General features: G+C 51.7%; 112 protein-coding genes (1 of these 112 cut by a window edge). 58 read left to right on the forward strand and 54 right to left on the reverse strand.

Going from position 1 to position 114,664, the window contains the following annotated elements; all coding sequences use genetic code 11:
- Positions 1-19: 19 nt before the first annotated feature.
- Entirely contained in the window at positions 20-877 is an 858-nt protein-coding gene (locus AC27N8_RS34650; RefSeq protein WP_487074182.1) for a class I SAM-dependent methyltransferase, read from the reverse strand.
- Between the two features lie 284 nt (positions 878-1,161).
- Here AC27N8_RS34650 and AC27N8_RS34655 point away from each other — a divergent pair, with 284 nt between their 5' ends.
- From AC27N8_RS34655 to AC27N8_RS34670, 4 genes are all read left to right on the forward strand, one after another.
- Positions 1,162-2,088, forward strand: coding sequence for a 2-oxoadipate dioxygenase/decarboxylase family protein (locus AC27N8_RS34655; protein ID WP_487074184.1), 927 nt, complete (start codon positions 1,162-1,164; stop codon positions 2,086-2,088).
- A gap of 61 nt (positions 2,089-2,149) precedes the next feature.
- On the forward strand, positions 2,150-3,745 hold the full coding sequence (locus AC27N8_RS34660) for an FAD-binding oxidoreductase (RefSeq protein WP_487074186.1): 1,596 nt from the start codon (positions 2,150-2,152) through the stop codon (positions 3,743-3,745).
- Positions 3,746-4,001: 256 nt separating this feature from the next.
- Positions 4,002-4,745 carry a metallophosphoesterase family protein gene (locus AC27N8_RS34665; RefSeq protein WP_487074188.1) on the forward strand — a complete coding sequence of 248 codons (744 nt, stop codon included), beginning with the start codon at positions 4,002-4,004 and terminating at the stop codon, positions 4,743-4,745.
- A gap of 162 nt (positions 4,746-4,907) precedes the next feature.
- Positions 4,908-6,197: an L-lactate MFS transporter gene (locus tag AC27N8_RS34670; protein WP_487074190.1), complete on the forward strand. Its 1,290-nt coding sequence runs from the start codon at positions 4,908-4,910 to the stop codon at positions 6,195-6,197.
- Positions 6,198-6,205: 8 nt separating this feature from the next.
- Here the strand turns inward: AC27N8_RS34670 and AC27N8_RS34675 are convergent, their stop codons facing one another.
- Positions 6,206-6,739 (reverse strand): DinB family protein, encoded by a 534-nt coding sequence (locus AC27N8_RS34675; protein ID WP_487074192.1) that lies wholly within the window; start codon positions 6,737-6,739, stop codon positions 6,206-6,208.
- Between the two features lie 262 nt (positions 6,740-7,001).
- Between AC27N8_RS34675 and AC27N8_RS34680 the strand changes: the two genes are divergently transcribed.
- From AC27N8_RS34680 to AC27N8_RS34690, 3 genes are all read left to right on the forward strand, one after another.
- The gene (locus tag AC27N8_RS34680; protein ID WP_487074194.1) at positions 7,002-8,009 is read left to right on the forward strand and encodes a phosphotransferase enzyme family protein; all 1,008 of its coding nucleotides are present in this window, start codon (positions 7,002-7,004) and stop codon (positions 8,007-8,009) included.
- 162 nt (positions 8,010-8,171) lie between these two features.
- Positions 8,172-9,188: an amidohydrolase family protein gene (locus AC27N8_RS34685; RefSeq protein ID WP_487074196.1), complete on the forward strand. Its 1,017-nt coding sequence runs from the start codon at positions 8,172-8,174 to the stop codon at positions 9,186-9,188.
- 62 nt (positions 9,189-9,250) lie between these two features.
- Positions 9,251-11,785, forward strand: a complete 2,535-nt coding sequence (locus AC27N8_RS34690) for a tetratricopeptide repeat protein (RefSeq protein WP_487074198.1) — start codon at positions 9,251-9,253, stop codon at positions 11,783-11,785.
- Between the two features lies 1 nt (position 11,786).
- On the opposite strand, the gene AC27N8_RS34695 is transcribed toward AC27N8_RS34690, so the two are convergent.
- Genes AC27N8_RS34695 through AC27N8_RS34710 form a run of 4 tightly spaced genes read right to left on the reverse strand, consistent with a single transcriptional unit; the run spans position 11,787 to position 15,460 of the window.
- Entirely contained in the window at positions 11,787-12,197 is a 411-nt protein-coding gene (locus AC27N8_RS34695; RefSeq protein WP_487074200.1) for a hypothetical protein, read from the reverse strand.
- A gap of 41 nt (positions 12,198-12,238) precedes the next feature.
- Entirely contained in the window at positions 12,239-12,949 is a 711-nt protein-coding gene (locus AC27N8_RS34700; RefSeq protein ID WP_487074202.1) for a hypothetical protein, read from the reverse strand.
- 2 nt (positions 12,950-12,951) lie between these two features.
- Positions 12,952-14,742 carry a hypothetical protein gene (locus AC27N8_RS34705; protein WP_487074204.1) on the reverse strand — a complete coding sequence of 597 codons (1,791 nt, stop codon included), beginning with the start codon at positions 14,740-14,742 and terminating at the stop codon, positions 12,952-12,954.
- A gap of 58 nt (positions 14,743-14,800) precedes the next feature.
- On the reverse strand, positions 14,801-15,460 hold the full coding sequence (locus tag AC27N8_RS34710) for a hypothetical protein (RefSeq protein WP_487074206.1): 660 nt from the start codon (positions 15,458-15,460) through the stop codon (positions 14,801-14,803).
- A 330-nt stretch (positions 15,461-15,790) separates the two neighbouring features.
- Between AC27N8_RS34710 and AC27N8_RS34715 the strand changes: the two genes are divergently transcribed.
- On the forward strand, positions 15,791-16,354 hold the full coding sequence (locus AC27N8_RS34715; RefSeq protein WP_487074208.1) for an energy-coupling factor transporter transmembrane component T family protein: 564 nt from the start codon (positions 15,791-15,793) through the stop codon (positions 16,352-16,354).
- 90 nt (positions 16,355-16,444) lie between these two features.
- Here AC27N8_RS34715 and thiO read toward each other — a convergent pair whose 3' ends face one another.
- The 5 genes from thiO to AC27N8_RS34740 form a co-directional block, all read right to left on the reverse strand.
- Positions 16,445-17,566, reverse strand: a complete 1,122-nt coding sequence (thiO, locus tag AC27N8_RS34720) for a glycine oxidase ThiO (protein ID WP_487074210.1) — start codon at positions 17,564-17,566, stop codon at positions 16,445-16,447.
- A 103-nt stretch (positions 17,567-17,669) separates the two neighbouring features.
- Positions 17,670-18,017 carry a hypothetical protein gene (locus AC27N8_RS34725; protein WP_487074212.1) on the reverse strand — a complete coding sequence of 116 codons (348 nt, stop codon included), beginning with the start codon at positions 18,015-18,017 and terminating at the stop codon, positions 17,670-17,672.
- 212 nt (positions 18,018-18,229) lie between these two features.
- Complete coding sequence (locus AC27N8_RS34730) at positions 18,230-19,390, reverse strand: S53 family peptidase (protein ID WP_487074214.1); 1,161 nt, start codon at positions 19,388-19,390, stop codon at positions 18,230-18,232.
- Between the two features lie 470 nt (positions 19,391-19,860).
- Positions 19,861-21,279 (reverse strand): spinster family MFS transporter, encoded by a 1,419-nt coding sequence (locus AC27N8_RS34735; protein WP_487074216.1) that lies wholly within the window; start codon positions 21,277-21,279, stop codon positions 19,861-19,863.
- A gap of 218 nt (positions 21,280-21,497) precedes the next feature.
- Positions 21,498-22,061 (reverse strand): hypothetical protein, encoded by a 564-nt coding sequence (locus AC27N8_RS34740; RefSeq protein ID WP_487074218.1) that lies wholly within the window; start codon positions 22,059-22,061, stop codon positions 21,498-21,500.
- 583 nt (positions 22,062-22,644) lie between these two features.
- Between AC27N8_RS34740 and AC27N8_RS34745 the strand changes: the two genes are divergently transcribed.
- Complete coding sequence (locus AC27N8_RS34745) at positions 22,645-22,977, forward strand: thioredoxin family protein (protein WP_487074220.1); 333 nt, start codon at positions 22,645-22,647, stop codon at positions 22,975-22,977.
- A gap of 41 nt (positions 22,978-23,018) precedes the next feature.
- Here the strand turns inward: AC27N8_RS34745 and AC27N8_RS34750 are convergent, their stop codons facing one another.
- The 3 genes from AC27N8_RS34750 to AC27N8_RS34760 all read right to left on the reverse strand — a co-directional run bounded on the left by AC27N8_RS34750 (position 23,019) and on the right by AC27N8_RS34760 (position 24,883).
- Positions 23,019-23,327, reverse strand: a complete 309-nt coding sequence (locus tag AC27N8_RS34750) for a hypothetical protein (protein WP_487074222.1) — start codon at positions 23,325-23,327, stop codon at positions 23,019-23,021.
- A 203-nt stretch (positions 23,328-23,530) separates the two neighbouring features.
- A complete protein-coding gene (locus AC27N8_RS34755; RefSeq protein WP_487074224.1) occupies positions 23,531-24,262 on the reverse strand; it encodes a GNAT family N-acetyltransferase in 732 nt (243 codons plus the stop codon).
- Between the two features lie 99 nt (positions 24,263-24,361).
- Positions 24,362-24,883, reverse strand: coding sequence for a YceI family protein (locus AC27N8_RS34760; RefSeq protein WP_487074226.1), 522 nt, complete (start codon positions 24,881-24,883; stop codon positions 24,362-24,364).
- Positions 24,884-25,292: 409 nt separating this feature from the next.
- Between AC27N8_RS34760 and AC27N8_RS34765 the strand changes: the two genes are divergently transcribed.
- Entirely contained in the window at positions 25,293-25,478 is a 186-nt protein-coding gene (locus AC27N8_RS34765) for a hypothetical protein (protein WP_487074228.1), read from the forward strand.
- Between the two features lie 95 nt (positions 25,479-25,573).
- Here AC27N8_RS34765 and AC27N8_RS34770 read toward each other — a convergent pair whose 3' ends face one another.
- Positions 25,574-27,175, reverse strand: a complete 1,602-nt coding sequence (locus AC27N8_RS34770) for a GxGYxYP domain-containing protein (protein WP_487074230.1) — start codon at positions 27,173-27,175, stop codon at positions 25,574-25,576.
- 542 nt (positions 27,176-27,717) lie between these two features.
- On the opposite strand from AC27N8_RS34770, the gene AC27N8_RS34775 reads away from it, so the two are divergent.
- Positions 27,718-28,695, forward strand: a complete 978-nt coding sequence (locus AC27N8_RS34775; RefSeq protein ID WP_487074232.1) for a CHAP domain-containing protein — start codon at positions 27,718-27,720, stop codon at positions 28,693-28,695.
- A gap of 69 nt (positions 28,696-28,764) precedes the next feature.
- Here the strand turns inward: AC27N8_RS34775 and AC27N8_RS34780 are convergent, their stop codons facing one another.
- Together AC27N8_RS34780 and AC27N8_RS34785 are read right to left on the reverse strand one after the other, a co-directional pair.
- A complete protein-coding gene (locus tag AC27N8_RS34780; protein WP_487074234.1) occupies positions 28,765-29,661 on the reverse strand; it encodes an NAD(P)/FAD-dependent oxidoreductase in 897 nt (298 codons plus the stop codon).
- 94 nt (positions 29,662-29,755) lie between these two features.
- Entirely contained in the window at positions 29,756-30,184 is a 429-nt protein-coding gene (locus AC27N8_RS34785) for an Rrf2 family transcriptional regulator (protein WP_487074816.1), read from the reverse strand.
- A gap of 135 nt (positions 30,185-30,319) precedes the next feature.
- On the opposite strand from AC27N8_RS34785, the gene AC27N8_RS34790 reads away from it, so the two are divergent.
- Positions 30,320-31,237, forward strand: coding sequence for a hydroxymethylglutaryl-CoA lyase (locus tag AC27N8_RS34790; protein ID WP_487074236.1), 918 nt, complete (start codon positions 30,320-30,322; stop codon positions 31,235-31,237).
- Between the two features lie 101 nt (positions 31,238-31,338).
- On the opposite strand, the gene AC27N8_RS34795 is transcribed toward AC27N8_RS34790, so the two are convergent.
- On the reverse strand, positions 31,339-31,770 hold the full coding sequence (locus AC27N8_RS34795) for a hypothetical protein (RefSeq protein ID WP_487074238.1): 432 nt from the start codon (positions 31,768-31,770) through the stop codon (positions 31,339-31,341).
- A gap of 627 nt (positions 31,771-32,397) precedes the next feature.
- Between AC27N8_RS34795 and AC27N8_RS34800 the strand changes: the two genes are divergently transcribed.
- Positions 32,398-33,027 (forward strand): TetR/AcrR family transcriptional regulator, encoded by a 630-nt coding sequence (locus AC27N8_RS34800; RefSeq protein WP_487074240.1) that lies wholly within the window; start codon positions 32,398-32,400, stop codon positions 33,025-33,027.
- A 136-nt stretch (positions 33,028-33,163) separates the two neighbouring features.
- Complete coding sequence (locus AC27N8_RS34805; protein ID WP_487074242.1) at positions 33,164-34,912, forward strand: MFS transporter; 1,749 nt, start codon at positions 33,164-33,166, stop codon at positions 34,910-34,912.
- A gap of 198 nt (positions 34,913-35,110) precedes the next feature.
- Here AC27N8_RS34805 and AC27N8_RS34810 read toward each other — a convergent pair whose 3' ends face one another.
- Complete coding sequence (locus AC27N8_RS34810; RefSeq protein ID WP_487074244.1) at positions 35,111-35,701, reverse strand: TetR/AcrR family transcriptional regulator; 591 nt, start codon at positions 35,699-35,701, stop codon at positions 35,111-35,113.
- Positions 35,702-35,924: 223 nt separating this feature from the next.
- On the opposite strand from AC27N8_RS34810, the gene AC27N8_RS34815 reads away from it, so the two are divergent.
- The 6 genes from AC27N8_RS34815 to AC27N8_RS34840 all read left to right on the forward strand — a co-directional run bounded on the left by AC27N8_RS34815 (position 35,925) and on the right by AC27N8_RS34840 (position 44,751).
- The gene (locus tag AC27N8_RS34815; RefSeq protein WP_487074246.1) at positions 35,925-36,821 is read left to right on the forward strand and encodes an SDR family oxidoreductase; all 897 of its coding nucleotides are present in this window, start codon (positions 35,925-35,927) and stop codon (positions 36,819-36,821) included.
- 105 nt (positions 36,822-36,926) lie between these two features.
- The gene (locus AC27N8_RS34820; RefSeq protein WP_487074248.1) at positions 36,927-37,388 is read left to right on the forward strand and encodes a GNAT family N-acetyltransferase; all 462 of its coding nucleotides are present in this window, start codon (positions 36,927-36,929) and stop codon (positions 37,386-37,388) included.
- A gap of 186 nt (positions 37,389-37,574) precedes the next feature.
- Complete coding sequence (locus tag AC27N8_RS34825; protein WP_487074250.1) at positions 37,575-38,675, forward strand: helix-turn-helix domain-containing protein; 1,101 nt, start codon at positions 37,575-37,577, stop codon at positions 38,673-38,675.
- Positions 38,676-38,718: 43 nt separating this feature from the next.
- A complete protein-coding gene (locus tag AC27N8_RS34830; RefSeq protein WP_487074252.1) occupies positions 38,719-41,013 on the forward strand; it encodes an ATP-binding protein in 2,295 nt (764 codons plus the stop codon).
- On the forward strand, positions 41,010-41,465 hold the full coding sequence (locus AC27N8_RS34835; protein ID WP_487074254.1) for a response regulator: 456 nt from the start codon (positions 41,010-41,012) through the stop codon (positions 41,463-41,465). Before AC27N8_RS34830 ends, AC27N8_RS34835 begins: the two co-directional genes overlap by 4 nt.
- A 10-nt stretch (positions 41,466-41,475) precedes the next feature.
- Entirely contained in the window at positions 41,476-44,751 is a 3,276-nt protein-coding gene (locus tag AC27N8_RS34840; RefSeq protein WP_487074256.1) for a PAS domain S-box protein, read from the forward strand.
- Here AC27N8_RS34840 and AC27N8_RS34845 read toward each other — a convergent pair.
- The 4 genes from AC27N8_RS34845 to AC27N8_RS34860 form a co-directional block, all read right to left on the reverse strand.
- Positions 44,732-45,181 carry an LssY C-terminal domain-containing protein gene (locus AC27N8_RS34845; protein ID WP_487074258.1) on the reverse strand — a complete coding sequence of 150 codons (450 nt, stop codon included), beginning with the start codon at positions 45,179-45,181 and terminating at the stop codon, positions 44,732-44,734. The genes AC27N8_RS34840 and AC27N8_RS34845 overlap by 20 nt on opposite strands.
- Positions 45,182-45,326: 145 nt before the next feature.
- Entirely contained in the window at positions 45,327-46,289 is a 963-nt protein-coding gene (locus AC27N8_RS34850) for a D-alanyl-D-alanine carboxypeptidase family protein (protein ID WP_487074260.1), read from the reverse strand.
- 447 nt (positions 46,290-46,736) lie between these two features.
- Positions 46,737-47,660, reverse strand: coding sequence for a transglutaminase-like domain-containing protein (locus AC27N8_RS34855; RefSeq protein WP_487074262.1), 924 nt, complete (start codon positions 47,658-47,660; stop codon positions 46,737-46,739).
- On the reverse strand, positions 47,657-48,562 hold the full coding sequence (locus tag AC27N8_RS34860; protein WP_487074264.1) for a transglutaminase-like domain-containing protein: 906 nt from the start codon (positions 48,560-48,562) through the stop codon (positions 47,657-47,659). The genes AC27N8_RS34855 and AC27N8_RS34860 overlap by 4 nt, the downstream gene beginning before the upstream one ends.
- A gap of 500 nt (positions 48,563-49,062) precedes the next feature.
- On the opposite strand from AC27N8_RS34860, the gene AC27N8_RS34865 reads away from it, so the two are divergent.
- Positions 49,063-50,160 carry a hypothetical protein gene (locus AC27N8_RS34865; RefSeq protein ID WP_487074266.1) on the forward strand — a complete coding sequence of 366 codons (1,098 nt, stop codon included), beginning with the start codon at positions 49,063-49,065 and terminating at the stop codon, positions 50,158-50,160.
- Here the strand turns inward: AC27N8_RS34865 and AC27N8_RS34870 are convergent.
- Positions 50,144-50,416 (reverse strand): hypothetical protein, encoded by a 273-nt coding sequence (locus tag AC27N8_RS34870; protein ID WP_487074268.1) that lies wholly within the window; start codon positions 50,414-50,416, stop codon positions 50,144-50,146. The two genes, AC27N8_RS34865 and AC27N8_RS34870, sit on opposite strands and share 17 nt — an antisense overlap.
- A gap of 209 nt (positions 50,417-50,625) precedes the next feature.
- Here AC27N8_RS34870 and AC27N8_RS34875 point away from each other — a divergent pair, with 209 nt between their 5' ends.
- From AC27N8_RS34875 to AC27N8_RS34895, 5 genes are all read left to right on the forward strand, one after another.
- On the forward strand, positions 50,626-52,065 hold the full coding sequence (locus AC27N8_RS34875; protein WP_487074270.1) for a circularly permuted type 2 ATP-grasp protein: 1,440 nt from the start codon (positions 50,626-50,628) through the stop codon (positions 52,063-52,065).
- Positions 52,066-53,046, forward strand: a complete 981-nt coding sequence (locus AC27N8_RS34880; protein ID WP_487074272.1) for an alpha-E domain-containing protein — start codon at positions 52,066-52,068, stop codon at positions 53,044-53,046.
- A gap of 45 nt (positions 53,047-53,091) precedes the next feature.
- Positions 53,092-54,060, forward strand: a complete 969-nt coding sequence (locus tag AC27N8_RS34885; protein ID WP_487074274.1) for a transglutaminase family protein — start codon at positions 53,092-53,094, stop codon at positions 54,058-54,060.
- Positions 54,061-54,149: 89 nt separating this feature from the next.
- Positions 54,150-55,127 carry a prenyltransferase/squalene oxidase repeat-containing protein gene (locus AC27N8_RS34890; RefSeq protein ID WP_487074276.1) on the forward strand — a complete coding sequence of 326 codons (978 nt, stop codon included), beginning with the start codon at positions 54,150-54,152 and terminating at the stop codon, positions 55,125-55,127.
- Between the two features lie 164 nt (positions 55,128-55,291).
- Positions 55,292-56,059, forward strand: coding sequence for an SDR family oxidoreductase (locus AC27N8_RS34895; protein ID WP_487074278.1), 768 nt, complete (start codon positions 55,292-55,294; stop codon positions 56,057-56,059).
- 56 nt (positions 56,060-56,115) lie between these two features.
- Here the strand turns inward: AC27N8_RS34895 and AC27N8_RS34900 are convergent, their stop codons facing one another.
- Positions 56,116-57,042, reverse strand: coding sequence for a CE1 family esterase (locus AC27N8_RS34900; protein WP_487074280.1), 927 nt, complete (start codon positions 57,040-57,042; stop codon positions 56,116-56,118).
- 398 nt (positions 57,043-57,440) lie between these two features.
- Here AC27N8_RS34900 and AC27N8_RS34905 point away from each other — a divergent pair, with 398 nt between their 5' ends.
- Positions 57,441-58,214, forward strand: coding sequence for a DUF2182 domain-containing protein (locus AC27N8_RS34905; protein WP_487074282.1), 774 nt, complete (start codon positions 57,441-57,443; stop codon positions 58,212-58,214).
- A gap of 5 nt (positions 58,215-58,219) precedes the next feature.
- On the opposite strand, the gene AC27N8_RS34910 is transcribed toward AC27N8_RS34905, so the two are convergent.
- Entirely contained in the window at positions 58,220-58,645 is a 426-nt protein-coding gene (locus AC27N8_RS34910; RefSeq protein ID WP_487074284.1) for a nitroreductase family deazaflavin-dependent oxidoreductase, read from the reverse strand.
- Positions 58,646-58,796: 151 nt separating this feature from the next.
- Between AC27N8_RS34910 and AC27N8_RS34915 the strand changes: the two genes are divergently transcribed.
- The gene (locus AC27N8_RS34915; protein WP_487074286.1) at positions 58,797-59,234 is read left to right on the forward strand and encodes an NUDIX hydrolase; all 438 of its coding nucleotides are present in this window, start codon (positions 58,797-58,799) and stop codon (positions 59,232-59,234) included.
- A 35-nt stretch (positions 59,235-59,269) separates the two neighbouring features.
- On the opposite strand, the gene AC27N8_RS34920 is transcribed toward AC27N8_RS34915, so the two are convergent.
- A complete protein-coding gene (locus AC27N8_RS34920; protein ID WP_487074288.1) occupies positions 59,270-59,797 on the reverse strand; it encodes a hypothetical protein in 528 nt (175 codons plus the stop codon).
- A 157-nt stretch (positions 59,798-59,954) separates the two neighbouring features.
- On the opposite strand from AC27N8_RS34920, the gene AC27N8_RS34925 reads away from it, so the two are divergent.
- Together AC27N8_RS34925 and AC27N8_RS34930 are read left to right on the forward strand one after the other, a co-directional pair.
- Complete coding sequence (locus AC27N8_RS34925) at positions 59,955-60,728, forward strand: DUF6585 family protein (protein ID WP_487074290.1); 774 nt, start codon at positions 59,955-59,957, stop codon at positions 60,726-60,728.
- A gap of 117 nt (positions 60,729-60,845) precedes the next feature.
- Positions 60,846-61,268 (forward strand): nitroreductase family deazaflavin-dependent oxidoreductase, encoded by a 423-nt coding sequence (locus AC27N8_RS34930; protein ID WP_487074292.1) that lies wholly within the window; start codon positions 60,846-60,848, stop codon positions 61,266-61,268.
- A 42-nt stretch (positions 61,269-61,310) separates the two neighbouring features.
- Here AC27N8_RS34930 and AC27N8_RS34935 read toward each other — a convergent pair whose 3' ends face one another.
- Genes AC27N8_RS34935 through AC27N8_RS34945 form a run of 3 tightly spaced genes read right to left on the reverse strand, consistent with a single transcriptional unit; the run spans position 61,311 to position 63,544 of the window.
- Positions 61,311-62,219 carry a complex I NDUFA9 subunit family protein gene (locus tag AC27N8_RS34935; protein ID WP_487074294.1) on the reverse strand — a complete coding sequence of 303 codons (909 nt, stop codon included), beginning with the start codon at positions 62,217-62,219 and terminating at the stop codon, positions 61,311-61,313.
- 3 nt (positions 62,220-62,222) lie between these two features.
- Entirely contained in the window at positions 62,223-62,948 is a 726-nt protein-coding gene (locus tag AC27N8_RS34940; RefSeq protein ID WP_487074296.1) for a DUF2071 domain-containing protein, read from the reverse strand.
- On the reverse strand, positions 62,945-63,544 hold the full coding sequence (locus AC27N8_RS34945; RefSeq protein ID WP_487074298.1) for a hypothetical protein: 600 nt from the start codon (positions 63,542-63,544) through the stop codon (positions 62,945-62,947). Before AC27N8_RS34945 ends, AC27N8_RS34940 begins: the two co-directional genes overlap by 4 nt.
- A gap of 195 nt (positions 63,545-63,739) precedes the next feature.
- On the opposite strand from AC27N8_RS34945, the gene AC27N8_RS34950 reads away from it, so the two are divergent.
- Positions 63,740-64,441, forward strand: coding sequence for a TetR/AcrR family transcriptional regulator (locus AC27N8_RS34950; protein ID WP_487074300.1), 702 nt, complete (start codon positions 63,740-63,742; stop codon positions 64,439-64,441).
- Between the two features lie 287 nt (positions 64,442-64,728).
- A complete protein-coding gene (locus AC27N8_RS34955) occupies positions 64,729-65,523 on the forward strand; it encodes an LLM class flavin-dependent oxidoreductase (RefSeq protein WP_487074302.1) in 795 nt (264 codons plus the stop codon).
- An 82-nt stretch (positions 65,524-65,605) separates the two neighbouring features.
- Here the strand turns inward: AC27N8_RS34955 and AC27N8_RS34960 are convergent, their stop codons facing one another.
- On the reverse strand, positions 65,606-65,899 hold the full coding sequence (locus tag AC27N8_RS34960; RefSeq protein ID WP_487074304.1) for an RNA recognition motif domain-containing protein: 294 nt from the start codon (positions 65,897-65,899) through the stop codon (positions 65,606-65,608).
- Between the two features lie 415 nt (positions 65,900-66,314).
- Between AC27N8_RS34960 and AC27N8_RS34965 the strand changes: the two genes are divergently transcribed.
- The 4 genes from AC27N8_RS34965 to AC27N8_RS34980 all read left to right on the forward strand — a co-directional run bounded on the left by AC27N8_RS34965 (position 66,315) and on the right by AC27N8_RS34980 (position 68,848).
- A complete protein-coding gene (locus AC27N8_RS34965; RefSeq protein WP_487074306.1) occupies positions 66,315-66,515 on the forward strand; it encodes a hypothetical protein in 201 nt (66 codons plus the stop codon).
- Positions 66,516-66,706: 191 nt separating this feature from the next.
- Positions 66,707-67,228, forward strand: a complete 522-nt coding sequence (locus AC27N8_RS34970) for a PadR family transcriptional regulator (protein WP_487074308.1) — start codon at positions 66,707-66,709, stop codon at positions 67,226-67,228.
- A 49-nt stretch (positions 67,229-67,277) separates the two neighbouring features.
- Positions 67,278-67,511, forward strand: a complete 234-nt coding sequence (locus AC27N8_RS34975) for a ferredoxin (RefSeq protein ID WP_487074310.1) — start codon at positions 67,278-67,280, stop codon at positions 67,509-67,511.
- 80 nt (positions 67,512-67,591) lie between these two features.
- Entirely contained in the window at positions 67,592-68,848 is a 1,257-nt protein-coding gene (locus AC27N8_RS34980) for a cytochrome P450 (RefSeq protein WP_487074312.1), read from the forward strand.
- A gap of 57 nt (positions 68,849-68,905) precedes the next feature.
- Here the strand turns inward: AC27N8_RS34980 and AC27N8_RS34985 are convergent, their stop codons facing one another.
- Positions 68,906-69,421, reverse strand: coding sequence for a GNAT family N-acetyltransferase (locus tag AC27N8_RS34985; RefSeq protein WP_487074314.1), 516 nt, complete (start codon positions 69,419-69,421; stop codon positions 68,906-68,908).
- Between the two features lie 336 nt (positions 69,422-69,757).
- Between AC27N8_RS34985 and AC27N8_RS34990 the strand changes: the two genes are divergently transcribed.
- The gene (locus AC27N8_RS34990; protein ID WP_487074316.1) at positions 69,758-70,354 is read left to right on the forward strand and encodes a DUF4388 domain-containing protein; all 597 of its coding nucleotides are present in this window, start codon (positions 69,758-69,760) and stop codon (positions 70,352-70,354) included.
- A 33-nt stretch (positions 70,355-70,387) separates the two neighbouring features.
- On the opposite strand, the gene AC27N8_RS34995 is transcribed toward AC27N8_RS34990, so the two are convergent.
- A complete protein-coding gene (locus tag AC27N8_RS34995; protein ID WP_487074318.1) occupies positions 70,388-71,917 on the reverse strand; it encodes a carboxylesterase/lipase family protein in 1,530 nt (509 codons plus the stop codon).
- A gap of 235 nt (positions 71,918-72,152) precedes the next feature.
- Here AC27N8_RS34995 and AC27N8_RS35000 point away from each other — a divergent pair, with 235 nt between their 5' ends.
- A complete protein-coding gene (locus AC27N8_RS35000; RefSeq protein WP_487074320.1) occupies positions 72,153-73,433 on the forward strand; it encodes an MFS transporter in 1,281 nt (426 codons plus the stop codon).
- 26 nt (positions 73,434-73,459) lie between these two features.
- Here AC27N8_RS35000 and AC27N8_RS35005 read toward each other — a convergent pair whose 3' ends face one another.
- Positions 73,460-73,750 carry a hypothetical protein gene (locus AC27N8_RS35005; RefSeq protein ID WP_487074322.1) on the reverse strand — a complete coding sequence of 97 codons (291 nt, stop codon included), beginning with the start codon at positions 73,748-73,750 and terminating at the stop codon, positions 73,460-73,462.
- A gap of 37 nt (positions 73,751-73,787) precedes the next feature.
- The gene (locus tag AC27N8_RS35010) at positions 73,788-75,254 is read right to left on the reverse strand and encodes an AI-2E family transporter (RefSeq protein WP_487074324.1); all 1,467 of its coding nucleotides are present in this window, start codon (positions 75,252-75,254) and stop codon (positions 73,788-73,790) included.
- A 333-nt stretch (positions 75,255-75,587) separates the two neighbouring features.
- Here AC27N8_RS35010 and AC27N8_RS35015 point away from each other — a divergent pair, with 333 nt between their 5' ends.
- Positions 75,588-75,785, forward strand: coding sequence for a hypothetical protein (locus tag AC27N8_RS35015; RefSeq protein ID WP_487074326.1), 198 nt, complete (start codon positions 75,588-75,590; stop codon positions 75,783-75,785).
- A gap of 465 nt (positions 75,786-76,250) precedes the next feature.
- Here the strand turns inward: AC27N8_RS35015 and AC27N8_RS35020 are convergent, their stop codons facing one another.
- Positions 76,251-76,562, reverse strand: a complete 312-nt coding sequence (locus AC27N8_RS35020; RefSeq protein ID WP_487074328.1) for a hypothetical protein — start codon at positions 76,560-76,562, stop codon at positions 76,251-76,253.
- A 105-nt stretch (positions 76,563-76,667) separates the two neighbouring features.
- The gene (locus tag AC27N8_RS35025; RefSeq protein WP_487074330.1) at positions 76,668-77,258 is read right to left on the reverse strand and encodes a GNAT family N-acetyltransferase; all 591 of its coding nucleotides are present in this window, start codon (positions 77,256-77,258) and stop codon (positions 76,668-76,670) included.
- A 174-nt stretch (positions 77,259-77,432) separates the two neighbouring features.
- On the opposite strand from AC27N8_RS35025, the gene AC27N8_RS35030 reads away from it, so the two are divergent.
- The 5 genes from AC27N8_RS35030 (at position 77,433) to AC27N8_RS35050 (ending at position 82,608) form a co-directional block, all read left to right on the forward strand.
- A complete protein-coding gene (locus tag AC27N8_RS35030) occupies positions 77,433-78,254 on the forward strand; it encodes a hypothetical protein (RefSeq protein ID WP_487074332.1) in 822 nt (273 codons plus the stop codon).
- A gap of 323 nt (positions 78,255-78,577) precedes the next feature.
- A complete protein-coding gene (locus AC27N8_RS35035; RefSeq protein WP_487074818.1) occupies positions 78,578-79,711 on the forward strand; it encodes a cellulose binding domain-containing protein in 1,134 nt (377 codons plus the stop codon).
- Positions 79,712-79,957: 246 nt separating this feature from the next.
- Entirely contained in the window at positions 79,958-81,199 is a 1,242-nt protein-coding gene (locus tag AC27N8_RS35040; RefSeq protein WP_487074334.1) for a cytochrome P450 family protein, read from the forward strand.
- Positions 81,200-81,427: 228 nt separating this feature from the next.
- Positions 81,428-82,054: a TetR/AcrR family transcriptional regulator gene (locus AC27N8_RS35045; RefSeq protein WP_487074336.1), complete on the forward strand. Its 627-nt coding sequence runs from the start codon at positions 81,428-81,430 to the stop codon at positions 82,052-82,054.
- A 77-nt stretch (positions 82,055-82,131) separates the two neighbouring features.
- Positions 82,132-82,608, forward strand: coding sequence for a nitroreductase/quinone reductase family protein (locus AC27N8_RS35050; protein WP_487074338.1), 477 nt, complete (start codon positions 82,132-82,134; stop codon positions 82,606-82,608).
- Here AC27N8_RS35050 and AC27N8_RS35055 read toward each other — a convergent pair.
- Positions 82,605-83,438, reverse strand: a complete 834-nt coding sequence (locus AC27N8_RS35055; RefSeq protein WP_487074340.1) for an LLM class flavin-dependent oxidoreductase — start codon at positions 83,436-83,438, stop codon at positions 82,605-82,607. The genes AC27N8_RS35050 and AC27N8_RS35055 overlap by 4 nt on opposite strands.
- Before the next feature lie 245 nt (positions 83,439-83,683).
- Between AC27N8_RS35055 and AC27N8_RS35060 the strand changes: the two genes are divergently transcribed.
- A complete protein-coding gene (locus tag AC27N8_RS35060) occupies positions 83,684-84,589 on the forward strand; it encodes a hypothetical protein (protein ID WP_487074342.1) in 906 nt (301 codons plus the stop codon).
- A gap of 48 nt (positions 84,590-84,637) precedes the next feature.
- Positions 84,638-85,549: a hypothetical protein gene (locus AC27N8_RS35065; RefSeq protein ID WP_487074344.1), complete on the forward strand. Its 912-nt coding sequence runs from the start codon at positions 84,638-84,640 to the stop codon at positions 85,547-85,549.
- Positions 85,550-86,286: 737 nt separating this feature from the next.
- Here the strand turns inward: AC27N8_RS35065 and AC27N8_RS35070 are convergent.
- The 5 genes from AC27N8_RS35070 to AC27N8_RS35090 form a co-directional block, all read right to left on the reverse strand.
- Positions 86,287-86,631, reverse strand: a complete 345-nt coding sequence (locus tag AC27N8_RS35070; protein WP_487074346.1) for a hypothetical protein — start codon at positions 86,629-86,631, stop codon at positions 86,287-86,289.
- 34 nt (positions 86,632-86,665) lie between these two features.
- The gene (locus tag AC27N8_RS35075; RefSeq protein WP_487074348.1) at positions 86,666-87,556 is read right to left on the reverse strand and encodes a cyclase family protein; all 891 of its coding nucleotides are present in this window, start codon (positions 87,554-87,556) and stop codon (positions 86,666-86,668) included.
- A 94-nt stretch (positions 87,557-87,650) separates the two neighbouring features.
- Positions 87,651-88,481 (reverse strand): ABC transporter permease, encoded by an 831-nt coding sequence (locus tag AC27N8_RS35080; protein WP_487074350.1) that lies wholly within the window; start codon positions 88,479-88,481, stop codon positions 87,651-87,653.
- 26 nt (positions 88,482-88,507) lie between these two features.
- On the reverse strand, positions 88,508-89,497 hold the full coding sequence (locus tag AC27N8_RS35085; RefSeq protein ID WP_487074352.1) for an ABC transporter ATP-binding protein: 990 nt from the start codon (positions 89,495-89,497) through the stop codon (positions 88,508-88,510).
- Positions 89,498-89,606: 109 nt separating this feature from the next.
- The gene (locus AC27N8_RS35090; protein WP_487074354.1) at positions 89,607-89,729 is read right to left on the reverse strand and encodes a hypothetical protein; all 123 of its coding nucleotides are present in this window, start codon (positions 89,727-89,729) and stop codon (positions 89,607-89,609) included.
- Positions 89,730-89,795: 66 nt separating this feature from the next.
- Here AC27N8_RS35090 and AC27N8_RS35095 point away from each other — a divergent pair, with 66 nt between their 5' ends.
- Positions 89,796-91,283: a WD40 repeat domain-containing protein gene (locus tag AC27N8_RS35095; protein ID WP_487074356.1), complete on the forward strand. Its 1,488-nt coding sequence runs from the start codon at positions 89,796-89,798 to the stop codon at positions 91,281-91,283.
- 30 nt (positions 91,284-91,313) lie between these two features.
- Here AC27N8_RS35095 and AC27N8_RS35100 read toward each other — a convergent pair whose 3' ends face one another.
- Positions 91,314-94,523, reverse strand: coding sequence for a winged helix-turn-helix domain-containing protein (locus tag AC27N8_RS35100; RefSeq protein WP_487074358.1), 3,210 nt, complete (start codon positions 94,521-94,523; stop codon positions 91,314-91,316).
- Positions 94,524-94,749: 226 nt separating this feature from the next.
- Here AC27N8_RS35100 and AC27N8_RS35105 point away from each other — a divergent pair, with 226 nt between their 5' ends.
- The gene (locus tag AC27N8_RS35105) at positions 94,750-95,733 is read left to right on the forward strand and encodes a nucleoside phosphorylase-I family protein (protein WP_487074360.1); all 984 of its coding nucleotides are present in this window, start codon (positions 94,750-94,752) and stop codon (positions 95,731-95,733) included.
- A gap of 203 nt (positions 95,734-95,936) precedes the next feature.
- The gene (locus AC27N8_RS35110; RefSeq protein WP_487074362.1) at positions 95,937-96,638 is read left to right on the forward strand and encodes a class I SAM-dependent methyltransferase; all 702 of its coding nucleotides are present in this window, start codon (positions 95,937-95,939) and stop codon (positions 96,636-96,638) included.
- An 83-nt stretch (positions 96,639-96,721) separates the two neighbouring features.
- Here the strand turns inward: AC27N8_RS35110 and AC27N8_RS35115 are convergent, their stop codons facing one another.
- Positions 96,722-98,551 carry a S9 family peptidase gene (locus AC27N8_RS35115; protein WP_487074364.1) on the reverse strand — a complete coding sequence of 610 codons (1,830 nt, stop codon included), beginning with the start codon at positions 98,549-98,551 and terminating at the stop codon, positions 96,722-96,724.
- A 5-nt stretch (positions 98,552-98,556) separates the two neighbouring features.
- Entirely contained in the window at positions 98,557-99,516 is a 960-nt protein-coding gene (locus AC27N8_RS35120; RefSeq protein ID WP_487074366.1) for a LysR family transcriptional regulator, read from the reverse strand.
- A 236-nt stretch (positions 99,517-99,752) separates the two neighbouring features.
- Between AC27N8_RS35120 and AC27N8_RS35125 the strand changes: the two genes are divergently transcribed.
- Positions 99,753-100,304: a YceI family protein gene (locus AC27N8_RS35125; protein WP_487074368.1), complete on the forward strand. Its 552-nt coding sequence runs from the start codon at positions 99,753-99,755 to the stop codon at positions 100,302-100,304.
- Between the two features lie 368 nt (positions 100,305-100,672).
- Positions 100,673-101,413 carry a hypothetical protein gene (locus AC27N8_RS35130; RefSeq protein ID WP_487074370.1) on the forward strand — a complete coding sequence of 247 codons (741 nt, stop codon included), beginning with the start codon at positions 100,673-100,675 and terminating at the stop codon, positions 101,411-101,413.
- 105 nt (positions 101,414-101,518) lie between these two features.
- Here the strand turns inward: AC27N8_RS35130 and AC27N8_RS35135 are convergent, their stop codons facing one another.
- A complete protein-coding gene (locus tag AC27N8_RS35135; protein ID WP_487074372.1) occupies positions 101,519-102,013 on the reverse strand; it encodes a hypothetical protein in 495 nt (164 codons plus the stop codon).
- A 218-nt stretch (positions 102,014-102,231) separates the two neighbouring features.
- On the opposite strand from AC27N8_RS35135, the gene AC27N8_RS35140 reads away from it, so the two are divergent.
- From AC27N8_RS35140 to AC27N8_RS35160, 5 genes are all read left to right on the forward strand, one after another.
- Complete coding sequence (locus tag AC27N8_RS35140; RefSeq protein ID WP_487074374.1) at positions 102,232-102,825, forward strand: transposase; 594 nt, start codon at positions 102,232-102,234, stop codon at positions 102,823-102,825.
- Positions 102,822-103,202, forward strand: a complete 381-nt coding sequence (locus tag AC27N8_RS35145; RefSeq protein WP_487074376.1) for a hypothetical protein — start codon at positions 102,822-102,824, stop codon at positions 103,200-103,202. The genes AC27N8_RS35140 and AC27N8_RS35145 overlap by 4 nt, the downstream gene beginning before the upstream one ends.
- The gene (locus AC27N8_RS35150; RefSeq protein ID WP_487074378.1) at positions 103,168-103,452 is read left to right on the forward strand and encodes a hypothetical protein; all 285 of its coding nucleotides are present in this window, start codon (positions 103,168-103,170) and stop codon (positions 103,450-103,452) included. The genes AC27N8_RS35145 and AC27N8_RS35150 overlap by 35 nt, the downstream gene beginning before the upstream one ends.
- 82 nt (positions 103,453-103,534) lie before the next feature.
- Positions 103,535-104,605, forward strand: a complete 1,071-nt coding sequence (locus AC27N8_RS35155) for a hypothetical protein (protein WP_487074380.1) — start codon at positions 103,535-103,537, stop codon at positions 104,603-104,605.
- Between the two features lie 362 nt (positions 104,606-104,967).
- Entirely contained in the window at positions 104,968-105,975 is a 1,008-nt protein-coding gene (locus AC27N8_RS35160; RefSeq protein WP_487074382.1) for an NAD-dependent epimerase/dehydratase family protein, read from the forward strand.
- 11 nt (positions 105,976-105,986) lie between these two features.
- Here AC27N8_RS35160 and AC27N8_RS35165 read toward each other — a convergent pair whose 3' ends face one another.
- On the reverse strand, positions 105,987-106,886 hold the full coding sequence (locus tag AC27N8_RS35165; protein WP_487074384.1) for a 2-hydroxy-3-oxopropionate reductase: 900 nt from the start codon (positions 106,884-106,886) through the stop codon (positions 105,987-105,989).
- A gap of 149 nt (positions 106,887-107,035) precedes the next feature.
- A complete protein-coding gene (locus AC27N8_RS35170; RefSeq protein WP_487074386.1) occupies positions 107,036-107,728 on the reverse strand; it encodes a VC0807 family protein in 693 nt (230 codons plus the stop codon).
- A gap of 329 nt (positions 107,729-108,057) precedes the next feature.
- Here AC27N8_RS35170 and AC27N8_RS35175 point away from each other — a divergent pair, with 329 nt between their 5' ends.
- Positions 108,058-108,216: a hypothetical protein gene (locus tag AC27N8_RS35175; RefSeq protein WP_487074388.1), complete on the forward strand. Its 159-nt coding sequence runs from the start codon at positions 108,058-108,060 to the stop codon at positions 108,214-108,216.
- A 47-nt stretch (positions 108,217-108,263) separates the two neighbouring features.
- Here the strand turns inward: AC27N8_RS35175 and AC27N8_RS35180 are convergent, their stop codons facing one another.
- From AC27N8_RS35180 to AC27N8_RS35195, 4 genes are all read right to left on the reverse strand, one after another.
- Positions 108,264-108,920, reverse strand: coding sequence for a response regulator (locus AC27N8_RS35180; RefSeq protein WP_487074390.1), 657 nt, complete (start codon positions 108,918-108,920; stop codon positions 108,264-108,266).
- Complete coding sequence (locus AC27N8_RS35185) at positions 108,917-110,071, reverse strand: sensor histidine kinase (RefSeq protein ID WP_487074392.1); 1,155 nt, start codon at positions 110,069-110,071, stop codon at positions 108,917-108,919. The genes AC27N8_RS35180 and AC27N8_RS35185 overlap by 4 nt, the downstream gene beginning before the upstream one ends.
- 237 nt (positions 110,072-110,308) lie before the next feature.
- Positions 110,309-111,343 carry an aldo/keto reductase gene (locus tag AC27N8_RS35190; RefSeq protein WP_487074394.1) on the reverse strand — a complete coding sequence of 345 codons (1,035 nt, stop codon included), beginning with the start codon at positions 111,341-111,343 and terminating at the stop codon, positions 110,309-110,311.
- A 205-nt stretch (positions 111,344-111,548) separates the two neighbouring features.
- Complete coding sequence (locus AC27N8_RS35195; RefSeq protein ID WP_487074396.1) at positions 111,549-112,910, reverse strand: FAD-dependent oxidoreductase; 1,362 nt, start codon at positions 112,908-112,910, stop codon at positions 111,549-111,551.
- 110 nt (positions 112,911-113,020) lie between these two features.
- On the opposite strand from AC27N8_RS35195, the gene AC27N8_RS35200 reads away from it, so the two are divergent.
- Positions 113,021-113,575, forward strand: a complete 555-nt coding sequence (locus AC27N8_RS35200) for a MarR family winged helix-turn-helix transcriptional regulator (RefSeq protein WP_487074398.1) — start codon at positions 113,021-113,023, stop codon at positions 113,573-113,575.
- 71 nt (positions 113,576-113,646) lie between these two features.
- Here the strand turns inward: AC27N8_RS35200 and AC27N8_RS35205 are convergent, their stop codons facing one another.
- A protein-coding gene (locus AC27N8_RS35205) for an MFS transporter (RefSeq protein ID WP_487074400.1) crosses the window boundary here: on the reverse strand, positions 113,647-114,664 show its 3' portion. Its footprint extends 770 nt past the window's final position; only the last 1,018 of its 1,788 coding nucleotides appear in the window; its start codon lies off the right edge, out of view — the gene reads right to left on this strand; its stop codon occupies positions 113,647-113,649.

The raw sequence follows: 114,664 nt of genomic DNA on the forward strand, positions 1-114,664 counted from the left end.
TCCGATTGATATGAAGCGCTCAACGTTTTTGACCCGAGACGGCCAGATAAAATAATTGCCCGCAGAAATCAGGAGATTGCATATCATAGAGCGCTCGCTCGTAGAGGATATCAACTTCCTTCTGTGTGGTGACTTCACATTGAATCAGAAAGGGCTGGACAAGCTTTAATCCTGTTTTGTGATTGTTGTACATAGCCTCGTTGCCTTTGTGACCAGCCGAAAAATTGAGCGCAAAGGCTCTCTGGGTGATTTGCTTGAAGCCTCGATTCTCAAGCAGGCGTGGTAGGACCGCCGTGATACCAAACATATTGCCCTCAGGCGAAAAGCAGTGTCCCGTTCGTCGCATGGCACGAGCGATTAACGCGTTCAACTGCTCAAGCGCAGCACTGTTGCTGATCCCGCAGGTTTCACCTTCGATCAGACAGAGCATCCCGCCTGGCCGCAGGACTCTGTAGCACTCGTTGATCAGAGCTGGCCATTCTCTGGTGAGCATGAAGGCTGTGATAAGTCGCGCCTGGATAAAGTCGAAGCTGTGGTCGGGGAAGTCGAGAGGATGTCGGACGTTCATGAGCTGGAAGTGTGCATTGGGGAGATCGCTGATCAGAGTCGAGGCGTAGGCAATCATCAGATGGCTGATGTCTCCTCCCGTGACCCGCATCTGCGGATGCGATCTGGCCACGTCTCGGACCCATTGACCGGGGCCGCAGGCCAGGTCGAGTATGTCATGGGACGCCGATAGGTCGAGCTGAGGCGGAAATAAGCTTCCCATGTCTTCCGATATTTGAGCAGCTAAAGTCATTAGACGGGCCATCTCGGCGGCATTTTCAGCATCAATCACGTACGTACTCCCATCCGAGAGCGTCTCATTTTCGGACAAAGTTGAACTCCTTTATTGAAAAATTCATCAGATACCCGCCAGTCATTACGATTGCTATAGCGGGTGTTTCCCTGCATTTTCTTTTTGTGATGCTAATCCGAATAATTGTTATATGTGAGTATTTCGCTATATCATCTCGTATTGTAGTACATTGCAAACCAGTAACACAAGAGGAAATGAGCTTATAGTCTGGATGCAAACGTCCACTACAACTTTGTGGTAGGATTATTGAAGGGGCAAGCAGAGGCTCTATTTTTGTCTGGTTGGTGAAAGGAGAAGATGTAATGCGTGAATCGCAGATAGCTGTGACCCACTTTGAGGTCTTGCAGCAGGTGCTGGCTGGCCTGATGAGGCGTTATCAGCAGCGGGTACCGAATGTAGCAATGATCCTGGAGGCGATGACGCAGGAGGGGATTATCGCTAATGCGGATGAAGCTGAGAATGATCATATCGCCTTTCGTACGTTGGGGGTGGAACATCTTGGGATTCAGTCGTTGGAGAAGATCTTTCTACACTATGGGTACGAGAGGCGCGATGCCTATGATTTTCCTGAGAAGAAATTGGACGCTTTCTGGTATCATCCGCCCCGGCCTGATCTCCCACGTCTCTTTCTGAGCGAGCTGCGGGTCTCTGATCTGACTCCCGAGGCTCAGCACATCATCCATTCCTATACCGATGAGGTGAAGGCTGATCCTGTCGATGCGCTTGATCTCGATGATGCTGGGCAGGTAGATTCCTTTCTCCATCATGCGCTGTGGCGCTTGCCGACATGGAGCGATTATCAATTTTTGCAGGCCGAGAGCGAGTATGCAGCCTGGGTTATCTACAATCGCTACTATCTCAATCACTTCACGATCGCGGTGCATAATCTGCCAGATGGCTATGATACGATTGCCAGTTTCAATGCTTTCCTTGAGCGACATCATTTTACGCTCAACGATGCTGGTGGAAAAGTGAAAACGAGTCCGGATGGCAAGTTGCTGCAAAGTGCGACGGTTGCCGAGATGGTTTCGGCACGCTTTGCTGGCGATGAAGAGCATGCTATCGCAGGATCGTATGTCGAGTTTGCTGAGCGTCGTCCTCTGGATGCTTTTGCACAGATGCCACGTTATCTGCTGCGGCGCGAGCATCGCCGCGAAGGCTTCGAGGCTAATAATGCGGATCGCATTTTTGAGAGCACGTATAGCAGTCAGACACACGAAGCGAAATAATCCAGGCATAGTCATTACCAGCAGTAGAAATAGTAGAAGTAGAGCAAGTAGAAAAACTGTCATGTATCGAATACAAACGCGAGCACCGCATGGAAGCGTCGCTGAACCCATGGAAATCCTCACCGACATCGCAGAGCTTGAAGCCGTCGAGCGCGACGCCGCCAACTATCCGGGCGGTAAGGCCGCTGGTCTGGTGCGTCCTCGCAATGAGGCGGAGATTGCGACCATCTTGCAGCGTTACGACAAGATTTTACCGATCGGAGCCCAGTCCTCGCTCACGGGAGGCGCTACTCCGCGTGGCGAGGTGGTGCTCAGTCTGGAGCGACTGAACCGTATCCTGGATTTGCGAGCAGAGAGCGTACGCGTCCAGACAGGTATCTCGCTGAAAGCTCTCCAGGAAGCTCTGGCGCTGGAGAACAAATATTACCCGCCGGTGCCATCCTACAATGGAGCCAGCGTGGGAGGCGTTATCGCTACCAACGCAGCAGGCCCTGCTACCTTTAAATATGGTACTACGCGTTCCTGGGTCCAGGCTCTGACCGTCGTGCTGGCCTCTGGAGAGGTTCTCGATCTTGAGCGGGGACAGTGTCTGGCACATCCCGATGGCTATTTTGAGCTGGTCGGCTTGACTGGTAGTATGCGTTTGTCCATCCCGAGCTATCAGATGCCTGGGGTGGCAAAATGTTCGGCGGGCTACTATGCGGCTCCACAGATGGATCTCATCGATCTCTTTATCGGCTCGGAAGGGACGCTGGGCGTGATCACTGAAGCGACCCTCCAGGTGGTGGCTCCTAAGCCTGAGATCTGTCTCGCGCTGGTTCCCTGCGCTTCAGAGGAGCAGGCACTTGCACTCACCGGGCAGCTGCGCGACCTCTCGCTCACTACGCGGCTGGCTGGCAATGTGCACGGATTAGATATCAGCGCTATCGAGTATATTGATGCCCGCTCGTTGGAGCTCCTGCGCACAGATCTCCGTGAAAAGCGCAATAATGTCTTCTTGAAGCCTGATATCCAGACGCTGCTACTGATCCAGCTTGAGCTGCGTTCGGAGCAGGTCGAGCGCGCCTACGATGATATCGCACTGGCTTTTGAGTCCGATGCTCCCGATGTGCCTCTCGTCCAGCTGGTACGCCTCCTCGACGCGCACGATCTCCTCGATGAGACGGAATTGATCCTGCCTCAAGAGCAGCAGCGCATTGAGCAGGTCTATGCGCTACGCGAAGCTGTCCCGATTGGAGTCAATGCGCACGTCCTGCGGGGTCAGCGCGAGATCAATCCCGGCATCACCAAGATGGCCGCCGACATGATCGTCCCCTTTGAGCATCTAGACGCTATGATGCGGATCTTTCGCACTGGCTTCGCGTCCCGTGGACTCGACTACGCGATCTGGGGACATATCTCCGATGGCAATATGCATCCCAACCTCCTGCCCCACACTTTTGAGGATGTCCAGGCCGCTCGCGACCTGATCTTCGACTGCGGACGAGCCGTGATCGCCCTCGGAGGCTCGCCTCTGGCCGAACATGGCGTCGGACGGAATCCTATCAAGCAAGCTCTCCTCAAAGAACTCTATGGAGAACAAGGCATCCGGCAGATGCAGGCTGTCAAGCAAGTGCTAGATCCACAGGGGAAGCTGGCATCGGGCAATATCTTTTAAAAAGTAGCGCCGTGGTCTTGTGCCCGGCGGCCTCGTGACGTACGAAACGTTCAATTTTTTCAATCTGTTATTCTTGATCGAAATGAAATGCAATTGTGCATACGGGGGCTGATATTGATCTTTTACGTGTGTGAACTGGTCGCCGGGCACAAGACCACGGCGCTACGTTGGTGCACGTTTGTTTCGTGGGGGAGCGTATTTTCCATCTCTGATTGTATTGTATGCTAAATATATAAAAACAATTTTAGGAGTAAAGATGAAGATCGCTGCACTTTATGACATCCATGGGAATTTGCCGGCGCTGGATGCGGTATTAACCACGTTGGATGAGATACAACCTGATCTGATTGTGGTTGGAGGCGATATTATTTCTGGTCCGTTGCCGGCGCAGACGTTGGAGCGTCTCATGCAGATCGGTGAGCGGGTACGCTTTATCCGTGGCAATGGAGATCGAGAGGTTGTGATGGCTTTTGATGGGCTGGCGTTCGGTGCAGATACGTCGGAGGAGGTGATTAAGGAGGCGCGTTGGGTGGCTGGACAGTTGACACGCTCTCAACGCGATTTCCTGGGGGCTTTGCCGGAGCAGTTTGCGGTGGAGTTGGCTGGATTGGGACGTCTCCTGTTTTGCCATGCGACTGTGCGTAACGATGAGGAGATTTTTACTCCTTCTACCGCCGATGAGCGTCTGGCTGAGATCTTTTCTGGTGTTACGCAGGATATTGTGGTCTGTGGACATACGCATATCCAGTTTGAGCGTCGGATTGGCGATCTGCGGATTGTGAACGCGGGAAGCGTCGGGATGCCTTTTGCCGATCAGCCGGGCGCGTATTGGCTCTTGCTGAGTCCCGATGGCTATGAGTTCCGACGCACAGACTATGATCTGGCGGCGGCGGCGGCGATCATTCGAGCGAGTGGCAATCCGCAGGCACAGGAGTTTGCGGCGGAGAATGTGCTGACGGTCCCGACCGCCGCTGAAGCTGTGGAGATCTTCGAGCGCTAAACTTCTCTTTTTCACGTATATTCGGTATACTTGCTGTGAGAGGAAGCTTACTATCACGGCGTTATGTGGTAGGTCACAGCCTGGCTGATAAAGTCTGTTGTCGAGGTGTACAAACGGCTGTTGTCTGGCTGAAGTGTATCCGAATGTATGGGAGAATTGTTTATGAGCAGTTCATCTGTTGGTACCACAACACTTCCGAATCGTTGGCTGATTGCGTTGGCTGCCTTTGTTTTGCAGCTCGCTCTTGGCTCTGTTTACGCCTGGAGTGTGTTCTCCAAGCCAATCGCGGCGCTATTTGATGGCGTGGCGGCGGCAAATGTCACCGCAGCGCAACTGGCGCCGATTAGTCTGACATTTTCGATTACGTTGTTGGCTCTTGGCATCACCGCTGCCTTTGGAGGATATCTCCAGAATCGCTACGGTCCCAGAATCATCGCTACCGCTGGAGGAGTCCTCTATGGACTGGGTATTATCCTGGCGGGGATCACCTTGCCTGCGCATAATGTCTATGTCCTGTATCTCACCTATGGAGTGATCGGCGGTATTGGTATTGGATTGGCGTACATTGTCCCGCTGGCGATGCTGCTGCGCTGGTTCCCTGATCGTCGCGGCTTTATCACCGGCCTGGCCGTCGCTGGATTTGGTCTGGGCGCATTGTTGATCGCACAGACGGTCCCGTCACTGCTCAGTCCGAAATCGCTGGGCGTTGCATCGACATTTACCTACTTAGGCATCATCTATCTGGTCGTGGTCGCTGGCGCGGCACAGTTCTTCCGGAAAGCCCCCGATGGCTACGCTCCAACTGGTTGGACACCGTCTGCAACTGATCAGGCGATACGTTCCGATCGCGATTATACTCTGTCAGAAGCGCTGCGCGAGCCGCGCTGGTATGTGCTCTGGCTGATCCTGGCCCTCAATGTCACCGCCGGGGCCGCTTTGATCGCCGTGGCCTCGCCGCTGGCACAGAAGTTTACTGCTGTCGAGCCGGGTACCGCAGCCCTCTTTGTTAGCATCATTTCGATCTTTAATGGCCTGGGACGCTTGCTGTGGGCGTGGCTCTCTGACATAATTGGTCGTCCGTTTACCTTTCTCTTGATCTTCGTCGTGCAAATTCTGGCCTTTTTCTTCCTGGCGCAGATTGGTGCTGGCGGCTTTGCCCTCTTGCTCATTCCAGGGGCTCTGATTGGTCTCTGCTATGGGGGAGGATTTGGGACGATGCCCGCCTTTGCGGCCGATTTCTTTGGCTCGAAGAATTCAGGCATGATTTATGGCGCAATGTTGACGGCCTGGAGCGCCGGCGGCATCGTGGGTCCGATTCTGATCTCCAACATGGATTATCATACGGCTCTGTATGTAATCGTTGTGATCCTGATTGTCAGCTGTGCCTTGCCGCTGCTGGCGCGGTTTTTGGCGCGACGCCAGCATAACGATATGATCGAAGTCACAGCCTGACGACGGCGTTAAGACTGCTGTGTGGCCTGGAGTCCTTTTTCAATCCAATTGAGATGCTGGCTCTCGTGATGAGCGTTGGTGATGAGGACTCCTCCAATCGTGCCGTCGTTCCAGGGGGCGCCGGCAACTGGCTCGCCGAGTTGTTCGTCGCTGAGCTGCGCCAGCAGGGATAAGGTTTCCTGGCGGGCTTGCTCAAGATTAGCCAGTCGTGTCGCCATATCGTCGTCGCGATGAGCATCGACATACTTCTGGTTCTGATGATGTATCCAGGCCATCACCTCCCCTTTGTTTTTCGCTCCCAGACGACTAAAACCGACAGGATCTTCAGCTCCGTTGAGTGCTCGCTTGATCATCTTCTGAAAGGATTGCTCGATCAGGGTGAGGTGGGCCAGATGGTCCTTGGGACGCCACGGAGCTCCATCAGGATCTTCGCTCTCGGTACAGATCGTGTCAAGCTCTTCTGGCGTAAAAGCTCGATAACGAGCTAACAGTGTTTCATGCTCTTCGGCGAGCGCGTGCAAGATCTCTTCTCGTGTGTGCATCGATGAACTCCTTTGTGAGGTGCTGTAACTTCTCTTGGTTGTGTCAGTGCCAGATTGTATTATAAGCGTAGTTTCGTGGCAAATCAAATTACTCACTAAAATGTATTTTGTGGTATATTTAGAGTCCGACGGCTTTTTTACACCGTTAAACCTATTAATATGCATATAGGTGTTGCGACAGGACACCAGAGGGAGGCGCTTATGATTTATACACATACTTCTACTATTACAATAAACAATCAAATTGTAAGGAGAAATCATCTTGTCGCATATCACTTATGGCATCTCAGAAGGTACGAGCCAGACACGTCCTTTTCCTGTCACATCCTCAATCCTCTCAGTGCCTGCATTACTCGCTGAGATTCTTCCACGCTACGATCTGGGAAACCAGGTGCGCTGTATCTTTCTGGCACGTGGCGTCAATGACAGTTATCTGGTTCAGACGTCCGGGGCAAAATATATCTTGAGAGCATATCAGGCGGGCTGGCGTACGCTCTCTGATGTCCTCTACGAACTAGAGGTCTTGATCCAGTTGGAGCAAACAGGTCTCCCTGTATCCGTACCCGTGGCGCAGCGCGATGGAGAATATGTGTGTACTCTTCAGGCTCCTGAAGGGATAAGGCACGTTGTCCTGTTTACATACGCGCCCGGAGAAGCGCTGGATCGTCATGATGCTACCGATAGCTACTATCATGGCAGAGCCATCGCTGACCTCCACAATGCCGCAGATCATGTTATCAGCATACATGTACGCGCTCCGCTTGATCTTGCCTATCTCATCGATTGGTCGCTTCAGACAATCGAGCCGCTCCAGACCTGTTCAGCAGACGATTGGCGCTATGTGCTGGATCTGTCTGAGCGTCTACGCTCTCGTGTGCGGCAATTTGCGCAGCAAGGACTGGACTGGGGTGTGTGTCATGGAGATTGTCATATGCTCAACGATCATATTGACAATGACCGGCGCATTACCTTCTTTGACTTCGATTGCTGTGCCACAGGCTGGCGTGCGTATGATCTTGCCATTATGCGCTGGTGCGAAGGCTTTTACAAGTTGGACCCGGGCGATCTTCTCTGGCAGGCGTTTCTCAAGGGATACACCGAGAAACGACCCATCAGCGAGATTGATCTGGCAAGTATTCCTACATTTGTTGCTCTCAGAGAGATCTGGCACACCGCTCTGATTGCCTGGTTGCAACCGAGCTCAGGCGTCCAGGGATTTGATGACACTCTGCAAAGAACGATCCGACTCTTGAGAGAATGGGAAGATTGATACTCTACCGGCATGAATCACGTCTGAGGATCATACAAGAACGATACAGGCAATTTGGGAGAGCATTTCATATCCATTTGAAACTCCCTCCGATTGAGTTGGATTCAATGGTCTTGCGCCCGATGTCTACGCTAATCGCGTCAAAAGAAAGGATCATTTCCTATGGGAATCCGGATGAAAATCATTGCACTTGAAGAACACTTCCAAACGATAGCAATCAAGGAGGCTGTAGAGAAACTGGTATCCGGCCCGCAAGTTCAACAGGCTCTGACGTTCCCTGCTTCTCTCTCCAGTCAACTGGCCGATCTTGGAGAAGGACGTTTGCAAGATATGGACAAGACTGGCATTGATGTCCAGGTCCTTTCACACACCACCCCAGGCGTGCAGATCCTTCCAGCGGCGGATGCCGTGCCGCTTGCCAGAGATACTAATGACCAGCTTGCGGCAGCTGTCAAAGCACATCCAGATCGCTTTGCTGGTTTTGCAACCTTGCCAACACCCGATCCCGAAGCTGCGGCGCAAGAGCTAGAGCGAACGGTTCGCGTCCTTGGCTTCAAGGGGGCATTGATCAATGGACGCACGGGCGAACGCTTTCTCGACGATCCCGCTTTTCGTCCGCTGCTGGAAATGGCGGAAGCACTGGACGTCCCACTCTACATTCATCCCACCGTGCCATCGAAAGCCGTACAAGATGCGTACTATGCGGGGCTTGATCCTGCCATCAGCATTGCTCTGGCGACTGGTGGCTGGGGCTGGCATATGGAAACAGGTATCCATGCGTTACGTATGATCGTGGCAGGCGTGTTTGATAGGTATCCGAAGCTCCAGATCATTCTCGGCCACTGGGGAGAAATGATCCCGTTCTATCTTGCGCGCACGACTCTTGTGATGGAGGCTCTCCCTCCTGCGCAACGCTTACAGCGATCCGTTGCGGACTACTTCGCACAAAATTTTTATGTGACGCCTGGCGGCCTGTTCACCGTGCCGCCATTCTTGCTCACACTTCAGATTATGGGGGCGGACCGCATCATGTATGCCGTCGATTATCCGTACGGTGCAGGGGAGGAAGCCAGGAAATTTCTTGAGGATGCGCCGATCAGTCCTGCTGACAAGGAGAAGATTGCTCATCTGAACGCTGAAAAGGTACTCAAACTCTCGGTTGACGCCTCGGGGAAATAAACATATACTGCTCATGCAGAGCTTTATTTGTTATCTTGACTTTCCCGCGCCAGGAGCAATCTATGCCGTTTATTAAGAGAAACAGTTCCCAGGTTTCTCATGATGTTCAGAAGCTCTTTATCGGACGAGAAGATGAGCTGCTTTTTTTTCTTCAACATATTGTTGAACCGGAAGAGCCTCAGTATAATATTATCTCTATTTCGGGTCAAGGCGGTGTGGGCAAGTCGACGTTGCTCACACGCTTGATCACGGAGATACATACCGATGCTTTCAAGGATTATTGCTTGACGGCGATTGTCGATGAGCGACAGTTTACTCCCGCAGATCTGATGGGGAAGTTGGCTGATCAATTGCATATGATGGGGAGCTTTGAGAAAACATTCAAGCGTTATAAGGAGGCGTTGCGCAAGGTCCAGGCGGAGCCGGAGACGTTACAGGATGTCGTTTTGCGCAAGGCTCCTGATCTGACGGGGGCCACGATTGAAGGTGTGCCGCTGGTTGGTCCGCTGCTGCGCGAGGGAGTCGCGTCAACGACCGAATATCTTATCGCAAAGTATCAATCGAACCAGGTGAGCAAGGATAAAGAGCGGCTGGAAAATCCTATCGATGACCTGACTACGGCGTTTGTGGAAGAGCTGAATCGCCTGACCGATGCTCAGGTGATCTCCAGTGTGACCGGGGCAAAGCGTCAGCGCCGCATCTTTCTGTTTTTTGATACCTTTGAACAACTCGCCTCTGTGGCTGCTCCCTGGCTGCTTGACTATTTTCTTGAGGCGAACATCAGTAATAATGTGGTGCTGGTCACGGCGGGACGCGATGGTATTGAGCATTCGACTCCCGATGGCTTAAAGCCCTGGTTGCCCTATCTGGCGAGCCAGAGTATCTACTCGATCCCTCTGGATAGCTTTACGGCCGACGAGACGCGTGCCTATCTGGCCAGGCAAGGCATCACCGATGCTGATCAAGTGGCCACGATCCAGCAACTCTCAGGAGGACTTCCACTCTACCTCGCCTTGCTGACCTCGAATCCGCTGGGAAAGATCGATCCCACCAAAGACGTCGTGATCAATTTCTTGCGCTGGATACCAGAGCATGAAGGAGTCAAGCGTCAGTTGGCGCTGGATGCCGCTCTGCTCTCGCGTCCCTTTACGATGGATGATATTGAGGTGTTTCCTTATGTCAATGTGGCGGAACGTGCTAACCTCTATCAGTGGCTGATTGACCTGCCATTTATCCGCACGAGTCCGCTCGATGGGCGGCATAGCTATCACGATCTCGTGCAGGCGCTTTTCTGTCGCCATCTTCATCAGCGCTCCCGCAAAGACTATTATGCGACCAGGAAAATTCTCGCCGCCTACTATAAAGAGCAGTTGGCGACTTTGCAGGAGGATCGCTATACGCCTAATGTATCGCATATCGAGCAAATGAGATCTGTCTATCGCCTGGATGAGTGGCTCGAACTGGCTTTAGCTGTCGTCTATCAGCTCTTTTTGCTACCCGATACCGCCAGCCATTGGGAGGCGGTCGATCTGATTCTACGCGCCTATGAATATACACATCAGATAGAAGAGATGATCCGCTTTTTATACAAATTAATTCAGGATCAGCCACATAATCTTCTAGGACCAGGAGCGCGGCACTCGATCGAGCTCTTGCTGGCCTATATTGAAGCTGATACGCCGACCGTTCCCTGGGAGGCGCTACTGACGGCCGCAGATAATGTTTTGAATGCTGTCGCCAATGAACCATCATTTTCGGCCGAACTTTTCGCCTATATTTATCGCAAGCGTGGCTTTGCCTACAAACGGTTGGGAGAGTATCAGAAAGCGATCGAAGATTATAATCATACGATTGAACTGTATCCGACCTACGCCCGTGGCTACTCGAATCGTGGTAGCGCCTACCGAAGCCTGGGGATGTATCAGGAGGCGCTGGCGGATTATGGTGAGGCGTTGAAATATCGACCAAATTATACCTGGGCTTATACTGGTCGCGGGCAAATCCATATTTTGTGTAAAAATTATCCTCTGGCTCTTCAGGATTTTAGTCGCGTGATCGAGATCGAGCCAAAATATCGCTGGGTGTATTTCTGGCGTGGCCTGACATATCTCTGGCTACAAGATCATGCGCATGCGTATGCTGATTTTGAGCAATGTTTTGTCCTGAATGCAGGCGATCCCCGTCCCGGCTGGATGCTGCTCTGGTTAGACATAGAGAAGCGACCGCCAGTTGAGGATATCATCGAGCGTCTGGCCGTTGTTGTAGCCCAGAAGCCTCAATCTTTCTGGGCATCGCTCTGCCGAGCCGTGGAATTGTGGCTCCGTGGATACTTTGAGGCGGCGCAGGCTCTTTTGGAGCATACGAATATGTTAAAACTGGAGGACACGTATAATTATGTCTGGCATGTCTATTTCTGGCAGGCCATGATCGCTATCTCTCAGGAGCAGTATCCTGCTGCCCGGGCTGCGATAGAAAAAGCTCTCTCCGAGGGATTACCTCCGCTGCTGCTCCGAGCACTTTCCTGGTTTGAACAGGAGAAGCCCGATTTTTATCAGACGGAGATTATCCCGCTACTGACTCGCTATCGTGTTCTCTGATTCATTGAATGATCCCTTCGGAGTGCAGGTCGGAGCGTAGCTCGTCGCTGAGATTTCTGGGAATGCGGAACCACCAGGGATGCTGAGCGGTGCCCAGGGATTTCTGTAGCTCGGTTGTCTGCTCGATGAAGCGGCGATCAATCGCGTAGACAACACTGTGCAAGCGCTCACTTAGAGGCTGCGGCGCTTGTTGGATGATCTGTTCCAGGGTATCTCGGGTGCTCAGATCATTTGTATATTCATAGATAGAATCGTCGTAGCCCTGGGTTACCTGATCCACGAACTTGTTCCATTTTTTGAGCAATGCGTCCAGTGTGAGTTGACGTTTGGCACGAGCAGAGAGTGGCGCGAGGATCGATTCTACAAAACGGCTCTCGTCGGGTGCCAGCGGGAATGTGTTATTGTTGTTCATGAAAGATTGATCTCCTCAAGAATAGTATTTGCTTCATTTGTTTAAGGCGTCCCGCCAAATTTTGTGACCTGACTGATCCAATAATCCAGGCCATCTGTTGGTTTAAAATAGGTGCGAATGATGCCGTCAGCGGTCTTGACGCCAAATTCATTGGTGGTTGGATTATAATACATCGTGTCGCCGTTCGGGCGGGTAAATTGGCTGATATCATCGCCACCATTGGTCAGCTTGCGAGCGTCCTGGAGATATTGATCCTGAGAGATATCGCCGAACTCGTCTCCATGCTTTTCATAGTGATCGGTTAGCTTTTGTTCATCGGCAAAGTTGCTCTCAGCTTCCGCGCTTTGCGAACCCTCTGCGGCTTCTGATGCTTCTGCCGTCTCTGATGCCTCAGCAGCGGCAGCTTCAGCCTCAGCGGCTTCGGCGGCGGCAGCTTCAGCGGCGGCAGTCTCGGCGGCAGCGGCTTCAGCAGCGGCGGCGGCCTCGGCTTCGGCGGCAGCCAGTGCAGCAGCTTCAGCAGCTTCGATGGCAGCGGCTTCAGCAGCGGCGGCCAGTAGAGCTGGCAGTGCTACCGCCAGAATTCCTGCCAGGATGGCGACGGCAACCAGAGCTGCGATCGCGGCTCCTGTAGTCCCAAAGCAGTCAGAGAGGCTGCCGCAGTTATCGGCTCGCGCAGGGAGAGAGGTGGCTATCGTCAAGAGGATCAGTAGCACAGCCCCGGCGAGTCCCTGTCGTACACGTCTTCCGAGCATACTTATATTCCTTCCGACTGTCTACCAGGCGCAGGAGTCCTGTCCTGAGACGCTGTTACCTGCGGCACTAACACACTAAAAACGAGTAGCGATAAGCAGACACCTATCAGTAACCAGAGAAATGTACCGCTATTCGTATCCGATAGCGTGGGCAGGTTTGGCGCCGCTGTGAGCAGAAATTGTCCTAACAGATAGGATATGAAAACACCTATGATCAGGCGTACAAGCAGCGGAATTTTGGTGACGAGACGTGTCCAGGCGGACCAGAATGTCAGGCGCGGAAGCCAGACCATCCGTGCCAGCAAGATCAGCGCCAGGAAGGTGAAGATGATAACTACCTCGATGAGTGAACCGATAAAGGCCGAGAAGAGTAGCGTCATAGCAGCGGCCAGCAAAAGCGCTCTGGCGATGAGTGGCAGGCGGCGTGTAAAAGCCGGTCGGAGGTCGGCTTGATACAGTCCTGTCATAAGACGTCCGATCCGCTGCTTCAGCGGCGGCTCTTGTTCTACCCGATAAGCGCTGATGCCTCTGATGACGCAGGCGATGACCGCAACTCCGATGATCAGGCTTTTCAGCGATTGAGGATAGTAGGTCGCCGATAACGGTGGAGATGAGTTGGTCCAGCTCCAGAGGATTCTGATGTAGAGGGGGACCGATAATGTCCAGGCATAGACGAGCGCTCCCTGTAATATAGCTGTGAGTCCTACACGTATCCATACGAGAGCAATCTGTCGGCTCTTGAGGAAAGGGCGCAGGCTCAGTAGAAGGAATTTGGCTGTCAGCGTCGGCATGACGGTTAACAAGAAAAATAAGACGTAAGTGACGAGCAGTGGTATCCGTAGGAAAAGAAAGGCGCTCAGTGGATTGTCGGTATACAGATACGTTGATACCTGGGGGCCTGTGACAAAGAAATCTCCCAGTGCAAATCCTAGCGTGAGGAGCAATCCAAATTGAGCACTGAAGGCTCCTACACAGGCGGCAATGAGCAGGAGTGGTAATGAGCCGGTAAAGGTCTCGCTTCCCATATAGGAGTCCTGAATCCCAAAACTCCAGTGAAAGCTTCCTTGCAAGAGGCCAAAGAGAAAGATAAGCGTGGGCGTGATCAATGATAACCAGGGCCAGGCGGTTAAATAGATACCATCATGCCATGCCTCCGACAGCACCATTGAGTAACGTCGTAGCAAGATAGGCACGCGTACCCACATCACTTCGATCATGTTCTCCGGGAAGGTCTGAGGAGCAGCGGGAAGTGTCGGCTGGCGTGTTGTGCGCATGCTCGCAGGCGGAAGCGAATTTCTTCGTTCGACAAACGGAATTTGAGTTGATTGGGATGGTAATAGAGGAGTAGCTCGAACAGTAGGTTGGATCATGGCATTTGCAGGTAGAGGCGTGGCGTGCATGGCCTGTTGCATTAGCATGTTCTCAGGCATGGTCGGCTCAAGACTGCTTTGTCGGCTCATTGGAGAGGATGCAGGTTGCGTTGGTTGTAATGGTTGTTGCGTTGGCGGTTCCGGCTGTGTTGGTGGTTCCGATTGTTGCGTTGGTGGTGGTAGAGATGCTGTAGGTGCGTCCTGCACCGCTTCGTTATGCGCGGTGATGGAGGGTAGCGGCGATTGCGACGATACCGGTGGCGGATTGTATTCGGTTGGCAAGTCGCTGAGAGGTTGAACGGGGACCGCGTTTATGGCGCTACCACAGCGTACGCAAAATCTCGCCTGTGGCGGATTGTCCATGCCGCAGGTATGACAGATAATGAACTCCTGTCCCTGGGGCTGTCCTTGTGATGATGGCATCCCAGATCCCTTTCCGTTTGTCTGGCTAAACAGAAGATGATGCATGTTGCATCAGGCGTTATACGTTGCTGCTTTCAGTATGCTGCCGCTGCGCGCGTGTTCGTTGTAGGATGAGTGCGCGACGACTCACTATGCCTAGTATAGCCCCATAGGTGACATGCCCAAGCATTGAGACGCTGAGAAATTCATTAAATGCCTGGATATGGAGCCAGCCTGGATAGATTAAGAGCATCATCGCTTCCAGCCCTAGCGCCCACAGGATGCCAGTCCACCAGCCACGCGGAGCAAGCAGGATGGCGTATGCAATGGCGAAGAGTATGCCGTTGGCGTAATGGTAGATGATGCCGATGGTATTGGCGAGGCCCGTTGCGGTTTGTGCTCCAGCGATAGCGCGTCCGAAGAGGGGGAAGATCTCGAAGGGCCAGAAGGTAAAGTGGAGCACAGTGACCGTGATCCAGCGAATCAGGTCGTAGCAGAGTGTGGCCAGAAAACCTGCAAGCAGTCCTGCACGCATACGATGTACAATTTCCACGCGGGCAGGAGGTGTCAGGTTGCGCCAGGTGAAGGTTCCTACTGCCGCAACGATGATGGCTGCCGCCACAAGGGATAATCCCAGAGAGATGTGAGCGAATACGTAGACAAGTAGGGAGGCTCCCGTCGCTAACGGCAAGGCTGCCAGTAATAACCAGTAGCGTCGTTCTTTCGTATTTAATTTCATCTGTTCCTCAAAAATAAAGCGGTAAAGGAAATTCCACCAGGGAAAATCGATTTTGCTGCCGCTGCTGCGGGGAATAGGTGATGTTGGCGACTGCGTATAACGCTAAGAAAGCATCTGATTTGTTGCTAATGCTGAGATAATCATTATTTTAGCAGGAATTGAGGCCAAAAGATAGTGTCGGTGGACTTTGAAAACCTTTCTACGCTTATATCCCAGGTATGCTATCGATTTTTGGGAAGAAAAGCAGCAATGCATTCTTTGTACTATAATTGAGATACGCGTATTTATAGTAACGAATGAGTCACAGATTGATTAAAAAGGAGGCATCTTATGTATCAGCAGCGACGTCCTTTTCAGGGGTTGGCGGGCGGAATTTTTATGCTTTTCACGCTGTTAGCGATCTTCTCCCATGGTTTGTTCTTACCCATTTTCATGGTTGGCCTGGGGCTGACCTCCCTTTTCGGAGCTATTGGCTCAAGCAATAACCGGCAGGGAGCCTATGGTGGTTTTCTTGGTTTTGTCTTTTTTCTGGGAGTAGCTGCATGTGCTTTCTTTGACTGGTGGTGGCCAGGTATTGTGGTGACCGTCGCGATTGTGGCTATCTTGAGCTCGTTTTTGAGAACGATGCGTCCAAATGTGATGGGAGGAAGATTTGGGAACACAGCTCAACAACCACCAATCTATCAGCCCCCGCAGCCATATGCTGGCCCTCCACAAGAGCGCTATCAGCCACCAGTTCCTCCTTATGGAGGCTATCAGCAAGGATATCAGCCGTCGCCGCCGCCTGCGAGCTATCAGGAAGGTGGCAAAATCTATGATGCACCATCGACAGGCTCTAACTACGATCAGCCTCAGCTGGAGTATCCGCCGCAAGAGATGCCTCCACAACGTTGATGATGTATGGTTTTCTGATGAGCCCTTCCAGGACGCTGTTAGCGCATCATGTCTGGACAAGAAAACAGAGTCATTTATGTATGAAGTGCTTTACAGGAAGCGCTCGACCCCAAAGGGCTGGATGATTGCAGGGACCTGTCCCGTTGTGATCACTTCGGCCATCGCTTGTCCGGTGATGGCGCTGAGTATGAAACCATTGGCGCTGTGCCCGGTTGCCAGCTGGACATTCTCCCAATGAGGAGCTGGTCCGAGGATGGGATAGCTGTCGGGCGACCAGGGGCGGAGTCCCGACCACATGCGGGCTATGTTCGCTCCTTTGAGGGCCGGGACGGCTCTGATGGCACTGTTGAGCAGGGTGGAGATGCCTTCGGCGGTGATGTTCTTTTCGAAGCCTGCCTGCTCGATGGTCGCTCCGACGTAGATGGTGTTGTCGAGTTTGGGGGCGAGATAGATATGCTCGTCGAAGACGATGTGCTTGAGAGGCGTCGCGGGCTGCTGGAGGGCCACAATCTGTCCGCGCATCGGGCTGATGGGGAGCGAGAAGCCGAGCCAGTCGCTGAAGCGCGCCGACCATGCTCCACAGGCGATGATGACTTGCTGGCAGGCGATGGTCTGTCCTGTGAGCGTCTGGACTCCTGTGGCGCGGCTGCCGCTGTGCTCGATGGCGATGACTTCGCTGTGCTCGATGATCCTCGCTCCCTGACGACGTGCGGCTTCCGCGAAAGCTCTGGTCATCAGAGGAGGCTTCATACTGATCTCCTCTCCGGAGTAGATCGCATATTGTACCTGCTCGCTGAGCAGCGGCTCGCGGGCACGCAGTTCGGCACCGCTGAGCCAGGAGACCTGGAGTCCGAGCTGTTGCCAGAAGGCATATTTTTGTTGGAAGGTGTCGAGATCGTCTGTGTAAGTTGACATGTTCAGCGCTGGCAGCCGATTGGCCTCTATCTGGATGCCACTGATCTCTTCAAGCGTGGGGATCAGCTCTGGATATAGTAACCAGCTGGCCATACGTAAATCCAGATACGCTCCCGGCTCTGAGCTGTATCCGAGCGGGGCAATTAAGCCCGCAGCAGCACTTGAGGCTTCGGAGGCGATCTGTTCTCGCTCGACAATGGTCACCTGGACGCCCGCTTTGCTCAGATAATAGGCAATTGAGCAGCCGATGACTCCAGCACCAATAATCACAACATCGGTCGTAGCATATTCGCTCACAGAATAGTCCTTCCAGGGATAGTCGTAGACGCTGATCATGATGCTTTATTATTACGCATCGGTGATGGTCGATGTCAATGGTATAGCACGTTTAGCGTCGCCTCTAGCGCCAGGTAAAATTGATACGGATCATGGCCTCGATATAAGGTGGCATGGTGCGGGGCTCCTCTTCGCTGCTGGCATGGATGGTGGTGAGCAGATCGAATGCCTTTTGCTTGTTCCATTTTTCTCCGGTCGGGATCAATTGCTGCGCCGTATCTTTGGCTTGCTGAACCAGACGGCCTTGCTTGATCCAATCTTCGCAGTGATAGGCTGCAACCCAGTTGATATTTTTTCCGTCAAAGGTGATCCAGATCTGCCAGAGGTGCGTCTGCGGATGCTGCTTTCCTCCGATGGCGTATTGAAAGTATGCTTGTGGCGAGAGGTCATCGCTTATTTTCCATTCAGGCATGGTTCTGCTTTCTTTCTTCTTCACAAAAATTTGCGATCTGTCTGTCTATCTTGGAGCGTTTATCTATAGATCATAGCAATTTCTTGCAGAGTTGTCACGTGTCATCGTGGAGGAAAAAGAAGGAGATCAGGTTTCTAAGCGTAAATGCCAGGGACGATCCGCATCGATCATTCCTGGCATGTGTGTGAGCATCCTGTGTCTGGTCAGCGGGTCTAGAAGCAGGCTGTTCCGTTTGGCGAGCCCAGTCCGCCCTGATAAGAATAGCGAACGCTGCCAACCTCAAAGAGGCAGCCGGTCGAATATTTGGTCCATGGAATGCTCGCTGGATATTGGGTGGTCGTCGCGTTGCCGGCCAGTGCATAGACGGCGGCGATGATAGGAGCTGACTCGCTGGTGCCACCGACCTCCAGGTAGCCACTGTAGCCATAGGTGTCATAGACCTCGGCACCTGTGCTCGGATTGGCATCTGCAGAAACGTCAGCGACAGCACGCTTGCTGCATGATGTGACGCTGGCAACTTCGTAGGATGGTTTCGTGACGGAGCTACAACCACCTCCTGCACCCGACCACTTGGTCTCTGAACCGCTGGAGTTCAGTGTGGTGCCGCCAACGGCGGTGACATATTCGCATGCCGCTGGATACTCGATACCCAGGCCGCTATCGCCGGTACTGGCCGTGATGGCGACGTAGGTGTGATTGTAGTATGAGCATGTGCCCGATGAGCCACCGTAGCTGTTGCTGACCGCGACCGCACCAGCGGCGACAGCGGTGTTGACGGCTGTGCCTAGATTAGCTGTGGTCGGTGAACTGGCTTCGACCAGCAGGATATGGCAATTCTCGCAGATGGCGCTGACCATATCCAGATCGAGCGAGATCTCAAGACCCCAGCCGGAATCGCTGGCAGGTAAGCTTGAGCCACCAGTCTGATTGACAATCTTCAGACATCCGCTGGCCGTCGTACAGGCTGGGAGGCCATAATGTGAGCGATAGGTCGCCAGGTCGCTGGCCGCTTTAGGATCGTTGTACGCGTCGACAATTGCGACCGTTGGCGTGCCGGAAGCACTCGTGGGTAGATTGTAGGCTGCGTGGAAGTTGGCCGGGCCGTAAGGGGCGCTCCCACCGGTCGGGTTCGCAAGCGGGTTGATGGTCTGATTGGTCTGGGCATTGTAGGCAACAAGTGCGTTACAGAAGGCCATGCCAGCCTTTGTTGTCACGCTACAAGCGCGATGCCAGGAGATCGTTGGCGCGACGGTCGCGGCCTTTGTCGCAGGAGCTGCCATGGCAACGGGCGTTACTGTGCTGCACCACGTAAAAAATGTGAGTGCAACAAGCATGGCAACTGAACAGATTGGAGAGGTGATGTACTTTCGCAATGGTTCCTCCACTGAAAGTGCATAAATATGCACATGAAAAAAAGATCCATTTTCCATGTTGCTAAAGGGTTGCATTACAAAAGGGTAACACTTTGCTTGGATACGGTCGCCAGTCGAGCATTTCCTGGGAGCCGTCTGAAAGAGAAATGAGCGACTCACACGGGATGACATATGTAGATGCATCCTGATGAGCACAGGCGATGATTCATTGATAGTTGGCGTGTATCAACGTTCACCAATACATACAGTATAATCTAAGATGTAGTTTATTTCAATCCTTATTGCATGAAATTCTTTCTTGTAAAGCTCAACTATTCAAATTATATTCATTTGATCTATAGTCACTCTATTCTGTGTATTGGTCTGTTTTAACCAATGTTGTGCTCTGTCAAAGGTCATCGTGCCGATACGGTGAGTCGCTCACCGCCGTAGCGTCAGGCCCAAGACCTGACGCTACGGCTCATAAGATGCTATTGTTCGGCCTGGATGGCGGCTTCGACGTCGGATTTCATCCAGCGGGAGCCCAGTATGCCGACGAGTCCGGCGATGGCGAGGGCGGGTGTACAGGTGATCATAATGGCCAGGCCAAGTTCGTTGCCTGCTATATTTTGGGCGAAATGTTGTCCGTGTGTGGGGTCAAAGTTGGTGGCCATGACTCCGATAATGGTGGGGGCGAAGGCATCTCCGAGCAGGTGTGCGAAGAATAATGAGATGGCGATCGATGACGAGCGCAGCCAGGATGGGACGATATCCTGAGTGGCGGCGGTGCTGGGTCCGTTGTAGACGGCGAGCAAGCTAACTGTGAGGAAGAGGAGGATTGAGAAGATGATGAAGTTACGTGTTTCGAGTGTCAAGATGACGAGTGGGGCACAGATCAGAAAGCTGATGCCACAGACCAGGACGCGTGCACCGGCGTAGCGGCGTTGCAGCAGATCGGAGAAGATTCCTCCCAGAATGTTGCCGGTCACGCCTGCCAGAATGATAATTCCTCCCGAATAAACTCCTGTGATTTGCTGGCTGAGATGAAAGGTGTCGACTTGCTGGAGGTAGATGGGGAGATAGGTGACATTGACTCCAAGCACAAAATAAGCAAAGATCTGGACGATGATCAGTACGACGAGCGTTTTGATGCTGAGTAGCTGTTTGCTCTGCTGGATGAAGGTCTGCGATTTCTGGTTTGGCTTGCTCTCGGCTATGTGTGGGAGGGGGATCTCGGTCCCGATTGGCTCAAGGTCGTTGGCAATGTGTGCCACCTCTTCCTCATCGGCTTGATTGCGCTGAGGCTCACGAATGCGCCAGCACAGAAAGGCGACCAGGAGTCCCGGGATGGCTGCAAAGAGAAATCCTTCGCGCCAGAGTCCTATCCCCGCCAGTAGACCTCCTACGGCGTAGCCGATAAAAACTCCGACATATTGGGCCACATTCCAATAGCTCATGATGCGTGCACGCCGCTTCCTGGGAAAGAAATCGCTGAGTAGCGCTGTGCCAGCAGGAAAATAACCGGCCTCGCCGACTCCAAGGAGCATGCGCGAAAAGAAGGCAAAGATAAAATTGCCAGCGAAGGCTGTCAGGGCCGTCGTGAGGCTCCAGACGGTGACGCTGAGCGCGACGACGTTCTTACGTGAGGCACGATCGGCCCAGAGTCCAAGCGGGATGGTGGTGAGCGTGTACATGATGAGAAAGGCTGAGGCGATATAGCCAAGTTGCGCTAACGAGAGGTGCAGGTCCTTCGAGATCGCGTTTGAGGCTCCGATGAAGATGTTACGATCCAAATAGTTTAAGAAACTGATGATGAAAAAGATTGTGAAAACATAACGAGGATAACGACGTGTTTTGCTGGTTCCGGTTGGGATCATCGTGTCAGCCTGGGAAGAAACATTCTTCTCCATGATAACCTCCAGGAGGGGGCATACTAGCGATACAATAGAAATCGTTGCCTTCTCTACGATATCATAAAAAGAACTGAATTAGAAATGTGGATGCTTTTCTACTGCGTAAGCAGGCAGGCAAAAAACAAAGAGCACGAACGTGAACACTATGGTATGTCCGTGCTCTTTGCTGGGATACGAGGATAAGATATGAGATACCGTCTTCATTGCAAAGTGTATTACCAGATGATGGTGCCTAGATGCTGGAGGGTCGCCAGCGCGACGTCGATGGTTTCTGCCGCCACATTGATTTGTGCTTTGATCTGATCGATGGATCTCCTTCCGTCGATCAACTCATAGACGGTACGCAGGATGGTGCGTTGCTCAGGAGTATAATGGGCGAGCATAAATGGGTTTAATGGATTTCTGACGCGTGGAATAATTGGCGAGCTCGGTGACATCCGCATCGGCCCGGCCGGCGAAAAAGATTGTGGGGTCGGTGGCAATGGACGTACTCCCGATGAGGAGTATGTCGCTGGAGACATATTGGTATTTGAGATTCCTTCCTCAAAACTAACCTGCCACTCTTCTACGGTCGAAAGACGCTCAAAGGCGTCCTTCCCCTCTAACCGTCCATTGGACCATTCGATGACACTTTGTCCAATGTGACCCCTCTGTAATGAGATAAGCCCATTTCCCCAATGACCATTCATCTTGATTTTGCAAGAGAGAGTACCTGATTTGTTGCGTAACAATTTTAACAACGTCTGCAAATCTAAATAGTAGGTTTTTCTCTCAGTCACAATCACAGCCTCAAAACTAAATATGCTTACAACAATAACTATCTATGTACGCACTAAGGTATCAATCTCCAAATACTTGTGACAGAAAATGTACACTTCTCACAAATTTGTACCATACAAAAAGTAAGTACCCGCTGAGCCTGATACGCGCGTTTAGATAACGAGCTAGAAATAGCCTCCCTAATAGTATCATATACAAGAATTAAGTATAACACAAGAGTTACCCCCAAAATGCCAAAGCTAGTACTTACTATCTATGGAGATGAGCGAAATTCCAGTCTAATGAGTATCTGAATCTCCGTTATAGCTATGATGTATTATGAGCATATATATCCTGATTTGTTTGAAGGCTTAAAATGTATATGAGATCTGATTTATAGATATGAGATCTTATCATGAGATAGTAGGTTATATGCAGATAGCATGGATGTCTGTGTATATTCTTTGGAAGAAAGAACAACAGGAGATAGAAATGAACAAGTCCATAGCGCTTTTGGCATGCAAAAGTGCATGCATATTTTTGAGCATCTTCTCGTTAGTAGGATTGGCAAATCCCATCAGTCATGCCTCAGGTAGCTCGCGCATGCGTAGGGCATCGACCGCAGACATCATCCAGGTCTTTAACGAATCGGAATTGGAGCAACAAGTGCAAAGACCAGGGCTAGTTGTCGTTCTGGTCTATATTCCGACGTGTGATGCCTGTCAGGCAGTTATTCCGCAATATGAAAACATCGCTAATCAGGGAATGCCTGTAACGTATCTGCAAGTCAATTTTGAGGCTATTCCAGATGTGATTGCACGCCTGCAAATTACATCAGTGCCGACATTCATTCTGTATAAAAATGGTTCAGCGATGCAGACTCTGTCTACTACAGATATAACGCAGCTACAGGGTGCTATTCAGCAAAATATGTAATTGGGTTTGTCGCAGGCATCATCGCTTGCTTGTCGGAGGAGCTAGAAATCGTCGTCGTCGTCAGATTGTTCGAGCCGCGCGAGATGTTCATGCAGGATGCGTAGATCGGCAGGTGTCAGGCCCGCCTTTTGGCTGCGTTGTGCCAGGAGAGCATCATAGCGTCCATCTGTGCTGGCATGTGCATCGACAACGCGCTTGAATGAGCGCAAAAGCACTTCTTCATTTTGCGCAAAGGTAGCATAATTGCCGGCCGCTCCTCCGGCATTGACCGCAAAGCGTCGACACGCCGCCAGCATGCGTATACAGCGTCTCTCATCCTCGCGTAACATTATATCTTCTGATTCTTGCATGATTAGTTGTACCTTAGCGGGCGTAGTCTATTCTTATAGCCAAATTATCTGGTTTCTATGACTGTCGAGCAAGTTTATCATAACATGGAAAGTCTATGCTTTTTGATGTCCCACTCGACGTACGATCAGGCGAGCCAGCGTGAAGCGCCGAGATGCTGCTGTCTCGTACGAGCTACAGGGACATTGCACGCGAGCGTGCGACGCTACTTTTGGCGGTACCAGTAGCGGTAGCATGGTTGGAAGCCAATTTTTGTATACATCTGTTTGGCAATGGGATTTGTGTCCAGGACCTGAAGGTAGGCGTGCCGGGCGTGGCGTTGCTGCCCCCAGGCGAGCATGCCGTTGACGAGTTGGGTGCCATAGCCCTGGCGTCTCTGCTCTGGATCTGTGACGACATCAAAAATCCCCATGGCATCGTGCTCCAGTACGCCGAGGGCGCAGGCGATGGGGCTTTCTTCCAGGTAGAGGGCGGCGTAGATCAATGGAGGCGCGATCCGTTCCAGCAGGTTGCGATGCAGGTCCTGGAGCTCACTATAGTGGGTGTTAAATTGACGGTAGATGGAGAACCAGGTTTCCATGGGGAGTGCACGGAAGGCGGGATTGTCCAGGGTTGGGTAGGCGTGCAGTTCGGTATACATGACAAGGGTGTTATCAATTGAGCGGTAGCCCTTCTGTTCCAGGATCTGGTCCAGTTGTGCGCTTTCGGTGGCGAACGAAGGGAGGCGAAAGGTGGTTGGGAGGCGTTTCTCCTGGTAAAAGTGTTCGCAGTAGGAGATCTTTTCCTCGTTGGTTAACGATGATGTATAGAGTGGGGTTACCGAGTTGGCTCGTTTGGTGTATCCCTGGGCAAAGCGGATGATCCAGCCGTCGAAAAGAAGCTGCTGGAGCGCGGGCCAGCTGTTGAGGCTAGCCTCCTCGATCCGTCTCTCAAACATAGATGTTTCCTTCATATTAAATACACAATAATGACAGTATGAATCTAAATCTTATCATATTGAGACGTTTCTTATCGTGGGAGGCTGCTCACAAATAATCTACACCTGTACGGCTTCTATACTTATAGTGATCAATGTTTCAAAACTAACGAGCGCAACTCCTTTCCTATCCTGTTTAAACATCATACCGAACTGCCGACGATCAAAGGTGGTGGTGGCGTATAAGCCGACACGCCAGGCTTCAGTAACGGGATCAGGCCCCTGTCCGGTGTAGATGGCCTGCATCGCGATAGGTCTGGTGATGCCATGGAGTGTGAGTTCTCCTTCGACGATGCAGCGGTTTGGGGCGATGAGTCTGACCTGCGTGCTGGCAAATGTGATGGCCGGATACCGGTTGGCATCAAAGAAATCGGCGGAGCGTAGATGGGCATCGCGCTGGGGCATCCCCGTATCGATGCTGGCGGTCTGGATCTGGGCCTTGACTGAACTGTACTCAGGATGCTGAGGGTCGAGCATCAGGGTCCCGTGGACGTCGTGAAAGCGTCCTTTGACTGTCGAGATGGCGAGATGCTTGACCGAAAATTCAACCAGGCTGTGATAGGGATCGATTTCCCACGCCATAGTAGGCTCTCCTCTCAAAATAAGCAAAACTTGCTTGATGAATGCATTCATTTCTGTACTGACGGTGTACATGAATTCGATGAGAGCATGAGTCTGCATAAACAAGTCTTACAATGCTCTCCTTATTTTATACAAATAAATGACAAGATTGAATAGTATCATGCGAAAATAGCCTATTTGGGGGCAATATGCATATTCTCCTCTGGAGATTGTTTAAAATAAGAGAAGTCTTTGGTGCTGGGAGGATCTTGACTGTTATAATAGGGCGCGAAGGCATGGCATTTGCCCTCTCTGTTGTCCTGTGCACGAGGAGGAGATGGCTTGATGGATCACAGGTACCAGATTGTTATTTCATGCTGGCTATTGCGTTCTGAAATGCGAAGGCTTTTTTCTAGAAAGGATGCTTGACATGGATTCATTTGATCAGCTGGCTCAGGAGATCTTTCGTCAGAAGCAGACGATGGATACGTTGCGCTCTGAAAACGAAGAGCTTCATCGTCAGATCGCTGAGATCAAGGATGGTCGCGGCGTGTTTGTGATGATTGGCGATAAGCGCTATTCTTTACGTTCTCTGCGCGATCAATATAGCCGCTAAGCTGTATTTATAGAAGCTGAGCGGGACCATGTTGTTGATGGTCCCGTTCAGAGTAGTATGTGGCCCGTTGGTCGTGCTTCGGCACTCCATTGTGGTCAATGCGAGAGTTGATAGGCTCGTACTAGCATAAAGAGCTCTTCGGGTCCCACGAAGACGATATTAGGGTTGCTTCTGAAGAGCTGTTGAATGGTGTACAGGGTGGTGGGGTTAATGTCGGCGTTGTTGATGTTTCCCTGGATGGTGATGAAATGTGGCCCACTCTGGGGGGGATAGCTGCCGGCTGCGTTGACGATGGCGGCCTCCAGGTCTTTTTTGCTGTTGGCGTATGCGGCGTTGAGTGAGAGCGATGTGAGGGAATGGGCATAGAGCCGTGATCCTGAGAGGTCAGTGTCCGCCATTTGCTGCGTGGTGATGCCTCGCAGTGGATAGTCCGAGGGACTCTGATACGCTTCTCCTACGGCGATGGGCATGTAGGCCGATGATCCCCAGACAGTGATGATGTCGAAGTTGGCCAGATGCAGGTATTTTTTTGTCTGTGTTGTGTAGATGCTCAGGGCCGGTGCGGGCATCAGGTCGGGATAGGCATATCCCATGCCTGATGGGCCGGAGACTAGCTCATCGGCGGGCGTGGCGGTGCTCTTGTAGTAGTTGAGGATCGCTGGCGCCAGATCGACAAGGGCAGGACTTAAGGTCCAGCCGATGGGCACTTTGCCTCGATTGGGATCCGCCCATTTGGTGGCGATAAGATGCTGGTTGAGCTGGATGTTGTCGCCATCACTTAAGAATAGGGTGATGTAGGTTTTGTCGGCGAGGATGGGCTGCGCTGGTTGGGGATTTCTGGCACTGATGATTGGTTGCGTGACGCCCATCACCGTCAGGTTGCTTGAGAGATCTGAGGCGTAGGTGCCGATGCCGTAACGCGATGCTTCCTGGACTCCAGATCGTTCATTGGCCCACCATCCCATATATGCGCTGCCAGCTCCCATATTTCTGAAGAAGGCGTCCAGGATGGTCTTTTGGGTCTGATCTCGGGGATCAAGCCAGACAACCATGCTTCGGGTCGCAATGGCGTAGTCGCGCAACGTCCCGAAGGTCTTTGTGTTCAAGCCCGCAATTAAGCGGTGCTCACATTGTGGCCAGTAGGTGTTGTAGGCGTATTGATAAACTGCGTTGGCGGACGCGAATCTTTTTTGTCGCAAGTCGGTCAGGATGGGAAGGTTGTATGGGGGCGCCAGGAGTTTTTTTGCTTCCGTGGGCGACGCGACGAGCGCATTTCTGAGTCCCCCAATGGTGGTGGCAAGGTTCATGGTATCGGGCATCAGGGGATCATAGACAATCGAGCCGGCTATCTGGCCGCGATATTTGATGATCATGCTATAAGGATTGAGTACGGGCACTAATGTGAGATGCATTTGTTGCGGCCACAAATTATAATCTTCTCTGACCGCCTCCTTGATATAGATGCGCGGCTGTACGCGATTGATTAATCCCTCCAGCGTCACGAATAAGATTTTTTGATCATTGGTCAGGTATTCGATGCCGATCTGATCAAGTGGTCCCGTGATGCAGCAGAAGTGTGGAAATGCCTGCCCCTGTGGCCATACGATACCGTTGAAGGCGGCAGCATGTACCCTTTTAACGGATGGTGGGAACACATAAAAGAACATCTTACCAATCAGCAGTAAAAAAAGAAGCATAGAAATGATCCTCGTAAATGTATGTAGCATTTGAGGAGAGATATACTGTCTTTCCATTAGATGTCCCCTTTTTGAGAGTATCTGCGGAGAAGCGATACTCGGGTTACTCGGTAGCAGCAACGCTCATTTTTCCTGGCTGATGATAGTATACTGCTTTCTAGCTAAAATACTAGAGATAAGATGTATCTATTGAATAGATAGCGTATTGAGAATATCTTTATATAAGATATATTTAATCGCCGAGACAGCATATTTCGATGCGATATATATGTAAATAGTCTATTGGGGGTGTAAAAAACACCAGGTAATTGTATGCGTATCCTGGCCCTTAGATGCTCGAAGCGATACGAGCGAAACATTTTTCAGCGGTGTTTGTCGTAATTAAACTACAAAAAGTCCTGTTTGTATTAGGGTGATAGTCCTATTGCTCATCATATGATTGCTTAATGGCAGGAAATTGATTACAGTGGGGTAGTAACATGTAAAACTATCTATTTTGTTCTTCGTTCTGTGTTTTTTATTTTGTAGAGAAGGTTGCATAGATGTTTTCTAAGAAAGGACTTCATCCGATATCGAACGCTGATTCGCATGAAAGTATATCTTTATCTTCTACCCAGGAATATCCAGCAAACTCGATGACAACAGGTTCGCTTGCTGACACAAGCGCTCCAGCTGTGTATGAGACGCCAACTTCTGTGATGACTGCTGAGCAGCCGCTGCCCGCAGTGCCTTCCACTCCGCCAGTTCAGGATGCCCAACGCATGCCTGTGTTTGTCCCCTCGACAGGCAAGAAGAGTAGAGGGACGATGCGTCCTCCCAAGCCACGTCGTATGGTGATCAATATTGGAGCGGCAGTAGTCTTACTGGTTGTCGTGGGCACGGCCCTGGCGGCCGTGTTGCCGACGGGCAATGGCAAGGCCAACGGCTTATTCGGTATGTTTCAGCCCCAGTTAATGTCAGTTACGACGCATTCCAATCAGACGGCTCTGATTGCCGCTCAAGCTGCGACTGCGACGGCCGTCATGACCGATGGCTACGATGCCGGCGGCGATGTGACGTATGCAGGCGTCAATCGAGATTATTCGTTAGGCAATGGGCAAAGTACTCTGGATCTGGCTTCCGGTGGTAGTGCCAATACGGCATCAGCGGGTGGTAAGGTCTCGGCTGCCAATCTGGTTATTCGTGCCACGCCAGGACAGTGTACCTATTGGGCCGACTATCGCTACTGGCAGTTGACTGGCTATGAGGTCCCCTGGGCCGGAAATGCCGCTACCTACGCCTATCAAGCTCCTGCGTATGGATGGATTAATACCGCAACCCCGACGCTCCATTCGATCATTGTCTTGCAGCCGGGCGTACAGAATGCCGGCTACGGAACAGGTCATGTTGGTATAGTAGAAAGTATTGGTGCCGATGGATCAATGAATGTCTCAAGTTGGAACATCGTTGGTCCTGGTATTCTCACTTATACCACTACCTATCATGCAGGCCCTGGTGTCAGTTTTGTGTATCATCCTTAATTTGGGCATAGAAATGTATGTGTGTGCAGGTAGAAGGGAAGCGCTCCCTTCTACCGGGCTGGAGGCTTATTAAAATTCGCTTTGGATTAAATCTGTATTAACTCCTGCGGCGGCCATGCTTCCCTGTGCAGCTGATATGATTAGTTGAGAGGGCATCATCACCTCACCGGCCGCGTAGACACCTTTGACGGAGGTTCTTCCGAAAAGATCAGTTATAATCCCATCTGTTGCATTGGTGTCACATCCCAGTTGTGTACCGAAAGCAGATGCCTGGTGCCACTGTGGCACGACAAAGCCACCTTGACGAGCGCTTGCTTCATGCGTCGCAAACACGACCTTTTCCAGCATGCCCATCCTTCCTACAAGAGCCTCAATGCGATCCTCAACAATCTGTATCCCTTTCTTCTGAAGTGCCTCTTTTTGTTCTGGCATCAGGCCGGCACGACCGTTGGTGCATACTAACAGGTCTCGACTCCAGTTCCAGACGGTTTTTGCCATGTGGAAGGCATGTTGTGCTTCTTCTGCGATAACGACTAGAGGCAGATCCTTCAGTTCCCAGCCATCGCAGTAGGGACAGCTGAAGAGGCTTTTCCCGTAATGATCGTGAATGCCGTCAATGGCGGGAAGCGTCTCTTTGAGGCCAGTGGCCAGAATGATGGTTCTGGCTTGAAATAGCGTGCCGTTGTCTGTAGTGAGGTCAAACCAGTTCTCGTGCTTACTCACCACCGTAATCCGGGTGCGCTGGATTTCTACGGAGGGATACTTGCTGATCTCCTGATGAGCGATGTTTCTGAACTCGTTGGGTGTCACTCCGTCGCGTGTCAGAAATCCATGAGTCTCCTGCGTTACCGCATTTCTGGGTCGATTATCGTCAAACATCAAGGTCTTTCTTCGAGCTCGGCCCAGAACAAGAGCTGCATTTAAACCGGCAGGTCCACCACCAATAATTGCACAGTCAAGTATCATGAGATGTCCTCTCTTTCTTAATAACAGACTTTATAGACTCTTAATATCTATAATTAGGGTAAAAAAACGTAGTAGATCGGGTCCCTGGCTGCCTTTACAGTGTCAGGCGGTCCAACATGCTGAGCAAACCCTCATTCTTTTCGACAAGGTCAAGCAGCTTGCTCTCTTTAAGTGTGTCTTCCATCTGTTGTTCTGCATTCATCATCACTTCTTGAATCAAGCACCCTTCACGATGGGGTCCAACACCGCAGTGAAAGAGCGAAGCTGTCCCTTCAATGGCGTGAATGACGTCGAGAAAAGAAAGATCTGCTTTATTTCTCGTCAACCTGTATCCTCCGTGGATGCCGGGACTGGACTCGATCATGCCTGCCTTCACGAGCTTGGTCAAAATCTTGGAGAGATAGGTCGGAGAAAGTTCTTGAAACTCTGCCAGCTGTTGGACGCCGATGGTTTTTCCAAGCGGAAGTGCCACAAAATACATCATAGTGTGGAGTGCATAGTTGGTTGCTTGTGAATATTTCATCATGCTGGCCTTTCTATTATAGACTCAATGTGTCTATAATAGGGTGTGTGTAGGATAATGTCAAGTGGCTCTGTGGAAGTAGTATACTGGGGGATGAGATTTTGATCGTTTTTTGCCAGAAGATGAGGTAATGCTATGGTGCCAGATGTAAGTCGTATCCCGCGTTTTGTGCGCATCGTCGAGGTTGGTCCGCGCGATGGGTTGCAGAATGAGCATGTCCAGGTGCCGAGCACACAGAAGATCGAGTTTCTACGCCTGCTTTCTGAGGCTGGATTGCCGGTGATTGAGGCGACATCCTTTGTGAGTCCACGGGCGATTCCTCAGTTGAGTGATGCCGAGGTTGTGATGGCTGGAATGACATGCTTCCCTGCTATCGCGTATCCGGTGCTGGTTCCCAATCTCAAGGGGATGGAGCGAGCCCTGAAGGCTGGTGTGCGCTCGATCGCCGTCTTTACGGCGGCCAGTGAGAGCTTCACACGCCATAATATCAATGCGACGATCGCTGAGAGTCTGGACAATTTTCGTCCTGTGCTGGCTCTGGCGCGGCAGGAAGCTATTCCGGTGCGGGGATACATCTCGACGGTCTTTGGATGTCCGTACGAGGGCCAGGTTGATCCTCATCGCGTGCTCAAAGTGGCTCAGGATCTGCTGGCGCTGGGCGTTGATGAGTTATCCCTGGGCGATACGATCGGTGTGGCGACCCCCAATCAGGTCGTGGATGTGCTGAGTCTTGTGCTTGAGGATGGCTCTATCTCGCTCGATCAGCTGGCTGTCCACTTTCATGATACACGCGGGACCGCGCTCGCCAATGTGCTGATGGCGTTGCAACTGGGTATTCACTGTATTGACTCCTCTGCCGGCGGCCTGGGTGGATGTCCCTATGCGCCCGGCGCGGCAGGCAACCTGGCGACCGAGGATCTGCTCTATATGCTGCACGGGATGGGGATCTCGACCGGCGTCGATCTGGAGAAGGTAGTGGCGGCGACACGCTTTATCTCAACCTATCTGGATCATGCCCCTGCCAGCAAATATTATCAGGCCGCTCAGAAGTAGGATGGCTGCTAAAGAAAGAGCAATCAAGTCAGATCTGACCTGATTGCTCTTTCTTGCGAGCCGTTGTCAATGATTTACATCATTGCTTCAAGCGTGTTTTCTTAGAAGCAAGGGCCACCGAGGCCGAAGCCACCGAGGCCGCCGCCAATGATGTTACCGCCGAGGCCGCCTCCAAGGATGCTACCACCGAGGTAACTTCCACCAATGCCTACTCCAACGCCAACGGGGACGGGGACAACAACCGGATAGCTATTGAAACCGAGGCCAAAGCCACCAAGACCGAAGCCGCCGAAGCCGCCGAAGCCGCCGAAGCCGCCCCAGTGACCGCCCCAGCCGTGGCCACCCCAGCCACCACCCCAGCCGTGACCACCCCAACCACCGCCCCAACCACCACCGAAGTTCTTTGCAGTGGTGCTGTGTACGGCGTTCGGTGTGGATACATGGGCGGTCGCTGCATGAGCACTGGATGCTCCAAAGAAAAATGCACCAGCAAGGGCGCAAATACCAAGAGCGGTAATAATTTTCTTATGCATTATTATCTCCTTTTCATAGAGAGGCAATAGAATCTCTCTTATGAAGATTAGACGTCAATATGTATAAATGTCAGACGTCTGTTACAAAGAATAGATGAGATGTGTACGCGTATAAGTGACAAAAGGTAGATAGGACCAGGATGTGTATAATAGGGTTCACCTTTTGTGATTGAGACGTATTTTATGCCTAAACATGTACGAGTACGTATCTCTCAGTACATTATAAAGATAAATCGCTTAAAGCGAAACTACAAATTTAAATGTATTTGTTGCGCTCATGCCCTCCTAACGTAGCGTCGTGCCCTCGGGCACGATGTCCCTGTGACTCGTATGAGACAGCAGGATCTCGGCGCGCGACGCTGGCTTGCCTGATCGTACGTCGAGTGGGACATCGTGCCCGAGGGCACGACGCTACGTCTTCGCTTCGCTCGACACGGGGCATATCATGCAATATTGTCATCTATGAAATGTATTCAATGGCAAAAATATGGGTGCCCTCCAATAAAAAGTGGAGGCTTGACAGGGATCAGGAACATGCCTTATACTATGACCAGGCAGTCATAAAATAATCATGATTTGCTACGTAAGTGCGGTTCGGAATCTATAAAGGAAAAGTTACACTGAATTATGATTGAAGAAGGAGCTCCGCGCTCGCTCAAAGAGAGGCAGCGTCTGGAGCGTCAGGAACTGATCTTGCAGGCTGCCGAGCAGGTGTTTGCTGAGAAGGGCTATCGCGATACTTCTATGGATGAGATTGCGGCCCGCGTGGGGATTGGAACCGCGACGATTTATCTGCACTATCGTAGCAAGGAAGAGCTTATGATCGCTGCGGTGATTGAGCGAGATCTGCAAAAAGTGATCGAGCGTATGCACGAGATCAATCAGGCGCAAAATCGTGCGCTTGAGAAGCTTATATCCATCTTTCGCTATCTGGCGGACAGCGATTTTTTTCGTCGGCGTGTCCACCTCTTCTACTCGATAGGGAATAGTCCTGAGTTGCTTGAAGTGCTCGATATTCATCAAGAGAGCATGCGCAGAGGGGCTCAGGCGTTGTTTAACGAACTGGAAGTGGTTCTCGAGCAGGGGAAGGGCGAGGGAGATATCGATCCGGAGCAGAGCAATAGCACCATCAGCCGGGCTCTCCTGGGTCTGGTGCGCTCGTATAGTACGACGGATAGTCTGTCTTTTGCCCAGGAGACGTCGGTAGAGGCTATCTTACAAATTTTCCTCCACGGAATTATCAGGCACACGAAATAATCAGCCTGCCAGGCCTTTTCGCCTCCCGATGAAGGCGGCGGAGCATGAAGGCGGACGCATGGTATTCTGTACAAAAAAAGACTCGTTACAACGCAGAAACGGTCGCGTGATTTAGAATCTATTGGAGTTATTACGCATGTCACAATCTACAAGCGTTGTAGAGGTGGGGCCACGCTACAAATGGATCGCGTTATCAAACACGACCCTGGGTGTCTTGATGGCCACCATCAATTCAAACATCGTCCTTATCGCGCTACCCGCTATTTTTAAGGGTATCGGTATCAATCCGCTCAGCAGTGGGCAGACGAACTATCTGCTGTGGATGCTGCTCGGCTATATGGTCGTGATGGCAACTTTGCTCGTCACCTTCGGACGTATCTCCGACATGTTCGGACGCGTCAAAATGTATAATCTGGGCTTTGCCATCTTCACGATCGGAAGTATCCTGTTGTTCCTGACGCCAGGCTCTGGCGATACTGCGGCCTCTCTGATGATCGCTTTCCGCGTCATTCAGGCGATTGGTGGAAGCTTCCTTTTCGCGAATAGCTCCGCTATTATTACCGATGCCTTTCCGCGCGAGCAGCGTGGTATGGCGATGGGTATCAATCAGATGGCAGCGATCGTTGGATCGATTCTCGGCTTGATTCTGGGTGGTGTTTTGGCGGCGATCAACTGGAGAGGCGTCTTTCTGGTCAGCATCCCCTTTGGCATCTTCGGCACCATCTGGGCGTATATGAAGTTGCGCGACCTTTCCGCTCCTAATCCCAATCAGCGCATTGACTGGTGGGGCAATATCACTTTCTTCGTGGGATTGGTCTCCTTGCTGCTTGGTCTGACCTATGGGATCGAGCCATATGGGAGCGCCGCTACCGGCTGGGGGAATCCTTTCGTGATTGGTGCCATCGTCTTTGGCATCATTGCTCTCGTCGTCTTTGTCTTCATCGAGATGCGTGTCAAAGATCCGATGCTTAATCTATCGTTGTTCAAGATCCGAGCCTTTTCGATTGGCAATTTGAGCAACTTCCTCTCGGGACTCTCAAGAGGTGGTTTGCAGTTCATGTTGATCATCTGGCTCCAGGGAATCTGGTTGCCTCTACACGGCTATAGCTTTGCCGACACTCCATTGTGGGCCGGCATCTATATGTTGCCGATGATGATTGGGATGATTATCGTTGGACCAATCAGCGGCTTTCTCTCCGATCGAATGGGTGCCAAATGGCTGTCTACCAGCGGACTGGTGCTCCAGGCGGTTACCTTTATCCTGCTGACGTTCTTGCCGGCCAACTTTAACTATCTTGGTTTTGCGGTTCTGCTTGCATTGATGGGTATCGCTCAAGGACTCTTCTCGGTGCCAAACTCGACGGCACTGATGAACAGTGTCCCTGCGAATCAGCGTGGCGCCGCTGCCGGCACGAACTCGACGGCCACCAATGCGGCCTCTGTCATGAGTATGGGTGTCTTCTTTAGTATCGTGACGCTTGGACTGGCCGCTACCTTGCCGACGACCCTCACGAGTGGATTGACGAAGGCTGGATTAGCTGCTCCTATCGCATCTGCGATTGGACACTTGCCTCCAATCGCTGCCCTGTTTGGCGCGTTCCTAGGATATAATCCCATGCAGACCCTGGTACCGGCCTCCGCGCTGGCTCAACTGTCGGCGGCCAGCCGCGCCAATGTTTTGGGACAGAGCTTTTTCCCGAACCTGATCTCTTCACCATTTATGGATGGTTTGCATCTGGCGTTCTATATCTCCGCGGTCCTGTGTGTGATTAGCGCCGTTGCCTCGCTGTTCCGTGGCAAAACCGAGCCGAAGCCGGGTGAGGCACCAGCGCTCGAAATCGCTATCGAGACCCTCGATGGTGACGAAGTTTCTCTGGTAGACTAAATTCATTAAATCCCATGTAGCGTTGTGCCCTCGGGCACAATGTCCCACTCGACGTATGATCAGGCCTGGCAGCGTGGCTCGCCGAGATCAAACTGTCTCGTACGAGAAACTGGGACATTGTGCCCGAGGGCACAACGCTACGTAGGGCGACATGATTTTCTTTCATTGGGTTGCCGGTTCTGTTTTTGATATCTGCTTCTATGAGAAGGATATATTGGTGCTATCCTGGGTCATTAATTGGAAATAGATCGTGCCCATGCGTTCAGCCGATGGCACTGTGGCATGATCGAGCCACCAGGAAAGGATGCCGAATAATGATCCCGCAGCATGAGCCGTCAGGATCTCTCCTTGCTCCAGCGATGCTTTTCCCTCGATAGGCTTCTCCATCTGCATGAAGCGTTGATACAGTTCCATGAAATAGATGCGCATGGCATTTCCCAGACTGGTCGTTGGACCGGCTTCCTTGAGCATTGCCTGATAGAGCTGCTGTCGGCGTGCCACATGCTGGAAAATTCGCACGCTTAATGTATGGAAGGTACAGCACTCTTCCTCATCTGGTTCTACCTCGCATTGCAAGTCGCGTAGAAGCGCCTTGATACTTTCCAGTAAAAGTTCTTCTTTCTCATGATAGTGGAGATAAAAAGTAGTGCGGCCAAGATTGGCCTGCTCGGTAATATCCTGGATCGTGATGCTTTCGTAGCCACGCTCGATAATCAACTGAAAAAGCGCTTCCTGAAGCAGCTGGCGCGTGCGTTGGATACGACGATCCAGTGGTCGATCTTCGATCATGTGTTCTCCTCTTCCATATCTTTTGCAGCTGTTTGTCTATTAATGAACAAAATATCTGTTTGTGTTCGGAAATTTATGTATGAGCGATTTTTCTTGCTTCCTGCCTTGTGCCTATGTTACTATCAAGCCATTAAACATAGTGAACAGAGCGTTCAGTATTAGGTACTCTGTCGATCAGTATAACATATTTGCTCGCCCGGGCAAAGAAAGATGAGCGTAAAAAATGAGTATAAGTTGGAATATGCAGGAGAAGACTGTGTTAGTGACCGGGGGAACGAAAGGGATTGGCTATGCTACGGCGCGTGGATTGGCTACACTTGGTGCTACTGTGATTATCTCTGGCCGAGATGTGGCACGTGGTACCACTGCTGTCTCTACCATACAACAGCAGACCGGCAATCCAAAGATTTCATTTGTGCAGGCGGATCTTTCGTCGATGGCCGAAATCAGGCGGCTGGTAGAGTATATGATTGCTCACTACCCGCGCCTGGATGTGTTGGTAAATAATGTCGGTGGCATATGTGAGCCCCGTCGATTGACCGTTGATGGTTTTGAAGCGACCTTTGCGACAAATCATCTTTCACCTTTCTTGCTTACAAATTTGCTGCTTCCCTTGCTGGAGGCCAGTGCACCGGCACGCATCGTGAATGTTAACTCGCTCCAACATCGCTCGGGTCACATCGACTTTGAGGACCTGCAATCCGAGAAGCATTATCAAAGTATGGATGCCTATCGGAAGGCCAAGCTGGCGAATCTACTCTCTATCTACGAACTGGCCCGCCGCCTGCGTGGTACAAATGTCACGATCAATGCCGCTGATCCCCTTGGTACTGTCGAGGGGGCCAAAGCGACGGCCTCATCATTGACTCTCGGTGCGCGACTGATTATGCCTATCTTTGTGCTCTTCCCACAACTTTTTTCGGTCGATCGAGCCGCACAGAGCTCAATTTATCTGGCCTCCTCGCCGGACGTCGCAGGACTCACTGGCAAATACGTGAACTTCCGCAAGAAGATTATACGCTCATCGCCAGCTTCCTACGATGAGGCTACTGGCAAAAAGCTCTGGGATGTGAGTGCTCGCTTGACCAGTATCGATGCGAAGAGTCCGGTATCCAGGTAGATTCCTGCTGGCAAGGTGGACAGCGTATCTGTGAACGGATACAATCAAAGTTGCCGTTGTGTTTGTTTGCCCGGCTACACGCCAGAAAATGCGAGGATCTCTGTTATGTTCACCCTGCGCCGTTATACTCCTGCCGATACGGAGGCTGTCGAGCATCTGCATGTCTACGCCATTAAGCAGACAGGAGCCTATCTGGGTCGTGGTCCCTGGGACGATGATGTGTATGCGATCGAAGCGTCGTATCTCAACAATCAGGGAGAATTTTTGATTGGCGAATGCGATGGCGTCTTTGTGGCTATGGGAGCCTTGCATCGCTCCAGCGAGGAGCGGGCTGAAATCAAGCGTATGCGTGTCCATCCGGATTATCAGGGGCGTGGCTTCGGGCAGATCATGCTTGATGAGCTCGAAGCTCGCGCCCGCGTCCTGGGCTATACCACGCTGCACCTGGATACCTCCATCTTGCAAATCCCGGCTCAAAAGCTCTACGAGAAAAATGGCTTTCGCGAAGTGGGCCGGGATAGGTATCAGGATCTTGAAGTAATTTTGTACGAGAAGCAGTTGAAGTAATCGGTCTCTCTACTCATTATTGACATTTCCACTACTTTGCTTGTGGGTTACTTGTTCAGATGATATACTCTGAACGTGTGTGAACATACGTGAACGTACGTGAACACACGCCAGCCATATCAATTCGAAATTGAATATCGAGCATGCTGGCGTTCTTCTCAGAAGTATAGGAGTGGCAAGCAAAGTATGGATGGTTATGTAACCACTGATGAAGTTGCTCGCCGTCTTAATGTGAAGGTTGAAACTGTACGACGTTGGGTACGGCTGGGAAAACTCCCAGGCCTGTCGCTGGGACGGGCCGGTTATCGCATTGCTGAGGAAGATTTTGTTGCCTTTGCACGTCATCATGCGTCACAACCTCAAGAGCCAGCTGTTATCGCTCCATCATTCATCGTTCCTCCATTTCTTCCTGTACTGGAGACCATTACCGATAGCTTCGTTGTGCTTGATCGACAATGGCGCTATCGTTATCTCAATGATGCGGCTTGCAGTATTCTGGATCGTACACGTACTGAACTATTTGATAAAGTCATCTGGCACGCCTATCCTATGCTGGTTGAAAGCCCACTAGGCCGCGCCTTGCGTGAAGCGGTCGCTTCAGGTCACGCGATGCCATGTGAATACATGTCATTACTCACAGGGCGCTGGCAGCATGCACAGATCTATCCATCAGCCACCTGGGTCTCGATCTATTCTGTTGACATCACAGAAAGGAAAGATAAGGAACAGAGCTTTCGCGTTACCTTTGAACAGGCTGCGGTGGGTATTGCGCATATTGCCCTTGATGGACGCTGGTTGGTTGTGAATCAAAAGCTCTGTGATATGGTGGGATATTCCCGTGAGGAATTGCTTGCCGGAACCTTCCAGGATATTACCTATCCAGATGATCTGGAGACCGATCTTATCTCACGGGACCAATTGCTCTCCGACGAGCGGCAGACGTACACGCTGGAAAAGCGCTATGTATGCCGTGACGGGTCGTTGCTCTGGATCAATTTGATGGTCTCGCTGGTCCGTGATATCGCTGGCACGCCTCTCTATTTTATTACCGTGGTTGAGGACATCAACGTGCGTAAACGCCTTGAATTGCTGCGCGATAAGTTTCTCTCTATTGTTAGCAGCACACTGGAGACTAGCTACAAGGATGTTCCATCCAGGCTCGAGGGAGATCAGGCAAGGCATGACGATGAGTCATCTCTCGCTCATCTTATGCGATTGGAAGCACGACTAATCCAACAGACTCAGATCATTGAGGATCTGCTGGATCTTAAACAAGGGAATGTGTGATGAAGCTCAGGCACAATATTCATCAACAAAGGAAAATATGGATATGCAAGAGGGACAAAGAGCTTCAGAGGTTGATCTTACCCAATGTGATACAGAGCCGATCCATATTCCTGGGAGTATTCAACCGCATGGAGTGTTGATAGTATTACAAGAACCGGATTTTAAGATTATTCAGGTGAGCACGACAACGCAGAACGTGCTTGGTATCGCTCCTGACGCGCTACTCCATACATCCCTGGATAGTTTGCTTGATGTGGATCAGATGGTGTCTTTCAATGACGCTCTGACACGGGCTTTGCTAGATGACAATCCTTTGTACCTGTTTACAATGCAGATAAAAGGGCAGGAACGGTTCTTTGATGGTATTGCGCATCGGCATGATGGCTTGCTCATCCTTGAACTGGAGGTGGCACCAACGATGTTAGTACCCTCCACACAGCAACAATTTTCACCCGAGGCCTATCATGTCATTCAAGCAGCCTTTACGCAGCTACATCACGCGACAACAGTCAGCAGCTATAGCCAGATGATCACAGAGCAGGTACGTAGCCTGACCGGTTTTGATCGGGTGATGATGTATCGCTTTGAAGAGGATGGGCATGGTGTGGTGATTGCCGAGGATAAACGTGATGATCTGGAACCCTACTTGCATCTGCATTATCCCGCATCAGACATTCCTCGTCAGGCTCGTCATCTTTACACCCTCAACTGGTTACGCCTGATCGCAGATGCAGACTATCAAGCGGCCCCTCTGCTTCCTTCTGTGAATCCTCTCACGGGAAAGACGCTCGATATGAGCTATGCAGTCTTGCGAAGTGTTTCGCCGATCCATCTTATCTACCTCAAAAACATGGGAGTACAGGCTTCAATGTCGATCTCGATTGTACGGAACAATCAATTGTGGGGACTGATTGCCTGTCATCACACCACGCCTCACTTTGTCCCGTATGGTATTCGCAGTGCCTGTGAAATTCTCGGGCGCACCATGTCGCTCCAACTACCAGCCGTTGAAGCGCAAGAAGATGCTACTGCCATCGCACAGATGCAACGTGTCGAGAGCAGGTTGATTGAACTTCTCTCGGGCGAAGAAGAGTTAAGTAGCAGTCTGATTACCCATACCCCTACCGTCCTTGATCTTGTGCCGGCGACAGGCGTTGCCATCTGTTTTGACGAAGAAACGTATACGCTGGGACAAACACCGCCAATAAACGTCGTCCAATATATCCTTGACTGGCTTCTGAAGCAGCCTGAAAGTGATGTGTTCGTGACCAGTTCGCTCTCTGGAATCTATCCTGAAGCGCTACCCTGGCGGCACAATGCCAGTGGAGTCGTTGCGCTCATCCTCACCAAAATTCCCCGGCAAGCCATTCTCTGGTTTCGTCCCGAGGTGATTCAGAGCATCGAGTGGGCAGGAAATCCAGCCAAAGCAGTTGAGGTAATCAATCAGCAGGAACGACTCTCACCGCGCCACTCGTTTGAGGCCTGGAAACAGACCGTGGAAGGAATGTCTCTTCCCTGGAAACAGAGTGAATTGGAGGTGATTCGAGCGTTCCGGCACACTCTGCTACAGGTAGTGATCCACAAAACGCAGGAACTGGCACGCATTAATGCGGAGCTTGAGCAGAGCAATGCTCAATTGGATATTTTTACCGATATCGCCTCGCATGATTTAAAAGAGCCGCTGCGTGGTATTCATAACTATGCTCATTTCTTGATTGAGGACTATGGAGGAGGAGAGGCTTTAGATCAGGAGGGAGTAGCAAAGCTCCAGACCATCATGCGTCTGACTCAACGTATGGATGATCTGATTAACTCCTTGCTCCATTACTCACGTCTGGGACGTGCCGATCTGATACTTGAGAAGACTGATCTTAACGAAGTGATCCAACAAACTCTGGGGATGTTACAAATACGTCTTCGGGAAAGTGGTATTCAGGTGCGCATCCCACATCTGCTACCAGGCATCTTTTGCGATCAAGTCTCCTGTGGGGAGGTATTCTATAATCTTTTGAACAATGCCATGAAATACACAGATAAAGTAGATAAATGGGTAGAGATAGGTGTCCTCCCAGTCGAGAAACCTGAGCTATCCCCTGTGATTCTCTATGTACGCGATAATGGCATCGGTATTGTGCCTGAGCATCATGAGACGATTTTTCGGATGTTCAAACGCTTGCATGGGCGTAGTGAATATGGTGGTGGCACCGGGATTGGTCTTGCCATCGTGAAAAGAATTGTGGAGCGCCATGGAGGCAAAATCTGGTTGGAATCGAATGTAGGGGAGGGAACAACCTTCTATTTTACTTTGGGTTCGGTGGCAGGAGAAGTAGCAGTATGAGCCAGCAACGTTCCCCACACACAATTCTTGTGGTGGAGGATAATGAGGAAGATTTTTTTACATTAACGCGTCTTTTCAAGAAATTAGCAGTTTCCTATCCTCTCTTTCATTGCACAAAAGGTGAGGAGACGCTAGATTTTCTTTATCAGCGCAATGCCTTTGCGGCACCTGGAACAAGTGCACGCCCATCACTGATCTTACTCGATCTTCATCTTTTTGGCCTGGATGGTCATGCCGTTCTTTCGCAGATTAAGAAAGATCCGCAGTTAAAGAACATCCCAGTTGTGATCATTACAACCTCCTCCAGTGACAGGGAGATCGCTTTTTGTTATCAGGAAGGTGCGAGTGGATACATTATCAAACCAGTTAACCTGGACTACTATACATCGGCACTGCAGAATCTGCTTCATTACTGGTTTGAAACGGTGCAGCTGCCGGATGCGGGAAAGTGAAGGTTAAAAAGTGAAGGAGCATACACAAATAGCCACGCGCACGGTATTACTGATCGAGGATAATCCCGAGGATTGTGCGACCATTCGTCGCTATCTGGCACGTGCTGCAGAGCAAAGCTATGTTGCTGTGGAGGTAAGCCGTGGCAGCGATGGATTGCGTGTCTGTCAGGAGACGCCTCCTGATATCATCCTGCTTGATTATTATCTTCCTGATATGAATGGGCGTACTTTTTTGGAAATGCTCCAACAGCATCCGAGCAGTGCATTACTCCCGGTGGTAATTCTCACGGGAAGAGGAAGCGATGAACTTGCCATTGAGGCGGTGAGAAGAGGAGCTGTAGAATATATCACTAAAGAAGGACTCACTCCTGAGTCGCTGCGTCTGGCCTTGCATGCCGCCATTGAAAAAGGGATCTTACGCCGTCAAGTAGAAGTCCAGCGCATAGAACTTGAAGAAACGAATCGTCAGTTATTTTCGCAACAGGCACAACTTCATCTCGCTCTCAATGCTGCCCGTATGCATACCTGGGAATTCGATCTCCAGACGCAGAATGCGAGTGCCGAGAGATATCTGGATGCTCTGCTTGCCGAGGTTGTACCCGATGTACCAGAGCAGAGCACGGGAAGGCCATCGTATCTTCATTCCGATGACCGCTCACGTATTACACATATTTTTCAAAGAGTCATTGAGGGAAATATGGCCTATGACCTGACCTATCGCCTTGTGCGGTCTGATGAAACGGTACGCTGGATCAATACACGAGGCAATCTTATTCGTCATCAAGATGGAACGCCGGTGCGGCTCATTGGTGTCTCAATGGATATCACCGTGCAAAAGCAGCTAGAGGAAGTTATCTATCAGCAACAGCAGGCTTTTCAGATGATTGCAGAGAATTCTCCCGATATTATTGCCCGTTTTGATCGCGAGCTCCGTCATTGTTATGTCAATCCAGCAGCAACCAGAGCTTCAGGTGTAGCGGCCGCTGCCTATCTTGGCAAAACCAATCGAGAGCTGGGGATGCCCCATACACAGGTAGATGCCTGGGATGCCGCCTTACAAAAGGTCTTTGCAACTGGCGAAGAGGGGATAATTGAATTTAGCTATTCATCTCCGGATGGCTTGCGGTGGTATCAATCGAAACTAGCCCCTGAGAGAGATCAATCGGGAGAAGTGATATCTGTGCTATCTGTGGCACGCGATGTGACGGCGTTGCGGCAGGCACATGAGAATCTGAGTCGCAGTGAGGCCCGCGCCCGGCGCTTAATGGATTCCAATATGATTGGTATCATTGTTACTGAGGGAACATTGATCATTGAGGCCAATGATGCTTTTCTGACGCTGATAGGTGCTCGTCGTGATGATCTGGAGCAAGCTCGCCTCGACTGGGAAAAAATGACGCCACGGGAATATGCTCCTCTGGATGAGAAGGCAATACAAGAATTACAGGCTCAAGGTATCTGCGAGCCCTTTGAGAAGGAATATTTACGCCAGGATGGTGGGCGTGTGCCTATTCTGATCGGAGCCGCCGTCATGCAGCAGGAGCCGTTGCAGTGGATTTGTTTCATTCTGGATCTCTCCGCACGCAAGCAGATCGAGCAGGAGCGCATACGCGCTCTGGCTGCTTTTCAAACTCTGGCGGATCACGTGCCCGATGTCATTGCACGCCATGATGCGAAGACCTTTCATTATTTATATGTTAATCCAGCGATCGAACAGGCGACAGGTCTTGCCGTAGAGGCTTTTATCGAACATAGCTATTGGGAACTAGGTATGGATGAAGAGCTTTGTGACTTGTTCGATCAGACGCTCACGCACGTTGTGTCAACGAGCCAACCCACCCACCTCACTTATCAGGATCATGGCAGGCATTATCAATCGTTGCTGGTACCTGAAGAGAATATGACCCATGACTTGACCTCAATTCTTGTGATTACACATGATATTACTGATATACATAGAGGACATCAAAAGACAAAAGATGCTCTCAATGCCCTGATCTCGATGGCCCAGGCGCTCGTCTTGTCTGAAGCATATATGAGTGAGGTAGAGTACGCGCCAGGAACTCTCACGGGGACAGCTCAGATGCTGCTTGACTCTATATGCTATACCTTTGGATGCAGCGGGGCTAGTATGATGATACTGGCTCCGGACGCAGAAATAATTGAAACGCTGATAGCGAGCGGTCTTGATCAGGATATCCGATCAGATCTCTTTGAACGTGTGTATAAGCAATCGTTGACGCAGCGCTTCGAAGATACTGTTGTGATCACACGCTTACAGGCAGGAGAAGTTGTACTTATAGATGTCAGCTCATCGGCTTACAATGAGCGACGACCCCGTCCTGATTTTTTAACGACCTGTGCTGTGCCTATGCTCCTAGGCAGTACACTGATTGGTGTCATTGTCCTCTATATAGATGAGTATGCACGCAACTTTTCAGAAGAGGAAGAAGCCTTAGCTCTGGCGATGGGGAATCTGGCTGCTCTGCTCATCGAACGTACACGACTTTTCACTGCGAGCGAGGAGGCACATGCACGCGAGCATATCGCTGAGGTGGCCAAGAGCCAGATGGATGCTTTTCTGGGCATTGTGAGCCATGAACTCAAAACTCCTCTGACAGCCATCAAGGGTAATCTGCAAATCGCGCAGAAACAATTAGAACGATTGCAAAATCAGATTCCTCCTGATGATGATACTTCTAAGGATCAGATAACGGCTACTCTGGCTAGAGTGACACGTGCGACGCAACAGATCGGAGTTCAGAATCGTTTGGTGAATGATCTGATTGACCTTTCACGCATTCAGACCGATCAGTTGGAGTTACGTATGCGCTCATGTGATATCATCCAGGTTGTGCATGAAGCTATTGAAGATCAACTTCTGCTTGCTCCTACAAGGCAGATCGATATGCATGCTTCGATCCCATCGCTCCAGATTTTTGCCGATGCTGAGCGGGTGGGACAGGTGATTACAAACTATCTTACCAATTCGCTTAAATATTCGGAGGCGGCTTTTCCTGTTGAGGTGCGCATCGAGATTGAGGAGCCAATGGTGCGTGTGTCCGTACGTGATATGGGACCAGGTATCTCCCAGGAGCAGCAGCAGCACATCTGGACGCGCTTTCACCGTGTCCCTGGTACTCTTGTGAAGAGTGGCTCTGGCGTTGGATTAGGACTGGGTCTGCATATCTGTAAACGCCTTATCGAGCGTCAGGATGGTCAGGTTGGCGTCGAGAGCATGCCAGGGCAGGGCTCGACCTTTTGGTTTACCCTGCCTCTTGTGTAGATGTATGGTGACTCCTGTTATTTGATATTCTGTGTTGCTCACGAGCGGCGCGATCGCGTCCGGCTTGCGGCAGTCGGCGACGCAGTCGATGGTCGACGCGTCTGGCAACACTGGCCAGTTGTGGATTGCGTATCTGCGTCGCCAGCGGTGTCGTGAGTACATTCGCCAGCGTCAATACTGCGACCTGTCCGTCGGTTGTGTAAGGATCGCCTTCGCCGTTGAGTCCGCTGGTTGGTTTGCCAAAACCTGGACGCGTGGTTTCCTGGATGACATAGCCGGTCAGGGCCAGCTGGGAGACGATCAGAGCACGTTCGTCGTCCACGTCGGGCGAGATATGGTGCGTGGGCAGATGGTTGGTTTTGGCGAGCTCGATCTTCGTATCTTTGGTGGCGCTCCCGATCCAGATGGCTCGTCGGCCACTGCGGCGCATGTGCTGGCCTCTGCTTGCCTGTCAGATTTTTTTGAGATTGCCATACGTAACTCCTCCAAACTGAGAATGCATTATTTCCTGGATGAAGCGTATATGTGCAGGAATCGTAGCATGAAAATCTTGCATTGTCTACTTTCTAAACAGTTTACATTGTTGCAAATCCTTTGTTGAGGATATTGCTGGCATCGATCATGATTTGGTCGTAAGATCTGACCTGCATCTCGGCACCGATGAGGAGATGGCCGTTATTATAGGCGGAAAAGGCCATGCACCAGTCGGTAGCAGACTCGTTGGAGCCTGTTTTGATGCCGTTGGCTCCTGGATAGCTTTGTAGAAAGCCGCTGATGGTGTTCGGCCAGGGATATTTGTGATGGTTGATGGTAGGGGGGACAGTGAAATCTGGGGTGGAGACGATCTGCGCGAAGAGTGAATAGCTTAGCGCTTTGGCCGAGAGCTTGACCAGATCGGCTGCGCTCGAGTAGTGATTGGGGTCGGCCGCTCCATAGGGATTCATATAGTGTGTATCCGTGAGACCGATCTGAGCGGCCTGGGAGTTCATCGCCGCCACAAAGTCTGCCGTGTCGCCAGAGACAGCATGTGCCAGCACGACGGCTGCATCGCTGCCCGAGGGGAGGAGTAAGCCGTAGAGGAGATCCTGTACCGTCAATTTATCGTTTGCCTTGAGTTGAGCAACACTCATATTCGCGGGAAGCTCATCGAGCTCATCCTGCGTAACGGTCAAAATAGTATTCGGTGCCAGATTTTCTACCGCCAGGAGTCCTGTCATGATCTTGGTTGTACTCCACATTGAGACGCGCAGATGGCTGTTCTCATCGAGCAAAACCTTCCCCGTTGTCGCATCCCAGAGATAGGCCGAGGAGCCAGTTACCAGAGGTACAGGCGTGGGAGTTGGGATCGGCGTGGGAGTTGGCTCAGGTGTTGGGCTTGGCTCAGGCGTGGGCGTTGGGGTCGCTGTTGGCACTGGTGTAGGTGGCGGAACGAGTGAAATTTGTCCGGTGGATAAGAAAGAGGAAAAAAAACTACTCAATACCACGAAAAGTATAATCATGAGCACAAAAATAATCAGTAAAACAACCCGTTGCTTCATACAATCCCTGCATTTCTATATGTAATTATAATCACAGCCTTCAAAAAAAGCTCATACTTATTATGACGTTGCTCTGACCGTTTTCTGACGGGGCAAATGACCCATTTATTGAGAAGCTTGAATAAATGAACGCGTTCACTTTTGATTATAAATGGCGAGAGGGGATTTGTCAATGCTGCGTTGGATATCTGGCATCATAATACATTTCAGATAAGAATATGGCTTCACTGAAGAGAGCAAGCCAGCAGGCGTAGCGCCGTGGTCTTGTGCCCGGCGGCCGCGTGACGTACGTAACGTTCGTTTTTGTCACTCAATGATGCAAAATGACGAGGAACATTTTCATACGTGAACTGGCCGCCGGGCACAAGACCACGGCGCTACGTCGGCGAGCATTGGTGCCTCACGCGAACGGATATTCCCTTCTCATTTGGCAGCAAGCGCATGATATCATGCGCTTTTGTATTCGATGGAGGTCAGGTTGACGCGTTTGTTGGTTGAGAGTGTTCCCCGATAGGATGCGCAGAAAGTTCCGGAGGTCGGTGCGACATCGAGGTAGTCGCGTCCGACGGCGATGGTGAGATAGCTCAGGCTGGCGCGGCGTCCATGGGTCGGATCAAAGGGAATGGCAACGGCTCTGTCGGGCTGTTGGCTGTCACGCAATAGGACTTCAACCCAGGCGTGTGTTCCTCCTTCACCGAGCATGTGTCCGGAGACGTAGCGGGTGGGCAGTTTACAGAGACGGCAGAGCGCGATCATCAGATGGGCATAATCCTGACAGACGCCCTGTCCCAGCGCCAGCACTTCGGCGGCCGTCGTGTCGATGTCGGTCACTTCGTGGGTGTAGTGGACGTGCTGATAGACCCAGGCGTTGATCTGCTCGGCGAGCGCTAAGCCATGCTTGCCTTCGTCGATGAATTGCTGTGCGATCTCCCGGAGAGCATCATTGGGTTGCGTGAGCGCGGACGGCGTGAGCATCTGAGCGGCTCTGATGTATTCGATCGGGAGGTACGTGGGATGGCTCTCGCGCAGGCGTTCAACCAATATCCAGGCTGTAAAGTCGACGGACTGCTCGACGCGGGGGATATATAAGTTGATCTCGTTGTTGCCAAAGGTGTCTTCCTGACAATTGTACGTGGCGGTCGGTAAGGAGACATCCAGGCGATAATCAAGACGATGTTGATCTCCATGCTGATCGGGCGGGATAATCATCAGGCGCTGCTTGAGTTGTGTGATGGGTCCGGGATATTCATAGCGCAGGCTTTGACAGATGAGATAGGTGCTATGCTGAACACGTGACCAATCGACCTCGTGATGATCGAGATGGGTCGTTGTCGCAAGCGCCGTTTCTAGATCGATCTGGAGTTGAGTCATGCGGGTGAGGTATCCTCTCTTTTGGGCGTGATAGTTCCAGGTTTAGGCGCCAGCGGATCACCCGGCTGAGGGACCAGGGGAGTCTCAGGTGTGGTGTCAGCGGATACCTCGTCGGCCCAGACGAGCATCTTGAGTAAGCTTGGAGAGCCATAACTGGTCATCATGGCGACATCGAGCGCATCGCGACCCCGGCCAATCAGCACGCGGCCAATGCGCGGTGTATTATTGCGCGGATCAAACGTATACCAGCGTCCACCCAGATAGACCTCCATCCAGGCGCAGAAATCCATCGGAGCGTCTGGTAGTGGCACATCGATATCCGGGATATAGCCGAAGACGTAGCGTGTCGGGATGTTGAGCGCCCGGCAGAAGGTGACGGCGAGATGCGTGAAGTCCCGACAGACGCCGACGCGCTGAAGATAGATTTCAACCGCGCTGGTGAGCGGCGTGCTGCTACCATATTGGAAACGAATATTGTCATGGACCCAGTCGCAGACCGCCTGGACACGCGCCCAGCCTGGTTCTGTCTGCCCAAAGAGCTGCCAGGCAGTGTTTGAAAGCACGTCAGAATGACAGAAGCGGCTCGGTAGCAGGTAGTGATAGACATCATCTGGAAGATCCTCGATAGCCATCTGTTGCGCATCTGGAGCATACTCATCAGGCGTATCGGCGACACGGACCACCGCATCGTAGCGGATAACCTGCTCTCCCTCAGGCAGCAGCAAACGCTGGCTGGGATTGTGATAAATGTCGTGAAAGGCTGTGTGTGGCAATTCAGGCGTGAAGCGCCAATCTTCATACATGATCTGCTGTTCGTAATCGGGATGGGGTTGAACAAGCATTACCGTTGGAGTAGGCCACGTTGCCTCATAACGGAATTCGCATCCTACTCGAATGTACATACTGATTTTCGTTCCTCACTTCTGATTGATGATGATCCCCTGGCTGGTAAAAATAGCCATTTTCGGTCGTGCTAATGAGCATCGTAGAGATATTATAGTATATTGCCACCGTGTCCGCTAGCACAAAAGATGTACTGGACCTCATTTTTATTCTCATCCAGAGAAATTCCAGGTACAATAGTCCTGAGACACATGGTGGTGATGTATCCATTTTAATTTTGTGTCGATTATTGATGTTGCGTACTATTCTTTACAGAAATGTGAAGTTTCTCACATTGTGAAGTACCTTACATTGATGGATTTATATATGTAATATATTGTATGTAAATCAAGTAGGCAGTCTTGTAAGAATGTTGCTTTTTTGAAATCATTTGCGAATTAATCATTGAATATTTATGTATTCTTTATTTTTTTGCTTTATCTATTGATGTCTCACCTTATCTAATCATCTGGGTCAGTAGAGAGGCGAGCAGTTCCCACTGAAGGGAGGGCATCTATCAGTGAATCAAGTCTCATTGCCACCGGAGGCATCCGAAGAAAAAAAAGTGCCCCAGACACTGTGGCGACGTTGGTATCGGACGATTGCGATCGGACTTGTAACGATATCTGTTTTGTTGCTCGTTATGGCGACGAATCTATCGCTTGGCTATTTTCAATCCAATTCCCAGGGGGGGAATCCCCACGCGGTGGCCAGCCCAAAGCCGTCCCCGACGCCGACGCCGACGCCAATTCCGTTTAATCCCAATGTTGGAGCGGTCCTGCCCACGCATCGCATAGTGGCCTTTTATGGCATACCAGGAGCTGAGCCAGCAGGCCCTGCGTATCAGGCGGATAGTACCATGCTCAATCAACTGAAGGCGCAGGGAGCGGCGTATCAGACGATCGATCCGGCTCATCCAGTTGATCTGGGTATCGATCTGGTTGTGAGCGTGCCAGATGGCGATCCTGGTCCCAATGGGTACTATAGCCATCACGTAGATCAGGCGACCATTCAACAATATGTTGATTTCTGCAAACAAAATAACTTGCTGCTCTTTCTCGATCTCAACATTGGCTGGGCTCCGGTGATGCAAGAAGTCAATTTCTTTCTGCCGTATTTAGAGAAATATGACTTTGTGCATATGGCGATTGATCCCGAATGGATGTTCCCACGCCATGATGGTATCCCTGGTACCAACTTGAGTAATGTACGAGCGTCAGATCTGAATCCCGTCATAGAAGCCGTAGCGGCTATCCCGATGAAGTATCATGTGCCGCGCAAGATATTGATTATCCATCAGTATCGGGCGAGCGGGGATGGCACTCCGAATCCCAATAACGCTGGCACGGCCGAGATTGCCGATAAGCGCAATCTGGTGAACGATCCGCGTGTGGATACCGTCATCCACGTGGATAGCGTGGGAGGCTATACAGGCGCTCCGGCCGATAAAGAGATGCAATATACCGAATGGGTACATGATGATATGCAGCATTTTAAGAATTTTGAATATGGCGGCTTCAAGCTTTTCTATCATATCGAAGCAAACTTTAATATGATGACACCTGACGAGGTGCTGGCTATGAAGCCAGCTCCGATGATCGTCACCTATGGAAATTGAGGCATGTATCGACCATCATTAATATAAACCCCGTAGCGGCGCGGCTCTGCCGTGCTGTCTGTGACTCGTCTGATTCGGCTGGGATGCGCCCTCTCAATGGAACCCCATGGGCAACTTGGTCGTACGAGCCTCTGACAGCACGGCGGAGCCGCGCCGCTACGTCGGGGAGCGTCTCACCCTCATGGGATGCGCGTCTCCAATGCGACATCGGTACAGTGTTATGGGGTCTTTGCTGCGCTCGACGTTGGCTTGACAAGTGATTTGTTCTGTAGGTATGATGTTAGCAACAGTGTACCAATAGCAAAGAACGCTCATGGCTACGTCGCCTCACACGGCCTTGTGTGGGGTTTTTGTTTATTACTGACCAGAGTCGGAGATTTTGCCATGCTACTATCCGATGCATCGGGACGGTCTACCTTGCCGCCGCCTTTCTCTAACTATGATTTAGATAGAGCGTATGACGAAATGTTTGACATGCAAGGCCGCCCACGTCCTGCCTATCAGCAACTGTATCATCGTCTTCTGGAGATGCCATTCGATTTTCTCCAGCAGCGTCAGCAAGCCGCTGATCTTACCTTTCTTAATCAAGGTATTACCTTCACCGTCTATGGGGACAATGAGGGAACTGAACGTATCTGGCCGTATGATCTGTTGCCGCGCATTATTACGGCGGATGAATGGTCCGTGATCGAACGTGGCCTGACACAGCGCATTATGGCGATCAATCTTTTTCTGAAGGATATCTATCATGATGGGCATATTTTGAACGATGGTGTGGTGCCACGTTCCCTGGTCTATAGCTGCCGTCATTATCGACGCGAGATGCGTGGTATCCGCGTGCCGCACGATATCTATGTGGCGGTCGTCGGCTCGGATCTGGTACGGCTCCCCGATGGGCGCTTCGCCGTGCTGGAGGATAATCTGCGCGTCCCCAGTGGTGTCTCCTACATGCTCACGAATCGAGAGGTGATGAAGCGCATCTTTCCCTCTCTATTTGGCAGCCACGGGGTGCGCTCGATCGATCATTATGGACAGGCGCTGCTCAATACCTTGCACTCGCTTGCCCCGTTCGGACGTCCTGATCCCACGATTGTCCTGCTCACTCCCGGAGTCTATAATTCTGCCTATTTCGAGCATGCTTTTCTGGCGCGTCAGATGGGGATCGAACTGGTCGAGGGCCGCGATCTGATTGTGCATAACGACATCGTCTATATGCGTACGACGGCCGGACTCTCACGCGTCGATGTGATCTATCGCCGCGTCGATGATGACTTCCTTGATCCACTGGCCTTTCGTCCCAAATCGGTCCTGGGCGTGCCTGGACTGCTGAATGCCTATCGCGCTGGCAATGTGGCGCTGGCCAATGCGATCGGGACCGGGGTCGCCGACGATAAGGCTGTCTATGCCTATATGCCTCAGATTATTCGCTACTATTTGAACGAAGATCCGATCCTCGCCAACGTTGATACCTATCTGCTCTCAGATGAGAAGCAGCGCAACCATGTGCTTGATCATCTGGATGAGATGGTGGTGAAGGCCGTTGGAGAGTCGGGCGGCTATGGGATGCTGATCGGTCCGTATAGTACCGCCGCGCAGCGCGAGGAGTTTCGTCAGCGTATTCTGGACGATCCACGCAACTATATCGCGCAGGAGACGCTGGCCCTTTCACGCGCCCCTTGCTTCATGAATCAGCAGATCGAGCCGCGTCACGTCGACCTGCGGCCGTTTATCCTCTACGGGGATCGTGTGACGATTGTTCCCGGCGGTCTGACGCGGGTGGCGCTCAAGAGTGGATCGTTGGTGGTCAACTCGTCGCAGGGCGGTGGCAGTAAGGATACGTGGGTGCTCAACGAAAATGCGAATGAAGAAGATCTGACCGGACAGGAAGACTTTGAGGGCGAGTAAATGTTATCACGAGTTGCCGATAATCTCTATTGGATGAGTCGCTATCTGGAGCGAGCGGAATATACCGCTCGCTTGCTTGATGAAAATCTGCATCAGATGCTTGATCAGAATACGACGTACGCGCAGCAGCGCTGGCAACGTCTGCGGACGATCCTGCATATGCAGCCGAGCGGCGATGGACCTGATGAGGTCTATCATATGACACGTATCCTGACCTTTGATCTCTCGAATCCAGCGTCGATCGCGTCATGCATCGCCTCGGCGCGCGAGAACGCTCGCCAGGTGCGCGAGCAGATCAGCTCCGAGATGTGGATACAGTTGAACCAGCTCTATCTACATATCAGGCAGACCGATATCGATGAGATCTGGCGTGTCGAGCCGCATGCCTTCCTGACGACGGTCAAAGAGGGTGTCCAACTCTTTCGCGGCATCGCAGATGCTACCATGAATCACAGCGAGGGCTGGTATTTTATTCGCATGGGATGCTTTCTGGAACGCGCTACGTCGACGGCTTCTTTGATCGATGCTCATTTTAGCGCTATGATACAGCCGGCTCAGGATGATACGTCGGTTTCGCTCGATTATCTGGGCTGGGTCGGCCTGCTACGTTCGTGTACCGCCTTTGAGGCGTATTGTAAGGTCTACTCGGCGGACGTGCAGCCCGACAAGATCGCCGAATTCTTGTTGCTCAATGCCGAATCGCCGCGTTCCGTACGCTATGCCGCCTCCCAGATGCAGATCGCGTTACAATCGGTCTCTAAATCCACGCGCACGCGCTACGCTGGACGTGTCGAGCGTCTGGCCGGTCGGCTGCGTTCAGCGCTGGAATATGATCAGATTGAGGATGTGATGCAGGATATGCATGCCTATCTGGAGAATATTCAGCGTCAATGCGGCCAGATCCATAACGCTATTTATCAGGTCTACATCGCCTATCCCATCGACGCCGTTCTCGTCGGTAGCGGCGCGGCGCAGGCTTGATCTGGCACGACGCGATTTTGTTTCCTATGCAGTGGAGTAGAAGATATGTATTATACCGTTCGCCATGTGACGAAATTTCGCTATAGCACGCCGATTAGCGAAAGCATCATGGAAGTACGCATCCAGCCGCGCAATGAAGGCATCCAGCGCTGCCTCGACTTTCGCCTGTCGACCAGTCCCCGCGCCCAGATTATGCTCTATCGCGACGAACTGGGCAATCGCGTCCACCACTTCGACATCCCCAACCGACATAACCATCTAACCATCACCGCCGAAGCCATCGTCGAGCTGCAGCCGCCGCCCGAGCTTCCCGCTGCTCTCCCCAATGACGCCTGGGATGAGTTGGATCGCATGACTTCGACCGATGAGTATTGGGATATGCTGCAACCCAGTCATTTTGCGCGTCCCAGCGAGCTTCTGCATCAATTGATGGAAGAGCTCGACATCAAGCGGCGCGAAGATCCGCTGAGCGTCGTGAATTATGTCAATACCGCTATCTTCGAACACTTCGACTACGAAAAGAAGCAGACGACCGTCGATTCGCCGATCGATGACGCCTTGAGTATCCGACGCGGTGTCTGTCAGGACTTCGCTCACATCATGATCGCCATCATGCGCGAACTCGGTATCCCCTGTCGCTACGTCAGCGGATATCTCTTCCAGCAATCGGAGAAGAGTCTGCGCTCCGAAGATGGCGCTACGCACGCCTGGGTCGAAGTGCTCCTGCCCGGACTCAATTGGGTCGGCTTTGATCCCACCAATAATATACTCGCTAAAGAACGGCATATCCGCATCGCCGTCGGACGCGACTACGCCGATGTTCCTCCCACCAATGGCGTCTTTCGCGGCACTGCCGAGAGCGAACTGTCCGTGGCTGTCAAAGTCTATCCCACCGATGTCCCGCCGCCCAGCGCCGAGCTATCCCTCGAAGCCAAGTGGCTGCCTGGTCATCAGCAGGGACTCGATTATGAGGATGGCGAGGTGCAGCAGCAGCCTCAGCAGCAGCAGCAATAAGATAGATTTTCGTTTGGCTGCCTTTGACAATTTTGCCGATATTTCTCTGCTTGTAAAGAAGATGTCCATAAAGTAAGGAGTATTGACAGATGTCGACACATTCATCCAAATGGCAAGCGCCAACGTCAACGAGTTCGGTCATACAGTGGCTGCTTGATTCAGATCCCGCGATCCGTTGGCAGGCGATGCGCGACCTGACTGATGCGCCTGAGGAGGCGGTCGCGGCCGAGCGTGCAAAGGTCGCTACTGAGGGCGCTGGCGCACGTTTGCTCGCTCTCCAGGCATCCGATGGGAGGTGGGGTGGCGCGGCGTGGAATCACGGATGGGACTCCACGATGCACATCCTGATACTTCTGCGGGAGATGGGTCTTGATCCCCAATGCTCCGAGGCGCAACGTGCGGTGGGACTCGTGCGCGACCACGTGACGTGGCGAGGATGTGGTCCGGAAGAGGTGGACGACAATCCTTTCTTTGCTGGCGAGATCGAGCCCTGTATCAATGGACAGGTGGCGGCGAGTGGTGCCTACTTTGGTCAGGATGTCCAGGGCATCGTTGATCGGCTGCTCGGCGAACAGCTGGCCGATGGCGGCTGGAACTGTGAGGCTCCCGATTCGCTGCGGTCGTCATTTAATACCACGATCTGCGTACTTGAGGCCCTGCTCGAATACGAACTGGCAGTCGGGGAAAGCGCGTCGCTGACGGCGGCTCGTCTCCGTGGGCAGGAGTATCTGCTTGATCGTCACCTCTTCTACCGGCTCTCGACCGGCGAGGCGATCGAGCGCGATCGCAAGAGCAATGCCGTCTGGACGCGTTTCGCCTTTCCAACCTGGTGGTACTACGATGTGCTACGTGGGCTCGAGTACCTGCGCAGCGCCGGCGTCACGCCCGATGAGCGCGTCGCTGAGGCGATCAACCTGGTCGTGTCAAAGCGTGACAACGACGGTCGATGGTCACTTGAGACTCGCTATCCTGGCAAGATGCTGGTCGAGATAGACGATGGCGAGGGCCGGCCGAGCCGTTGGAACACCCTCCGCGCCTTACGCGTGCTGGATTGGTATTCTGCCTGAAAAGCCAGCAGAAAGCGGTCTTCGCTTCGCTTGACAATGCCTTGTAAAGATTGTATGGTATCAACATGACGTTAACGTAACATTTAGTAGGTAGAGGATATTTTTTGCTCTAAACATGACGTTAACGTCATGTTTATTCGGGTAGATTGAAAGGAAGGTTTGATATGTCGAATAGCGGTAATTTGAGTAGGCTTGTTGGCAAGGTATGCGTGGTCACTGGGGCGGCTGGAGGGATTGGTACAGCGACGGCTGCACGACTCGCGAGTGAGGGTGCGCACGTGGTGGGAGTTGATTTGCTTGAGCACACGGTTGGTGAGCTTTCGCTACGAGCTGATCTGACCGATGAGGATCAGGTAAAGGGGATGTATGCACGTGTGCATGAGGAATTTGGTCGGATTGATGTGTTGTTCAATAATGCTGGCATGGTCACGGCAGATGATGGTTCAGCGCTCAAGGTTACGCAGGAGACATGGGAGCGCGTCCTGTCTGTAAATCTGACCAGTGTCTTTTTGTGCTGCAAGCATGGGATTCCTTATCTGCTGGATAACGTTCCGGCTGGTGGCTCCGTCATCAATACGGCGTCCTTTCTGGCCGTGATGGGTTCGGCGACGGCTCAGATGGCTTATAATGCGGCCAGGGCCGGCGTGATAGCATTGTCGCGTGATCTGGGCGTCCATTTGGCTCGCCGCGGCGTGCGGGTCAATGCTCTGTGTATTGGTCCTATCGAGACGCCGCGACTGAATTCTATCTTCTCCAAAGATCTTGCCATTACACCGCAGCGCCTAATCCACATCCCCATGGGTCGCTTCGGACGCGTCGAGGAGGTCGCTGGCACTGTAGCGTTCCTGGCTAGCGATGATTCTGGCTACGTGACAGCTTCTGCGTTTCCTATCGATGGCGGCGTGAGCATCGCATATACCATTCCTTCGTAGCGATCGGCTGTTGGCTTCAGTTGATTTGAATAAGGACGCTCAAGCAGTGCAGCTCACTATATAGGTGTGCTCGTATGTGAATGGGATTTTATCGATCCCGTGGAGGAAAAGAAATCCCACAACAAGGCTGCGCTGTTCACATGGGTTGCTGTTTTTCCTAGCGGGAAGGCTGCTTTTTTGTAGTGATTGGGGACAACATGGCCTCCTCCGGTAATAGAGACGAGCTTGACTGGATATTTCCCGGTTTCGCTATATTCTTCAATGGTGATGGGAAGTACATTTTTGCCTTCATGCTTGAGCATCCTTATGGTCGGCTGCGTATCGATATGATTGCGTTGCGCATAGTAGTGCGCTGTTTCGCGTGCCGATAAGCCACGTCCACGTGGATTCAATCCCCATAAACTTGCCATCCCTCCATCATAAGGGACAAGTGGATCGGATGTGCCATGAATTATCAAAACCGGAAGTGATGATTCTCTGGGAGCAACCAGGAAGTTGTCTGCCTCTGGCTGTGTCGCGCTTATAAGAGCCGCACCGGCAAACGGATAGGGCCATTCATGGAGTAGCCGAATAACCATCTGCCCGCCGTTTGAATATCCCGCGATATAGACTCTGTTGGCATCGATGTCATGTTTCATTCGCACCTCATCGATGAGCATGTTCGTGAATGTAACATCGTCAATGTTGGCTTTGCGCGTAGGGAAATTCGACGAGATCCGAGCGTCATTCCAATGACCTTTGTAGCCGTCCGGATACACGACTACAAATCCATGCGCTTGAACTAACTCGTCAAAAACGTTTCCACTAAACGCTCGTATCTTCTCTCCCGTTTGATTTGAGCCATGAAAGACGATTAAGAGTGGTGCCGATTTCTGCTGCACTTGTGGCTGCACGACCATGTAACTACGACTTCTGCCCTGCACTTGAATGGTGAGTCGACTGACTGCAATATCCTGAGATCTTGCTGATTTTTCTCTGAGCATAGCTCTCTTCCTCCGTACTTGTTCTTAGATCATCAAATTGAAAGCCAATACCAACGTGCTATCCTGGCTGACATAGCGATCATTAATGGATGGGCTGTTCATTTTGTATGGCTGTATTGTATGGCACAGAGATACTTGAGGCAAGCAAAAATGGACACCGTGGAGTTGTCGAACACAAGTACGGTATATGTTTATTATTGAACAGGAATATAGATGTTCCACTTGATGTACTGCTCTGTCAAAGGTCATCGTAACGTCGCCTGGTCAAGAAAGATGATTCCTTTGGCAACCCTTGACAATCGTTGCCGTTATTTCTATCCTTGTTGAGAAAGAGAATATATGCATAGAGTAGAGAAAGCTGTATTTTTTGATGACATAAGGATAGTCGAGGTTCGCTGATGGTTGATGTTGTCAAGCTCCCTCAGACGGCGAAAGATCCGCTGGCCTGGAGCGCGATGCTCTTACTGGCCGCGCTGGCCTGGATTCCGACGCTCGCACAGACGCTGAGTATGTTGGCGATGCCGATGTATGGCACAATGGATCTGTCTCTGCCGCCCTTTCTTCTGTTCTGGACTCTGATGATGATCGCGATGATGCTTCCTTCGCTGGCTCCGACCGTCTCGATGCATCTGAGGTTCATCCAGGGACAGAGCCCTTATTTTTTGATGCGCTGTAGCACCGTTACCAGCTTTCTTGTCGGCTATCTTGCAATCTGGCTCCTGTTTGGCATCCCTGTCTATCTGCTCTGCCTGCTGGGAGATCATCTTGTACGTAGCGCGCCGCTGCTGGGGATCGCTCTGGGGATTATCATTTTTGTTGGAGCTGGTGCGTATCAATTTACACCCCTGAAACGACATACTCTGACCCACTGTCATGTCGCGGTGCCCTGTCAGGAGGCTGATTCCTTCCTTTCCGCCATCATCTCCTACGGAAAAGCCGGACTGCTCCAGGGACGCTCTTGCCTGCAATATTGCGGTCCCCTGATGCTTGTGATGATCGCCGTCGGACTGATGAATCTCGTCTGGATGCTGCTCCTGACCGCTGTCATCTTCGTCGAGAAGGTCTGGTTCGACGGCAATCGACTCAGCGCACCGATCGGCGTCGCGCTGATCATGTATGGTCTGCTGGCCTTTGTTGATCCCGCACTGCTGCCGGGCCTGGTTGTGCGCTGAGCTATTTACTTGGCCAGTACGATCTCAACCACGTGAATCGGGCGTATCGACTGCGTCTTTTTTTCGTACTCTTTGAATTGAGGATACCTGGCAGTGACTTTGGCAAAGATTTTATCTCGTTCCTCGGTTGGTAGGACGACTGCCTTTCCTTCGTATGTCTCTGTCCCTATCTCGACTTTGACCTCGGGGCGCGCAAGGATGTTGTAGTACCAGCCAGGATGATTGGGTTCGCCTGCATTGGAGGCCACGATAAATATGCGTCCCTCGTCCGGGAGATAGCCGAGAGGATTGAGGCGTTCCTGGTTACTTTTGGCTCCGGTCGTATGCAGGATCAACATATCAGCACCTTCAAATACCCCGCCCACTTTCCCGGCATTAGCACGGAATTCCTGGATAATCGTTTCGTTCCACGCTCGTTCTGCTTGAGGCATACAGTTTCCTCTTTCAATGAGTTATATGATATATCCATCAATGAAGTAGTTGACAGATATACTTGATAGGATTGAAAAACCTTTAACGTGATCATACCATATATTTATCCATTTTTATAGGTCGTTGCATAGAGTTTTTAAGGGGTGCTGTGTGTTCAGGCGTAGATTTACTGTTGTACCGGCTGTCCATCTTTTTCTGATCAATGAGAACCAGATTCTTTTGTCCAGACGCTTTCAAACCGGCTACGCGGATGGAATGTATAGCGTGGTGGCCGGTCACCTCGATGGTAATGAGGAGGTAATCGCGGCCATGATACGCGAAGCCAGAGAAGAAGCAGGCATCGATATTCAGGCCAGGGATATGCGTGTGGTTGGCGTGATGCATCGCAAGGCCGCCAATGAGCGCGTCGATTTCTTCCTTGTGGCGAGTCAATGGCAGGGAGAAATCTATAATGCCGAACCTCATCGATGTGACGCTCTGACCTGGTTTGATCTCTCCAATTTGCCAGAGAACCTCATTCCATATGTCGGGCAGGCGATAGAAAACTATCAGCAGGGTATCTGGTTCGATAGTTTCGGATGGAGCTGATTGTCTGGCCAATTTGATGGCTATTCATTCTATATTTACCAGAGCACCTGAGCCATATCTGTATAGGCATGCGTTGGAGCTTCTTCCAGAAATATTTTGCGCGAGGATAGGGGAAAGAAGCAGATATTGAAAATCTGCTTTTGGTATCCCCATTGATCATGATAAGACGTGCGTAAGTTATACATAATCCGCATCCATTGATGCTCTTGCAAGAAAAACTCAGTTTTTGGAAAGTGGACGCGTCTTGGCATGCCGTAACTACGCTCCCATTCAAACGTTATGTGAAGTTTTTTCTCCTGGACTGAAAAATTAAAGCAATCATGTTGAAACGGATTTGCTATCTCGATCAGTCGTACACTTTCTGTAGGATGTTTAAAAGAATTATACTCTTCGTAGAAGATCTCATGCAGCAAGAGCATATTTTCAGCGGATGAAGTGGGAGGTTCTGGTAATTTCAATGCTTCTGGCGTGCGATTTCTGGCGGCAGCATAAATGCCTCCACGGGAATCTTTTGTCCAACGGGTACGGATATTCTGAATAATTATGGGTGGAAATGAAGGCATTTGTATGCTCCTATTTATTTCTATCTAGTATAACTTATTATGGTGATAATTTCGTCTCTTCTTTTTCATCTACCAGAAAGCTTTACGAAAAGCGTTTGTCAAGTAATAATCACGCTTCATTTATGCTTGCACTGTACCTGGAAAGGGAAAAACATCTATGGCTGCAAATATGACTTTACAAGGGACGTTGTCCTTGCCTGTGCAGCAGGCTGCCATCGCTCAACAACTTGGACCATTTGTTAAAACCTATCAAAGCACACTGACCAGGACACTGATTGGCAGCATCGTCTTTTTCTGCGCTGGCGTGCTCTTTTTGATTGGCGGTATTGCCAGTTCTACTATTGTTTTGTCAGTGTTTGCGATCCTCTTTATCGCAGTGGCCATCTATATGCTCTATACTGCTCTACAAGTGGCGAAACAGCGGATACATCTGTTTCAATCTGGCATCATTGTCGAGAACAGAAATCAGGTGCAGCCACTACCCTGGAACCAGGTGAGCGAAGTGTTGCAGAGCATCACCCGTAACCGCAGCAATGGCGTCTATGTTGGCACAACATATCTCTATACGCTACGTCGCGTGGATGGGTATCAGATAAAATTGAACAATCTTACAAAGAATGTTGCCGAACTGGGTCCCATCGTGGCTAAAGGTATCACGCAGGCGATGATTCCGCGTGTCTTTTCTGCCCTGAGCGAAGGAAAAACGCAGACGTTTGGACCTTTGAGTGTCAGTATGCAAGGTATCAGCTACAAGCAGAAAAATTTGCTCTGGACGCAGGTGCAGCCGATAGAGATGAAAAGCGGATTTATCTCTATCAAAGAGGTTGGCACGAAGCGCAATTGGGGATTTTTCGAGGTGGCGAAGATCCCTAATGTGTTTGTCTTTATGGTAATTGCCGAGGAGATGCAACGTCGCGCTGGCGGTCGATGATTTGATAATTGTCCTTCTATGAGATATAATCGTAACGTACGGTACGGTACGCTTTGATTATATTTAACTGAAAATATGGAACACTGGTACAAGCTATGTGTTCGGTAGGAGGACGAGATGTCTCACAATCGTATACGCAGGTTTAACAAGCGCATCACCAATCCGCTTTTGCGCGGGCTTGCCAGATTGTCACGCGGGCCGTTTGCTGTTATTCGTCACGTTGGGCGTCGGAGTGGAAAGCAGTATGAGACGACGATCATGGTTTGGTTGGTGCCGGATGGCTTTATCATCGCGCTTACTTATGGACCTAATGTGGATTGGTATCGGAATGTGGTGGCCGCTGGCCGTTGTACACTGCTCTGGCATGGAAGAGTTTTTTCGGTTGGGAAGCCAGAGCCAGTCGATGCGGAAACGGCCCTGCTAGCATTCCCTCAGCCTTTCAGAACGATTCTGCAACGATTGGGCACACAACAGTTTATCCATGTAGAGAGTATGGCTGTGGCCTCCTCGTCTGGCGTTCCTGAAAAGACTGGGGGGTAAAGAAAAGATGTCCATTCGCGAGGGCTTGGCGATCGTTGCGGCTTATGATCGATCGGCCAGGCCAGCACTGAAAGGTCTGGGCTCAAAGCCAAAGAGATCTATGACATGCTCGGGATGGAGCGCAAAATTCTCACTTTTCAACATTGTCAGCTCGTCGGTCGTGATTGGACCATGGCTGCCCAGCAGATCGCTAATGTGGGCGATCAGTGACATGATCATCCAGGGGATGTGCATTTTTCGGCTTACTTTGCCGGGTTGCTGTTGTCGTGCCAGGAGATCAAGCAAGGTGTTGAAGGTACAGATCTCTCCTCCTCCGATATCGGTGCTGATCGAGGATAGATCGTCGCGCTCGACAACCTGCATGATCACGTGTACGAGGTCCTGAACATGCAGAGGTTGCACGCGGTAAGTGCCATCGCCAGGCACGGGGATAATGGGAAGGCTTGCGAGGCGGGAGAAGAGAGCCATCGAGTGATCACCTGGACCATACACGAGTGATGGGCGTAAGATGGCGTAAGGCACATCCAATTGGGCAAGATACTGATCGGCAGCGAGTTTTGAGCGCTGGAACTTGCTGCAAGGTTGCTCATTGGCTCCCAACGAACTGATCTGTATGATTTTGCTGACGCCTCCTTCGGCCGCGGCCTTGAACAAAGCTCGAGGTGTTGCGGTATGGACCTGTTCAAAGCTGCTTGTCCTACTTTCGCGAATGATACCGACCGTGTTGATCACAACGTCATGATCAGCGACTTCGTATAGCCATGGTTCTGGTTCTATCCATTCTCCCGTGAGAATCTTGACGCCGGGCAATTGGATAAGTTGGGCGAATGTGGCGCTCCGATGGCGGGTAGCTGGACGGATCAGGCAGGTGACGTCATGTCCTTGTTTGGAGAGCTCTTGAAGCAGATGACCTCCAATGAAGCCAGTCGCGCCTGTCAGAAAGATCTTCATCGTTTAACCTCCTTGATAGACCTGTCCGCGATTCCATTGATAGCGGATCGGTTCAACTTCATAGCAGATCTCCAACTGAACATTCTGATTGTGGAGAAATGTCCAGTCGGCATAGTCTATCTGCCTCAGGTGATGACGCCACTCATGCTCGTTGCGGGTAATGTGGACAACGTTGGCTCGGCCTGTACTATCCAGCGAGATTCCGTAGGGCTTGTACTTGAGAAAAGTAGCGGCTTCGTCTAGCGATGCAAATGCTGATTGGGGACTCAATTGCGGCGCGGCTGTGGGTAGTAGGCGTGCATGCATGGGAGCGTCACGTGAGAGTAGTTGTAGCTCCAGTGCCTGATGATCCTCCTGGATGCGCAGTGGCGCAGTGTGAAAATGGAAGTCTGTGAGCAGATTTCCTGCCGATGACATCAAGCGTTGGTCACAGTCGCTACGCAGGAAGTAGAGTCCCTCTATCGATGCTCCATGCTTGAGTGGGAGGCGTACATAGAGCCGATATGCGAGATGCCAGTAGTTGATGCCTGTGAAGGCCGGAAAGTGTCTGGGGCGCATGGCGCTGATGTGGCAGATGACGATGTTCCAGAAGGCGTATCCCGCGTGTGTGACCAACTCCAGCGGCTCAGGCAGTAGCTTTTGCGCATCCTCAGATGGCGTCCGATAGGTGAAAAGCCAGCAGCGATCGATCTCTCCCACGACGGTCAGAGGATTCTTTTGCCAGATCATCGATGGCCTCCTTGCAGTAGACGATGAAAGAGTCCAAATAAGAGGGCACCACTTCCGTTGAGGATGAGCATCCACGAGAGTAGCGTCTTCCAGATCGGAACGCGTAGTGCCCGCATCTGAGCGATCAACACTGTACTCATAACCAGGTTTGAGAGTCCGATCACGCTAACATTCCAGCGCTTGAGAAATCTGCTTGTGAACTTGCCTTTGATCTTAAAGTAGAGATTAATGGTTGCTCCACTCATGAGTATGACCTCTCCAAATGCCATGGTAACCAGGCATGCCTGAATACAGGTTTGCACGCGACGATGGCTTATCAGGATCAAGCCGGGTATGAAAAAACACCAGCTGGTTCCTGCTGAGAGTGCCAGCCAGAGTGCGCTGCGTTCCAGGCGCCAGTTGCGAAAATGCAGACTCAATGAAGCTCCATAGATTAATGAGCCTCCGAGCGCGATCGCAATGAGAGCACTCCAATGCCGGTAGGGTAGCGCTGGATTTTTGATCTGCTGTTCGTTGTATGCCCGCAATTGTTGGGCAGGATGGCGTAGGCTATGATAGATTGAACCCATAAAGGGATTTTTTTGTTGGACAGACATGAGTCTATGTATCCTTTCATTATTCCAGATCCGCGCTATGATAAAAGTGAACATGTTCACTTTTATCATAGCGTAAATAAGAAAGCTCGTCAAGGGCAATAGAGAGCCGTTGTCTGGCTCTCACAATCTGGCTGCTTGATGGCTATGACTTGACATCGGTCGCTAAGATGAACATAATCGAGGAAAATAATGCTGATGGGGGAGATGTTGGATCAATCACAATCAAGCAAGACGACACAAAAAGCTATCATCACGCGGCAGCGCATCCTGGATACCGCGCTGGGCCTCTTTGCCACCAAGGGATATGAGAAAACTACGATGCGCGAGATAGCTGCTCTGGCAGAGTGCTCGCTTGGATTAACGTATCGCTACTTTGCCAGCAAGGAGGATCTGCTACTGGAGTGGTATCTGACGATGGTGGATCATCTGGGCGAGCAGGCGGCTCAGCTTGGACCAGGGACGATCGCGGACCGCTTTCTGCATATTTTTCTGGCTCAGCTTAAGCTCATGTCTCCACATCACGAATCGTTAGGTGCTATCTTTGGACCGGCACTCAATCCACACGCCCGCACAGGCGTCTTCAGCGAACAGACGCCCGATCTACGGCGTAAGGCATTGGATATCTATATCCAGGTGGTCGCCACTGCGAAGGACGCTCCACGAGGCGCTCAGATCGAGGAGATTGCTATCGTCCTCTACGGCATGCAGCTAGCCCTGACACTTTTCTGGCTGCAAGATCTGAGCCCCGAATCCAAGAAAACATACGAATTTGCTACGTTTTTGCATGATATGCTGGCTCTGATACGTCCAATTTTGCGGCTGCCGGTGGTCTCACATGCGCTGGTCCGCCTGACCAGGATTATTGGTCCTATGCTTGGTGCCTCAAATCTAACCTGAGCCCCGCCTCATCAAAATCCCCAGGATTGCAACAAATGAATCTCCAAAGGCGTCTATTCTTTACAGATAGCTATGCTATCTTATAGTCAGAAAAAAACAGGAAAGATGATTTTTCATGAAGCTTTTTCGCAAAGTCAATGCGTCCTATCAGGCTCACTGTTGAATGTTGGCGTTTTCCTTTGATGTGAGAAGCGAGCGAAAATATGTCCGTAGATGTCATATTTGGGATGTATAGTCATAGTATCTCTACGAAGGAATGTACTATGACTGTAAAGGAGTCCTGATCGATGAAGTATGGCTTTGTTCTGACTGGCAGTGCGGCTGAGGTGGTTGAGCTGGCTCAGGAGGCTGAGGCGGCCGGCTGGGATGGTGTGTTTCTCCCCGATGATTGGATGACTGCCTGGATTAAGCTGACGGCGATTGCTCTGCGAACGCGTTCTGTGGCGCTGGGGACGATGCTGACTCCGTTGCCGGAGCAGTTGCCGTGGTATGTGGCGGCTCAGACGGCGATCGTGGATCAGCTCTCGGGCGGGCGCGTGATTCTGACGGCTGGTCTGGGGGTGTTGGAACTGGATAAGTTTGCTCTGCTGGATAATAAGATACGGGCTCGGCGGCTTGATGAGTCGTTGGAAGTGATTGAGCGTTGGTGGCAGGGAGGGTCGATGCGCTCGTTGACGTATGCGGGCGAGCAGTATCGCTTGAAGGAGATGGTTGCCGATGTCGATTGGTTGACGCATCAGCCGCTCCAGCAGCCGCGCATCCCGATCTGGGTAGTGGGAGGTCCGAAGCGGAGCCAGTTGCGGCGGGCAGCACGTTGGGATGGTGCGGTGGTGAATGGGACAGCCTCGGAGTTGCGTGAGCGTCGGTTGGCGCTTGAGTCCCTGCGAAGTAGCACCGTGCCGCTCGATATCATTACGGAGGGCGAGACGCCTCCCGACGACGCTGGACGCGCCGCTGCGCTGGTCACTCCTTTTGTTGAGGCCGGCGCGACCTGGTGGATGGAGAGTATGTGGGAGAATGGGACGGTTCGCACTTACGATATGCGGACACGCATCCGCTCGGGTCCGCCACGCGTTGGATAATGATGCAGATGTCAGATGAACCTACGCAAAAGCGACCCCCTTGAAATCAAGAGGGTCGCTTTTGGGAATGCTGTCTTTATTTTTAGTATCGCTCGTTGCGATAATTCGAATTGCCTCCACGAGAGCCACCGGTCTGGCGCTCTTTGGCTTCATTGACAGTAATGCTCCGATTGTCAATGGTGGTGCCGTTGAGCTGTTCGATGGCGCGCTGTCCCTCTTCTGGAGTGCTCATGTCGACAAAACCGAAGCCTTTGCTGCGTCCAGTATCACGATCGTTGATCACGGTAGCTGACGTAACAGTGCCAGCCTGTTCAAAGAGGCTGATCAGGTCATTTTCGGTTGTCTGATAGGGGAGTCCCCCAACGTATAGTCTCATGTTAAAAGCTCCTGTGTTCACGCTTCATCTCACGCTCGAAGAAACCGTTTCTCACAGAAGCATTAAAATGATGGTGTGAATTCATATTTTTATTATACCACACCATCCCTATCATTTCTCTCTTTTCCTGTGTAAATTCGTATATGATGAGGTAATTTGGAAAAATTGTCTATCTCAATTGTCATCGAGACTATCATCAGCAGTTGAGTATAAAGCATCTGTGTCGTAATTTTGAGCGTGAAATGTATTTTCTTGTGCTTTTCGCGGGAGAGAAAACATTTCTCTTGTCGATCGGATTTTTCTCTGTTGCTGAAACTGATCAGAAAATAGTTACGTATTATATCTGAATTATGTAGTATAATGGTGTAAGCTAAAGTTAACATTGTCGTTCTCTGAGCTAGAGGGATGGAGCCTGATGTTTCAGCACTGGTCTTATACAAATCTTTTTCTTGTCGCCGCAGTGACTATCTGCGCTAGCTTGACGCTTGGCTATACAGTTCCTGCTTTGTCAGCTGTCTCGACTGTCACGACGCAATTTCTTTTCGCGTTAACAGGCATTGGTGCTCTCTCTCTAGGCTGTGTAGGTATCTATGCAACCTGGCGGCGTGGGTACTAGAAGACACTTTTTCTTTCTCGATCTGCTGCAGGCATAGAGAAGCCACAAGGAAATTATAGAACGTCTCTATAATTTCCTTGTGGCTTTTTGGTTGGGAAAGGATAGCAGTCTCACCTTGACAATGTGGATAGGATAAAGTAATCTAATGAGGTGATAGATTAAAATATCTTATCAAAAGGGGTGCATGCTGTATGTATGTAGATATCTTGATTCTGGCGGAGCTTATCTCTCGACCCTCGCACGGATACGAGTTGAAGCGACATGTGGAGGGTTTGCTGGGAAATTCGCTGACGATCAATGCGAATCAGCTCTATCCGGCGCTGCGACGCTTCGAGGAGATGGGAGCGGTGACGCGTGAAGTTGAGAGTCAGGGTGGTCGGCCGGATCGCCATATCTATCACATCACCGACCGGGGAACGGAAGTGCTCCAGCAGCTCTTGCAGGATTTTTCTGTCGATCAAGCACGCCGCGACGAGGAGTTTATGACTCGTGTGGCTTTTTTTCATCTGCTGGATCGGCAGGCTCGTCTGGATATCCTGGAGACGAGAAAAGAGGTGCAGCAGCAGCGCTTGGAGCATCAAGAGCGTTCCAGCTCGCTGGTGCGTGTTGATGCCCCCAATTATGGGTATGTGACGCAGCTACTGACGTTCCATCAGCAGCAGATCCGCCAGGAATTGCTCTGGATTGCTACACTGATACAGGAGCTTGGATAAGCGCTGTGCTCTTCTGTTGGTGGCTGTAATGAGGAAGGATGATTTGAAGATGCGTGTACTTGTTGCTTCAGATAAGTGTGTCGCAAGTGGGATGTGTGTGCTGGCCAGTCCGACGGTCTTTACGCAGAGCGATGCGGATGGGTCTGTCGAGGTACTCGAAGAGCATCCATCCACGACGCTGATCAAGAAAGTGCGTGAGGCTGTCTATAACTGTCCGGCGCAAGTCTTCAGCATCGAGGACGAGGACGATACATCTCAGATCACGATTGTCAGGGAGGGATGAGTCATCCCGCTCTTGTGGATTGAAGATAGCAGCAGTAGTGACGTTTGTTGGGCAAAAAGAAAAAGGGAGTCATAACGGTTATGAGTAATATACAGGATGTAGATACGACAGCGATCCAGACTGAGGAGCCTCTGGAGTTTCCTTTTCCGTTCGCTGATCATAGCCTTGAATGTCCAGTGAAGTACGAGCAGCTGAGAGCGCAGTGTCCGGTTGCTCACGTGAAGATGCCTTTTGGTGGCGATGCCTATGTGTTGACCAAGCATGAGGATGTTATCAAGGCCTTTACTGATCCCCACAGTGGTATGATCCAGAAGTCCGATGGTGATGTGCCTCGCATGCAGCCAGGACGGGTGATCGGCGTCGATGAGGGATCGCTCTTCTCGGTCTCGGACGCCCGCCATAATAAGATTCGCCGGCTGGTGACGCAGGCTTTTACGGTCAAGCATGCCAATGAGGTACGTCCACGTGTGGTCGCGGTCACGAATGAGCTGATCGATGCGATTGAGCGCAAGGGGCCGCCTGCCGATCTGTTTGAGGATTATGCGATCCAGACACCGATGACGGTGATCTGCGAATTGCTCGGCGTCCCACGCGAAGATGAGGCGCTCTTCCGCGAATGGGGGCATACAATCGTCTCAACCACTGCAATGACTCAGGATGAGAAAGATGCGATGCGCAAAAAGATGACCGAGTATATGATTCCGATCATCCAGCAGGAGCAAGAGCATCCCAGTGATAGCGTGATTGGCTTACTGGTGAAAGCTCGCGAGCACGGTGACGATGTCCTGACCCAGACCGAAATGTTCATGTTTGCCGTTGGGCTGATTGGAGCGGGCTTCGAGACCGTCAGTACAACCTTTACCAATACAGCCTTCGTCGTATTGCAGCGTCCAGATCTGCTCCAGCAGCTCAAGGAGCGCGTCGATGATCCTGAGCGCATGGCGCTGGCGATCGAGGAGCTTCTGAGAATTGTAGCCCTTGGGTCCTCTGGCAGGCCACGCATCACCCGCGCCGATATGACCTTCAGCGATGGTACAACGGTCCCGACTGGCGAAGTATTGATCCTCTCGTCACTCTCGGGCAATCGCGACGAGACAATCTTTCCGCACGCCAACGAAGTAGATTTCGACCGTACATCTAATCCCATGCTCACCTTCGGACGCGGAATCCACGCTTGCCTCGGACAGCAATTGGCTCGCATGGAGATGCAGACTCTCTGGACAACGTTACTTAAACGCTTGCCAGATGTGCGGCTTGCCGTAGATCCATCCGAGGTCCCCTGGCGACCCGAAGGTACTGCGACCTCCGGACCAGCTCATCTGCCCATCGTCTGGTAGAGGGAATCGCTGTTGACTCCGGCTATGTCGTCTTGAGAGGTCGCCGGAGTCAATTTGTCAGGCGGGGAGCTGAGGGTTCTGGGCGGCGTAAAGGTGGAAGAGCTGTCCCCATTGGGTGACTTTGCGGCTGAAGGTCATGCCGATTTTTTCTGCGATGTGAATTGAGACGCTGTTCTCGGGCGGAATGAGCGAGATCAGCCTGGGGAAGCCCTGTTCTTGGAAGCCGTAGTCTTTGAGGGCCTGGATGCCTTCAAGGGCAAGATTGTTTTGCCAGTAGGGACGCGCCAGGACAAAACCTAGCTCCACTTCTGGTTGACCTTCTACTTCCTGATTGAGGAGACCACAGTGTCCAATGAAGCTCTGGTCGCTCTTCAGGATGGTGGCAAAGAAGGAGTGCCCATACATTTGATAGTCGCGGATATATCCATTCAGGACACGCTCGACTTCGCTGCGATCGCGTGGACCTCCCAGGTAGCGCATCACTTCAGGGTCGGAATAGAGTGCGGCCATATCATCCAGGTCAGACAGCGTCAATGGTCGGAACAGGAGATGTTCGGTCTCTAAAATAATCATGCCAAAATCCTCATATGAAAATCGTCAAAAGCGACGATGATTTCTTCTCTCGCTTATTATATGCTTCTTCTCTGTCTCTGACAAATTTTGTATGTCTTCGCTTCGCTCGACCTTTTTTTGCGAGGGGACTAGAATTCAAACTTCGTGTTCAAATAAAATCCTGGCGAGCGTTTATCGAATATTGAGGAATAATTTCTATGGTGAATCTCACATTATCAATCTTTGATGCATCTGGTCTCATCGCATCTCTAGTTTCAGACCGATTGTGATAATATGAGACTGTGCGAGAGGGGGGCTACTGCGTGGAGAGGATTATTGTTGGATGGAGCAGTATAGATGGAATTGCTAGGAACAGCTACAGATAGTCTTACTGATGTGCTTCAAATGCTACAAATGGCTCGAAAAACAGGCATATTGACCTTGCAACGCGCTGGTAAGGGGGATACGGTTGAGCAAGGCGCGCTGGTGCTTCAGAGTGGCCAGATTGTAGATGCCAGTCTGGGATTTAGCAGAGGGAAAGATGCCTTTGATAAATTATCCACCTGGAGCGCGTGTCATTTTGTGTTTCAGGCTTCCTCTCAGACGACGACTCCCAGGCCTCTGCAAACGCCTTATCCGGCGTTGTCGGAGCAGACTCCACCTGCAAGAAGGGGTGACACGTCGCCGTTTCAGGGGCTGGCAGATCGCAGAGAGACGTTTAATGGGTTATCACCAACGCCTGGGATGCCAGCGGCGCCTTATCGGTTGCGCGAAGCCCAGGATGTCCTGCCATATTTCGATCGTCTGGGATTGACGCGCGCGCACCGCCAATTATTTTTATTAATCAATGGTCGGTATCCTATCTCAGAGCTTATGCGACTCTCAGGACAGCGTGCCGACAACTTTGAGCGCCTGATGGCAGATCTGGAACGGGTTGGTCTCGTTCGTCGGTAGAAACTATGTATCTTCAGGCTTTTCAAGTGGAAGTCAATCAGAAGACTGTGCTACTGCGCTCAAAACCTCGCTCCAGCAGAATCCACGCGACTGAAAGCCGGGTTCTGTCTGGATCTCTGGCAGGGCCACGACCTGGCTCTGGATATTGAAGAGCATGGTTTGGCGCTCGTGACTGCTATATTGTGGCCAGGGCGGGAGCATGGATGTGTTGGGGTTGCCGTGACGGATAAAGGAGATCCAGGCTGCATGCATCTGATCGGTCAGGCGCAGATCATCGGGTCCGCAGTGGATGTTCTGGGCCTGGGGAAAGACGCTGAGCTGTTCGCGCAAGCTGCGAATATCTTGTCCGAGGGTCTGCCAGACAAAAGGGACTTCAAGCGCGTGAAACGCTCCGATGGGATTCTTCGACCAGTCGAAGCGATACATCCAGATGGATGCATGTTGATCCGCCTGTGCGGCGGCCAGATCGAGGGCAGGAATGAGGTATTGATAGTTGGTCAATGTTTCTGTCCAGGCGGCTTTAGGTTCCTTGTACTTGATGGCGTGCGCGTACGCTGCCAGGATGGCAGGGGCGTTACTCCCAAAGATGCGGGTGAGGATCTCGGGATTGGGCTGTGCCATGTTGGGGTCCAGGGCAACGAAGAGGTTCGCTTCATGATGGTTGGTGCCTATGAGCGTGGGGATATGGGCAGCCTGCCCCTGCTGGATGGCATCCAGTGGATACTGTTTTAAGACCTGACCATCGATTACGGGTCCGAAATCACGCGACAAGCTGGTCCCGCTGAGCAATTTCATCTGGGCCGCATAGAGCTCTTCGATTGGGAGCGTTGGCAGTGCGGTCGCCGCTTTTTGCGTGTAGGATAGCAGGCGCTGCGTGACCAGATTGGCACTGGCGGCGTCACGAGCTGTCTGACCGGCCCCACTCTCCATAATCGCCTGCGTAAATAATCCACGGGCGGCAGGCATGCTCATCAGCGTCGCCACTGACATCGCGCCCGCCGACTCACCCATCAGTGTCACGTGCGTGGGATCTCCTCCAAAGGCAGTGATGTTTTCCTGCACCCAGCGGAGTGCTGCCATGATGTCTAATAAGCCATTGTTGCCAGAGGTGGCATACTCTTCTCCCAGAGCCTCCCTGAGATACAAGAAGCCGGGCGCTCCAACGCGATAGTTTACTGTCACGACCACGATATCTCCATCGCTGGCAAACGCACTACCGTTGTAGACCGCCTGTGAGCTGGAGCCGGAGACAAATGATCCACCGTAGATATAGACCATCACCGGACGCCTGGCGTTATCCGCTTGAGGAGTCCACACATTGAGGTACAGACAATCCTCCGACATCTGTCCAACAGCCAATACAAGGTTGGTGTTCTGGATCGGACTTGGCCCAAAGGATGTCGCTGCACGTACGCCTGTCCATGCGACTGGAGCCTGCGGCGCTCGGAAGCGCCACTCTTCCAGCGGCGGCTGCGCGAATGGAATGCCTTTGAACACCTGGATCGTGTCCTGTTGGATCCCCTGGACCTTTCCCTGTCTGGTTTCGACAATCGTTGTCTGCATGTCACTCATCCCCATCTTGTGATTTGTTGCAGGTTGCTTTCACCCCGCTTTTATACTGCATCTATATAGCATACCTGATTATTTTTGCATTCTTCAATATATACATACTCTATATAATCGCTGGCAGCATAGAATTTAATGAATAAAAGATCCCTGGCATGGATGATGTGCTTCTCTCTATTTACGTGATATGCTTACCACGTATATCAAAGTACCAGTAAAGGAACCTTGCTCCATGCTCCATCTGCCCGCCCTTCGTCATCGTGATTTCCGCTTGCTCTGGTTAGGTCAGTTGTTTTCTATGGTCGGCTCACAAATGCAGATCATTGTGATCAATTGGCATGTCTATCTTTTGTTGCGCGACCAGATGTATACATTGACTATATGGCACTGGCATCTTGTGCTTAATGCGCAGGCCTTAGGTCTGGGTAGTCTGGGCGCGATACGCGTCTTGCCGATTTTTGTCTTTGCCTTCCTGGGAGGAGCGGTTGCGGATCACTGGGATCGGAGACGGATTATTCTCTGGTCGCAGGTCGCCGCAGGGATATGTGCTCTGCTGCTTGGCATATTGACGTTGCGCGGTGATATTACCATCGGGTTGCTCTATCTGCTCACCGCCTGCAATGCCGCCATCGATGCCTTCAACGATCCGGCACAGAACTCGCTTTTTCCCGAACTGGTGACGCCCGAGGCTTTGCCCAATGCCGCGACTCTCTTTGCCTTTATGTTTCAATTCAGTATTATCGCCGGACCAATGCTCGCTGGCGTGCTGATCGCTCTCTTTCCAATTGGATTCGTTTATTTTGCTAATGCTGTCTCATTTTTGTTTGTGCTGCTCGCCATTCTCTTGATGCATTATCGAAGCAGCCTCCCACAGACCGATGGAGAGCCCTTTCGCTGGCGTACGATGCTTGATGGCTATCATTTTGTGCGCCGGACGCCGTTGATCTGGAACTCTATGTGTCTCGATTTTGTCGCGACGCTTTTCGCCTCGGCTCGGACCATGCTCCCCTTAGTCGCCGGCCAGATCTTGCATACGGGCGCTCAAGGTTATGGTCTGCTGGCAACTGCACAGCCGATCGGAGCGGTCGTGACGGGAAGTATCTTATCGGTCAGGAAGCCGATCCGGCGGCAGGGATATGCTCTGCTTGGCGGCGTGGCGCTCTATGGATTGGCAACGGCTCTGTTTGGATTGACGCCAATCTTTTTCCTCTCCTATCTCTTCTTCGCTCTCACTGGCGTCGGGGATACCGTCTCGACGGTGGTACGGAGTACGTTGCGCCAGCAATTGACGCCTGCACATCTGCGCGGACGTATGATGTCGGTTCAGATGATCCTCGCCCTGGGCGGACCTCAGCTCGGCGAGATGGAATCTGGCCTGCTGACCGCTCTGATGGGGACGTCTCTGACGATTTTTGCTGGTGGTCTGCTGACCTTCCTTGTTGTGGGATGGGTCGCTTGGCGGTATCCCGCCTTGCGTACCCATCAATATACTCTTGCTGATGAAGCTACCTGAGACGTAGCGTATTACTCTGTCAAAAGTCATCGCGCCGATGCGGTATCGGTGATGTGTGTCCAAAACAGCTCCAGAAGGCGATGGGGTGAGAGGCTCACCGACGTAGCGGCGCGGCTCCGCCGTGCTGTCTGTGACTCGTCCGACCACGCTCCCCATGGGGTTCCATTGCGTGATCTTCCCACCGTGGATCGTCTCGTCTGCGTTGCATTCAGATGCACATGGGACGTGTTCGTGCGGGTAGTGACAGCACGGCGGAGCCGCGCCGCTACGTCGGCGAGCCTGAGCGCCTGGTTCAAGGGGCCATCCTCCTTTGCCACGCAACGTCCTTCTGTGTTTTGACAGAGCAGTATGACGCTACTTTTCGGGTGTAATGAATTCTTTGGCGGCGCTGTCGAGCGTTTGTTCGGTGGCCGATTGAAATTCGTGTGGATGCTGTTCGCGCCAGTTGAGCCAGATGACGATGAGCAAGGCCTGGAGGACTCCTGCAACAGGTGAGGCAAAAAGGGCTCCCCAGATGCCAAAGAGCTCTGATCCGGCGATCAGGGCGGCGATCGAGACGATGGGATGCAGTCCGATGGCTTTGCCAACGACGCGGGGGCCGATGATATCTCCTTCCAGAATGTGTACTCCGACAAAGTAGGCTAGCACGAGCAGTCCGATGAGCCAGCCGTGCGTGAGTCCGAGGAGAACGCAGATGGCTCCGGAGACGAGCGTCCCCAGGATGGGGATGAATTCCAGGAAGAAGGCCAGTACTCCCAACAGCAGGGCATAGGGGACTCCTAATATGGACATGCCGACGCCGACCAGGAGTCCGATGAGGCCGCATAAGAAGAGTTGCCCACGAATGTATCCACCAACGACGCGGTTGATGGTGTCCAGCGTGAGGCGCGTCTGTCGGCGGACGCTGTGCGGCGCGTTTTTCCTGAGCCATTTGACGATCCGCTCACCGTCGATGAGGAAGTAGATGCTCAGGACGGCAACCAGTACGATGTTCAAAAGGGCGTCAAAGAAGCCTGCGAGCAGGGGGACAGCACTCCCGGCGACGCTTTTGGCCTGATCAACAAGTTGTCCCTGCACGTTCTGGAATTGTTGTTGCAGTTGCGCTTTCGTGATGCCAAAGGGCGTGAGCAGGTCGAGGAATGATGACAGGTTATGGGATGAGAGATAAGTCACGGCTGAATTGACTTGATCGACGGCAGTGATGGCGATCAGGTAGATGAGGGTTCCTAATCCTCCCAGGACAAGCAGATAGACAATCAGAATCGAGATGACACGGGGAAGCCAGCGTTGCAGGAAGGTAACTGCCGGAGCGAGCGCGAAAGCCAGTATGGCGGCGATCACAAGCAAGAGCAGGGTGGTGATGACGTGCTGCGCCACAATCAATACGAGATAGAGTACTCCAGCCCAGGCCAAGATAGCGATGGGGATATCACGACGCTTGTTCCATTTGGCGGTCTGCCGTGCCAGATCAGGCTCATCTTCAGGCTCATCTTCAAGGTCATCGATAAAGATAGGTGGGAGGGTCGTGGCGTCGGTGTGTGGTCTGGCAGCAATCTTTGGTCTGGCGGTCCTGAAGAGGCGCTGTCGCAGCTGCCCAACGAAGCCGCTCGGTGCCGCTGTCGCGTTTGACGCGACTGGCGCGGGTGGGACAGCTTCGTTGGTACTCTCTATGGCATCTGTGCTCTCTGTCGCGTCTGGTTGCTCTGGTTCGATGGATGCCGGCGGAGATGTGGCGTCTGGTTGCTGGTTGTCGGTGCTGGCATCGATGGCATCTTCACCAGATGAATGGGACGCGTCTCTCTCATCGGAATGAGAAGTCATAATATTTTGTTTCCTTTGTCTAGCATTTGTGCATACATATTCTCTGCGTCGCTCTAATAAAAAGTGGGATGATAAAAGTCTTTTCTTTATTACGCGAAAATCGTTGCTGTGGATGATGATATTCTATCATCTGAGCCAGGCCGCTTGAAGTTATCATCATGAAATTAAAAGGAGGAGAGCACAGGCCGGAATCCATCCGGCCTGTGCTCTCCTTTCGAGTGCTTAGCGTGTATATAAAATTGTTTGTATAGTCGATCGAGCTGTTATGTTATCGTCCCTTTACCTGGATGTCAGGTACCGCATGAGGCGCTGTAGCATAAGGAGGGAAATGCGGTGGGAATGGTGGATATGGCGGGTAGTATGGAGGGAAATGCGGTGGGAAGTATGGAGGGAAATGCGGTGGGAATGGCGGGTAGTATGGAGGGAAACGCGGTGGGAAGTATGGAGGGAAATGCGGTGGGAATGGTGGATATGATGGATAGAAGCCCGATGGCGGGAACGATGGTGGGAAGTCTACCGTGGCATGGATAGCGACACTGGCAGCTGACTGTTGACTTATATTGGAGGCGGCATGTGCGCTATGGGGCGCAAAAATTCCGGCCAATCCAAGGATGAGAATAGCAGTTCCGAGTAACTGTTTACTTCTGGATAGTTTTTTGCGACAGTTTTTCATATTACACCTCATATTTTACTTATACTACACAAAGAGTTCATGTAGTATGACTGTTATGGGCGAGACTACGATCTGTAACGATCATAATCCTCTGTTATTATTATAAAAAGTGGAACAATCGAGAATCGTGTATCAAGTTAAAGTGAAACAAAAGGGGGAAAAGTGTGTAAAAAAGAGTGAGAGATGCCAGAAAGAAGAGGAAAAGTATACTGCATGTGGAGAGAAGTGCTAGCAAGAAGGGAGAATGTATGGAAGGGCGGGGAGAGAAGTATAAAAAAAGGCAGAGGTGATATCATCCTTACCTCTGCCATGTAGCGTAGCTGTTATTTTTGATCAACCTGCTCTTTCCAGGCTCGCTCCAGCCTGGGATCAAGGTAAGCTAGCGTGAACATTGGCTCCTCATCCTGCTCAGAGTCGACTTGCTGGAAACCAAGCGCCGGCGTTTGACGCTCGTCGTTGAAGTAATAGAGCAGATCGAGTGGACGTTCAGGCTGCTTTTCGGTCTCTGTGAACGAAGCATTATCCTCTATCTGATGCTCGATGAGCGGGCTCCCCTCAACGAGTCCCTCCTGCTTGGAGACGAAAGTACGGATGGTAGCCTGCTTGTAGCGATCTTTGGGTAATGAATTTGACATATGAATGACGATCCCTTTCTCTTGTATTCTTATCCCGCTACATGGAGTACGCATCAGCACGCCAGGATGGATACGCAGAAGGGTCTGAGATACGATGACTGCTTGTTATATCTTTTGCTGTCGATCTTCAGGTGTCATGGCAAAGATGAGCGTGTTGCGCAACTGGCCCGAGGTGTTGAGCTTGTTGTTGCGTAGCCGTGCCTCTTGCACGAAGCCCAGGCGCCGGGCGACAGCGGCGCTGCGCTCGTTTCGTTCGTCGCAGCGGATCATGACGCGGTTAGCGTCGAGATGGCTAAAGGCATAGTCGGTCAGGAGCTTGACAGTTTCGGTGACGTAGCCATGTCCGGTCTCCGAGACGCGTACCCAATAGCCGATCTCGAAAGAGCCAATCTCCCAGCTATGGACATGCAGGCCGCTGCTGCCGAGATAGCGTCCTGTGAGCTGGTTCCAATAGCCCACATACATGTTTGTACGCAGTAGCCATTCACTTGTCCAGTGGACAAGACGATCTTGTACCTCTTCTATGGATTGGTTCTCATCGGCCCATGGCTCCCACGGCCTGATGTGGTCACGAGACTCATTGATTGCCTCATAGACTGCTGGCGCGTCGCTCTGATGGTAGGGACGGACGACGACACGCTCTCCTCGGAGTTCTTCAAAGAAAGGAATTGCTGTGTAAGGTTTTTTGTGACTCATGCTTTCTTCCAATGCTTAAATAGCTGTAATTATTGCATAATAGTCGAAACAGAGATATAGATATGATATCCTCTATTTGTGGTAAAATAGGATCAGGCAGACTTTATGCCTGCGTGCTTTATATTGTAACTCATCGTTGAGTGGCTTGTCTATTGACAGAAATGGATTTCTCTGATGAACGAAGATTTGCTGTATAAGTTGGCTTTTCGACTTTCTGGTCGTCAATATGGTGAGAATATGGGTGGGCACCAATTGTTGCTGGAGCGTTTGCCCGAGTCTCTACCCATTCCCGTACCTATGCCTGAGGGGAGTCGTGTGCTGGCCTCGACTATTTATGATCCTACCGATGTGGGTATTCTGCTGGATGTTCCTCTTACTTTTCTTCAGGTGCGCGATTTTTATCAACGTGAGCTGTCTGGCGATGGTTGGCAAACGCTGGATGAGGCGCATGGCTTCCATCGTGGTGGGTTTGTGCATATGCAAGCGATGGGAGGAAATTATCTACATTATGTCTATAACTCTGATTGGAATGTAAATATCATCATAGTGACTCAAGAGGGCCAGGATTTTACCGATGTGCGTTTGCAAATAAGTCACATAGATGATGAAAACACTTTACGTAGGCAGCAAAGGCGCTTTGGCCCTGATCTGCTGAGCCTGTTTCCCGCGATAGTGGCACCTGCAGGTGCTTCTCAGCGCCATCATCATAGCGGTAGTCAAGGCCATAGTAATATGAGTTCCGGTGCACGCTTGGAACTGCCGGAGGAATGGACGATTGCTGATCTGTCGGAACATTATACACGCCAGCTTATCCGCGCTAAATGGACGCAGCATGATCAGGAGTCAGCCCCCCATTCGTACTGGTCGACCTGGGAGTTTCTGGATAAAGAGCAAGCTACATGGGAAGCTACTTTTTATCTGTTTCGGCTAGCTGGAGACAAGATTCGTTATCAGCTCACCTTAGATGCGTATTTGAAGGGCAGCACACTTTTCTGATCTTATTCATTTTTGTGAGTTTTAGCAATGCATTGCATGGTGATGTCAGTGCATTGCATTTTTTTTGTGATTTTTGAAGAGTTACTGACGATTTTTTAGCTTGACTGGCGCTTGTGCATCGTTTACGCTTAATGTGTTCGATACTATCTGGTGCTTATGGAGTACAAGGGTATTTATCAGGCTGCAGAAGCGGCTTGCGAAGTGCTTTATTTGTACTGCGGGCAGCTATCTGACTGGAGGGATTCAGAAAGGTGAAAGCAAGGACGCTTATTGCATTTTTCTTTCTATTTATGTCGTTGTTGATTGCCACTGTTATTCCTGCAATGTTGACTACGCAAAGAGACGTGTTTGCCGCAGGGAATACTCCTGCGGTATCTACACTCTGCAAGGTGGATTATCAGGTGAATCAGTGGACGGGAGGATTTGTCGCGCAGATCCAGCTGACAAATTACGGTGCAGCACTGAGTGGCTGGAAGTTGACCTGGACGTTTGCGGGCAATCAATTGATTACTTCTGCGTGGAATACGCAGATTACTCAGGCTGGAACTGGTGTGACTGCTGTTAATACCAGTTCCAATAGCTCTCTGCCCTCCAATGGAGCAGTACAGTTTGGCTTGCAGGCGACGTATAGTGGGACGAATGCTGTCCCCACCGACTTCGCGCTGAATGGCATCTCCTGTGGTGATCTTACAGGTGTCACTCCGACGCCCACAGCGACGGCCCCGATAACAACTCCGACCGCGACGCCAACTCCGATCGCCGGGACGTCGTGTGCTAAGGCTGTCTTCTGCGATGGCTTTGAGGGCCAGACTGGATCAACTCCGACAGGTTCCTGGCAGGTGAGCTATCCGAATTGTCAGGGCGCGGGGACGGTCTCGGTGGATAAGACGGTGGCGCATAGTGGCACGACATCGATCCGCGTAAATGGCGCCGATGGCTATTGCAATCATGTCTTCTTTGGCACAAGCGCGATTGCGACCGTGGGGACCGATGTGTATGTGCGCCTCTTTATCAGGCATACAACTGCTCTGCCGATTGGTCATGTGGCTTTTGCTGCGATGAAGGATACGCATGATGGCGGGAATGATCTGCGCTTCGGCGGCCAGAATGCTGCTCTGCAGTGGAACCGCCAGTCAGACGATGCGACGCTTCCTGCGCAGAGTCCTGTAGGTGTATCCATGAGTATGCCTCTACCGGTCAATCAATGGTCGTGCGTCGAGTTCGAGGTCAATGAGGCGCAAGGGACGATGCGTACCTGGTTGAATGGTGCTGAGGTGGCCGGTTTGCATCTCGATGGCACTCCGACGGCCGATGTCGACTCTCAATGGTTGAGCCGCGCCAACTGGCGTCCCGCCCTGGCAGATCTGCGATTGGGTTGGGAAAGCTATTCGGGCGGCGCCGATACGCTCTGGTTTGACGATGTGGCACTGGGCTCACAACAGATCGGCTGTTCATAGAAAGGCTTGGCCTTCAAAAGATTGATAACGATTTAGCATAATAACCCAAAAAGATACCCCCATTGAGATCCTCCCTGCTCTGGCTTCCTGGCAGACGAGGATCTTTTTTTGCTGAAAATGGCAGGCATGAGAGGATTTCTAGCACATAGCTCTTTTCCTTGACAGGCGTCTCTGTAAATATTATACTGAGTATAAGTTTTGTTTGAGTATTAAATTAAATTGAGTATAAAGATAAAGGAATGAGATATGAATAACGCGAACAGTAATGCCGTGCCGAGAAGGATAAATCCAGCAGCGCTTTTTGATGCGGATTTTGCGGCCAATCCGTTTCCTCTCTATGCGCAGTTGCGCTCAGTTGGAGCGGTCGTGTCTGTGCCCGTTCCGTTTGGGTCGGACGCAGGCTCGTTCTGGATGGTAACACGGCTTGAGGAAGCGGTTCAGGTTTTGAAAAATCGACTTTTTACGGTTGATCCATCCACTATCTCCTGGGATGATGGTCGACCAGCACAGCCGCGTGGCATGGGTGGCTTGCTAGGACAATCGATGATTGCCGTCGATGAGCCTGACCATCGGCGCTTGAGAAGTCTGGTCTCGAAGGCATTTACGCCAAAGTATATCCAGAGCTTACGTCCCGGTATCCAAAAGATTGCCGATGATTTGATCGATCGCGTGCAGGAGCAGGGTCAGATGGATCTCATCAATGATTACGCTTTTCCTCTACCGATCAATGTGATCTCGAATATGATGGGTGTGCCTTCCGAGGGGCAGGCGTTGATTCGCGAGTGGTCGGAGATGTTTTCTGGTGGTGGAGCAACCAGTCCGGATAGATCTCGTCTGCTGGTCACGCAGACATTTGCCGATTACCTTTTGCAATTGATTGCCGAGAAGCGAGCGCGTCCCCAGAATGACCTGATTAGCCAGCTGGTGCAGATCGAAGATAGTGGAGATAAGCTCAGCGAGGATGAGCTTATCTCGATGATGGCTTTGCTCATTTTTGCGGGCCATGAGACAACTTCTAATCTGATCGGCAATGGCACGCTGATGCTCTTCGATTATCCAGAGCAGTTGCAACGTCTGATCGCGGATCAAAGTCTCGTACCAGTCGCCGTAGAAGAGTTTTTACGCTATAATGGTCCTGTCCTCTCGCCGGCACCGCGCTACGCGGCCGAGGATGTGGAGTTGGGTGGTCAGCTGATCCATAAGGGCGATATGGTGCTGACGGTGTTGGGGTCAGCGAATCACGATGAGACACAGTTTACGCAGCCTGAAGAAATGGATATTGCTCGTAGCTTGAATCGTCATGTGGCCTTTGGACAGGGTATCCATGTGTGTCTGGGAGCTCCGCTCGCTCGGCTGGAGGGCGATATCGCCTTTAGCACGTTGCTGCGACGCTTGCCCAATTTGCGCCTGGCTATTCCTCGCGATAGCGTCAAGTGGCGCTCCAATTTCACCTTGCATGGCATCATCAGTTTACCTGTGAGCTTTTAAAGCGTCAATCCGTGTCGAGCGGAGCGAGGACACCGTAGCGTCGCACGCTCGCGTGCGATGTCCCACGCAACGTACGATCAGGCCCGCTCGCGTAGAGCACCGGAATTGGGCCGTCTCGTACGAGTCCCAGGGATATCGCACGCGAGCGTGCGACGCTACACAGTCTTCGCTTCGCTTGACCTCTTTCTGCAAAAAAATGAAGCACACCCGTGGAGTGAAAGGAGTCTCATGGATAAAGAGGAGCTCATGCGTCTACCTTTGCGTGAGCGCAATAAACAGCGTGTCATCCAACGTATCCAGGAGGCCGCCTTTGCGCTGTTTCGTAGTGTCGGGTACGATCAGACGACGATGGATGCGATCGCTGAGCAGGCCGAGATCAGTCGTGGTACCTTATTCAATTATTTCCCCACGAAAAGCTCGCTGTGGTTCTCTTTTTTGAAAGTAACCTATGTAGAATCTGTTCAGCCCGACGTAAATGCTTATCTGGAAACACAACCATCCACGTTAGATGCTCTGCGTTTTCTCTTCACAAGTATCTACGAGCATATCTTTCGACTGCCTGAGATGGATCATGCCTTCCAGGCTTTGCAAAAAGAAGTGTTGCAGGCTCACCCTAAAAACGCTGACATCAACAAAGATACGGGCTTTATCGATACAATCCAGGCCATCTTGCAGCATGGGCAGCGGCGAGGCGATATCCGTACGGATATTTCGCTTGAGCAGCTGACACGTTATGTGACGGTTTTGTCTCTTTCCTATTTTACTGAAGTCTTTGGTTACAGCACTTCACCTGTATGTATACTTGAAATTGATAATCTGCTGGCTTTTATTGGTTCTGGATTGCATCAACAATAATTGCTGCTTTTGCGTATCTATGTCTCATATTATCGTGATATGGATTTTGTTTATTAATACATTGAAAGGTGCTAATCATGTCTACTGATCAGGACACAGCGGTACGAGGTCACGAAGACACCGCATTTGGAAAAGTCACCAAGCGTCTCTTTACCTCCTTGCACGCCGGGCTCTTTCGGTTATCTGGTGGCAAGCTTGGTACAGCCGCGCCCGACCGCGAATTTTTGCTCCTGACAACCCGCGGACGCGTCAGTGGGAAAGAGCGCACGACGCCGCTTTTCTTTTTTCCTGATAGGGGACGCAGTATCGTGATTGCTTCTAACTGGGGATCAGCTCAGCATCCGCAATGGTGGCTCAATCTCCAGGCCGATCCACATGCGTGCATCCAGATCAAGCAGCGACACCTGAAGGTGGTGGCGTCGCAGGCTGAAGGGGATGAGCGTACACGTATCTGGACCGCCTTGACCAGGCAATATCAGGAATTCATCAAGTATCAAGAAGGGACAACGCGTGCGATCCCCGTTGTCATCCTGACGCCTGAGGAAGAAAGTTAGTAGGTGGGTGGCCCCTGGCGGATACGTGCGCGCACGTTGGCAAGCGTGTCGTTGCCCAGGAAGCCCTCCTGCCACCAGGTGACTCCGGCTTCAGCGTAATGTGTGAGCTGACGCGCTGCCTCTGCTGGATCGAGGTCGCCAACATGACCGGCGACAACAACGTCAAAAGGCATATTCGTCGTGCGGTGCCCCTGGATATAGGTGAGCATCGCGCGGACCTCGTCGGGTTGTATCTCGTGTCCCACGGCGATCGGGCAGACTCCATCCCAGCGGGCAGCACGGCGCATCGGAGTCTTGTTCGGCCAGATGCCTGAAACCCAGATGGGGATGCGGGGCGATTGAAGTGGCGGGGGGAGAAATTGTGTGTCGCGTACAGTATAGTGCTGTCCTTCATAGCGAAAGGGGAGGCCGCTCCACAGGCCAGTGAGCACATCAAGTCCTTCGTCGAGCTGGGCGGCATGGATCTTATCATCTGTCGACTCAGCAAAGGTGCTGTACTCGTGGAACCAGTTATCACCGCCGATCCCCACGCCTACGATGAGGCGTCCGGCGGAAAGACGATCAAGCGTTGCGGTCTCGCGAGCGAGCTTCCAGGGACGACGGCGAGGCAGCGGAGTGACTAGCGCTCCGATCCGTATCCGTTGCGTTTGGAGCGCAATAGCGGTAAGAGCTATCCAGGGATCAGCGACCGGCACGCCCACCTCGGCCTGGAGATGATCCCACAAAAAGAAGCCATCCCAGCCAGCCTCTTCGGCTTCATGGGCCAGCTCTGCAAGGATGCGGGCATCGGCAAACTCGCCAAAAGGGGGAAGGTTGAGTGCATAGTGCATAAATTTCTCCAATGAAATAACATACTAACGCAAGATGAAGCAGTTTCCTTCTGTATCTGCACCTTGTACATCTTAGTATTTAGTGAGGAAAATTGCAAACGAAATCCTCTCTTTCATAGTATATGGACAAGATTACCACGCCATGAATCTCAAGCATTCGCAATGTCGTATTGAAAAGTAGGTAGATGTAAGGAATCATAGATGTTAGAACTATTTATGCATATATATTTTATGAGGTGGAAGCTATGCAATATAGCGAAAATGGATCGGTTGCCACGCAAAAAGATCCTATCTGGCATCGCTTACGTGTAGAACTCTTCTGGTATCTTGTCGTGGGGATTGCATGGATCATTTCTATTCTTAATAGCTTGAGATCTGTATGGATGTCAGCGGATTCATTGCGCGGTGTTATGATCTTTGAATATTGTGCCTACTTGCTGGTCATCATCACGATTGTGGTTGATCGATTTTATTTGCCAGCCTACTGGCGACGCATCGGGCAGAGGCGCGATGCGGCTTTGTCTGGGCGCTACGCTGTGATGTCTCCTTTTCAGCCAGTGCATGCGGTCAAGCAATTGGCTGTCCCAACAACTTTTTCTCTCCATTTGAGTAAGACGACGTGGATTGTGGGGGGAATATGTGGCGGATTGACCATAATTTCCTGGGTGGTAATGGCAATTGTCTCATTTTATCAGCTTGCTACAGATAGTAGCGTTTTTTTTATCTTGGCGTTCATATTTAGTATTCTGGGTCCCATGATACTGATTATCTTTGCTTTTTATTACTTTGTTTTTCTGCGTTATCATATGCAGCGTATAGAGGTCAGTGAAGAAGGTCTGAGTGTTTGCTATATGAGGCAGACACGCTTTCTACGTTGGGATGAGATACGTGTCTTTGCTACATATGGTGCAAAATGGGCGGGCAAAAGTAATCAGGTGAGGACATATGAGGTGGCAAGCGAGCAACTTGTTGTGCGCTGGTCACCGTTGCCGGCTATGAATATGTTCCTGGCAGTACAGAGTAGTCGGCATCGCAGGGAGGATTGGAATTGGCTGGTGAAGCGTCTGAATATTTGCGTGGCGGCTCGTACACATCTGGATCTGCTCGATTTGGGCGATAAGGCTGCTAGCAGGTCTTCCGTCAAGAAATGAGTTGATACTCTTATAATTATATGAGTATATATTAAAAGGATGATTTGTATGCAGTATAGCAGTGCTGAATCTCTTGTGACGCGTGATGATTATATCTGGAAAATGCTGCGGATGCAGCACTTCTGGATGATGCCTCTCTCCATTTGTATGGTAGCTTTCGCTATTTATACATTTTCCATTTTTTTAAATGTGAGTGTGATTTTTGGTCTGGGTACCTTTTTTTTCGCGTTTATTTGTATCTATTTGACGCTTAATCAGTTCCGCTGGGAAAGATATATGAGGGCGGTTGGGACAAGGAGAGATGGCGCTTTGAGTGGGGCACAATTTTCAACTGTCCCTGTTCAGTCGCTGAAGCAATTTCCTCTCCCTGCGACGCTTAGTTTGCGCACGAATAAGATATCTTTATTCATAATAAGCATAATCACTTTTAGCACTGCTGTTTATCTACTTTTCACATTGACGTTTCCGTCAGTACGTCATAATAGAGATGATGAGTTAGGTCTCTTTTTAGCGCTTATCTTTATTTTCAGTGCTTTCCTTCTGATATGTATGGTTTTGGCCATCAATCTATCTCAACCTTATAAAGAGCAGCAGATTGAGATTAGTGAGCAGGGAATTAAGACACGGTTTATGCGTCAGGAGCGTGCCTTGCTCTGGGATGAGATGCGTGTCTTTGCCATGTATGAAATGCAGCAAACCTACAAAAGCGGCGCCCCCAAATTGTATATATACGAAGTCTCGAACGATCAGAGTATTGTACGCTGGTCTCAGAAGTCCGCCGGCAGGTCATTCTTATCTGTACAGAGCAGCCTGGGTGAAAAAGAGGATTGGAATTGGTCGATTGGGTGTGTGAATGCGCTTGTGGCAGAACATACTGGACTTCCTTTATACAATCTGGACGAGGATAAGCAGGATCAATCTTCCAATGAGCCTGGTCATATGGCGAAGCCGCAGGCGTGAGGAAGCCACGCTTCCCAGCGTTTGAGGTGTGTTAAATGGATGTGAACCTTTCTCCCGAATTACTGTTTACGTATGTGGAGGGTAAAAGGATGTGCTAAAGCCGGTCCAATACGCATCAACCTAAGAAAATGCCAACGAATATACGATGTATACATGCATAAATTGAACAGAATAAAAAAGATATATATGATATATATGCGAGGTTTACGGGCGCCGTAAACGGTGGCCCCTACCTGGGTACAGGCCATAAATGGCCTCTTCTGACGAAGAGACGTACTCTCCACGAGAATTTTTAAAGGTAAAAAGGACATTTTATACCTATGTTCACTGATGCAGCAGAAGCCATTTATGGCTCATCGACAGATAGGGGCCACGTTTACGGCGCCCGCTGCCTCGCTTTAGCACGTCCTTTCACCGTATGCATGGAATACAGGCAATTCGGAAGAGCATTTCACATCCATTGAAACCCCCTCAAAACGCTGGAGATCGTCGCCTCGGCACACCTACGGCCTCGCTTCATGATCAGGCTTGCCGGAAGATTGATCCCCCACCCAGACAGGTCCTATTGTCCGAACAAAATTCGCCAACAGAGTCATTTATGCATGGGGTACTTCACGGATATATCAAGTAGCGGCAAGCCAGTACGCTGCTTGATCTTGATCTTGTTGTATGATCGTTTCTATTTCTTTCGCGCAGCAAATCCTTCGATTTTACCTTTCCACCTTTCGAAGGCACTACTAATTGTAAGGAGACCAGGCAGTTGCAATCATCCAAAATATGAGCGCTATAACTAAGAAAATCGTACTGAATAGCAGGCTAACCCTGGACAGATTTTGCCTGTCACTGTCCATTACTTTTTTTATGACAAATACTGTTAAACTAAGCAAAAAGGATATCACTGGCAGAGTGAAAAATAATGGGAAGAGTATATTCCATGCTAAGCTGGGGATAGTAATCCCAAACCCACCGCATGAAATAAATACAAAAACACCAAGTGCAATGAAGAGAAGAGTGAGGGCGACTATGCTCAAAATCGCTAAAGTGGTATCGTTACGAAGAATACCATAATTGTTCTTGCTCATTTTTCCCCTTTAAGCTATAAAATTCTTTTTCATCCTATTCCCTCATTTTCGCGAGTGCTCTCACAGGAAATGTGCCAACCCCTTTAAATTTGGGTGGTAAGGCACTAAAGGTAAAATCCTCATCTGGGAGCTGTTCGAGGCCACGGAGATGTTCGACAATCAGAATTTCTTCCTGAAGGAGGAGTGAGTGAACTGGTCTGGTCTTCCCTCGAGTATCGTCAATATTGACCGAGTCAATGCCGACGAGCTTGACGCCACAAGCAATCAGGTATCGAGCTGCCTCCTCAGTCAGGTGGGGATGATGTTCGAAGTATTTTTCGGTTGCCCAGTACTGGTCCCAACCGCTATGCACGAGGACCGCTCGCCCTCTCAGCTCTTTGCCCTGGAAGAAGCTGGCATCAATTGCCAATGTCTCACTGTCACTGGCGCGAATCACAATGCCGTCTAGATCAGCGAGCCGCTCGACACCTACTTCAGAGAGGTCTTTCCCATCGGCATAGCGATGAAATGGACAATCTATATAGGTGCCTGTATTAGAAACCATCTCGATTTTACCAATCTGAAATGTAGTTCCCTCGGCATAGGTCTTTTTCGATTCCTCCCGACTGAGATAATCACAGATAAGTGGTGCTGGTAAGCCCTTGTACGTCACCAGTCCATCTTCTATCGTGTGACTCAGATCTATCAGTTGTTGTTTGCCGGATAGTTCATTGATGGGTCTGCGCTTGTGCTTCTCCTCGAGTATTTGTTTGTTCAGGATACGAACTGATCCAACCATGAGCAAGTGCATATCCTGAACAATATAATCAGCCAACTCCCGGTCGGAGATTGTCTCTCCGACTATATCTAGACGAAAATCATGTCCCTGGATGCCACCACCGTTGGTGAAATCTATTTCAAAGTCAAATTGTACTCGTTTATCCATCGTATTTTTCTCTTCCTGGCTATTGAGACCTTCCAGCTCTCAGATGATCTTATACAGCGTACCAGCAAAACGAGTACCACGTCAATCAAGTACTTTAGCGGTTGTGTTCTGCGCGGACGAAGAGGTAGGTTCCGGCGATGAGGAAGATACCAAAGATGATGGCTACGATGATCAGGTTGATGAGCGGGTTGAGGAGGACGACCTGCGCGTAGGCGGGCGTGCCCATGTAGAAGATACCGCGAGCCAGATCGACGGCATAGCGCATGGGAGTGATTTTCGAGAGGATGTCCAGGTACCAGGGGAGGTTGCGTACGGGGAGAAAGACTCCCGAGAGGAAGAATTGTGGGAGGAGCAGGAATGGCATGATGGTGTTGGCTGTCCGCTGGCTGCTGAAGATTGAGGTGAGTAGGACTCCCATAGAGCCTGCGAGCAGGCAGATGATGATTGAGACGGGGATGATCAGGAGCAGGCTGATGAGCGAGACTGGGATGCCAAAGATGAGTATGCCGATGATGATCAGCATGATCCCTTGCACCAGGGAGACGAGGGTTTCTCCCAGGATCTTGCCGAAGATGATGGCGTAGCGTGAGATGGGGGCGATGAAGAGCTCCTGACTGAAATCGCTGGTACGATCATCGATCAGGGACATCAGACCGCTCAAGGTGCTCTGAAACAGCGTCATGGCGAGCAGGCCGGTGATGCTGAAGGTCATCAGGTTGTAGGTGACGGCCGCGCCGAAGTTGCTCTGTAATGGTCCGGCGAGTCCTGCGACGAGGATGATCGGTAGGACGAGCGTGAAGACGAGGCGCAGCGGTTCGCGTAGGAAGCGGGTGACGTCGCGTCCGGCGATGGTGAGGATGGCGTTCCAGGTGATGCTGAAACGGCTCCGGGCTTCCAGGTCGAGATAGCTCTGGTTGATGTTCATGTGTTTGACTCCGTTCGTGCTTGAATTTATTCGTCTTGTTTGATGATTTGTAGGTAGGCATCTTCTAGCGATGGGGTGTGGGTCCGGACGACGTTCAATGGCGTCTCGATGCTTTTCAACAGGTGATGGATGTTCTGGTCCTCAATGGGAAGCGAGAAGAGCCCTTCCTCCGTGAAGGCAATGCCTCGCTGTTGCAACTCCGCACGGAGCTGTTCATGATCCTGTGCGTCGATGAAGAGGAGCGGTCGCGTGAGCTGGGTTTTGATCTGCTCGGGAGTGCCCGAACTGACAATGTGTCCACCGTTGATGATCAGGACGTTGTCCGCGCCTTCGGCCTCTTCAAGGTAATGCGTCGTCAGAAAGATAGTCGTGCCGTTCTCGTTGCGTACCTGGCGCAGATAGCTCCACAGTCCGCGCCGACTTTCCGCGTCCAGTCCCGTTGTAGGCTCGTCGAGGAAGAGGACCGCCGGGTGATGCAGCAGGCTGCGTACGATTTCTAACTTGCGCTTCATCCCTCCCGATAAGGTCTTGACCGGCTTGAAGAGGCTCTCCTCAATGCCCATCAACTCGGCCAGCGAGCGCACCTGTGTCTTGTAGGCCGCCGGCATCAGGCTGAAGGTCGGTCGGTAGGGATAGATGCCGTAAAGGGTGGCGTGCAGGCGGATGTTCTCTTCGGCGGTCAGATTGAGGTCCAGGCTCGGTTTCTGGAATACAATGCCGATCCGTCTCCGCACCGCCGAGGCTTGCGTGGCGAGGTCGTAGCCTGCGATGGTGATGTGTCCAGATGTAAGGCTGAGCGTGGTGGTGAGCATCGAGATCGTCGTCGTCTTGCCGGAGCCGTTTGGTCCCAGGAGCGCAAAGAGTGTCCCTGGCGCAACCTCGAATGAGATGTTGTCGACGGCATTGATCTCCGCTTTCTTATAGCGCTTGACCAGCTGCTCGACCTTGATAATTGGTGTCGCTTTCTCCACCTGCTTGTCTGCGGTGGTGGCGCGTGTCAGAATTTCTTGAGGCATCTTTGAGAAACCTTTCTTTTTGTGTTTGATATATGTCTATATATATGTATATAGGGATTGGTTATAGTGTAGCGTTCCATCGATGAGTCTACATCATCCTTCATGACGATTAAAGGGATGATTTGGCAGGCGGCGCATACGCATCAACCGAAGCACCCTTCGATGCTTCGCTCCTGGAGGCCTGTGAGCCGTTCGCTCCGGAGATCCGCAATGGGACATTTGCTCTATGCATGTGCTCCTTTTTTCTGCTACACTTTTCTAAAGGTAAAATTGAGAGAATTGAGAGAAGGATCTCACTATGTTTTTTCTTTTTGTTGGTATCATGTTGATTGCTAGCAATGTTGGCCTGTATTTTTTGCTAATGCGTTTCTTTCTTAATAAGAACTCTGGCTCCAAATTCCTGAGTGGCTTAGCATGGGCCTTAATCTGGTTTTGGATCTTGCCTAGCATACCTCCCCTGAATGTCTTAAGTATCGCAGGCTCGCTTCTCATGGTCTATGGAATCACTTCTTTGCTCAGGCTCTCCCTTCCTCTCACGCTTCTGAGCCTGGGAGGAACAGCAGGGCTTCTCATTCTTGTGGGTAGTATTCGTGCTAATTACGTAAGGATCGTTTTCGCGCTGCGTGAGATCGCGGTTGGCGTTAGTACCACCTTGATCCGATTGAAGCAGCATACTCCAGGCAGAGCCCGTACTTTTGCTCTCTTCAGCGAGTCTTTGTATTTTCCAGCGAGGGTGGCATGGGTGCAATCTCTGACCTATCATATCCCCGGAAGGCTGGTAGTCGCATCGAGTGGTACCATCCGAGTCTGGAAACCATGGGCAACAGGAGTGGCATTGATCGGGCCATACTCTCATCCCCGCTCATATGAAAACTATAGTTCTATACATGCTCCAATCACAGATATGGCTGTCTCCCCAAATCATCGCTATGTCGCGGTTTCTACCAGCAAAGGAGAGATTGTCTTCCTTGACTTGAGTCAGGCTTGCACGCCTATTTCTGCTCAGAAGATCATTAACTTAAGCCAGAACGAGTCTGTTTTGTGGTGGAGGTATCGTTATGTGGACAAAGGGCCTGAGCCACGACCTGATGACCTTTCTCAATTATCGAGTGTGAACACTATCGCCTGGGCATCTTCCCTCCCGTATCGAGTCGCCTTTGGAGGCGATGATCACACCGTTAAGGTCTGGTCTCTGGGTGAGGCACTCTATGAATGCGCCTTCGAACCATGGAAGTCCATCTCTGCTGCTGCGCAGCGACCAGAGCAACGTCAGGTGGCAGTCTATCATGAACACAGTAAGAGGGTAATGGCCATCGACTGGTCTCCCGATGGAGCACTGATCGCTTCTGCAAGCCTGGATACTACCGTCCATATTTGGAATGCCACTACTGGAGAAACGCTGCGCATCTACAGCGAGCACTCAGATTCGGTCAATGGCCTGGCCTGGTCTCCCGATGGAGCCTCGCTTGCTTCTGCTAGCTCCGACGGTAGCGTACGGATTTGGAATGTTCTTACCGGCGATACGCAGCACATCTATACCAGACATACTGGTGCTGTTCTGGCTGTCGCCTGGTCTCCTGATGGCAAATGGATTGCTTCGGCAGGTCAGGACAAGGTTGTACAGGTGTGGGAAGCTACAAGTGGACAGATACGTCTGTCCTATTGGAAGCACAGAAAGCCAGTGTTGACAGTGTCCTGGGCACCGGAGGGCCACTACATCGCTTCAGGTGGAGAAGATGGGACAGCACGAGTCTGGAGCGTGGCAGAATATCTGCGTAGCTCTTAACGCGATAATTTTGCAGGCGGTGGAGATGCCTTAGAGGAGGTTCAGTGTGCGTGCTATGTGACTGGCGGCGTGACGATTGTTGACCTGGAGCTTGCGGTAGATGCTCTGTACTTGCGTGCGAATGGTGTTGATGGAGACGATTAGCTCTCTGGCGATTTCGGCGTTGGAGTTGCCCGCGACCAGCAGGCGCAGTACGCGCTGCTCTTGTCGGGAAAGTGGCTCGTCCAGTGGAGATGCGATGGGCGTGATGATGACTTCTGGCCTGGCCTGCGTCTGCGTCAGGGCGTGCAAGAGCTTTTTGGCGTAGTTTTGGAGGTAGAGCGGTTGGTTGTGCATCTGGGGAATGAGATCTTGCAGGAGATGAGTCAGCGCTTCACCTTCATCCAGAATTGTGCGTTGATGGCCTTCGCTATATCCCAGGATCAGTCCTTCTCGCAGCATTTGACGCGCCTCGGTGAACTGTCCACGGGCAGCGTGAGCTTGCACGATGAGTAGGATGATCTGGAGTGCGGCGAGGCCCCGCCCGGCACTTTTGGTTGCAGGGAGCATCCTCTGGAGCGTGTAGAGCGCTGTGCCCGTTTCCCCTTGCGCAATGGATAAGCGTGCCATGATCAGGATTCTTTGCTCCTGAATGATCACCGGTATCTCGCTGCTGCGGTTGATGGTCATCATCGTCTCTGGCGACGCTGCTTCTGACATGCTTGCATCTCCTGGCGCTGTCAGTTGTCGTATCTCCGGGGGATACTCTGTGGCGTGCTGCTGGAGGAAGTCCGCAAAGCGCTCCTGGGCTGCTGTGTAGTCTCGCAGCGAGATCTGGTGACGGATGAGCCAGTTGATTATTTCTTGATAGAGGTAGACGAATGGCCCTTCGACGTGCGGCATGGTCAGAAGGGCTTCCATGCGCTGTATGGCCAGGGATTTCTCTCCATGGGCGTGTTGGATGCGTGCTAATGTGAGCTCAATGGGGAGCCGGATCACGTCATAGGGAAAATTCTCGAACTGGTCTTTGACCGGTTCGATCTCCTGGATGTAGTTCTCGGCATCTGCCAGATTATTCCATTCGTATGCGATCTGCGCTAAGAGCAAGCGTTTGAGCATGATCACATATGGGGGTTGATGCGCTTTGTCTTCGGCATGGAGTTCTTGTAGATGCTGCTGCGCTTGATGCAATTTCCCTTGCTCAAAACAAATCAGCGCCAGAATAAATGTTATGCCGTCCATGACCTGAATATTATCATACTCACTCCACAGTCGCTTGATCTCCTGAAGGATCTGTCGGGCTTCGTTCAGTTCTCCTGTCAGTATCGCTTCAATCCCTAAGGTACTAAAGCTCATGCCACGCCAGGTCGCTTCAGTAGCTGGGAGCCAGTCAAGTGCCTGTCTGGCCCAGTACAACGCTTGTTCGCGCTTTCCCTGTTGATAGCCGAAAAAGGCTCGAAAGGCGAAAACTTTCCCGCGTCCGACTGTGTTCTGCTGGCTTTGCCATTGCTCGTCTGCTCTGTCGAGTAACGCTTCAACCTGCGTGAAGTTGGGAGGTCCAGGATCTTGATGTGCCCGACTGAAAACTGTCGTGAGGGCGTAGGCCAGGCAGAGATCAGGGCTCCGCTTGATGAGTTCTGCTGGCAATTGTGTGAGCCAGCGATGTACGATGTGGTGTTCTTTGATCTCTTGCAGCCTCATGTTCTGCACATAGCGCTCTAGCAGGTCGGCCGCACGCAGATGTGCTCCGGCGTTGAACGCGGCTTCCAGCGCTTCCGATAGGAGTCCCTGCTCCTCAAACCATGCGATGGCGAGTTGAGAGAGCCGGGCGACCTCTGGCGCTCCGAGGCGTTGGATGGCTTCGTGCTGCATGGCTTCGGCGAAGAGCGCCTGATAGTGATACCATTCGCCCGTGGTATCAAGCGCTTCAAGGAAAAGATTGGCTCGTTCGATGGTTTCCAATAGCTCCAGGCTATCCTGGCGGCCTGTGATGACGTGGCAGAGTGCGGCGTTGAAGCGTTTGAGCATACTGGTACGCAGTAAGAAATCCTGGAGCGTCTCCGGAAGCGCTCGCAACACCTCGGTCACAAAATAGTCTCTGATCGGTCGATGCTTGCCATGAAAGGTCTCTAAGACCTGTTCGACCTCCACGAACGTTGTTTTTCCTTGCAAGGAGAGCGCGAGCAAGCGCAATCCAGCCGCCCATCCTTCTACCTGGATGGCGATCCGCTCCAGTAATTCCTCCGGGAGATCGTAGGTGATTGTCTGCCCAAAAAATGCACTCGTCTCTTGCTGCGTGAAGCGGAGATCGGTTGCCTGCAATTCATTGATCTCTCCACTGGCTCGCAGGCGTGCGAGGGTGCTGATCGGCGGTTCGCTGCGGGTGATGATGATAATGTGGAGCGTCTCAGGCAGGTGAGAGAGGACAAAGCTGAGTGTGTCGTGGATGCTGCCCTCGGTGATGCTGTGATAGTTGTCCAGGATGAGTACGCCTGTCAGGTTCTGCTTGTCTGCCTTGTTGAGAAAGGTGGTCAATGCCGCTTCCAGCGTGGAGGGCGTGAAGGAAGTGCTTGCAGCTGTGAAGAGCATGGGAAGAATCGTCTCGTCGAAGGCGGGATACCAGAGATTGCTGGCCGTTAGCACGCTATGCCAGAAGTGGATGGGGTCGTTGTCATTGCTATCGAGGGAGATCCAGGATAGGCCGGTCTCTGGCGGCTGCTCGCTGCGCCAGTGATTGACGAGCGTCGATTTTCCACATCCTGCCGGCGCTGTGAGCAGTGTTAGCTTGTGCGAACGATAGGCATCGAGGCGCTTGAGCAGGCGCGGACGTTTAATCAGGCCAAGCGGCAAACGCGGTGGATGCAGTTTCGTTGCCAGCAGAGGTTTCTCTGACGATAAGGAAGGCTCCTGTTGTTCGCCCGTCGCTACAGCGCTGGATTGGTCGATGAAGCGTTCTGCGATCTCCTCCAGTAGCGTAATGGTGAGCGCCTCCGTCCGGCCCACGTAGTGCTTGATCGTGCGACGCTGGATCGATCGATAGGCGTACCAGTACGCTCCACTCTCCCCAATATTCTCCTTGCGTAGTGTGCAATGCGCACCCGAGCGACTTTGAAAGGCAAACGAGGTGATGGCATCCAGCCATGACGATAGCACGGCAGTACTGGATAAAGGTTTCTTTTGCATTGGGATGTCATCGCTTGTGATCTCGTAGGCCTGCTCCTGTTGTGACCATTGAAGACGATTGTGCGTGTGCCTGGGCATTAAAGCTCCTTGTGGTCAAACCTGAATAGCAGCAACAATTACCTAATTACCTAAACGATCTTCTGTCAGAAGTATAGCACAATCCAGAGTTTTAGGTAATAAAAGGATGAAAATATTTGTAAGAGATTTCTCTTTATTAGTATAATGGTGATAAGACACACTTTTGTCGCAAATATGTGTATACGTTGTTAATCATCTTATTGTGGAAATGGAAGGCCGTATATCTATGAAGTTATTATGGCGAAGCTGGCTGCTGATGTGTCTCCTATCTGGCCTGCTGGCGACTTTCACGCCATTATCTGTACAGGCTCATGCTCGACGGATAACGTCTCCTTTCAAGGTCAAAGTTTTTGTGATCACGATGTTTGCTCTGGAGGCTCAAAAATGGCTGGATCAGGAATACTTTACGCATACATTTACGGTGGCTGGTGCCGATAATCCTGTCCAGTGTACCGATCAGGGGCTGTGTCTGACCATTACCGGCGTCGATAAGACAAATGCTGCGGCCAGCATGACAGCTATTTTAGGCAATCCACAATTTTCTTTTCAAAAAGCGTATTTTCTGACGGCCGGGACGGCCAGTACATCGCCAGACCGGGGCACGCTCGGTCTGGCAGCCTGGTCACGCTGGATCGTCGATTGGGATCAAGGTTTTCATCTGCATGACTCGGACGTTCCTACCAATCCCTATGGCTACATTCCTCCCGCGACCACCTATCCTGATAGCACCTCGGTGTTTCATCTGAATGAAAAACTGGTCGATCTGGCTTATCGCATCACCGCTCATCTCCCGCTATTGGATAGCGATGCCGCTCAAGCTCAAAGAAAAATGTATCCCGTGCAGAGCGGGCAGTATCCACACGTCGAGCGCTGCGATACGCTCACTGGAGACAACCTCTGGGTCGGAAAATCATTCTCCGATACCGCACAATATATCACGTCCCAGCTTACCAATAATCTGGGACAGAATTGTACCTATGAGCAGGAGGATTCCGCCGTCGCTACCGCTCTCAAGCGCTTCGGCTATCTGGATATGTATCTGGACCTGCGGGGCGTCAGCGCTTTTGATCAACCTCATCCTGGACAATCGGCTATCGATTTCATTAATGCTCACTTTCGCGCTAACGATATTGCCATCGCCAATCTGTATCTGGTAGGAGCGGTTGTCGCACATTATCTGCTCGCACATCCGACTCCCAATCACCGATAACTTTTGCGCGTTGAAAGCATCCTTACAAAAACATATCTCCATTAGCGAATACGCATGCATGCTTGTTTTTAGTGAACCAGGCGTAAAATGCTAATGGGGATGTACTCACACGAAAAGATTGAAATGTATGCTAGAATAAAATAAGCTAGCTGTTGGTCTCCTTGTAGGAGATATTTGCACATACTTGCGGAAAGGATAAAGCTGTGGGGGATAGTGAGCCAATTCGTGAAGTAAGTACCCAGGAGGGATATGCTCTCTGGGCGGCATCGTATGATCAGGAGGAGAATGCTTTGATTGCTCTTGAAGAGGCGCGGATTGATCAGGTGCTGGACTCGATTTCTTTCACCGATGTGCTGGATATGGGGGCCGGGACCGGTCGATATGCTTTAATGTTGGCACGGCAGGGAGCACGGGTGACTGCTCTCGATCAATCTCCAGAGATGCTGGCGGTCGCTCGTCGGGCGGCTCTGGATGAGGGATTATCGCTCAAATTTCAGCTTGCTTCTCTGGATGAACGGCTGCCGTTTGCCGAGCATCAATTTGATCTTTTAATTTGCGCACTTGTGCTATGTCATGTTCCTGATCTCTTGGGGGCTGTGCGCGAGTTCGCTCGCGTGGTACGTCCCGGAGGCTATCTGCTCATCACGGATTTTCATCCGGATTGCGTGGCCTTTGGATGGCGTACTCACTTTGTGCGAGATGCGGTAACGTTTGGCTTGCCCAATATGCCTCATACGCGTGCCGATTATCTGGACGCTCTGACCGGCAATGGGTTGACGATTATCGATGTAATTGATCTGCCTGTGCGCGATTTGCCCGCTGGATATCCTCGTCCCCTGGTGATGCAGAATCATGAAGATATGGAGCTAAGCTTGATTATTCTGGCGCAGAAAGAGGTGCGTTGAAGCTAATGTATTCGGAAGAGTGCTCCATTGTCATTGGAAACGTCTTCCGAATGAGTCGGATTCAATGGCCCGAGGGTACGACGTTACTCAGTGAGGTACTTTGCGAACCAATGGACGATCTCTGTGGTGGCGCGAATGCGGTTATGCGTTTTGAGGAAGCCGTGCCCCTCGTCGGGGAAGAGGACGTATTTGACTGGTACGTTGTGCTGCTTGAGATAGTCGACGACCTGTTCGGCTTCGATTACGGGGACGTTGGTGTCGTTGGCTCCGTGCAGGACGAGCGTCGGAGCGTGCACGCGATCGAGCTTGTTGATGGGTGAGAGGTCATGCAGGAGTGCAGCTTGCGTGTCAGGGTCGCCGTATTTGATCTTTGAGATAGCGGCCATCCAGGGCTCGGTCTGCGCAAAGAAGGTGGTGAAGTTGACGACTCCATAGAGATTAGCTCCGGCGGCGAAATCCTCTGGATATGTTGTCAGCGCGGCCATTGTCATATAGCCTCCGTAGGAGCCGCCCGTGATGCCGATATGTCCGGGCGAGGCGATGCCTGCCTGGATGAGGTGTTGATGGCAGGTTTTGATGTCTTTGATGGCGTTGAAGCGCAGGGCTCCGTTGTCGAGGTTGACGAAGGTTTTTCCGAAGCCCGATGATCCGCGTACGTTGGGGGCGACAACTGCGATGCCGTTGGCGAGGAGCGCTTGATAGTTTGCATTGAAGGCTGGTCGCGCCTGTCCCTCAGGACCGCCATGGAAGTCGATGACGGTCGGATAGGGCGCTGTCTGCTGGTCGGGACGATAGAGCCAGGCGCTGATCTGTAATCCATCGTGGGCCGGGAAGCTGATCAGTTCGGGGCGGATGAGCTCACTGAGCTTGATGCCTGCGTGCGGACTATGCGTCACCTGCCAGAAATGATCTGTGGCGTATTCAAATGTCCAGATATCCGTCGGTTGGGTCGAGCCGGTGATGACCATCGCTAACAGGCGACCATCGTGCGACCACGTGAGATTTGTCACGAGTTCGGCTGGCAGTTTTGGTCCGGGACGCTGTTCGTTGGTGATCAGGTTGAAGAAGGTCAATTCGTTGCGTCCGGAGACGTTCCAGTTCAGGACGGCATGTGTCCCCTGTTCGTTGAGCTCAAAACTTTGTAGCTCGGCATCCGCACGCGCCGCCAGAACCTCGATGGGGCCGGGGCGATCATCAGTATCCAGTTCGATACGTGCGAAGGTTGCTAATTCACTCTGTTGATCCGATGAGAGATAGATCGTGCGGCCGTTCGGTGCGAAGTGTCCCACCTCAAAACTGCCTGGACCCTCGTGCGGCGTGAGGAGCTGCTCCTTCCCGCTGCTCAGTTCGATCAGATAGAGGTTGTCGTTGCCACGATACTCCATACGGTTCGTTATGCTGTAGATGTTGTCGCGGCTGATAGCGGTGAGTTGTCCAATGCCGTCGTTTTGGCTTATCAGGCGCAACGTGCCGCTCTCCCGGTCAAAGAGATAGCCGTCAATCGCTTCAGGCGTGCGACGATTCGATGCGATAAGCAGTTGCTGCCCATCGTAGGTCCAGCCTCCCAGGGCATTGTTCTCTTTCCCACCGTCTGTCAGTAGCCGGAGATCGGTCCCATCGGGGTGGATCAGATAGATCTGCTGATTCATCCCGCCACCAGGAGCCAGCGAAAATGCCAGCCATTCTCCATCAGGCGACCAGCTGACCGCTCCGATCTGGTCATCGAGCGTTGTTACCAGCTCGGGCCAGCCTCCAGCCGTGGACACAATCCAGATCTGCGGCAGGCCGCTCAGGTCGGAGATAAAGGCGATCCGTGTGGCGTCTGGCGAGAAACTGGGCGAGGTGCAGCGTCCGATTCTGGCCATGCTTTTCAGGCTCTGCTCGAGTGTGTCCTGGGGAGTTGTTGTAGACATCTATGTTATCCTCTGGCTGTTGATTTAATCGGCTGGCTTACTATCTGCTCTGTGTGTTTATTACCATTATACGATAGATCGTGATCGAGGAAACCATGATCCAGGGACCACTGTCGGGCGGCCTGAATGAAGATCCTGGCAACCGGAGATGCGGTCTCTGGTGATCTGGTGGCAAGACCAATCTGCGTGTATTCCGGGGGATTAAGGGGTATTGTCTGGACTCCTTCGAGCTTTTCCGGCAGGAGCGTTCTGGGGAGCAGCGCTACTCCAAGTCCTTCACGGATCATGGCGAGGATGGTTGTGACGTCACTGGCTTTATAACGAATATAAATATTGTGGTATTGTTGCCCTAATCCCAGTTGTTGGTGGAAATCGCATTCTGTTTTGGGCATGATCCATTGCTCTTCGCGCAGTTTTTTTAGTGTAACGCTTTTGGCCTGGAGCAGGCGATGGTTCTCAGGTAGCAGCGCGTGTATTTCATCGGTGCTTATCAGTGTGCTGTCAATATTTCCTCCGTTATAGAGGATAAATGCCACGTCGACAATTCCTTCCTCGACCCATTCGCGAGCCTCAGGACTTGTGCCTTCGAAGAGAATGACTTCCACTTTGGGATACTGTCTCTGGAAATGGGCAAGTATTCCGGCCAGGAGGCGTGGAGGGATGAGTTGCGTGCTTCCCAGGCGTAACCGTCCCGCTGTCTGATGCAGTGCCAGCGCGGCTTCTTGCTCGATGCTTTCTACGTGGGTGAAGATTTCCTGGGCGTGGCGCAGGACCTTTTTTCCAACGGCCGAGAGCCGTATCAACCCCTGTCGATCGCGTTCGATGAGTGTGACTCCCAGCTCTTTTTCTAAGGTGGCGAGCGCATGGCTGACTGCCGATTGCGTGAGATCGATGCTGAAGGCCGCTTCTGTGAAACTGCCTGTTTCTACCAGGGCGATAAGGATACGGAGTTGTGACAAGAGCATATGAATGTCCCTCATATCGACATGAATATTATGATTTGCATGCATTATAGCATCCGGATATAATCGAGGCAAATCCATTCGCGTTTGTACATATGTGAGCGGAGAGCAATGAGGCGCTTTTATCTGAGAGGAGGGCATATGCCAAACGGAACTTTAGAGATCTCGGCCTGGTCTATCAGAGCTGAATTTCTCGTTGTAGCTTCCTTTGTAAGAAGCGTTTTTGAAAGGTAACTTCTATGTCCTGGGAAATTGATACACTTCATTCACACGTTATGTTTTCAATTCGACACATCATGGTGAGCGTGGTACGAGGACGGTTCAACGTCTTGAGTGGTCATCTGCACATCGATGAACAACATCCAGAGCTTTCCTGGGTGGATGCTCTCGTTGACGTCGCAAGCGTTGATACACAAAATGAACAACGTGATGCCCATCTACGCAACGCGGATTTCTTTGATGTGGATAAGTATCCCACGATCACGTTTAAGAGCTCACGCGTGGATGCCGCAGGCGATGAGAATTATAAGGTGCTGGGAGATCTCACGCTGCATGGTGTGACCAAACAAGTCACGTTTGATGTGGAATATAACGGTCAGAGCTCGATGATGGGAAGTCCACGCGCCGGTCTGACTGCCAAAACGAAGATCAGTCGCAAGGATTTCGGTCTGACGTATGCTTCTGTGGTCGAAGCCGGAAATGTTGCCTTGAGTGACACTGTTACTATCGAGATTGATCTGGAGCTTATCCAACAGGTCGAAGCAGCACAAGAAGAGGCTGCAGTTCAATAGTTCCTCCGAAAATCAGATCATTTAGCCCATGAAGGCCAGAGATAAGCTCACACGATAGCTGTCTCTGGCCTTCATATGGGCAAATCTATTGCATTCTCTGCGATCAATCTTGTAAGGCGAAGAGTAAGGTCAGAGGTACGCTTTTCTGGATTGCTTGCTCTGCCATCTTGGCGTCACCTGTGAGGAAATGAGAAGAGATATTATTGGATTATAGATGTTTCAGCGAAAAACTGTTTGTTTGTTGCATTTTTTATGTTTTTCGGATATCCTTTTGGAGGTACCCTTTCTTTGCGAACCTGTAGTCGTTTTCGGATCATTTTCACCAGTTCCGAGAAGAATGTAATTGGTTTACTGAAAGGAGCAATGCGATGATGAATCTTCCTCAGGCACTCACAGAGGTGCGAAGCGATCGGCTTAGAGACTGGACGTTTCAAAGACGGAGTGAGGTCGATGCTCTCTTAAAGGGGCTGACGATCAAAGATGAGCAATTCCATCCCATGGAGGGCCTGCAAAAAAAGTTGAATACCCTGGAGACTCATCTGCTTCCAAACTCTCAGTTTAATGCTCTCCAGGAGTGGGAGGGTTTTTTAGAGTGGTTGGATACGGACGGAGCTGAGGTCTGGGATTTTTATCTAAGTGAGCAGAGTAAAATTGATCAGAAGCGCACTGCCGAGGAGCTACGGCTCGCCCGACAACGTCTCGCTTCGAGAGCGTCGAATATTGCCATTACGCGGCGGAATCAATTGCCTCACGGTCCCGACGCAAATGTCGGGACAGTAATCTCCGGGCTGGTGAATGTTCAGACTGGCGATGCCTGGGTCGGGACCAGTGGCGTGAATCATCATCAGATAGCGAACCAACCTGCTATGACCTTGCTGCTGGCGGGAACACATCAGGCCGAAGATTGGCCAGTTGAAGCGTGCGCGGAGGTCGATGCGATGAAGCAATATCTGCAGGCGAAGCAGATAACTACTATAGCAGCGATTCCAAAGGGGGCTCTCATCTTTCATGCCGAAACATGGAACGAGAAAGATCGTAAATGGCAAGGAAGAGCGGCGTGCGAGAATTGTGCGCAATGGTTTGTAAAGATAGAGGCCGAGCGTATCTAAGTGTAAAAGAGCGCGTAACGTTCATTGAAAGGGCCGTGCCGGTCAACTTTTTCAGGTTGCCTGGCACGGCCTTCAGGTTAAGTTTTCTCGAATGCGTATCTCTGATTATTGGCCGCCATATTGCTGCTGACAGGCATCGTATCCCTGTTGAAAGCCAGGACCAAATGCCGCGTTATTTCCCTGCGTCCTGGGAGGCGCAAAGCCGTAGGCGGTAGGCGGCTGCTGTATGACGGGTTGGGTATGTTCCTGCTGGCATTGCTGATAGCCCGCATTATAGCCTGCCATGTTGCCTTCCATTGATCCCTGGGCACGCTTCGACTGGCAGAAGTTATAGCCCTGGTTGTAGCCGTTCAGATAATCGGTGCCGCGCCAGTAGGGATTGGCATTGGGGCGCTGATTACCACAATCGTTATAGCCATCCGAATAGCCATCGTTGAATGGGGGATAGCGGTGGATGTGCTTGTGAGTGAATGCGTTCTGGACAGCCGGGACATGTGCCGTCATCGATGCGGCCGACGCCTGTGGCAGTCCGCTGTGGATACATGTAAGCGTTCCAAGGAGCGTGGCTCCTAACGCTGCGAGATACCATGTACGCTGCATAAAAATGCCTTTCTTATAGTTATCTATAAAATGTTTATCTATTAGATGACCAGGGCATGTGTACTCTCTTATTATATTTTTTAAAGAAATTATCATTATCTATTTATGGTGTAAATTTTAGAGTAAAATGGGCGAAATTTTGACAATTATATGGGTGATTGTCTATACTAAAATGAGGAAAATGTTGTTCATTCTTTTCGAGAGGATATGAGCTCATTGTGGTAAAAACATCGTTACCACTTACTGCACTTACTGAGGCCCAAAGAGCACAAGCAAGCGAACGTTGGGCTATCATCCGCCCTGCGCTGGAGGATGGTATTACTCAAGCATCTGTCGCACGTACCCACTCCATCGCTTCCAGTACCATCCAACGCGGGGTCAAACGGTACCGAGAACAGGGGCTTGCAGGACCGGCAGATGCCGGTCGCTCGGATAAAGGAAAAACTCGCCTTCTCTCGCCAGATGCTGTCACCTTGATTGAAGGACTTGCATTACAAACCCCACCACGTTCGGCAGTGGCTATCCATCGCCAGGTCGTGAGCATTGCCAATGAACAGAAGTGGAAACCACCCAGCTACGCTCGGGTTCGTCAAATTATCAAACAGCTTGCTCCTCCTCTCGTTACCCTTGCTCATAAAGGACCGGCTGTCTACCGAGAAGAATTTGACCTGCTGTACCGCCGAGAAGCTTCCCAGGCCAATGCCATGTGGCAAACGGATCATACTCCCCTCGATGTCTGGTTACTCGATGAAGCAGGTGGCCGAACCCGCGCCTGTCGAAGCGCGGCCGCGACTCAAAAGGTATATCAATGATTGATCAACAGGAGGAAAAGCCTCAAGGCTTTGTGGTGACCAAAGGCTATCGGCGCTTTGTGGAGATGTGTAATGCCTGTCGACGTGCTCGTGTTGTTGGTCTGGGATATGGACCTCCGGGCACAGGGAAAACGGAATCCGCCAAACAGTATGCGCAATGGACCCACATCAAATCCTTCTTGCCAGAACCTTTGATCACCTTCACCGGACGCAGCGCGGTGGATGGGCTGTATCCTTACAAACCTTTCGCGTTCACTTCCCATCTCTCGGACGTTCCTATTCAAGCGTGTCGAACGGTGTTCTATACACCTCCCGTTTGTTGGGCGTATCGAAAAAGAAGTCATGACCCTTTTTGCTGCATTTTCGTATCTCATTGAGGCGGCCAATCAGCGCCACCAGGGGAAAGAAGAGTTTCTGGTCACGCGCCGCTTTTCTCATCTCATCGAACTGCTCATTGCTGATGAAGCGAACCGCCTCAAGGATGCAGGGCTAGAGCAAATCCGGGTTGAGCGATGCCCTGCCAATGAGCTGTCTCAAAACCGTTCGTTTGATGAGAAAAACACTCTTGTAGGAGCGGCAAAGAAGAGAACGTCTTCAGAAATGTTTCTGAAGAGGCATGGTTACTGAGTCTAAAAGTCAGTTTCCGAACACATTTTGAGAATGTGGTCTCTCTTGAAACCACGCAGAAGTTTGTGAAAGGGGTGCTCTAATGACAACTTTTTCTGACTCTTCCCACTCGAATACAGAGGGCAAGATTCCTGGAAAGCGTCGCTTGCTTCCACAGTTGCCAGCCAGTTCATACTTCAGCCTGTTGACTGGGCTGCTTCTGCTCCTGGCTTTTTGTTTCCTGCCCTGGCTTACCACCGCTGTAATGTGTGACCAATCTGGTATATACGACCGCTGCGAAGGTGGAACGCTTGTGCTTGATCCTGCCACACCGCTGACTGGGCTGCGGCTTGCCTCTGGTGGCGCAACCGTACGTTCTGTCACAATAGACTATACAGATCATGATCTTCGCCCTCGTCTCGCCCAACCAGATCAGTTTCGCTTTCCCTTCTTGTGGCTCCCATTTGCCAGCAGCCTCCTGTGGCTCCTGCTCCCCTGGGTGCAATGGATCATCTCTCGGAGAGCTTTCTGGATCAGTCTGCTGGCTCAATTGATCAGTGCCGTGGCGATCCTTGCCTTTGTCATCAGCGCTTTTTCTGCCTTCCCTCTCGCAAAAGCCCTTCTCACGAACATGCATCTGCCAGAAGGCATCGAAGAGTTTCAGCGGCCTGAGATCTCTACTTCTCCTACAGCAGAGGTCTTTCTCGTACTCCTGATGATACTCACTGGGAGCATTTTGTATTGGTGGGCCTTTGAGGAAGAAAAGCAACCACAGGAAAAACGCTTTGCCTGCCGTCTGACCCACCTGGAGAATGTAGAACGACGAGGGAGAGTAACCATGAGCAGCTACAACACCTTCCCTCTTGAGATCAGAAGACCTGAGAGAGGAATAAGGAGAACCTCTCTTGTTTGCCCTCGGTGCGCCGAAGAACTTGAGCTTTTCGTGAAAAGCAAGCCGCGACTGTGGTGGTATCGTCTGGGAGTGCTAGCAACGGTTGTTGCTATCATGGAGCTGCCGTTCTGGCTGGCAGAACCATCTCTCGGTCAGCATCTTGAATCCATCTTCACGGGTTTGTTTTTTTGCGCATTTTGCGCATTTGTGGTCCTGCTTCTCTTCATAGGCAAAAAGGGGGTGAAGGTTGTTTCACCCAGGAAGCTACACTCCATTCGATAGTCTTTGGGAGAAATAAGAGAGACCGAACCGCCCACATAATTATCACATATCGGCCCATATAATTATCACATTTACAATTTATAGTTGTCGTATAAATTATCAAATGTATTTGCTGTTACGATGAAGTATATTCGCGTACGTTCCATGGTCTTGTACCCAATGTAGCGCTGTGGAGGGAAGAGGCTGTCTGCTATCTGGGAAGCATTATGCTATGAGCATAGATTCAATCCAGGCTATGCTCATAGCATTGATAATCCCTTTCCCTGGTGCGTGCTGCAAGGTATGCTTGCTTTGTGGCGTTGCTGCTACATTATTATTGATGGTTGAAAATATGTTATTTGCTGCTAGAAAGAGTATCTATTATGAAAATATTGCTGTTAGGTGGGACTGGGTTTCTTAGCGGTCATCTTGTCTCGGCGGCTTTGCTGCGCGGTCATGAGGTGACGTTGTTCCATCGCGGTCGGACGAATCCCGAGCGTTTTCCCGACGTTGAGCATATTTTGGGCGATCGTGAGCGGGATCTGGAGCTGCTCAAGGGACGTCACTGGGATGCTGTGATTGATCCCTGCGGCTATCTGCCACGCGTGGTGGAGGCTTCAAGTACGTTTCTATCGACGATCGTCGATCACTATACGTTCATCTCGTCGGGGAACGCCTACGCCGATTTTGGGAAGGTTGCGGTCGATGAATCCTCGCCGCTGGCAACGCTGCCGGCGGATGCGCCGGAGAAGATCACGGGCGAGACCTATGGTCCCTATAAGGTGCTGTGCGAGCAGGCGGCTGAGCGGGCGATGCCGGGTCGCGTATTGATCATTCGTCCGGGCTTGATGATAGGTCCGGCGGATTCGTCGGGACGCTTTACCTACTGGCCGCGCAGGATCGCTCGCGGCGGTGAGGTGCTGGCTCCAGCTGAGGATGTGGCGACCGAGTTCATAGATGCTCGCGATGTCGCCGATTGGATGATCGCGCTGATTGAGCGTCGGCAGGTGGGGATCTATAACGCCGCTGGACCAGCTGAGCCGTTGCGCTTGCACTCCTTTTTGGAACTGGCCGCGTCGGTGATCGGCTCAAATCCCCACTATACCTGGGTCAGCGATACGTTTCTGACCATGCATGATGTGACTGGCTGGACTGAACTGCCTCTGTGGGTCCCTCAAGAGGAGGAGCCCTTTGTAATTTCGATGAGCTTCCAAAAAGCTATCCAGGCGGGTCTAACCTTTCGCCCACTGGCCCAAACTATCCAGGATGTCCTGACATGGGATGCGGCTCATCCCGATTTTCTGGTCTCAAATGCGACTCTGACTGCGGAAAAGGAGTCTGCTCTGCTGCAAGCATGGCATGAGCTTGAGCATGATCAAGCTCCTCAATAGCTATAACCTGTTCAGGCATCTCGCTGCGTCAGCGAGTAGTTGGAGAGCTTTTCTACGACGGTTAAAAGCGCCGAATGGTCAAGATCTCCTCCTCCATCGGCGATCAGCGCGGTGAAGAGTTGTTCGACCAGCGTTCCCATGGGGAGGACGACGTCGTAGGTCTGCGCGAGCTGTTTGACGATTCTCAGGTCCTTGAGGTGAAAGGCGGCTTTGCCTTTGGGCTCGAAGGCGTGCTGGATCATGGATGAGCCGCGCAGGTCCATGAAGCGATTCTGCGCCAATCCTCCGCCGAGCACTTTCTGGATGATCTCTGGCGCGACCCCGGCTTTGGCTCCAAGCACAAAGGCTTCGGAGATGGCTTCGATGATCACCGCAATCAGGACTTGATTGCATGCCTTGACCGTCTGGCCTGATCCGGTAGCCCCGCAGTAGGTGATCGTGGTGCCGAGCGCCGCAAAGAGAGGTTGAGCTCGTTGGAAATCCTTTTCATCTCCCCCTACCATGATCGAGAGCGTTCCCGCTTGTGCTCCTTCCGCTCCTCCACTGACGGGAGCGTCAAGATAGGCGATGTTGTGCGTCGCCAGCTCGCTGGCAATCTGTCTGGTGGTCAGCGGAGAGATGGTGCTCATGTCGATCATGAGGAGGTTTTCATGCGCGCCCGCATGTATGCCGTCAGGACCCAGCGCGATACTCTCCACGTCGGGACCATCAGGCAGCATCGTGAATACCGTGTCGCATTGCTCGGCGACCTCGCGTGGCGAACTAGCCGCGACCGCTCCCTCATGTACGAGCTCGTCGATGGCTGCATGGCTGCGATTGAAGACCGTTAGCTGATAACCAGCCTCTAAAAGATGGCGTGACATGGGTTTTCCCATCAGTCCGAGTCCAATAAAACCGATCCGCTCTGTCATATAGTCATTGATCCTTTCCAGGTGAATGTGTTTGTCTCCTGGCATTGTGCCACATTCGTAATTATCGATGCTTATGCACAGATAGTGAACCCTGGAATGAAATGGGTAATAGGATCGGAGTTCACGTGCTTGCAAAACTTCTCCGGTTGCTAGTTGTTAACCTCTGCAAGCTCGGCAGTATCTGTCTGCATCGCACGCGCATGTCGACGTGCTCGACGTAGATACGCAAATGTCCAGAGCATAGAACCTCCGATCAGTACTCCTGTGAGGAGCGGACCAACCGCAACGACTGTGGCAACCGGCAATGTGTAGATGAGTAGCAGGCGTAGGAGGAAGTCAAAGCTGTAGATGAAGCCCCAGACAATGGTCACGATACGACTGGTGCGCCGTGCAGACGGTTTCTGCCAGAGTTGGTTATAGCGGGCAATGTGCGCCGGGTCGTTGCCTGCGATCAAGGCGCGACCAGCCAGAAACATGAGCGGCCGTGGGAAGAGCAGGGATACGAAGCAGGCGATGCTCAGGACTCCAGTGACGAGCGATTCGCGTAGCAGAAGTACATGCGTATCGCCTCCGATAAAGGTTGCGGCGAGTTCAAGCACGAGGCTACTCAGGATGAGGAGTGAGATGATGTTGATCTGGCGACTGCGCAGTACACTGACCAGGGATGCCAGAGCCGGTGCGATCGCTGACACACTCAAGGCGATGACGTCGGAGGCATGATTATTTTTTAGCACGGTATAACATCCATAGGGGATGGCGATGTTGATGATGAGTAAGCTCACGATGCTATTTCTGACAGAAAATTTATTGGCTGCCAGTGAGTCTGTATGTGTCGTAGACATGTTGATCTGGTTCTCTTTCTTTTATCTGTTGACGGCTCATTGAAGCCGTCATTGTCTTTTGCTTCTGGGAGAAGTATAGATGGATAGGGAGCGTGTGTGATGTGCCAGAGGTCATAGCGCAAGGTCATGGATTTGGGCATGACCTTTGCTGGTCTGTGGGAAGCTATGTACTATGGAGCTATCGATAGGTGTAGTGCTCTGTCAAAGGTCATCGCACCGATCTCTCATCTGAGATATGCACCTCATGGGGTGAGACGCCCACCGACGTAGCGGCGCGGCTCCGCCGTGCTGTCTGTGACTCGTCCGACCATGCTCCTCATGAGGTTCCATTGCACAATCTTCCCACCGTGGAGCGTCTTGTTGGCGTTGCTTCCATCGGCACGTGGGACGGTGTCGTGCGTCCAGTGACAGCACGGCGGAGCCGCGCCGCTACGTCGGTGGGCGTCTCACCCCATGAGGTGCATATCTCCTCTGAGACAGAGGCGTGATGATCTTTGGCAGAGTAGTAGAGGCGCGGCGAGAGGACGATGGGGCTTCAGATGAGGCCCAGTTCTCTGGCTTTGAGTGCTGCTTGTGTGCGATCGCGTACGCCTAGCTTTGCGAGGATGTTTGTGATGTGGTTCTTGACTGTGCCTGTCGTGATGACTAAACGATCAGAGATTTCTTTGTTGCTGGCTCCCTGGCTTAAGAGCCGCAAGATCTCACGTTCGCGCTCGGAGAGTGGCTCTCTTAATGGCTGTGATGTTGGCGCAATGCGTGGTGAGAGGCGTGCAAACTCGGCGATTACCTTACTGGCAATGGATGGCTGTAGGAAGGATTCTCCTCGTGCGACGGCGCGGATCGCCTCAACCAATTTTTCCGAGGGAACATCTTTGAGCAAGTAACCGACAGCACCGGCCCGCAGACCCTCGAAGACATCCTCGTCGTCGTCAAAGGTCGTGAGCACAATGACTTTGCTGGCAGATTGTATACTTTGCAGGCGACGTGTGGCGGCAACTCCATCGAGTATGGGCATGTGCAGGTCCATCAGGATAATGTCGGGCTTGAGGGATGTTGCTACGCGAAGTGCCTCCTCGCCGTTGCACGCCTCTCCCACAACTCTCAAATCCGGCTGGATGGATAGGAGGGTATGTAGTCCTTCGCGGAATAGTTCCTGGTCGTCGGCGATGAGAATGCTGATTTGAGCGGTCATCTGTCTAACTCCACTTCTAACAGGAAACCTTCTCCTGGGATGCTGGTTGTGCGAATCTGACCTCCTAATGCCTGAATGCGCTCACGTGCGCCAAGCAATCCGAAACCGCCTGTGGTGCTCTGCGTCCCGATGCCATCGTCTTTGACGCTCAACTTTACGCGGTCTGTATCTGAGGCATCGAGGATAAGGTCGACATGTGTGGCATGGGCGTGCTTGCTGGCATTGGTGAGCCCCTCCTGCGCGATGCGATAGAGGGCAAACTTCTCCTGGGATGAGAGTTGGGGCCATGTACCGCGTATGTGGAGCGTCGTTTGGCTATCCGCAGATTGCGTTGTCTGCACCAGTTCTTCCAGCACCTCAGGGAGGGAGCGCTTCTCCGTTGGCAACGTGCGTAGCGCGGCGACGGAACCACGGATTTGTCCGAGTCCTTCTCGCGCCAACATCTGCGCTTTCTCAATCGAGTCACGCGCCTGATCCGGATGCTCTGCGAGAATAGCTCGCGCCGCCTCTAGCTGCATGTTGATGGTGGTCAGGTAGTGTCCGACGCTGTCATGGATCTCACGTGCCAGGCGATTGCGCTCGGCCATCGTTGCCAGTTCCTCGACCTGCGCGGCATACTCCCCTAGTCGCTGATGCGCCACGCTTAGTTCGTTACGAGCCCTTGCTTCATCATTTAATGCCAGCGTAAAGACGATGACAAATACAAATGAGGCGAGGATGAAGAGCGCTGTTACGAGGATGGATTGCCAGGATGCTCCAATCTTCCATTCTATGCCCACAAGCAGGATCAGTAGTAGTAGACACAATGGAATGACTTCGTGGCGGTGTAACAGGACGACACCATCTGCGGCCAGAGGCGCGAACAAGAGAAAGCCTATCCCGCCGCCGCTCAGATAAAGAATGGCCCCGCTCAGGGCGATTTGTTCAACAAAATAAGCCAACATAATAGGGCGTGACGCTGTATGCAGGCAGTATTCAAGCCCAAATAGGCCAGTTAATGTATAAATAATCCCCAATCCAACGAGAATAATTATAGCGAGTAAGCTGAATGATTTCGAGAATAGAATAGAGATGTATGTCGCAACTATGAGTAAGAAATAGCCACGGAACTCTCTCTGATAAGCCATTGTTAACATGCCACGCATCCGCATATCCAGCCTCTTCTTTTTTTAGCGTAACGAATTTTCTATTTGTTAAGTATACGCTGTCTGACGCATGATTGGAATGCAGTTGTTGTGGGGTTAAAGGCGCAGCTGGGTCCTCGTTTGGAGAGAGCAGTAAGTTTTTCTTTACGAACATGTCGCCTGAGTTCGACCGACTCAGGGGCTGGCCTATTTGGCGCAAGCTCTGAGTCGATGTACTCAGGATGTGGTACTGGCCGGGCTGATCTACCGGCGGCGAAATGCCGCACTGAGCGCCGTTGTGCCAAAGTTCCATTTGTTGTCGGCGACATCGATTGTGGCTCCGGGAGGAACTATCTGGTCGATGCGGTCCAGCACTTCGCTCGACAGGTCGATGCCGTCGGCAGCGAGGTAGGCGTCCAGGTGTTCCATGGTGCGCGGGCCGATGATCGTGGAGGTGACTGCGGGATGGCGGATGACGAATGCAACTGCCATCTGGATGAGGGTCATTCCTGCATCATCGGCGAGAGCACCGAGGGCGTCGGCTGCGTTGAGCTTGGCAGCATTTGCCGGATTGGTGGAGTCATAGCTCTCGGCACTGTGAGCGCGAGCGGCGGAGCCCGGGCCGCTGACTGTCTGGCCCTTGCGGTATTTACCCGACAACCATCCCCCACCTAGTGGGCTGTAGGCCATGACGCCCATGCCGTGGCGCAGGCAGGTCGGCAGCAGATCGTACTCGATAGCGCGGGTCAGGAGAGAATAGGGAGGCTGCTCGGTACGAAATCGTCCGTGCCCACGGCGCTCGGCGGTCCACTGGGCCTCAACAATCTGTGAGGCGGGCACCTTCGACGCGCCAAAGGAGCGGATTTTACCTGCACGGACGAGGTCAGATAGGGCGCCGAGGGTCTCGTCGATGTCGGTGTTGTGATCGGGAACGCCTACCTGGTAGAGGTCGATCCAGTCGGTTTGTAGCCGGCGCAGCGAGCCCTCGACTCCTTCCGTGATCCACCGTCGCGATGCTCCGCGATGGTTGGGGTCCTGGCCGAAAGGAGGGCCGAACTTGACGGCGAGTATCACGTTTGCACGTCTCCCGCCAGCCAGCGCCTTGCCCAGGATCTCTTCTGACTCGCCGGCAGAGTAGCCGTCGGCGGTGTCGATGAAGTTGATCCCAGCATCTAGCGCCTTGTGGATGATCTGGATCGACTCGTTGTGATCGGGGTTGCCGAAGGCGCCGAACATCATTGCGCCGAGGCACAGCTGGCTGACCGCGATACCGGTGCGGCCTAGAGTGCGATATTGCATGATTGTATTCCTCTATAGTATACTGACAAAGTGGAACGTTGTTCCGATACTATTATACGGAACGTTGTTCCACTTTGTCAAGCTCTTGTTTGAAAGAGAAAAGGAAGTGCAATCACACTTAATCTGATGCTTCTAATTCAGAGGGGAAGCACCTGGCGTACCTCGATAAGGATAAGGTTGGTCAACTTCATGTACATTTAGAGAATTAATCCTCTACGCGATCCAGACCGCGAGATTTGCTCAAGACTAACTCAAGTTTATGTTTGATGGGCGGTAGATGGTTGATAACGCGCATTATGGTGCGTAGTCCGACCAGTATCAGGCGACCAACTACCGGTTTGTGAATGAGGGCCTTACTGTTCATTTGAGCCAGCGAATCCTTGACAGCTTCATCGCCATATATGTGCATTTTTTTTTCATAACCATGAATTGCCGAAAAGATATCCATTTGTCCATCACGCACGGCTACCAGTTGTTTACATAATAAACGAGCATCGCGCAGAGCTGTATTTGCACCAGCACCACGGCCAGGTGTCATCGTGTGGATCGCGTCACCCAGTAGTGTCACATTGCTGGTTTCCCAGGCCGCGATGGGCTGGGATGTGCGAATATTAATGGCTGAACAGGTTGTGGGATCACTCAGTTGGACCAGTCTGCGTATATTTGGGTGCCAATCGGGGATCATCTCAAGCATCAGTGCGATCAAGTCCTCACCATGCAGTTGCATGGGATCTCGTGGAAAGTAGCGCCCGGCAGCCCAGAAGCCCCAGCCGATGTAGTCCCGCTCATTGTCATAGAGCATGCCTGGCCATTTGGCGAGCAGGGCTGCGTCGTTGACACCAATACCTTCTTTAACAGTCCCATCGTTCTTCCATTTAAACTCTACAAAATGGAGAATAGCACCAAAGCCTTTGGGGGCCATAATCATAGTGAGGCTGTTGAAAACTTTGTCCGAGACCAATTGCTTCGTTTCTGATGTCATGGGGACTTTGGCCCCGAACGAGAGCATGCCGGTCTCAACTAGCTGTGCGTGGGGCAGGTATTGTTTGCGGATACGCGAATTGGCCCCATCCGCAGCGACCAGCACGGTGCCTGTCTCGCTGGAGCCATCCGCAAAAAAGGCCGTCACGGTGCCATCTGCTTGCTGCTCGTAGTGGGTGAAGACTTTGTCGAAATGGACATGAGCTTCCAGTCCAGTCAAGAGTACCTGGCGCATGGTCATGCGGCTTACCGTATGATCTCGTCTGAGAGGGTCGGGGTCCCCGGTTAGCAATGAACCACCGATCGATACCAATTCATGCATTTGCTCGTCAAGCATATTGAAACGCTGCGGTGGCCGGGCGCACGTCGTGATAAAGGTGTCAAACAGGTCTGGCGGCAAATTTGCTTTTAAGCCCCGGATACCATCGGGATCAATACCCACGCGGTAGCCCTGCAAACCGCCCATACGCGTGCGATCACGTTCATAGACCGCAAAACTGATATTTGCTTGTTTCAGTCCTTGTGCCAGACATAGGCCGCCTGTGCCTGCACCAATAATCAGCACATGCAGTGGTAGAGTAGACATTGTTCGCTCCTTCTGCTAAAATCGATTTATTTATTGGATATCACATTGAATTGATAAGCCAGTAAATAAAAATCACAGTCACTAAGATATAATACGCGAAGAGGTAAAAATTGTTGCACGAAGATTTGCCACCAGCAAAAATTGATTCAGACTCTACCATCCAGAGGCCACCCGAGGCACGAATATCCGAAGCGACTGAAGCTCCTATCGGCATCCGCGCGGAACATATTACGCAGTTGGTGGCGGAGATGCAGCGCAGTAGTGATATCTCGACCTTTTTTATTCAAGCAGTGGCCACGAAAGTAGGGATTAATCATACCGACCTCAAAGTACTCAGTATCCTCTCTCGCCAGGGTTCGCTCAGCGCTGGACGTATTGCTGAACTCACTGGCCTGACTACTGGAGCCGTTACCTTTATGATCGATCGTTTGGAGAAAGCTGGCTATGCACGTAGGGTGCGCCATCCCACCGATCGCCGCATTGTGCTGATCGAGCTTATTCCTGAAACACTGGAACGTGCTACGAGCGGTTATTTTGCCCGTATGGCTCAAGTGACCTCTGACGCGGTGCATGGTTATACTGATGAGCAGCTTGATTTAGTAGTAGATTTTCTCGGAAAGGTGAATTCGGCGGCGGAAGAAGTTGTGAAGGGGATGAGTGAGTAACGGCGCGCCACGCCACTCGACGTGTGCCCTGGAGAGCAGTCACGTACGTCGAGTGGTCGCCGACGCCGCTACTAGTCGCCGGTTGAGACGGCTTCGGTCTGCGTGATGGTTTCAGCTGATTCTGTGTCGCTGGTCAGCAGGTCGGCACTGGTCTTGTTGCCGCGCAGGAGCGAGGCGAGCGCTGCGACGAGGCACATGGCGGCTGCGATGTAGAAGACGTTGTGCAGGCTGCTGATAAATGGTGCTGAGATTAAGTTCGGGAAGAAGCTATGTCCGAGCAGGTTGTCCTGGGATGCTTGCGGTAAGGAGCTCAGGACGTTGGCCGGGAGCAGCGTTCCCATGGGATTGTAGCCAAGGAAGGCGGCAAAGAGGGCCGATGTCGGTGGCAGGTGGGCGATGGTGTTGGCGACGTTGGCCGGGACACCAGCTCCGATCAGTCCGCTGGAAAGCGTCTTCGGGAGCGCTCCGGCAAGTCCGGCGGTGATGACGCTGAAGAAGATTCCTATGCTGACAAGTGAGCCGGAGTTCATGAAGGTGGTGCGCATGCCCGAAGCTGCTCCTCGCTGATCCGCCGGGACGCTTCCCATGATCGATGAGGTGTTGGGCGATGAGAACATGCCCTGTCCGACTCCCAGGATGAAGAGGATCGGCGCGAACCAGATGTAGTCGAAGTTGGCCGGCAGCAGGATCAATAGGAGGAAGCCGAGCGCTTGCAGGATCATCCCCAGGGTCGAGAAGAGGCGCGCTCCATAGCGATCAGAGAGCCAGCCGCTCAGTGGACCCATCACCAGGAAGCCGATCATCAGGGGGATCATGTAGATGCCGGCCCAGAGCGGTGCGACTTCGTAGGCGTATCCATGCAGCGGCAGCCAGATACCCTGGAGCCAGATGATCAGCATGAATTGTAAGCCACCACGCGCGATGCTTCCCAGGAAGCTACTGGCGTTACCGGCGGCAAACATGCGGACGCGGAAGAGCTCCAGGCGGAACATCGGATCTTTGACGTGAAATTCAACCCAGATAAAGATGGCTAGCAGGACGACTCCGATGGTGAGAGCGGCGATCACAAGGGGATTGCCCCAGCCGGTC

The organism is Dictyobacter sp. Z7_2, assembly GCF_057551105.1.

Coding starts and splice junctions, on each gene's coding strand:
- AC27N8_RS34655 (WP_487074184.1), top strand. CDS start 1,162: ATGCGTGAATCGCAGATAGCTGTGACCCACTTTGAGGTCTTGCAGCAG.
- AC27N8_RS34660 (WP_487074186.1), top strand. CDS start 2,150: ATGTATCGAATACAAACGCGAGCACCGCATGGAAGCGTCGCTGAACCC.
- AC27N8_RS34665 (WP_487074188.1), top strand. CDS start 4,002: ATGAAGATCGCTGCACTTTATGACATCCATGGGAATTTGCCGGCGCTG.
- AC27N8_RS34670 (WP_487074190.1), top strand. CDS start 4,908: ATGAGCAGTTCATCTGTTGGTACCACAACACTTCCGAATCGTTGGCTG.
- AC27N8_RS34675 (WP_487074192.1), bottom strand. CDS start 6,739: ATGCACACACGAGAAGAGATCTTGCACGCGCTCGCCGAAGAGCATGAA.
- AC27N8_RS34685 (WP_487074196.1), top strand. CDS start 8,172: ATGGGAATCCGGATGAAAATCATTGCACTTGAAGAACACTTCCAAACG.
- AC27N8_RS34690 (WP_487074198.1), top strand. CDS start 9,251: ATGCCGTTTATTAAGAGAAACAGTTCCCAGGTTTCTCATGATGTTCAG.
- AC27N8_RS34695 (WP_487074200.1), bottom strand. CDS start 12,197: ATGAACAACAATAACACATTCCCGCTGGCACCCGACGAGAGCCGTTTT.
- AC27N8_RS34700 (WP_487074202.1), bottom strand. CDS start 12,949: ATGCTCGGAAGACGTGTACGACAGGGACTCGCCGGGGCTGTGCTACTG.
- AC27N8_RS34705 (WP_487074204.1), bottom strand. CDS start 14,742: ATGCCATCATCACAAGGACAGCCCCAGGGACAGGAGTTCATTATCTGT.
- AC27N8_RS34710 (WP_487074206.1), bottom strand. CDS start 15,460: ATGAAATTAAATACGAAAGAACGACGCTACTGGTTATTACTGGCAGCC.
- AC27N8_RS34715 (WP_487074208.1), top strand. CDS start 15,791: ATGTATCAGCAGCGACGTCCTTTTCAGGGGTTGGCGGGCGGAATTTTT.
- AC27N8_RS34725 (WP_487074212.1), bottom strand. CDS start 18,017: ATGCCTGAATGGAAAATAAGCGATGACCTCTCGCCACAAGCATACTTT.
- AC27N8_RS34735 (WP_487074216.1), bottom strand. CDS start 21,279: ATGGAGAAGAATGTTTCTTCCCAGGCTGACACGATGATCCCAACCGGA.
- AC27N8_RS34745 (WP_487074220.1), top strand. CDS start 22,645: ATGCGTAGGGCATCGACCGCAGACATCATCCAGGTCTTTAACGAATCG.
- AC27N8_RS34750 (WP_487074222.1), bottom strand. CDS start 23,327: ATGCAAGAATCAGAAGATATAATGTTACGCGAGGATGAGAGACGCTGT.
- AC27N8_RS34755 (WP_487074224.1), bottom strand. CDS start 24,262: ATGTTTGAGAGACGGATCGAGGAGGCTAGCCTCAACAGCTGGCCCGCG.
- AC27N8_RS34760 (WP_487074226.1), bottom strand. CDS start 24,883: ATGGCGTGGGAAATCGATCCCTATCACAGCCTGGTTGAATTTTCGGTC.
- AC27N8_RS34765 (WP_487074228.1), top strand. CDS start 25,293: ATGGATTCATTTGATCAGCTGGCTCAGGAGATCTTTCGTCAGAAGCAG.
- AC27N8_RS34770 (WP_487074230.1), bottom strand. CDS start 27,175: ATGCTTCTTTTTTTACTGCTGATTGGTAAGATGTTCTTTTATGTGTTC.
- AC27N8_RS34775 (WP_487074232.1), top strand. CDS start 27,718: ATGTTTTCTAAGAAAGGACTTCATCCGATATCGAACGCTGATTCGCAT.
- AC27N8_RS34780 (WP_487074234.1), bottom strand. CDS start 29,661: ATGATACTTGACTGTGCAATTATTGGTGGTGGACCTGCCGGTTTAAAT.
- AC27N8_RS34785 (WP_487074816.1), bottom strand. CDS start 30,184: ATGAAATATTCACAAGCAACCAACTATGCACTCCACACTATGATGTAT.
- AC27N8_RS34790 (WP_487074236.1), top strand. CDS start 30,320: ATGGTGCCAGATGTAAGTCGTATCCCGCGTTTTGTGCGCATCGTCGAG.
- AC27N8_RS34795 (WP_487074238.1), bottom strand. CDS start 31,770: ATGCATAAGAAAATTATTACCGCTCTTGGTATTTGCGCCCTTGCTGGT.
- AC27N8_RS34800 (WP_487074240.1), top strand. CDS start 32,398: ATGATTGAAGAAGGAGCTCCGCGCTCGCTCAAAGAGAGGCAGCGTCTG.
- AC27N8_RS34805 (WP_487074242.1), top strand. CDS start 33,164: ATGTCACAATCTACAAGCGTTGTAGAGGTGGGGCCACGCTACAAATGG.
- AC27N8_RS34810 (WP_487074244.1), bottom strand. CDS start 35,701: ATGATCGAAGATCGACCACTGGATCGTCGTATCCAACGCACGCGCCAG.
- AC27N8_RS34815 (WP_487074246.1), top strand. CDS start 35,925: ATGAGTATAAGTTGGAATATGCAGGAGAAGACTGTGTTAGTGACCGGG.
- AC27N8_RS34820 (WP_487074248.1), top strand. CDS start 36,927: ATGTTCACCCTGCGCCGTTATACTCCTGCCGATACGGAGGCTGTCGAG.
- AC27N8_RS34825 (WP_487074250.1), top strand. CDS start 37,575: ATGGATGGTTATGTAACCACTGATGAAGTTGCTCGCCGTCTTAATGTG.
- AC27N8_RS34830 (WP_487074252.1), top strand. CDS start 38,719: ATGCAAGAGGGACAAAGAGCTTCAGAGGTTGATCTTACCCAATGTGAT.
- AC27N8_RS34835 (WP_487074254.1), top strand. CDS start 41,010: ATGAGCCAGCAACGTTCCCCACACACAATTCTTGTGGTGGAGGATAAT.
- AC27N8_RS34845 (WP_487074258.1), bottom strand. CDS start 45,181: ATGCGCCGCAGTGGCCGACGAGCCATCTGGATCGGGAGCGCCACCAAA.
- AC27N8_RS34850 (WP_487074260.1), bottom strand. CDS start 46,289: ATGAAGCAACGGGTTGTTTTACTGATTATTTTTGTGCTCATGATTATA.
- AC27N8_RS34855 (WP_487074262.1), bottom strand. CDS start 47,660: ATGACTCAACTCCAGATCGATCTAGAAACGGCGCTTGCGACAACGACC.
- AC27N8_RS34860 (WP_487074264.1), bottom strand. CDS start 48,562: ATGTACATTCGAGTAGGATGCGAATTCCGTTATGAGGCAACGTGGCCT.
- AC27N8_RS34875 (WP_487074270.1), top strand. CDS start 50,626: ATGTTTGACATGCAAGGCCGCCCACGTCCTGCCTATCAGCAACTGTAT.
- AC27N8_RS34880 (WP_487074272.1), top strand. CDS start 52,066: ATGTTATCACGAGTTGCCGATAATCTCTATTGGATGAGTCGCTATCTG.
- AC27N8_RS34885 (WP_487074274.1), top strand. CDS start 53,092: ATGTATTATACCGTTCGCCATGTGACGAAATTTCGCTATAGCACGCCG.
- AC27N8_RS34890 (WP_487074276.1), top strand. CDS start 54,150: ATGTCGACACATTCATCCAAATGGCAAGCGCCAACGTCAACGAGTTCG.
- AC27N8_RS34895 (WP_487074278.1), top strand. CDS start 55,292: ATGTCGAATAGCGGTAATTTGAGTAGGCTTGTTGGCAAGGTATGCGTG.
- AC27N8_RS34900 (WP_487074280.1), bottom strand. CDS start 57,042: ATGCTCAGAGAAAAATCAGCAAGATCTCAGGATATTGCAGTCAGTCGA.
- AC27N8_RS34905 (WP_487074282.1), top strand. CDS start 57,441: ATGGTTGATGTTGTCAAGCTCCCTCAGACGGCGAAAGATCCGCTGGCC.
- AC27N8_RS34910 (WP_487074284.1), bottom strand. CDS start 58,645: ATGCCTCAAGCAGAACGAGCGTGGAACGAAACGATTATCCAGGAATTC.
- AC27N8_RS34920 (WP_487074288.1), bottom strand. CDS start 59,797: ATGCCTTCATTTCCACCCATAATTATTCAGAATATCCGTACCCGTTGG.
- AC27N8_RS34925 (WP_487074290.1), top strand. CDS start 59,955: ATGGCTGCAAATATGACTTTACAAGGGACGTTGTCCTTGCCTGTGCAG.
- AC27N8_RS34930 (WP_487074292.1), top strand. CDS start 60,846: ATGTCTCACAATCGTATACGCAGGTTTAACAAGCGCATCACCAATCCG.
- AC27N8_RS34935 (WP_487074294.1), bottom strand. CDS start 62,219: ATGAAGATCTTTCTGACAGGCGCGACTGGCTTCATTGGAGGTCATCTG.
- AC27N8_RS34940 (WP_487074296.1), bottom strand. CDS start 62,948: ATGATCTGGCAAAAGAATCCTCTGACCGTCGTGGGAGAGATCGATCGC.
- AC27N8_RS34945 (WP_487074298.1), bottom strand. CDS start 63,544: ATGTCTGTCCAACAAAAAAATCCCTTTATGGGTTCAATCTATCATAGC.
- AC27N8_RS34950 (WP_487074300.1), top strand. CDS start 63,740: ATGGGGGAGATGTTGGATCAATCACAATCAAGCAAGACGACACAAAAA.
- AC27N8_RS34955 (WP_487074302.1), top strand. CDS start 64,729: ATGAAGTATGGCTTTGTTCTGACTGGCAGTGCGGCTGAGGTGGTTGAG.
- AC27N8_RS34960 (WP_487074304.1), bottom strand. CDS start 65,899: ATGAGACTATACGTTGGGGGACTCCCCTATCAGACAACCGAAAATGAC.
- AC27N8_RS34965 (WP_487074306.1), top strand. CDS start 66,315: ATGTTTCAGCACTGGTCTTATACAAATCTTTTTCTTGTCGCCGCAGTG.
- AC27N8_RS34970 (WP_487074308.1), top strand. CDS start 66,707: ATGTATGTAGATATCTTGATTCTGGCGGAGCTTATCTCTCGACCCTCG.
- AC27N8_RS34975 (WP_487074310.1), top strand. CDS start 67,278: ATGCGTGTACTTGTTGCTTCAGATAAGTGTGTCGCAAGTGGGATGTGT.
- AC27N8_RS34980 (WP_487074312.1), top strand. CDS start 67,592: ATGAGTAATATACAGGATGTAGATACGACAGCGATCCAGACTGAGGAG.
- AC27N8_RS34985 (WP_487074314.1), bottom strand. CDS start 69,421: ATGATTATTTTAGAGACCGAACATCTCCTGTTCCGACCATTGACGCTG.
- AC27N8_RS34990 (WP_487074316.1), top strand. CDS start 69,758: ATGGAATTGCTAGGAACAGCTACAGATAGTCTTACTGATGTGCTTCAA.
- AC27N8_RS34995 (WP_487074318.1), bottom strand. CDS start 71,917: ATGCAGACAACGATTGTCGAAACCAGACAGGGAAAGGTCCAGGGGATC.
- AC27N8_RS35000 (WP_487074320.1), top strand. CDS start 72,153: ATGCTCCATCTGCCCGCCCTTCGTCATCGTGATTTCCGCTTGCTCTGG.
- AC27N8_RS35010 (WP_487074324.1), bottom strand. CDS start 75,254: ATGACTTCTCATTCCGATGAGAGAGACGCGTCCCATTCATCTGGTGAA.
- AC27N8_RS35020 (WP_487074328.1), bottom strand. CDS start 76,562: ATGTCAAATTCATTACCCAAAGATCGCTACAAGCAGGCTACCATCCGT.
- AC27N8_RS35025 (WP_487074330.1), bottom strand. CDS start 77,258: ATGAGTCACAAAAAACCTTACACAGCAATTCCTTTCTTTGAAGAACTC.
- AC27N8_RS35030 (WP_487074332.1), top strand. CDS start 77,433: ATGAACGAAGATTTGCTGTATAAGTTGGCTTTTCGACTTTCTGGTCGT.
- AC27N8_RS35035 (WP_487074818.1), top strand. CDS start 78,578: ATGTTGACTACGCAAAGAGACGTGTTTGCCGCAGGGAATACTCCTGCG.
- AC27N8_RS35040 (WP_487074334.1), top strand. CDS start 79,958: ATGAATAACGCGAACAGTAATGCCGTGCCGAGAAGGATAAATCCAGCA.
- AC27N8_RS35045 (WP_487074336.1), top strand. CDS start 81,428: ATGGATAAAGAGGAGCTCATGCGTCTACCTTTGCGTGAGCGCAATAAA.
- AC27N8_RS35050 (WP_487074338.1), top strand. CDS start 82,132: ATGTCTACTGATCAGGACACAGCGGTACGAGGTCACGAAGACACCGCA.
- AC27N8_RS35055 (WP_487074340.1), bottom strand. CDS start 83,438: ATGCACTATGCACTCAACCTTCCCCCTTTTGGCGAGTTTGCCGATGCC.
- AC27N8_RS35060 (WP_487074342.1), top strand. CDS start 83,684: ATGCAATATAGCGAAAATGGATCGGTTGCCACGCAAAAAGATCCTATC.
- AC27N8_RS35065 (WP_487074344.1), top strand. CDS start 84,638: ATGCAGTATAGCAGTGCTGAATCTCTTGTGACGCGTGATGATTATATC.
- AC27N8_RS35070 (WP_487074346.1), bottom strand. CDS start 86,631: ATGAGCAAGAACAATTATGGTATTCTTCGTAACGATACCACTTTAGCG.
- AC27N8_RS35075 (WP_487074348.1), bottom strand. CDS start 87,556: ATGGATAAACGAGTACAATTTGACTTTGAAATAGATTTCACCAACGGT.
- AC27N8_RS35080 (WP_487074350.1), bottom strand. CDS start 88,481: ATGAACATCAACCAGAGCTATCTCGACCTGGAAGCCCGGAGCCGTTTC.
- AC27N8_RS35085 (WP_487074352.1), bottom strand. CDS start 89,497: ATGCCTCAAGAAATTCTGACACGCGCCACCACCGCAGACAAGCAGGTG.
- AC27N8_RS35090 (WP_487074354.1), bottom strand. CDS start 89,729: ATGCATAGAGCAAATGTCCCATTGCGGATCTCCGGAGCGAACGGCTCA.
- AC27N8_RS35095 (WP_487074356.1), top strand. CDS start 89,796: ATGTTTTTTCTTTTTGTTGGTATCATGTTGATTGCTAGCAATGTTGGC.
- AC27N8_RS35100 (WP_487074358.1), bottom strand. CDS start 94,523: ATGCCCAGGCACACGCACAATCGTCTTCAATGGTCACAACAGGAGCAG.
- AC27N8_RS35105 (WP_487074360.1), top strand. CDS start 94,750: ATGAAGTTATTATGGCGAAGCTGGCTGCTGATGTGTCTCCTATCTGGC.
- AC27N8_RS35115 (WP_487074364.1), bottom strand. CDS start 98,551: ATGTCTACAACAACTCCCCAGGACACACTCGAGCAGAGCCTGAAAAGC.
- AC27N8_RS35120 (WP_487074366.1), bottom strand. CDS start 99,516: ATGCTCTTGTCACAACTCCGTATCCTTATCGCCCTGGTAGAAACAGGC.
- AC27N8_RS35125 (WP_487074368.1), top strand. CDS start 99,753: ATGTCCTGGGAAATTGATACACTTCATTCACACGTTATGTTTTCAATT.
- AC27N8_RS35130 (WP_487074370.1), top strand. CDS start 100,673: ATGATGAATCTTCCTCAGGCACTCACAGAGGTGCGAAGCGATCGGCTT.
- AC27N8_RS35135 (WP_487074372.1), bottom strand. CDS start 102,013: ATGCAGCGTACATGGTATCTCGCAGCGTTAGGAGCCACGCTCCTTGGA.
- AC27N8_RS35145 (WP_487074376.1), top strand. CDS start 102,822: ATGATTGATCAACAGGAGGAAAAGCCTCAAGGCTTTGTGGTGACCAAA.
- AC27N8_RS35150 (WP_487074378.1), top strand. CDS start 103,168: ATGACCCTTTTTGCTGCATTTTCGTATCTCATTGAGGCGGCCAATCAG.
- AC27N8_RS35155 (WP_487074380.1), top strand. CDS start 103,535: ATGACAACTTTTTCTGACTCTTCCCACTCGAATACAGAGGGCAAGATT.
- AC27N8_RS35160 (WP_487074382.1), top strand. CDS start 104,968: ATGAAAATATTGCTGTTAGGTGGGACTGGGTTTCTTAGCGGTCATCTT.
- AC27N8_RS35165 (WP_487074384.1), bottom strand. CDS start 106,886: ATGACAGAGCGGATCGGTTTTATTGGACTCGGACTGATGGGAAAACCC.
- AC27N8_RS35170 (WP_487074386.1), bottom strand. CDS start 107,728: ATGTCTACGACACATACAGACTCACTGGCAGCCAATAAATTTTCTGTC.
- AC27N8_RS35180 (WP_487074390.1), bottom strand. CDS start 108,920: ATGACCGCTCAAATCAGCATTCTCATCGCCGACGACCAGGAACTATTC.
- AC27N8_RS35185 (WP_487074392.1), bottom strand. CDS start 110,071: ATGCGGATGCGTGGCATGTTAACAATGGCTTATCAGAGAGAGTTCCGT.
- AC27N8_RS35190 (WP_487074394.1), bottom strand. CDS start 111,343: ATGCAATATCGCACTCTAGGCCGCACCGGTATCGCGGTCAGCCAGCTG.
- AC27N8_RS35195 (WP_487074396.1), bottom strand. CDS start 112,910: ATGTCTACTCTACCACTGCATGTGCTGATTATTGGTGCAGGCACAGGC.